At 71.1% G+C, this 101,451-nt stretch carries 97 protein-coding genes and 3 pseudogenes (1 of these 100 cut by a window edge); 36 read left to right on the forward strand and 64 right to left on the reverse strand.

Translation table 11 applies throughout. The features are described from left to right. Window positions 1-753 carry the 5' portion of a 4-hydroxybenzoate 3-monooxygenase gene (locus tag ACIQ7Q_RS25100; protein WP_403866237.1) on the reverse strand. It extends 483 nt beyond the left edge of the window, so 753 of the gene's 1,236 nt are visible here — the first part of the coding sequence; the start codon lies at window positions 751-753; the stop codon falls past the left edge of the window. A gap of 236 nt (window positions 754-989) precedes the next feature. Here ACIQ7Q_RS25100 and ACIQ7Q_RS25105 point away from each other — a divergent pair, with 236 nt between their 5' ends. Together ACIQ7Q_RS25105 and ACIQ7Q_RS25110 are read left to right on the forward strand one after the other, a co-directional pair. Then, window positions 990-1,202 (forward strand): DUF4287 domain-containing protein, encoded by a 213-nt coding sequence (locus ACIQ7Q_RS25105; RefSeq protein WP_403866240.1) that lies wholly within the window; start codon window positions 990-992, stop codon window positions 1,200-1,202. A 191-nt stretch (window positions 1,203-1,393) separates the two neighbouring features. Further along, window positions 1,394-1,879 (forward strand): hypothetical protein, encoded by a 486-nt coding sequence (locus ACIQ7Q_RS25110; protein WP_403866242.1) that lies wholly within the window; start codon window positions 1,394-1,396, stop codon window positions 1,877-1,879. A gap of 22 nt (window positions 1,880-1,901) precedes the next feature. Here ACIQ7Q_RS25110 and ACIQ7Q_RS25115 read toward each other — a convergent pair whose 3' ends face one another. Next, window positions 1,902-2,342: a nuclear transport factor 2 family protein gene (locus ACIQ7Q_RS25115; protein ID WP_403866245.1), complete on the reverse strand. Its 441-nt coding sequence runs from the start codon at window positions 2,340-2,342 to the stop codon at window positions 1,902-1,904. Window positions 2,343-2,492: 150 nt separating this feature from the next. Next, window positions 2,493-3,338, reverse strand: a complete 846-nt coding sequence (locus tag ACIQ7Q_RS25120) for an SDR family oxidoreductase (protein ID WP_403866248.1) — start codon at window positions 3,336-3,338, stop codon at window positions 2,493-2,495. An 89-nt stretch (window positions 3,339-3,427) separates the two neighbouring features. Here ACIQ7Q_RS25120 and ACIQ7Q_RS25125 point away from each other — a divergent pair, with 89 nt between their 5' ends. Both ACIQ7Q_RS25125 and ACIQ7Q_RS25130 read left to right on the forward strand, forming a co-directional pair. Beyond that, complete coding sequence (locus tag ACIQ7Q_RS25125) at window positions 3,428-3,916, forward strand: MarR family winged helix-turn-helix transcriptional regulator (RefSeq protein ID WP_403866251.1); 489 nt, start codon at window positions 3,428-3,430, stop codon at window positions 3,914-3,916. A 94-nt stretch (window positions 3,917-4,010) separates the two neighbouring features. Beyond that, window positions 4,011-4,214 carry a hypothetical protein gene (locus ACIQ7Q_RS25130; protein WP_403866254.1) on the forward strand — a complete coding sequence of 68 codons (204 nt, stop codon included), beginning with the start codon at window positions 4,011-4,013 and terminating at the stop codon, window positions 4,212-4,214. 75 nt (window positions 4,215-4,289) lie between these two features. Here ACIQ7Q_RS25130 and ACIQ7Q_RS25135 read toward each other — a convergent pair whose 3' ends face one another. The 9 genes from ACIQ7Q_RS25135 to ACIQ7Q_RS25175 all read right to left on the reverse strand — a co-directional run bounded on the left by ACIQ7Q_RS25135 (window position 4,290) and on the right by ACIQ7Q_RS25175 (window position 13,707). Beyond that, window positions 4,290-4,862, reverse strand: a complete 573-nt coding sequence (locus ACIQ7Q_RS25135; protein WP_403866257.1) for a GNAT family N-acetyltransferase — start codon at window positions 4,860-4,862, stop codon at window positions 4,290-4,292. 132 nt (window positions 4,863-4,994) lie between these two features. Then, a complete protein-coding gene (locus ACIQ7Q_RS25140) occupies window positions 4,995-5,786 on the reverse strand; it encodes an SDR family NAD(P)-dependent oxidoreductase (RefSeq protein WP_403866260.1) in 792 nt (263 codons plus the stop codon). Then, entirely contained in the window at window positions 5,783-6,790 is a 1,008-nt protein-coding gene (locus ACIQ7Q_RS25145; protein ID WP_403866263.1) for an NADP-dependent oxidoreductase, read from the reverse strand. The genes ACIQ7Q_RS25140 and ACIQ7Q_RS25145 overlap by 4 nt, the downstream gene beginning before the upstream one ends. A 214-nt stretch (window positions 6,791-7,004) precedes the next feature. Beyond that, on the reverse strand, window positions 7,005-8,153 hold the full coding sequence (locus tag ACIQ7Q_RS25150) for an RNA polymerase sigma factor (RefSeq protein WP_403866521.1): 1,149 nt from the start codon (window positions 8,151-8,153) through the stop codon (window positions 7,005-7,007). Between the two features lie 8 nt (window positions 8,154-8,161). Next, a complete protein-coding gene (locus tag ACIQ7Q_RS25155) occupies window positions 8,162-8,569 on the reverse strand; it encodes a YciI family protein (RefSeq protein ID WP_403866266.1) in 408 nt (135 codons plus the stop codon). A 99-nt stretch (window positions 8,570-8,668) separates the two neighbouring features. Next, the gene (grpE, locus tag ACIQ7Q_RS25160) at window positions 8,669-9,391 is read right to left on the reverse strand and encodes a nucleotide exchange factor GrpE (protein ID WP_403866269.1); all 723 of its coding nucleotides are present in this window, start codon (window positions 9,389-9,391) and stop codon (window positions 8,669-8,671) included. Next, on the reverse strand, window positions 9,388-11,247 hold the full coding sequence (gene dnaK, locus ACIQ7Q_RS25165; RefSeq protein ID WP_403866272.1) for a molecular chaperone DnaK: 1,860 nt from the start codon (window positions 11,245-11,247) through the stop codon (window positions 9,388-9,390). The genes grpE and dnaK overlap by 4 nt, the downstream gene beginning before the upstream one ends. 521 nt (window positions 11,248-11,768) lie before the next feature. Beyond that, window positions 11,769-12,260 (reverse strand): peptidylprolyl isomerase, encoded by a 492-nt coding sequence (locus ACIQ7Q_RS25170; protein ID WP_403866275.1) that lies wholly within the window; start codon window positions 12,258-12,260, stop codon window positions 11,769-11,771. A gap of 289 nt (window positions 12,261-12,549) precedes the next feature. Further along, complete coding sequence (locus ACIQ7Q_RS25175) at window positions 12,550-13,707, reverse strand: AI-2E family transporter (RefSeq protein WP_403866277.1); 1,158 nt, start codon at window positions 13,705-13,707, stop codon at window positions 12,550-12,552. Between the two features lie 222 nt (window positions 13,708-13,929). On the opposite strand from ACIQ7Q_RS25175, the gene ACIQ7Q_RS25180 reads away from it, so the two are divergent. Next, on the forward strand, window positions 13,930-14,496 hold the full coding sequence (locus ACIQ7Q_RS25180; protein WP_403866279.1) for a hypothetical protein: 567 nt from the start codon (window positions 13,930-13,932) through the stop codon (window positions 14,494-14,496). A 15-nt stretch (window positions 14,497-14,511) separates the two neighbouring features. Next, window positions 14,512-15,108, forward strand: coding sequence for a hypothetical protein (locus ACIQ7Q_RS25185; RefSeq protein ID WP_403866282.1), 597 nt, complete (start codon window positions 14,512-14,514; stop codon window positions 15,106-15,108). Between the two features lie 234 nt (window positions 15,109-15,342). Here ACIQ7Q_RS25185 and ACIQ7Q_RS25190 read toward each other — a convergent pair whose 3' ends face one another. Then, window positions 15,343-15,681 (reverse strand): MerR family transcriptional regulator, encoded by a 339-nt coding sequence (locus ACIQ7Q_RS25190; RefSeq protein ID WP_403866285.1) that lies wholly within the window; start codon window positions 15,679-15,681, stop codon window positions 15,343-15,345. Between the two features lie 704 nt (window positions 15,682-16,385). Here ACIQ7Q_RS25190 and ACIQ7Q_RS25195 point away from each other — a divergent pair. Together ACIQ7Q_RS25195 and ACIQ7Q_RS25200 are read left to right on the forward strand one after the other, a co-directional pair. After that, window positions 16,386-17,000 carry a DUF4230 domain-containing protein gene (locus tag ACIQ7Q_RS25195; protein ID WP_403866524.1) on the forward strand — a complete coding sequence of 205 codons (615 nt, stop codon included), beginning with the start codon at window positions 16,386-16,388 and terminating at the stop codon, window positions 16,998-17,000. A 76-nt stretch (window positions 17,001-17,076) separates the two neighbouring features. Further along, the gene (locus ACIQ7Q_RS25200) at window positions 17,077-18,105 is read left to right on the forward strand and encodes a S66 peptidase family protein (RefSeq protein WP_403866288.1); all 1,029 of its coding nucleotides are present in this window, start codon (window positions 17,077-17,079) and stop codon (window positions 18,103-18,105) included. Window positions 18,106-18,238: 133 nt separating this feature from the next. On the opposite strand, the gene lpdA is transcribed toward ACIQ7Q_RS25200, so the two are convergent. Continuing rightward, window positions 18,239-19,639 carry a dihydrolipoyl dehydrogenase gene (lpdA, locus tag ACIQ7Q_RS25205; protein WP_403866291.1) on the reverse strand — a complete coding sequence of 467 codons (1,401 nt, stop codon included), beginning with the start codon at window positions 19,637-19,639 and terminating at the stop codon, window positions 18,239-18,241. A gap of 82 nt (window positions 19,640-19,721) precedes the next feature. Then, window positions 19,722-21,428 (reverse strand): multicopper oxidase family protein, encoded by a 1,707-nt coding sequence (locus ACIQ7Q_RS25210; protein WP_403866294.1) that lies wholly within the window; start codon window positions 21,426-21,428, stop codon window positions 19,722-19,724. A gap of 558 nt (window positions 21,429-21,986) precedes the next feature. Between ACIQ7Q_RS25210 and ACIQ7Q_RS25215 the strand changes: the two genes are divergently transcribed. After that, a complete protein-coding gene (locus tag ACIQ7Q_RS25215; protein ID WP_403866527.1) occupies window positions 21,987-23,204 on the forward strand; it encodes a serine hydrolase domain-containing protein in 1,218 nt (405 codons plus the stop codon). A gap of 105 nt (window positions 23,205-23,309) precedes the next feature. Here ACIQ7Q_RS25215 and ACIQ7Q_RS25220 read toward each other — a convergent pair whose 3' ends face one another. From ACIQ7Q_RS25220 to ACIQ7Q_RS25235, 4 genes are read right to left on the reverse strand one after another with little or no spacing between them, the layout of a single operon-like run. After that, window positions 23,310-24,551, reverse strand: a complete 1,242-nt coding sequence (locus tag ACIQ7Q_RS25220) for a cytochrome P450 (protein WP_403866297.1) — start codon at window positions 24,549-24,551, stop codon at window positions 23,310-23,312. Further along, entirely contained in the window at window positions 24,548-25,555 is a 1,008-nt protein-coding gene (locus ACIQ7Q_RS25225) for an amidohydrolase family protein (RefSeq protein ID WP_403866300.1), read from the reverse strand. The genes ACIQ7Q_RS25220 and ACIQ7Q_RS25225 overlap by 4 nt, the downstream gene beginning before the upstream one ends. Then, window positions 25,552-26,445, reverse strand: coding sequence for an NAD(P)-dependent oxidoreductase (locus tag ACIQ7Q_RS25230; protein WP_403866303.1), 894 nt, complete (start codon window positions 26,443-26,445; stop codon window positions 25,552-25,554). Before ACIQ7Q_RS25230 ends, ACIQ7Q_RS25225 begins: the two co-directional genes overlap by 4 nt. Continuing rightward, entirely contained in the window at window positions 26,442-26,780 is a 339-nt protein-coding gene (locus ACIQ7Q_RS25235) for an antibiotic biosynthesis monooxygenase family protein (RefSeq protein WP_403866306.1), read from the reverse strand. The genes ACIQ7Q_RS25230 and ACIQ7Q_RS25235 overlap by 4 nt, the downstream gene beginning before the upstream one ends. 314 nt (window positions 26,781-27,094) lie before the next feature. Here ACIQ7Q_RS25235 and ACIQ7Q_RS25240 point away from each other — a divergent pair. Further along, window positions 27,095-28,272 (forward strand): annotated as a pseudogene (locus ACIQ7Q_RS25240) (serine hydrolase domain-containing protein). A gap of 29 nt (window positions 28,273-28,301) precedes the next feature. Further along, the gene (locus tag ACIQ7Q_RS25245) at window positions 28,302-28,835 is read left to right on the forward strand and encodes a GNAT family N-acetyltransferase (protein WP_403866309.1); all 534 of its coding nucleotides are present in this window, start codon (window positions 28,302-28,304) and stop codon (window positions 28,833-28,835) included. A 71-nt stretch (window positions 28,836-28,906) separates the two neighbouring features. Here the strand turns inward: ACIQ7Q_RS25245 and ACIQ7Q_RS25250 are convergent, their stop codons facing one another. Beyond that, the gene (locus ACIQ7Q_RS25250; protein WP_403866312.1) at window positions 28,907-29,674 is read right to left on the reverse strand and encodes an NPP1 family protein; all 768 of its coding nucleotides are present in this window, start codon (window positions 29,672-29,674) and stop codon (window positions 28,907-28,909) included. A gap of 294 nt (window positions 29,675-29,968) precedes the next feature. Here ACIQ7Q_RS25250 and ACIQ7Q_RS25255 point away from each other — a divergent pair, with 294 nt between their 5' ends. Then, entirely contained in the window at window positions 29,969-31,174 is a 1,206-nt protein-coding gene (locus tag ACIQ7Q_RS25255; protein WP_403866315.1) for a cytochrome P450, read from the forward strand. 65 nt (window positions 31,175-31,239) lie between these two features. On the opposite strand, the gene ACIQ7Q_RS25260 is transcribed toward ACIQ7Q_RS25255, so the two are convergent. Then, on the reverse strand, window positions 31,240-32,421 hold the full coding sequence (locus ACIQ7Q_RS25260) for a MalY/PatB family protein (protein ID WP_403866319.1): 1,182 nt from the start codon (window positions 32,419-32,421) through the stop codon (window positions 31,240-31,242). A 149-nt stretch (window positions 32,422-32,570) separates the two neighbouring features. After that, a pseudogene (locus ACIQ7Q_RS25265) lies at window positions 32,571-33,037 on the reverse strand (IS5 family transposase); the annotation flags it as partial. Window positions 33,038-33,274: 237 nt separating this feature from the next. Here ACIQ7Q_RS25265 and ACIQ7Q_RS25270 point away from each other — a divergent pair. Then, a complete protein-coding gene (locus ACIQ7Q_RS25270) occupies window positions 33,275-34,477 on the forward strand; it encodes an IS110 family transposase (RefSeq protein ID WP_403866322.1) in 1,203 nt (400 codons plus the stop codon). A gap of 114 nt (window positions 34,478-34,591) precedes the next feature. Here ACIQ7Q_RS25270 and ACIQ7Q_RS25275 read toward each other — a convergent pair. From ACIQ7Q_RS25275 to ACIQ7Q_RS25285, 3 genes and pseudogenes are all read right to left on the reverse strand, one after another. After that, window positions 34,592-34,840 (reverse strand): annotated as a pseudogene (locus ACIQ7Q_RS25275) (transposase); the annotation flags it as partial. Window positions 34,841-34,879: 39 nt separating this feature from the next. After that, a complete protein-coding gene (gene tpg / locus ACIQ7Q_RS25280; protein WP_403866325.1) occupies window positions 34,880-35,437 on the reverse strand; it encodes a telomere-protecting terminal protein Tpg in 558 nt (185 codons plus the stop codon). Between the two features lie 10 nt (window positions 35,438-35,447). Then, window positions 35,448-36,047 carry a CGNR zinc finger domain-containing protein gene (locus ACIQ7Q_RS25285; protein WP_403866328.1) on the reverse strand — a complete coding sequence of 200 codons (600 nt, stop codon included), beginning with the start codon at window positions 36,045-36,047 and terminating at the stop codon, window positions 35,448-35,450. Between the two features lie 103 nt (window positions 36,048-36,150). Between ACIQ7Q_RS25285 and ACIQ7Q_RS25290 the strand changes: the two genes are divergently transcribed. Further along, a complete protein-coding gene (locus tag ACIQ7Q_RS25290; protein WP_403866331.1) occupies window positions 36,151-37,323 on the forward strand; it encodes an epoxide hydrolase family protein in 1,173 nt (390 codons plus the stop codon). 96 nt (window positions 37,324-37,419) lie between these two features. On the opposite strand, the gene tap is transcribed toward ACIQ7Q_RS25290, so the two are convergent. Then, window positions 37,420-39,609: a telomere-associated protein Tap gene (tap, locus tag ACIQ7Q_RS25295; protein ID WP_403866334.1), complete on the reverse strand. Its 2,190-nt coding sequence runs from the start codon at window positions 39,607-39,609 to the stop codon at window positions 37,420-37,422. 152 nt (window positions 39,610-39,761) lie between these two features. On the opposite strand from tap, the gene ACIQ7Q_RS25300 reads away from it, so the two are divergent. Continuing rightward, window positions 39,762-40,619, forward strand: a complete 858-nt coding sequence (locus tag ACIQ7Q_RS25300; RefSeq protein ID WP_403866337.1) for a GNAT family N-acetyltransferase — start codon at window positions 39,762-39,764, stop codon at window positions 40,617-40,619. Between the two features lie 51 nt (window positions 40,620-40,670). Here the strand turns inward: ACIQ7Q_RS25300 and ACIQ7Q_RS25305 are convergent, their stop codons facing one another. The 8 genes from ACIQ7Q_RS25305 to ACIQ7Q_RS25340 form a co-directional block, all read right to left on the reverse strand. Next, window positions 40,671-40,976 carry a hypothetical protein gene (locus ACIQ7Q_RS25305; RefSeq protein ID WP_403866340.1) on the reverse strand — a complete coding sequence of 102 codons (306 nt, stop codon included), beginning with the start codon at window positions 40,974-40,976 and terminating at the stop codon, window positions 40,671-40,673. A 61-nt stretch (window positions 40,977-41,037) separates the two neighbouring features. Next, complete coding sequence (locus tag ACIQ7Q_RS25310; protein ID WP_403866343.1) at window positions 41,038-41,538, reverse strand: GNAT family N-acetyltransferase; 501 nt, start codon at window positions 41,536-41,538, stop codon at window positions 41,038-41,040. Window positions 41,539-41,624: 86 nt separating this feature from the next. Beyond that, entirely contained in the window at window positions 41,625-41,957 is a 333-nt protein-coding gene (locus tag ACIQ7Q_RS25315; protein WP_403866346.1) for a hypothetical protein, read from the reverse strand. A 210-nt stretch (window positions 41,958-42,167) separates the two neighbouring features. After that, window positions 42,168-42,998: an NmrA family NAD(P)-binding protein gene (locus tag ACIQ7Q_RS25320; RefSeq protein ID WP_403866350.1), complete on the reverse strand. Its 831-nt coding sequence runs from the start codon at window positions 42,996-42,998 to the stop codon at window positions 42,168-42,170. Between the two features lie 22 nt (window positions 42,999-43,020). Beyond that, window positions 43,021-44,349 carry a cytochrome P450 gene (locus ACIQ7Q_RS25325; RefSeq protein WP_403866353.1) on the reverse strand — a complete coding sequence of 443 codons (1,329 nt, stop codon included), beginning with the start codon at window positions 44,347-44,349 and terminating at the stop codon, window positions 43,021-43,023. A 35-nt stretch (window positions 44,350-44,384) separates the two neighbouring features. Continuing rightward, on the reverse strand, window positions 44,385-46,079 hold the full coding sequence (locus tag ACIQ7Q_RS25330; RefSeq protein WP_403866356.1) for a phytoene desaturase family protein: 1,695 nt from the start codon (window positions 46,077-46,079) through the stop codon (window positions 44,385-44,387). 114 nt (window positions 46,080-46,193) lie between these two features. Continuing rightward, entirely contained in the window at window positions 46,194-46,775 is a 582-nt protein-coding gene (locus ACIQ7Q_RS25335) for a TetR/AcrR family transcriptional regulator (protein WP_403866358.1), read from the reverse strand. 84 nt (window positions 46,776-46,859) lie between these two features. After that, entirely contained in the window at window positions 46,860-47,480 is a 621-nt protein-coding gene (locus tag ACIQ7Q_RS25340; protein ID WP_403866361.1) for a hypothetical protein, read from the reverse strand. A 232-nt stretch (window positions 47,481-47,712) separates the two neighbouring features. Here ACIQ7Q_RS25340 and ACIQ7Q_RS25345 point away from each other — a divergent pair, with 232 nt between their 5' ends. From ACIQ7Q_RS25345 to ACIQ7Q_RS25355, 3 genes are read left to right on the forward strand one after another with little or no spacing between them, the layout of a single operon-like run. Continuing rightward, entirely contained in the window at window positions 47,713-53,049 is a 5,337-nt protein-coding gene (locus tag ACIQ7Q_RS25345; protein WP_403866364.1) for a beta-ketoacyl synthase N-terminal-like domain-containing protein, read from the forward strand. A 60-nt stretch (window positions 53,050-53,109) separates the two neighbouring features. Then, complete coding sequence (locus ACIQ7Q_RS25350) at window positions 53,110-54,159, forward strand: ketoacyl-ACP synthase III family protein (RefSeq protein ID WP_403866367.1); 1,050 nt, start codon at window positions 53,110-53,112, stop codon at window positions 54,157-54,159. Next, the gene (locus tag ACIQ7Q_RS25355) at window positions 54,150-54,863 is read left to right on the forward strand and encodes a transglutaminase family protein (RefSeq protein WP_403866370.1); all 714 of its coding nucleotides are present in this window, start codon (window positions 54,150-54,152) and stop codon (window positions 54,861-54,863) included. Before ACIQ7Q_RS25350 ends, ACIQ7Q_RS25355 begins: the two co-directional genes overlap by 10 nt. Before the next feature lie 84 nt (window positions 54,864-54,947). Here the strand turns inward: ACIQ7Q_RS25355 and ACIQ7Q_RS25360 are convergent, their stop codons facing one another. Beyond that, window positions 54,948-55,583: a DUF1772 domain-containing protein gene (locus tag ACIQ7Q_RS25360; RefSeq protein WP_403866372.1), complete on the reverse strand. Its 636-nt coding sequence runs from the start codon at window positions 55,581-55,583 to the stop codon at window positions 54,948-54,950. 302 nt (window positions 55,584-55,885) lie between these two features. Between ACIQ7Q_RS25360 and ACIQ7Q_RS25365 the strand changes: the two genes are divergently transcribed. Next, a complete protein-coding gene (locus ACIQ7Q_RS25365; RefSeq protein ID WP_403866375.1) occupies window positions 55,886-57,292 on the forward strand; it encodes an MFS transporter in 1,407 nt (468 codons plus the stop codon). Here the strand turns inward: ACIQ7Q_RS25365 and ACIQ7Q_RS25370 are convergent. Further along, window positions 57,285-58,736: a multicopper oxidase family protein gene (locus tag ACIQ7Q_RS25370; protein ID WP_403866378.1), complete on the reverse strand. Its 1,452-nt coding sequence runs from the start codon at window positions 58,734-58,736 to the stop codon at window positions 57,285-57,287. The genes ACIQ7Q_RS25365 and ACIQ7Q_RS25370 overlap by 8 nt on opposite strands. Before the next feature lie 199 nt (window positions 58,737-58,935). Here ACIQ7Q_RS25370 and ACIQ7Q_RS25375 point away from each other — a divergent pair, with 199 nt between their 5' ends. The 3 genes from ACIQ7Q_RS25375 to ACIQ7Q_RS25385 are packed head-to-tail and all read left to right on the forward strand — an operon-like array spanning window position 58,936 to window position 61,628. Beyond that, window positions 58,936-60,315, forward strand: a complete 1,380-nt coding sequence (locus tag ACIQ7Q_RS25375; protein WP_403866381.1) for a pyridoxal phosphate-dependent decarboxylase family protein — start codon at window positions 58,936-58,938, stop codon at window positions 60,313-60,315. Window positions 60,316-60,360: 45 nt separating this feature from the next. Next, window positions 60,361-60,993: a hypothetical protein gene (locus ACIQ7Q_RS25380; protein WP_403866384.1), complete on the forward strand. Its 633-nt coding sequence runs from the start codon at window positions 60,361-60,363 to the stop codon at window positions 60,991-60,993. Then, window positions 60,990-61,628: a DUF6875 domain-containing protein gene (locus tag ACIQ7Q_RS25385; protein ID WP_403866387.1), complete on the forward strand. Its 639-nt coding sequence runs from the start codon at window positions 60,990-60,992 to the stop codon at window positions 61,626-61,628. The genes ACIQ7Q_RS25380 and ACIQ7Q_RS25385 overlap by 4 nt, the downstream gene beginning before the upstream one ends. A gap of 74 nt (window positions 61,629-61,702) precedes the next feature. Here the strand turns inward: ACIQ7Q_RS25385 and ACIQ7Q_RS25390 are convergent, their stop codons facing one another. The 10 genes from ACIQ7Q_RS25390 to ACIQ7Q_RS25435 all read right to left on the reverse strand — a co-directional run bounded on the left by ACIQ7Q_RS25390 (window position 61,703) and on the right by ACIQ7Q_RS25435 (window position 71,370). Beyond that, the gene (locus tag ACIQ7Q_RS25390; RefSeq protein ID WP_403866390.1) at window positions 61,703-62,551 is read right to left on the reverse strand and encodes an alpha/beta hydrolase; all 849 of its coding nucleotides are present in this window, start codon (window positions 62,549-62,551) and stop codon (window positions 61,703-61,705) included. 166 nt (window positions 62,552-62,717) lie between these two features. Beyond that, entirely contained in the window at window positions 62,718-63,419 is a 702-nt protein-coding gene (locus ACIQ7Q_RS25395; protein ID WP_403866393.1) for an indole-3-glycerol-phosphate synthase, read from the reverse strand. 234 nt (window positions 63,420-63,653) lie between these two features. Continuing rightward, window positions 63,654-64,799 (reverse strand): acyl-CoA dehydrogenase family protein, encoded by a 1,146-nt coding sequence (locus ACIQ7Q_RS25400; protein WP_403866396.1) that lies wholly within the window; start codon window positions 64,797-64,799, stop codon window positions 63,654-63,656. Between the two features lie 28 nt (window positions 64,800-64,827). Beyond that, the gene (locus ACIQ7Q_RS25405) at window positions 64,828-65,202 is read right to left on the reverse strand and encodes an ectoine synthase (RefSeq protein ID WP_403866399.1); all 375 of its coding nucleotides are present in this window, start codon (window positions 65,200-65,202) and stop codon (window positions 64,828-64,830) included. Window positions 65,203-65,363: 161 nt separating this feature from the next. After that, complete coding sequence (locus ACIQ7Q_RS25410) at window positions 65,364-66,407, reverse strand: hypothetical protein (RefSeq protein ID WP_403866402.1); 1,044 nt, start codon at window positions 66,405-66,407, stop codon at window positions 65,364-65,366. 2 nt (window positions 66,408-66,409) lie between these two features. After that, window positions 66,410-66,667: a phosphopantetheine-binding protein gene (locus ACIQ7Q_RS25415; RefSeq protein WP_356636428.1), complete on the reverse strand. Its 258-nt coding sequence runs from the start codon at window positions 66,665-66,667 to the stop codon at window positions 66,410-66,412. Then, window positions 66,664-68,001, reverse strand: a complete 1,338-nt coding sequence (locus tag ACIQ7Q_RS25420) for an AMP-binding protein (RefSeq protein ID WP_403866405.1) — start codon at window positions 67,999-68,001, stop codon at window positions 66,664-66,666. The genes ACIQ7Q_RS25415 and ACIQ7Q_RS25420 overlap by 4 nt, the downstream gene beginning before the upstream one ends. Then, window positions 67,998-68,813: a MaoC family dehydratase gene (locus ACIQ7Q_RS25425; RefSeq protein WP_403866408.1), complete on the reverse strand. Its 816-nt coding sequence runs from the start codon at window positions 68,811-68,813 to the stop codon at window positions 67,998-68,000. The genes ACIQ7Q_RS25420 and ACIQ7Q_RS25425 overlap by 4 nt, the downstream gene beginning before the upstream one ends. Further along, complete coding sequence (locus ACIQ7Q_RS25430) at window positions 68,810-70,045, reverse strand: beta-ketoacyl-[acyl-carrier-protein] synthase family protein (protein WP_403866411.1); 1,236 nt, start codon at window positions 70,043-70,045, stop codon at window positions 68,810-68,812. Before ACIQ7Q_RS25430 ends, ACIQ7Q_RS25425 begins: the two co-directional genes overlap by 4 nt. Window positions 70,046-70,152: 107 nt before the next feature. Beyond that, the gene (locus tag ACIQ7Q_RS25435) at window positions 70,153-71,370 is read right to left on the reverse strand and encodes an aminotransferase class I/II-fold pyridoxal phosphate-dependent enzyme (protein ID WP_403866414.1); all 1,218 of its coding nucleotides are present in this window, start codon (window positions 71,368-71,370) and stop codon (window positions 70,153-70,155) included. Window positions 71,371-71,736: 366 nt separating this feature from the next. Here ACIQ7Q_RS25435 and ACIQ7Q_RS25440 point away from each other — a divergent pair, with 366 nt between their 5' ends. The 6 genes from ACIQ7Q_RS25440 to ACIQ7Q_RS25465 all read left to right on the forward strand — a co-directional run bounded on the left by ACIQ7Q_RS25440 (window position 71,737) and on the right by ACIQ7Q_RS25465 (window position 75,312). Further along, a complete protein-coding gene (locus tag ACIQ7Q_RS25440; RefSeq protein ID WP_403866416.1) occupies window positions 71,737-72,615 on the forward strand; it encodes a BTAD domain-containing putative transcriptional regulator in 879 nt (292 codons plus the stop codon). 412 nt (window positions 72,616-73,027) lie between these two features. Further along, the gene (locus tag ACIQ7Q_RS25445; RefSeq protein WP_403866419.1) at window positions 73,028-73,528 is read left to right on the forward strand and encodes an SPASM domain-containing protein; all 501 of its coding nucleotides are present in this window, start codon (window positions 73,028-73,030) and stop codon (window positions 73,526-73,528) included. Further along, window positions 73,525-73,668: a dTMP kinase gene (locus ACIQ7Q_RS25450; RefSeq protein WP_403866421.1), complete on the forward strand. Its 144-nt coding sequence runs from the start codon at window positions 73,525-73,527 to the stop codon at window positions 73,666-73,668. The genes ACIQ7Q_RS25445 and ACIQ7Q_RS25450 overlap by 4 nt, the downstream gene beginning before the upstream one ends. 40 nt (window positions 73,669-73,708) lie before the next feature. Then, on the forward strand, window positions 73,709-74,272 hold the full coding sequence (locus ACIQ7Q_RS25455) for a dTMP kinase (RefSeq protein ID WP_403866424.1): 564 nt from the start codon (window positions 73,709-73,711) through the stop codon (window positions 74,270-74,272). Then, window positions 74,154-74,951 carry an endonuclease/exonuclease/phosphatase family protein gene (locus ACIQ7Q_RS25460; protein ID WP_403866530.1) on the forward strand — a complete coding sequence of 266 codons (798 nt, stop codon included), beginning with the start codon at window positions 74,154-74,156 and terminating at the stop codon, window positions 74,949-74,951. Before ACIQ7Q_RS25455 ends, ACIQ7Q_RS25460 begins: the two co-directional genes overlap by 119 nt. A 19-nt stretch (window positions 74,952-74,970) precedes the next feature. Next, entirely contained in the window at window positions 74,971-75,312 is a 342-nt protein-coding gene (locus ACIQ7Q_RS25465; RefSeq protein WP_403866427.1) for a MazG-like family protein, read from the forward strand. 363 nt (window positions 75,313-75,675) lie between these two features. On the opposite strand, the gene ACIQ7Q_RS25470 is transcribed toward ACIQ7Q_RS25465, so the two are convergent. Genes ACIQ7Q_RS25470 through ACIQ7Q_RS25480 form a run of 3 tightly spaced genes read right to left on the reverse strand, consistent with a single transcriptional unit; the run spans window position 75,676 to window position 77,685 of the window. After that, complete coding sequence (locus ACIQ7Q_RS25470; protein WP_403866430.1) at window positions 75,676-76,431, reverse strand: SDR family NAD(P)-dependent oxidoreductase; 756 nt, start codon at window positions 76,429-76,431, stop codon at window positions 75,676-75,678. Further along, the gene (locus tag ACIQ7Q_RS25475; RefSeq protein WP_403866433.1) at window positions 76,428-77,414 is read right to left on the reverse strand and encodes a 3-oxoacyl-ACP synthase III family protein; all 987 of its coding nucleotides are present in this window, start codon (window positions 77,412-77,414) and stop codon (window positions 76,428-76,430) included. Before ACIQ7Q_RS25475 ends, ACIQ7Q_RS25470 begins: the two co-directional genes overlap by 4 nt. A gap of 16 nt (window positions 77,415-77,430) precedes the next feature. Further along, window positions 77,431-77,685, reverse strand: coding sequence for a hypothetical protein (locus ACIQ7Q_RS25480; RefSeq protein ID WP_356639467.1), 255 nt, complete (start codon window positions 77,683-77,685; stop codon window positions 77,431-77,433). A 171-nt stretch (window positions 77,686-77,856) separates the two neighbouring features. On the opposite strand from ACIQ7Q_RS25480, the gene ACIQ7Q_RS25485 reads away from it, so the two are divergent. The 5 genes from ACIQ7Q_RS25485 (at window position 77,857) to ACIQ7Q_RS25505 (ending at window position 83,215) form a co-directional block, all read left to right on the forward strand. Next, complete coding sequence (locus ACIQ7Q_RS25485; protein WP_403866437.1) at window positions 77,857-78,735, forward strand: class I SAM-dependent methyltransferase; 879 nt, start codon at window positions 77,857-77,859, stop codon at window positions 78,733-78,735. A gap of 10 nt (window positions 78,736-78,745) precedes the next feature. Next, on the forward strand, window positions 78,746-80,311 hold the full coding sequence (locus ACIQ7Q_RS25490; protein ID WP_403866440.1) for a flavin-containing monooxygenase: 1,566 nt from the start codon (window positions 78,746-78,748) through the stop codon (window positions 80,309-80,311). A gap of 21 nt (window positions 80,312-80,332) precedes the next feature. After that, window positions 80,333-81,826 (forward strand): FAD-binding protein, encoded by a 1,494-nt coding sequence (locus ACIQ7Q_RS25495; protein ID WP_403866443.1) that lies wholly within the window; start codon window positions 80,333-80,335, stop codon window positions 81,824-81,826. Window positions 81,827-81,902: 76 nt separating this feature from the next. Beyond that, on the forward strand, window positions 81,903-82,382 hold the full coding sequence (locus tag ACIQ7Q_RS25500; RefSeq protein ID WP_403866446.1) for an SRPBCC family protein: 480 nt from the start codon (window positions 81,903-81,905) through the stop codon (window positions 82,380-82,382). Next, entirely contained in the window at window positions 82,379-83,215 is an 837-nt protein-coding gene (locus ACIQ7Q_RS25505) for an alpha/beta fold hydrolase (RefSeq protein WP_403866449.1), read from the forward strand. Before ACIQ7Q_RS25500 ends, ACIQ7Q_RS25505 begins: the two co-directional genes overlap by 4 nt. 116 nt (window positions 83,216-83,331) lie before the next feature. On the opposite strand, the gene ACIQ7Q_RS25510 is transcribed toward ACIQ7Q_RS25505, so the two are convergent. From ACIQ7Q_RS25510 to ACIQ7Q_RS25530, 5 genes are all read right to left on the reverse strand, one after another. After that, the gene (locus ACIQ7Q_RS25510; RefSeq protein WP_403866533.1) at window positions 83,332-83,808 is read right to left on the reverse strand and encodes a hypothetical protein; all 477 of its coding nucleotides are present in this window, start codon (window positions 83,806-83,808) and stop codon (window positions 83,332-83,334) included. Window positions 83,809-83,932: 124 nt separating this feature from the next. After that, a complete protein-coding gene (locus ACIQ7Q_RS25515; RefSeq protein WP_403866452.1) occupies window positions 83,933-84,931 on the reverse strand; it encodes an AraC family transcriptional regulator in 999 nt (332 codons plus the stop codon). A gap of 123 nt (window positions 84,932-85,054) precedes the next feature. After that, window positions 85,055-85,543, reverse strand: coding sequence for a DUF1772 domain-containing protein (locus ACIQ7Q_RS25520; RefSeq protein WP_403866455.1), 489 nt, complete (start codon window positions 85,541-85,543; stop codon window positions 85,055-85,057). 83 nt (window positions 85,544-85,626) lie between these two features. Then, window positions 85,627-86,277 carry a hemerythrin domain-containing protein gene (locus tag ACIQ7Q_RS25525; protein ID WP_403866458.1) on the reverse strand — a complete coding sequence of 217 codons (651 nt, stop codon included), beginning with the start codon at window positions 86,275-86,277 and terminating at the stop codon, window positions 85,627-85,629. A gap of 101 nt (window positions 86,278-86,378) precedes the next feature. Then, complete coding sequence (locus ACIQ7Q_RS25530; RefSeq protein ID WP_403866460.1) at window positions 86,379-87,218, reverse strand: NmrA family NAD(P)-binding protein; 840 nt, start codon at window positions 87,216-87,218, stop codon at window positions 86,379-86,381. Between the two features lie 290 nt (window positions 87,219-87,508). On the opposite strand from ACIQ7Q_RS25530, the gene ACIQ7Q_RS25535 reads away from it, so the two are divergent. From ACIQ7Q_RS25535 to griH, 3 genes are all read left to right on the forward strand, one after another. Further along, entirely contained in the window at window positions 87,509-88,804 is a 1,296-nt protein-coding gene (locus ACIQ7Q_RS25535) for an aspartate kinase (protein ID WP_403866462.1), read from the forward strand. Between the two features lie 18 nt (window positions 88,805-88,822). Further along, window positions 88,823-89,647, forward strand: a complete 825-nt coding sequence (locus ACIQ7Q_RS25540; protein WP_403866465.1) for a 2-amino-3,7-dideoxy-D-threo-hept-6-ulosonate synthase — start codon at window positions 88,823-88,825, stop codon at window positions 89,645-89,647. Between the two features lie 76 nt (window positions 89,648-89,723). Continuing rightward, window positions 89,724-90,830, forward strand: a complete 1,107-nt coding sequence (gene griH / locus ACIQ7Q_RS25545) for a 3-amino-4-hydroxybenzoic acid synthase (RefSeq protein WP_403866468.1) — start codon at window positions 89,724-89,726, stop codon at window positions 90,828-90,830. A gap of 358 nt (window positions 90,831-91,188) precedes the next feature. On the opposite strand, the gene griF is transcribed toward griH, so the two are convergent. The 10 genes from griF to ACIQ7Q_RS25595 form a co-directional block, all read right to left on the reverse strand. Beyond that, window positions 91,189-92,109, reverse strand: a complete 921-nt coding sequence (gene griF, locus ACIQ7Q_RS25550) for a grixazone synthase (protein WP_403866471.1) — start codon at window positions 92,107-92,109, stop codon at window positions 91,189-91,191. Between the two features lie 27 nt (window positions 92,110-92,136). Further along, window positions 92,137-92,523, reverse strand: a complete 387-nt coding sequence (locus ACIQ7Q_RS25555; RefSeq protein WP_403866474.1) for a tyrosinase family oxidase copper chaperone — start codon at window positions 92,521-92,523, stop codon at window positions 92,137-92,139. A 46-nt stretch (window positions 92,524-92,569) separates the two neighbouring features. Further along, window positions 92,570-93,940, reverse strand: coding sequence for an aldehyde dehydrogenase family protein (locus tag ACIQ7Q_RS25560; protein ID WP_403866477.1), 1,371 nt, complete (start codon window positions 93,938-93,940; stop codon window positions 92,570-92,572). Then, on the reverse strand, window positions 93,940-94,998 hold the full coding sequence (locus tag ACIQ7Q_RS25565) for a phenazine biosynthesis protein (RefSeq protein WP_403866480.1): 1,059 nt from the start codon (window positions 94,996-94,998) through the stop codon (window positions 93,940-93,942). The genes ACIQ7Q_RS25560 and ACIQ7Q_RS25565 overlap by 1 nt, the downstream gene beginning before the upstream one ends. Before the next feature lie 149 nt (window positions 94,999-95,147). Beyond that, window positions 95,148-96,506: an MFS transporter gene (locus ACIQ7Q_RS25570; RefSeq protein WP_403866483.1), complete on the reverse strand. Its 1,359-nt coding sequence runs from the start codon at window positions 96,504-96,506 to the stop codon at window positions 95,148-95,150. A 73-nt stretch (window positions 96,507-96,579) separates the two neighbouring features. Next, window positions 96,580-97,950, reverse strand: coding sequence for an FAD-binding oxidoreductase (locus ACIQ7Q_RS25575; RefSeq protein ID WP_403866485.1), 1,371 nt, complete (start codon window positions 97,948-97,950; stop codon window positions 96,580-96,582). Window positions 97,951-98,144: 194 nt separating this feature from the next. Further along, window positions 98,145-99,083 carry a BTAD domain-containing putative transcriptional regulator gene (locus ACIQ7Q_RS25580; RefSeq protein WP_403866488.1) on the reverse strand — a complete coding sequence of 313 codons (939 nt, stop codon included), beginning with the start codon at window positions 99,081-99,083 and terminating at the stop codon, window positions 98,145-98,147. Window positions 99,084-99,136: 53 nt separating this feature from the next. Then, window positions 99,137-99,757 (reverse strand): NADPH-dependent F420 reductase, encoded by a 621-nt coding sequence (locus ACIQ7Q_RS25585; protein WP_403866490.1) that lies wholly within the window; start codon window positions 99,755-99,757, stop codon window positions 99,137-99,139. A gap of 382 nt (window positions 99,758-100,139) precedes the next feature. Continuing rightward, complete coding sequence (locus tag ACIQ7Q_RS25590) at window positions 100,140-101,276, reverse strand: LuxR C-terminal-related transcriptional regulator (protein ID WP_403866493.1); 1,137 nt, start codon at window positions 101,274-101,276, stop codon at window positions 100,140-100,142. Between the two features lie 97 nt (window positions 101,277-101,373). After that, a partial coding sequence (locus tag ACIQ7Q_RS25595) for an adenosylhomocysteinase (protein WP_403866536.1) occupies window positions 101,374-101,451 on the reverse strand: 78 nt, incomplete at its 5' end.

Here is a 101,451-nt window from a genome sequence, read left to right on the forward strand (position 1 = left end):
CTCGGGGTCGTCGCCGGCCGGGCACTCGAGGTAGTAGCGGGTGACTTCGGGGCTGCGGGCCATGTGGGCGGCGAAGCCGCGCGGATGGACGCCGAAGACGACACAGTCGCAGGACGGCGGAGCTTCTGCCAGCAGGGCCAGCCAGCCGATGCCGTAGTCGTGCCGGGCCACGGTGGTGTGTTGCGGCGGCATGCAGGTGCGCGTCACACCGCGGGCGCCGTCGCATCCGGCGACCACCTCGCACTCGATGCGCAGACGTTCGCCCGTCGCCGGGTCGGTGTAGGACACGGAGGGCCGGTCCGTGTCGATGTCATGCAGCTCGACGTCGCGTACGCCGAAGCGGACGTCCCCGCCCGCGTCGCCTCCGTCCGTCCCGTCGTCCGCGTAGTGGCGCAGCAGATCGGTCACCAGCAGGGGCTGGGGATAGACGAAGTGGTGGCGGCCGGAGAGTTCGCCGTACTCGAACCTGTGGCGCTCGCCCTGAAAGCGGAACTCGAACTCCCTGTGCACTTGGGCGTGCTGCAGCAGCCGATCGGCGAACCCTCGCCGCTCGAGAGCGCGTACAGCCCACTCCTCGATGAACCCGGCGCGCGGGCGCTGCTCGATGAACTGTCTGCTCTCCGTTTCCAGCAGTACGCAGTCGACGGAAGCGGCGCGCAGGATGTTGGCGACGGTGAGACCGGCGGGTCCAGCGCCCACGACGACGACGCAGGTGCGCTGGGCGGTGGGCGAGGAGGAGGGAGCGTCAGCCATCCGGGCATTATCGCCAACTCGGGTTGTCGGAGCGTCTGTCGACGTGACCCGGGCGTGGAGGGCCGGGTTTGAAGGCAGGGACGAGTGGTCGCGGCGGTGGGCTCCTCCCCCGTCCCCGGGAACACGCCCCCACGGCCCTGTGACCTGAATCACCGCTGGGGCTCGCTCAGTTGGGCGCCGACGGCCGGTCAATCTTGCAGACCAGCGACCGAGCACCCCCGAAAGGACCGCAACACATGACCGCAAGCGTGAAGGGACCCGCCTCCTACTTCCCCTCGATCGAGAAGAAGTACGGCCGCCCGGTCGCGGAGTGGAAGGACCTCATCCGCTCTTCGCCGCTGACGAAGCACATGGAGCTGGTCGCCTGGTTGAAGGAGGAGCACGGGCTGGGTCACGGACACGCCAACGCGCTGGTCGCCCACACGCTTGCCGAAGCCGCGGCGACGTGACCCGCCCGGCCGGGTGCTGGTGAGGTGAAAGGCGTGAGGCCGTAGCTCCCGGGCTTGCCGTTCGCTCTGGTCGGGCCCGCGGGCCGTCGTAGGACGGGCAAGTGGGAGACTGGCCGGCCGGAACGAAACACAGGGAGGCGGGCGGGACCGTGGTGCTGCGACGGGGGCGCACAGGTTTGATGGGCCTGGTCATGGCGACTGTGCTGACGACGGCGACCGGCTGCGGTGCCCTGCTCCTGGAGGACAAGGGACCGCTCCCGCCGCGCTACTCGGGTCCTCCGCTGGCCGCGGACGACGTGGTCGCGGATCTGACGGCCGCGCTCGAGGCCGAGGGCATCGCGCTGGAGCGGATGCCTCAGGAACACATCCCGATCGAGTGTCACGAGTCCTTGTACGGCGAGCACAGGACGGCCACGGCAGGCACAGCCCTGGAAGCCGCTTTCGAGCGGGCGCGTGCGGACCACGGCTGGAAGGCCGAGACGGGCAACGGCCAGGACGGCCGGCTCCACATCCGCAAGGGCAACTGGACGGCCACGGCCCAGGTTCCCGAAGCGGGCGCGCCCGGGACGGCGGGTTCTGCCACGACACCGGTCGCGGTCGCGTTGGGGTGCGACGGCGGGCTTTCCAAGTCCCGGTCGCGCACGGGCTCCCCGGCGCCGTCGCCCACGCCTTCCTGAGAACCGGGCCGCCTGTACCCCCTCACGGGGTGCACGCCTCGGCGATCGACAGGCTGTTTTCGTAAAGGTGGTGCCGGGTGATCCGGCCGTCCTCGACGGTGAGGTGCAGCGCGAACGGGCCCTCGAAGTGCTTTCCCGTTGCGCGTACGGTCCCGGACACGTGGCCCATCAGGACGGCGTCGTTGCCGTCGACGAGGAAGGTGTCGACGCAGGCGCTCGCGTCCTCGGGGACCGTGTATTGCATCAACTCGGTGAACTGTGCGGCGCATTCGGCGGCGGTGGACCGCGGGCGGATCCACGGGACGGCGGGGTTCTCGGCGAGCAGCCAGTCGACCTCGTCGGCGAAGAGGGCGACGAGCCGCACGGTGTCGCCGGCCACCCGGGCGGCAAGGAAGTCCTGCACGACGGCCCGGGTGTCCTCGGCGACGGAACTCGTGGTGGTGGCAGGGGGCTTGACGGACATGATGCTCTCCTCGCGGCTGGCTACGGCCGGGCCCCGGCGTGGTTCCCGTCGATGTGTTTGATCCTGCCGGGGCAGAGGAGAGCGGTCGATTACCTCGAGGGTCATGACCGGCCCATGCCGGGCCATCCGGGTATGCGGCCGCGGGGCCGGTCAGGCGACCCAGGCGCCGGTGAGGTCCTGGACCGCGGAGCCGTCCACGTCGGCGAGCTTGGTGGCGACGAAGGTGCGGGCCCAGTCGGTCGTCTGGATCCGGAAGGCGGGTAGGTCGGTGGTGAGCGCTTCCATGACCGCTTCCGCAGCCCCGGCCGGGGTCTGTGCGCTGCCGTCGAGGAACTGCCCGACGGCGTGGTCGATGTAGCGGCGCAGTGTGCCGGTGTACGGGCCGGCGTCGATCTCGGCTTCGAGGTCGATGCCGACGTTGTTCACGAATTCGGTGGCCACGGCGCCGGGTTCCACGACGGTCACGCTCACGCCGAGGGTGCGTGCGACGGGAGCGAGGCTCTCCATGTAACCCTCGACGGCGAACTTGGCGGCGCAGTAGGCCTCGTTGAACGGCTGGCCGATGACGCCGCCGACGCTGGTGACGGTGATCAGGCGGCCGCCGGTGGCGCGCAGGTGCGGGAGTGCGGCCTTGGAGACGCTCAGCACGCCGAAGAAGTTGACCTCCATCACCTTGCGGATCTCGGCGACGGAGTCGTTCTCCAGGGTGCCCACGTGGCCGGCGCCCGCGTTGTTGACGACGGCGTCGAGGCGGCCGTAGTCCGCGATCACGCCGTCCACGGCGGCGGTGACGGACGCCTCGTCGGTCACGTCGAGCTGCCGGATGTCGAGCTCGACGTCCGCTTCCTCGGCGGCCTTGCGCAGGACGTCGGCGCGGGTGGTGTCGCGGAGGGTGGCGACCGTGCGCCAGCCGGCCCGGGCGGCGGCGATGGCGGCGGCGAGGCCGATGCCGGAGGAGGTTCCGGTGATGAGGACGGTGCGGGGGGCGGCGGACATGGTGGGGCCTTTCGGAGAAACCATTTAAGTGCGTGCACACACAACATAGCTTTATGTGTGTGCACACGCAACCCCTCTATACTCGGTCCATGCCGAAGAAACTGCCGCAGGCCGAGATGCCCGCCGCCGACTACGCCTTCTACGGGCTGGTCTGGGCCGGCACCGTGATGACCGAGCGTGTCGACCGGGCCCTCGTCAAGGCGCACGACCTCCCCGTGTCGTGGTTCGAGGTCATGCTGTGGCTGGCGTCCAGTCCCGAGCCGGTGCCCGCCTCCGTCCTCGGCCACAGCACCATGCTCAGCCGCAGCCAGGTCTCCCGGGTCGTGGACGCCCTCCAGGCCCGTGGGCTGGTGACCCGTACCCCCTCCGTGCGCGACGCGCGGTCGGTCGAGGTCCAGCTCACCGCCGAGGGCCGCCGGGTCTTCGCCGAGGCCGACGCCACCCGCCGTGAGGCCCTGGCGCCGGTCTTCACGGATCTCCTCGACGAGCAGGACCTCGAGGCCCTCGGCACGGTGTGGCGCAAGCTCAAGGCGGAGAAGGAGCGGCTCGCGGAGGAACCGGGGACCAGGTCCTCCTGACGAAGGCGGATCCGCCGCAGGAACCGGGAACCAGGCCCGCGTCAAGCTGCTGCACGACAAGGACGCCGACGGAGCGACGCGCTACCGCGTGTACGTGCGGTGCAAAATCGCCGGCGCACCCGCGCAGCAGGAGAGCGAGGTCCCGATCGAGGGGCTGATGACGGACACGCTCACCGGTGACACCGACGCCCGGGTGCATCTCACTCATCTGCTGCACTCCGCCAAGGTGGTGGCGGACGGTTTCGACTGCGAGAACAAGCCGGTGGTGCCTGGCCAGCCGCCCGCCTCGCCGGGGTAGCGGGGCGGGGACCGCATCACGAACGGGGGTCGGCAGAACGGGACTTGCTCGCGCTGCGCAGCCGGGGCTGCTCGGTCAGCGCAGGTCGAGGCGCATCAGGACCCGGGGGTGACCGGCCAGTACCGAGGTGGTGTCGGCGGCGTGGGTGAAACCGGCGCGTTCGAAGTTCTTCCTGAGGCCGGCGTAGGCCATCGTCAGGTCGACCTTGGCGTCGCCGTTGTCGAGCGGGTACGCCTCGATCGCGGGTGCGCCGTGGGCGCGGGCGAACTCGACCGCGCCGGCGATGAGGGCGTGCGAGATTCCCTGCTTGCGGTGGCCGGGGCGTACGCGGATGCACCACAGTGACCAGACCGGCAGGTCGTCGACGTGCGGGATTTTGCGGTTGCGTGCGAAGGCGGTGTCCGCGCGCGGCGCCACGGCTGCCCAGCCGACCGGCTCGCCGTTGTCGTAGGCGAGCACCCCGGGAGGGGGGTGCTCACGGCACAGTCCGGCGACGTACTCGCCGCGGGCCGGGCCGCGAAGCTCGTTGTTGAGCTTGGACGGGATCCGGTAGCTCAGGCACCAGCAGACGTTGGAGCCTGGCGACTTCGGGCCGAGCAGGGTGCGGACGTCCTCGAAGACCGAAGCCGGGCGAACTTCGATGGTCATGGCCCCACGATGCCACGGTGTGCTCGGCGAGTCCGTCGGGTGGGGTGACACCCGCCCGGGCTTCGAGGTCGAGGTGTGGTGCCTCGACCTCGAAGCCCGGTGAGGTCGCGAGGTTCGGTGGAGAGGTACGGCTCAGGAGTACACGGGCCGCGGGGCCGGGACGTTGCGGAAGCGGAACGGCTCCGGGGCGCGGCCGGGCTGGATGAACCAGCATTCGCCGGTGCCGTCGCCGGTGACGATGTTCAGCACCGTGTCGGCGACGACCTCCGCCGGGATGACCGGCAGACCCTGCTCGGCGAGCATGTCGCGCAGCGGGTCGATGATCCGGGACTCGGCGAAGCCCGGGCAGATTGCGTTGAACCGGATTCCGTCGGGCTCCAGCGCCGGTCCCAGTGAGCGTGCGAGACCGACCACGGCATGCTTGTTGGCCCCGTACAGGGGATCGAGCGGTACCGATGCCAGGCCGGCCAGGGACGAGGTGGCCACAATGGAGCCGCCGCCGCGGGCCCGCAGCGCCGGCAGGACCGCGTGGGTGCCGAAGACGACGCCGTCGAGGTTGGCGCCCATGGCGCGGCGGTAGCGCGCCAGGTCGAAGTCGTCGCCGAGGCCGCAGCCCGTGGCCACACCCGCGTTGAGGAAGGCGATGTCCACGCCGCCGCAGCGCTCGGTGGCGAAGTCGACCAGAGCGCGGTTCGCCTCGAGGTCGGAGACGTCGCAGGCCCGGAAGTGGCCGTCGACGAGGTCGGCCACCTCCCGGCCGCCCTCGGCGTCGAGGTCGGCGACGACCACTTCGGCGCCCGCGTCGGCGAGTGCCAGTGCCGTGGCCCGGCCCAGTCCGCCGGCGCCGCCGGTGACGATCGCGACCTTGCCGCGCAGCGGTGCCGGTCCTTGCGTGTTCGGGGCGGCGGGGGTCTCGGCGGTCACGCCAGCTCCAGGACGAGCTTGCCGACGTTCTCGCCGCGGAAGAGCATCTGCAGGGTGTCGGGGAAGTCGTCCACCGTCCCCTTCACCACATGTTCCTTGACTTTGAGCCGGCCGTCGCCGATCCAGCCGGCGATCTCCTGTGCGGCCTGCGTGTAGCGCTTGGCGTAGTCGAAGACCACGAAGCCTTCCATGCGGGCGCGGCGCACGAGCAGGGACAGGTAGTTCGACGGGCCCTTGACCGGGGTGGCGTTGTTGTACTGGCTGATCGCGCCGCAGATCACGACGCGGGCGTTCATGGCCAGCCGGGTGAGCGCGGCTTCGAGGATGTCTCCGCCGACGTTGTCGAAGTAGACGTCGATGCCGTCAGGAGTGTGCTCGCGCAGGGCGCGCTTGACGTCGCCGGCCCGGTAGTCGATCGCCGCGTCGAATCCCAGCTCGTCGGTGAGCAGGGCGCACTTCTCGGGCCCTCCGGCGATGCCGATGACGCGGCAGCCCTTCACCTTGGCTATCTGGCCGACCATGGTGCCGACCGCGCCGGCCGCGCCGGAGACGACGACGGTCTCGCCGTCCTTGAGAGCGCCGACGTCGAGCAGTCCGAAGTACGCGGTCATGCCGGGCATGCCGAGGGCGCCGAGGTAGGTCGAGGGCGGCGCGAGAGAGGTGTCGATCTTGAGGGCGCCCTTGCCGTCGGTCACGACCTGCTCCTGGACGCCGAAGGTGCCCACGACGTGGTCACCGGGCTGGAAGCCGGGGTGGTTGGAGGCGGTCACCTCGATGACCGATCCCGCGCGCATCACATCGCCGAGCCCGACGGGCGGGAGGTAGGAGGGGCGGTCGTCGAGCCAGCCGCGCATGGCGGGATCCAGCGATATGACGCGTGTCCTGCCCGCGAACTGGCCGGGGCCGGGTGCCTCGAGGGGTGCGGAGACGTGTTCCCAGTCCTCGGGTTTCACGTCACCCACGGGGCGGGCTGCCAAGCGGATCTGGCGGTTGGTCGCAGACATGAAGCCTCCTGTCGTCCGTGCGCCTGACCATACCGACCAGTAGGTACGTGGGGGAATGTGAGGTGCGCCACAGTCGCGAGGGTCGGTGTTCCGCGGTCGTCGTCCGCCGGTCGCCGACGGTGGGCGGCCGGGTGCGGCCGGGTGCGGCCGAGGTGTGCGGCCGAGGTGTGCGGCCGGGTGCCGCGACGGTGTCCCGCCGCGCGGGGCGCGACCCTCAAGGACGCCGCAGGCGGGTGTTGAGGCGGGCGGCCCGGCGGGTCAGGTGGTCCCGTTCGGCGAGGGTGGGCGCCTTGTGTGCCGCCTCGGCGTACAGCCGTGCCGCCGTCGCCAGGTCGCCGTCGCGCTCATGGAGGTACGCAGCCACCGCGGCGTGGCGGGGCAGTGCGTCGTTCAGCGCCGCGAGCGCCGCCAGCCCGGCACGCGGTCCGTCGGCCTCGCCGACGGCCACCGCGCGGTTGAGCCGGACGACCGGGCTGTCGGTCAAGCGCACCAGCTCGTCGTACCACTCGACGATCTGCACCCAGTCGGTCTCCTCGGCGGTGGGCGCGTCGGCGTGGAGTGCCGCGACGGCGGCCTGGGCCTGGAACTCGCCCAGCCGGTCGCGGGCGAGGGCCGCCTGCAGGATCTCGACACCCTCGGCGATCGCCTCGGTGTCCCAGCGGCCGCGGTCCTGCTCGGCGAGCGGCACCAGGCTGCCGTCGGGCGCGGTCCGGGTGGCGCGCCGGGCGTGGTGGAGCAGCATGAGGGCGAGCAGCCCCGCCACTTCGGGGTGGTCGACCTGGGCCGCGAGCTGCCGGGTGAGCCGGATGGCCTCGGCGGCGAGGTCGACGTCGCCGGAGTAGCCCTCATTGAAGACCAGGTAGAGGACGCGCAGCACGGTGGCGACGTCGCCGGGCCGGTCGAACCGCACGCCGGAGACGGTGCGCTTGGCACGGCTGATGCGCTGCGCCATGGTCGCCTCCGGCACCAGGTAGGCCTGGGCGATCTGGCGGGTGGTCAGCCCGCCGACGGCGCGCAGGGTGAGCGCGACCGCGGACGACGGCGTCAGCGACGGGTGGGCGCACAGGAAGTAGAGCTGGAGCGTGTCGTCCACCGCCGGCGCGGATCCGGGCGCCGGCTCCTCGTCGAGACGGTCCTCCCGCCGCCGGCGGGCGGTGTCCGCCCGGGTCGCGTCGAGGAACTTGCGCCAGGCCACGGTGACCAGCCAGCCCTTCGGGTCCCGCGGCGGGTCGGCCGGCCAGACCCGGACCGCCTCGACCAGCGCGTCCTGCACGGCGTCCTCGGCCGCCGCGAAATCGGCTCCGCGGCGGACGAGGATCCCGAGCACGCTCGGTGTGAGGCTCCTCAGCAGGACCTCGTTCACGGATGAGGTCACTCGGTGATGGTGCAGTGCGAGCCCAGGAACGGGCGCACCTCGAGCCACTCGTGAATCGGCTTCCCGCCCGCCCCGGGGGCGGCCGACAGCTCCCCGGCCAGCTCGACGGCGCGCTCGTGGCTGTCGACGTCGATCACCATCCAACCGGCGATGAGGTCCTTGGTCTCGGCGAACGGGCCGTCGGTGACCGGCGGCCGCCCCTCACCGTCGTAGCGGACCCACGTGCCCTCGGGGGCGAGCGCCTGGCCGTCGACGAACTCGCCGGTCTTCTCCAGCCGGGCCGCGAAGTCGTTCATGTACTGCACGTGGGCCGAGATCTCCTCCGGCGTCCACTGGTCCATGGGGACGTCGTTGACCGCGGCCGGAGCGCCGCGGTAGTGCTTGAGCAGCAGGTACTTGGCCATCGTGTTCTCCTCGGTGCGGTGCGACCCATTGTGGTCGCGTTCACCTCGGGGACGGAGCCGGGCGCGGGTTCTCGACATCGGCGTCCGAAGTTTTTTGGCTCACGTCGATGCGGGGCGTCCTTCATCGGCAGGCGGGACCGCTCCGGGGTCGGGGTGCGTGGCCGAGATGGTGTCCGAGGCGCTGTCCTGGCCATCGGCCGCGGGGCTGCCGGCGGGCGGGCCGGTCACGGACACCTGGGCGGGGCGCAGGAGATGCTCTCCGACGCGGTAGCCCTGCCGCAGTACCTCCGTGCAGACGGCTTGCGTCGCCCGGCGCGACGAGTGGTAGGTGAGTGCCTCGTGGACCGTGGGGTCGAAGGTCTCCCCCGGTGCGCCGACGGTTTGCAGGCCGAGCGCCGCCAGCCGTTCGTCGAGCACCTCGGCCACCGCGCCGGTTCCGGTGTCGGCCCCGTGCCTGCGTGCCCCCTCGAAGGCGTCGAGGACGGGCAGCAGGCCGGCCAGGACGTTGGCCACGGCGATCTCGCGGATCGCCAGTCGGTCCCGGCGTACGCGTTTGCGGTAGTTGTCGTACTCGGCCTTCAGGCGTTGGAGATCGGCCGTCAGTTCCGCGTTCCTGGCGCGCAGTTCGGCGGCCTCGGTTTGCGCACGCCGCGGTTCGGCGGTTTCCGGCTGCACGGCGGGGCCGTTCGACGTCGACGAGGCTTCGGCCGGCTTGGTGGGGCGGCGGGGCTGGAGGGTGACCGGGTCGATCCTGCGCCGGTCCCGGACGACGACGGGTGGCCGCCGGTCCGGGTCCTTCCTGATGGGGGGTTCCTGGCTCATCCGGCGCCCCCCTTCTGCTCGTCGTCGACGATCTCCGCGTCGACCACCTCGTCGCCGGCTGCCTGGTCGGAGCCGGCGCCGGCGGTTCCCGCACCGGTGTCGTCGCTCTGCGCCCGGGCGTAGAGCGCCGAGCCGATCCGTTGCGCGGCCGCCGTGAGCTTGTCCGCGGCCGACCGGATCGCGCCGGTGTCCTCGCCCTTGAGCTTCTCCTTCAGCTCGGTGAGGGCGGTCTCCGTCTCGGACCGTACGTCCTCGGGGATCTTGTCGCGGTTGTCCTGCAGCAGTTTCTCGGTCCGATAGACGCTGCTCTCCGCCTGGTTGCGGGTCTCCGCGGCCTCCTTGCGGCGGCGGTCCTCGTCCGCGTGCTGCTCGGCCTCACGGACCATGCGGTCGATGTCCTGCTTCGGCAGCGAGGAGCCGCCGGTGACGGTCATCTTCTGTTCCTTGCCCGTGCCCAGGTCCTTCGCGGTCACGTGCATGATGCCGTTGGCGTCGATGTCGAAGGACACCTCGATCTGCGGGACTCCGCGCGGGGCCGGCGGCAGACCGGTCAGCTCGAACATCCCGAGCTTCTTGTTGTACGCCGCGATCTCGCGCTCGCCCTGATAGACCTGGATCTGCACGGACGGCTGGTTGTCCTCGGCCGTGGTGAAGATCTCGGAGCGCTTGGTCGGGATCGTGGTGTTGCGCTCGATGAGCTTGGTCATGATGCCGCCCTTGGTCTCGATACCGAGGGACAGCGGGGTCACGTCGAGGAGCAGGACGTCCTTGACCTCACCCTTGAGGACACCGGCCTGGAGCGAGGCACCGATGGCGACGACCTCGTCCGGGTTCACACCCTTGTGCGGTTCCTTCCCTGTCAGCTCCTTGACCAGGCCGGACACCGCCGGCATCCGCGTCGAGCCGCCCACCAGGATCACGTGATCGATGTCCGACACCTTGATCCCGGCGTCCTTGATGGCGTTGTGGAACGGGCCCTTGCAGCGCTCGAGCAGGTCGGAGGTCAGCTGCTGGAACTGGGCGCGCGTGAGCTTCTCGTCCAGGTGCAGCGGGCCCTCGGCCGACGCCGTGATGTACGGGAGGTTGATCGTCGTCTCGGTCGCGGACGACAGCTCGATCTTCGCCTTCTCCGCGGCCTCGCGCAGACGCTGCAGAGCCATCTTGTCCTTGGCCAGGTCCACGCCGTAGTTGTTCTTGAACTGCTTCACCAGGTGATCGACGATCTGCTGGTCCCAGTCGTCCCCGCCGAGGTGCGTGTCGCCGTTGGTGGCCTTCACCTCGACCAGGCCCTCCCCGATCTCGAGCAGCGACACGTCGAAGGTGCCGCCACCGAGGTCGAAGACGAGGATCGTCTGTTCGCTCTCCTTGTCCAGGCCGTACGCCAGGGCCGCCGCGGTCGGCTCGTTGATGATCCGCAGCACCTTCAGGCCCGCGATCTCCCCCGCCTCCTTGGTGGCGGTGCGCTGGCTGTCGTTGAAGTACGCCGGGACGGTGATCACCGCGTCGGTGACGTCCTCGCCGAGATACGCCTCCGCGTCGCGCTTCAACTTCTGCAGCACCCGCGCCGAGATCTCCTGCGTGGTGTAGTGCTTGCCGTCGATGTCCCCGGAGTCCGGGAAGCGCCACTGCGCGTCGCCCATGTGCCGCTTGACCGACCGGGCGGTCCGGTCGACGTTCGTCACCGCCTGCCGCTTGGCGAGCTCGCCGACCAGTACCTCGCCGTTCTTCGCGAAGGCGACGACGGACGGCGTGGTCCGGGCCCCTTCGGTGTTCGCGATGACCGTCGGCTCACCGCCCTCGAGTACGGACACCACGGAGTTCGTCGTCCCCAGGTCGATTCCGACTGCCCTTGCCATCGCCGCCTCCTCATGTCGGCCGCCATCGCAATCCCCTGCACTCTCATGCATAAAACTTGAGTCGACCTAAGTCAAGGAATCGCCTGGGCGCTCCCGCCGGGTCGCGAGGGATCGCGCATCCCCGTGCGACGCCCGGTTGCCTGCGCCCCGGAAGGCGCGTCCCCTTCCGCAGGCAACGTGAGCGCCTCAGCGGTTTGAAGATCGCCGGAGCAACGCGTCCACGTCGGCATCTGACAAGAAAGTTGAGCCAAGGCTTGTCAAGCCGTCGTGCGAGAGCGGCAGCGCTCATCCGCGGCCGCCGTCTCGTCGGCGCAACGGCTCTCGGACCACAGCGGTCGCCAGTTCTCCCGCGCACGCGTCGGCGTCGGCGTCCTGGTGGCAAGTCGTCCAGCAGCTGCTCGAGGTCGGCCCTCAAAGGTTCGGGCATGACCGGCATGCACGCGGCGTCCGTCGGCGGACAGCGGGCTTGGGTCTCCCCCGGGCCGGCAGCCCGCTGTCCGCCTCGGCGGGGCAGGTCGGGCTCAGACCGTGCCGCAGTCCGAGATGACGATCTTCTTGGCGGTGGAGCCGGACCGGCTGCCGAGCGCCTCGATCGCCTTCACGACGTCCATGCCCTCGACGACCTCGCCGAAGACGACGTGCTTGCCGTCCAGCCAGTCGGTGACGATCGTGGTGACGAAGAACTGCGAGCCGTTGCTGTTCGGGCCCGCGTTGGCCATGGACAGCAGGCCCGGCTTGGTGTGCTTGAGCTGGAAGTTCTCGTCGGCGAACTTGTCGCCGTAAATGCTCCTGCCGCCCGTGCCGTTCTGGTTGGTGAAGTCGCCGCCCTGGAGCATGAAGTCGGGGATGACCCGGTGGAACGGCGAGCCCTTGTAGCCGAATCCGTTCTCGCCGGTGGCCAGCTCACGGAAGTTCCGTGCCGTCTTCGGGACGACGTCGTCGTACAGCTTGAACTCGATGCGTCCGAGCGGCTCGCCGTCGGCGGTCACCTCGAAGAAGACGTTCTGGCTCATTGCTCTGCTCCTCTGGAATGACGAAAGGTGGGTGGCACCCCGGCAATAGAAGACACCCCGGGCGTGCTCCGGACAAAGATGACACACCCAGGGGGTGCGTCCACCTGCGGGCCGGGCCCCGCAGGTACGGCCTCGACCAGCACTCGGGCCACCGTGCATCAGGGCCGGCGCCCCGGCATCGACGGCCCCTCGGGTCCGGTCTCGTGACGTGGCGTCATCCCGGGCGTGGCCCGCGACCCGCGACTGCGACGCCCGCCCCGGGCCCGAAATCCCCGGCAGCCAAAGGCGGTTACGCCGCTCCGCTCGGTTGCGTCGTGGTCGGGGCGAGGTGCTGTGACGGGACGTCGGGGCCGGTGGGCGGCTCGTCGCTCTCCGGCTCCTGCGGCGGATCGCCGAGCTGCTCGCGCAGATAGTTCCAGACCACCGCGATCAGCGCGGCGGCCGGTACGGCGAGCAGGCTGCCCACGATGCCGGCCAGGCTGGCGCCCAGTGTCACCGCCAGCAGGACCATCGCCGCATGGAGTCCGAGCCCGCGGCTCTGGATCATGGGCTGGAACACATTGCCCTCGAGCTGCTGCACCACGACGATGATCGCCAGCACGATCAGCGCGTCCGTCGGCCCGTTCGACACCAACGCGATGAGCACCGCGACCAGACCGGCGAACAGGGCGCCCACGATGGGCACGAACGCGGACACGAACGTCAGCACCGCCAGCGGGAGCACCAGGGGCACGCCCAGGATCCACAGGCCGAGGCCGATGAAGACGGCGTCGAGCAGGCCGACGAATGCCTGGGAGCGCACGAACGCGCTCAGGGCCTCCCAGCCGCGTGCCGCCACGGTCGGGACGTCGGTGGCGAGCCGGCCGGGGAGCTGGCGGGAGAGCCACGGCAGGAACCGCGGGCCGTCCTTGAGGAAGAAGAACATCAGGAAGAGGGCCAGGACGGCGGTGACCACACCGTCGACCACGGTGCTCACGCCCGTGAAGACAGCGGTGACCATGCTGCCGACGCTGTCCTGCATGCGGGCGACCGCGGCGTCGGAGGCGCTGGTGATCTGGTCGTTGCCGATGTTCAGCGGCGGGCCGGCGGCCCACTCGCGCAGCCGCTGGATGCCTTCGACCACGCCCTCGGTCAGCTCGCCGGACTGGGAGGCCACCGGCACCGCGATCAGCGCCACGATGCCTGCGGCGACCAGGAGGAACGTCACGGTCACCACCGACGCGGCCAGGGCGGGGGGCCAGCCGCAGCGGCGCAGGAAACGGGCCAGCGGCCAGGTCAGTGTGGTCAGGAGCAGGCCCACGATGAGCGGCCAGACGACCGACCACATCCGGCCAAGTAGCCACAGGGCGACGGCGGCTGCGACGAGGACCAGCAGCAACTCGACGGAGACGCGCGCCGTTGTCCGGAGCGCGGCGCGGGTTCTCGTGGAGCTCAACGTGGCAGGCATGAGGGTCACCCTATGGGCACTGTGGTCGCACTTCGGAATCGCCGCTCGTCAGGGGCGGCAGGGGCATCGGCCGCGGGCGGGGCGTGGCGGTGGGTCGGGACACATCGCCACACCCCCAGGAAGCCGATTCAAGGGATAATCACCCGAATTGCGCATGTTGTGCCCAGATCGTGGAACCTGCGTGGTGACGCGGCCTCCGGCTGCCCATGAGCGGAGAGTTCCATGGATACGACGTGGATGATCGTCATCATCGTGGTTGCTGTGATCGTCGTCGCGCTGCTGGCCCTGACCGTGCAGCGGACGGCACGCCGCCGGCGCCTGCAAGAGCGTTTCGGCCCGGAGTACGAGCGCACGGTCGAGCAGGGGGCGAGCCGCCGGCAGGCCGAGCGGGATCTCGCCGCACGGGAGGAACGCCATGAGGGCCTGCAGATCCGGGCGCTTCCGCCAACGGTCCGGGATCGGTACGCGCGGGACTGGAACGGGGTGCAGGAGCGCTTCGTCGACGATCCCGACCGGGCGCTGGACGAGGCGGACCGGCTGGTGACCGCGCTGATGAGCGAGCGCGGATACCCGACCGAGGGGTACGAGCAGCAGGCGCGCGATCTGTCGGTCGAACATTCCCGCACGCTGGAGCACTACCGCATCGCCCACGAGATCAACGGTCGTGCCGGCGGAAGGGGCACCTCCACGGAAGAGCTACGGAGCGCGATGGTCCACTACCGGGCGTTGTTCGAGGAGCTGTTGAAGGACGGTGCCACTCCGTCCGACGACGGCGGCCGACAGGCGTAGGTCAAGGAGAGCGACATGCAGCGAGAAGGCGGATTCGGGCGGGAAGAGACCGGGCGTTTCGCACCCGGTGAGGAAAAGCTGTCCACCGAGGACATAGCCCGGACGGACAAGGAGCCGACCCCGTCGGCAGGGCCCGCGGAGCCCATGGCCCCCTCGACGCCCTCGGCCCCGGCGGCGGACGAGGAGCCGATGCCGCCTCGGGACGAGGAGATGCCGGAAACGCCCATGGAGGAGCCGCCGGAGCGCGTCGGTGAGCCCCCCGGCCCGGTCGCCGCGCACGACCAGCCGCAGGCCCAGGAGCAGTCGCAGGCCCAGGAGGCGACCCCGGCCGGCGAGGAGGGGGCCGTTCCGCTTCTCGACTCCGGTGCGGCGGAGGATCTGCGGTCCCGCTGGACCGACATCCAGCAGGGCTTCGTCGACGACCCCCAGGCGGCCGTACGAGCGGCGGACGAACTGGTTGTAGAGGTCATGCAGTTGCTGGCCGCGACCTTCGCCGAGCACAAGGAAGGGCTGGAGAGTCAGTGGCATCGGGGCGACGAGGTCGCCACCGAGGACCTGCGGGTCGCGCTGCGGCAGTACCGGTCCTTCTTCGATCGGCTGCTGACGACCTGACCGGCTTCGACCGGCCGCTGACGTCCCGACCGGGTTACGCGCTCACGCCGCCCGGCGCACGGACCCGGCCAGGCCACCGGCCACAGTGGACGCGGGGACGCTGCTCAGCGTCCCCGCGTCCACTGCCGCCCGCCGGGTGGACACCAGGGCCGCCTGCGCAGGATCCGGTGCTCTGGCTCCCGGGGCGGGCGGCTGTCCGCCGGCTGCCGACCGCGGGAGCGGTGGGACCACACGTCAGGCGTCGTTCGCTTGGCGCGGTTCAGCGCCACGACCGCGCAGTTCTTCGTTGATGCGCTGGGCTTCAACGAGTTGGTCTTCGAGGATGACGATGCGGCAGGCGGCCTCGACCGGTGTGCCCTGGTCGACGAGTTCGCGTGCGCGAGCTGCGATGCGCAGCTGGTAGCGGGAGTAGCGACGGTGGCCGCCCTCGGAGCGCAGGGGGGTGATGAGGCGGGCTTCGCCGATGGCCCGCAGGAAGGCGGGCGTGGTGCCCAGCATTTCGGCAGCCCGTCCCATGGTGTAGGCGGGGTAGTCGTCGTCGTCGAGACGGCCGAGGGGGTTGTCTGCGGTCACTTTCACCTCTGTCGCGGGAACGCGTCGAGGGGCCCTGGTGCCGTGCGGCACCAGGGCCCCGAGGGGATTTGCAACACCATCTGCCGGCTTACTGCAGTGCCGGCCTTCTGTTTCCGCCACGTCGCCCGACAGAGGGCTCCGAGTGCGGGGATCGCGAATGCGTGACCGTGGGACCACCTTCCGTTCCGGGGCCTGCGGTACCCGGGCCGACTACCTCAGCGCCCGGGCGATCCTGATGGCGTCCGCCTCCTTCTCTTCCTTCTTCCACTTGCTTGACACTGCGATCCTGCGTACTGCTGGCGGCCCCGGTGGGCCGCCCGGCCCGGCAGTCAGCGAGGGGACCCCGAGACACTCCGGCCCCGCCACTCCACTGCCGTGCCACAACCTGTTCGTCCTGCACGGCAGTTCGTCTCTGCCGCCTTTTCCTGATTCTGGCTACGAGGAAGACACTAGCCCCAGTAGATCCGAATGTCTATCTCCGTCATGACAGATTTTCTGTCGGCAGGAGCATCAGGGTTCTGTCGCCCCCGCTACCGGAAGGGGTGGAGGACTGGTCAAGTGACGTGTGAGCGAGGCGACCTTGAGCCGGCCGCGCCCCTGCGGTGCGTGTCCCCTGCGGGGCGGGGCACACGGAAGTCGTGACGCCACCTGCCTCGGACACCGCTCACCCGCCCGCCGTCCGCCGCCTGCAGCTGCCGTGGTGGCTGTCGGTGCCGATCGCCCTGCTGGTGGTCCTCGTTCTGGTCGTCCTCGCGGGACGGTTCAGTCTGCTGCCCGGATTCGACGACGTCTTCGGCGAGGAGACGAAGGACCGGTCGGGGCCCGCTCTGCTCAAGTCCATCAAGGACATGAACCGTTACGAGGGAGCGGCGGGCAACTTCCAGATCGTCGTGGACCTGGAGAAGGACGCCACGTTCCTCCCGGACGCGATCCGGGGCACCCGCACCTTGTACGTGGGGGCCGGCAGCGTCAGCGCGTACGTGGATCTCGGGGCCATCGGCCAGGACAGCGTCACCGTCGACAAGGACCGTACAAAGGCAACGCTCCGCCTTCCGCACGCCCGCCTCGGTGAGCCTGCGCTCGACCCGCAGCGGTCGTACGCGGTGTCCAAGCAGCGCGGGCTCCTCGACCGCCTCGGTGATCTGTTCTCCGACAACCCCGCCGATGAACGCGCGGTGAACCAGCTCGCGGCACGGCGCATCGGGGAGGCGGCGAAGGACAGCGGGCTCACCGACCGGGCGGAGAGGAACACCACCGCCATGCTGGAGGGCCTGCTGCGCTCCCTCGGATTCCGGCAGGTGACCGTCATGTACGGATGAGGGCGTGCGGCGGGTCGTTCGACGTGTGCCACAACTCGTTGTCGCCCTGACGTGGCGTTGTGTCAGAATCCGGCGCATGTCAGTTCGATACCCGCGTCCCCTGCGTCCTGGTGACCGCGTCGGCGTCACCTCTCCTTCGAGCGGGGTTCCCGAAGAACTGCGTGCGCGCCTCGATGTGGCGATTCGTGAGGTGGAGGCCCGGGGATACGAGGTGGTCGTCGGCCGCTGCATGGACGGTGCCGGGCATGTCAGTGCCCCCGCGGCCGACCGTGCGAGCGAGCTGATGTCGATGCTGACGGATCCCGGTATCAGGGCCGTGGTGCCGCCGTGGGGCGGGGAGACGGCGATCGACCTGCTGCCGCTGCTCGACTGGGACAGGCTGCGTGGCTCCGAGCCGACCTGGCTTGTCGGCTACTCCGACATGTCGACTCTCATGACGCCGCTGACGCTCCTCACCAACACGGCGACTCTTCACGGCAACAACCTGATGGACACCCCCTACCGGGTGCCCAAGGGGCTGTTGTCGTGGCTCGACATCGCCGCTGCCCCGCAGGGGCACCCGTTCACGCAGAGCCCGCCGAACCACCACCGGGCCACGGGCTGGGACGACTGGAGCGCCCACCCGGAGGTGCGGGAGCAGACACTGAGCACGCCCGGCAGGTGGACCAGGCTGGACGGCGAGGGGGACGTGGAGGTCGAGGGGCGTCTGGTCGGGGGCTGTATCGAGACACTGTGCAACCTGACGGGGAGCCCCTACCTCGACGTCTCCGCCTTCGCGCGGGCCGCGTGCCCGGAAGGGCTTCTGGTGTACGTCGAAGCGTGCGGCGACGACGCCTTCAGCATCTGCAGAAACCTGCACGGGATGCGGTTGGCCGGTTTCTTCGACGAGGCGAACGCGGTCCTCGTCGGCCGCACCCCGGCGCCCGACGCCGATTCGCTCACCCAGCACGAGGCCGTCCTCGACGCGCTCGGGCCGCTGAACGTGCCGATCATCGCCGATGTCGAGTGCGGGCATGTCGCGCCCTACCTGCCTCTGGTCAACGGAGCGCGCGGCCGGGTCGTGCTCACCTCGTCCCGTAACGAACTGACCCAGACACTGGACTGACGCGCCGGGTCGGATCCGCGAGGAGCCCCGCAGGGCCGGAGCAGGCCGGGCTGCGCCGGCCCTCCGGTCAGGGCCCGGCATGCGCTCGGCTCTTCCGGCGGGCGGGGCGGCGAGGGGCAGCCCGCCCGGCCCGCTACATGTTGATCATGTGACCGGCCAGTCCATGGACGGCTTCCTTCACTGCCTCGCCGAGGGTGGGATGCGCGTGCACATTGCGGGCCACCTCATGGACCGTCAGGTCCCACTGCTGGGCCAGCGTCAGTTCCGGCAGCAGCTCGGTGGCTTCGGGGCCGATGATGTGGGCGCCGAGGATCTCGCCGTGCCGGCTGTCGCAGAGGATCTTGACGAAGCCCGCGGCGTCGCCCAGGCCGTGGGCCTTTCCGTTGGCGGTGAAGGGGAACTTCTGCACCTGGACGTCGAAGCCCTGTTCTCGCGCTTGCGTCTCGGTGAAGCCGAAACTCGCGATCTGCGGCTGGCAGTACGTCGCCCGCGGAATCATGGTGTAGTCCAGCTCCATCGTTTCCGCGTTCGCGATGGTCTCGGCGGCGACGATCCCCATGGCTTCGGCGGCGTGCGCGAGCATCAGCTTGGCCGTGACGTCGCCGATGGCGAAGATGTGCGGAACGCTGGTGCGGCACCGGCCGTCGACGTCGACGGCACCGCGGTCGGTCAACTGCACGCCGATGTCTTCGAGGCCGTAGCCGGTGACCCGCGGCTGGAAGCCGATGGCTTGGAGCACCTTCTCGGTGTCCAGGACCTGGCGCTGGCCGCCGGTCGTGACGAAGACCCGCAGCCCTTCGTCGGACTCCGTGATCGTCTCGACGCGGGTCGAGGTCAGGACGTTGATGCCCAGCCTGCGGTAGCGGCGGGCGAGTTCCGCGGAGACCTCCTCGTCCTCGAGCGGCACCAGCCGGTCCAGGAACTCGACCAGCGTCACCTGCACACCGTAGTTGTGCAGGACGTAGGCGAACTCGACGCCGATCGCGCCTGCCCCCGCGATGACGATGCTGCGCGGGAGCTGCGAGCTGAGGATCTGCTCTTCGTAGGTGACCACTCGCTCGCTCAGGCCGGTGCCCGGCAGGAGCCGGGTGGTGGCTCCGGTGGCGAGGATGCAGTGGTCGAACGTGATGCTCTGCTCGCTGCCGTCAGCGGCACGTACCCGCAAGGTGTGCGCGTCGGTGAACGAACCGGTCCCGTCGTACTCCGTGATGTTGTTCTTCTTCATCAGGTAGTGCACGCCTTTGACGCGTCCGTCGGCCACCTTGCGGCTGCGCGCGAACGCCTCTCCGTAATCGAAGCTGACGTTTCCCTGCACCCGGATCCCGAAGGTCTTGGCCTCCTGGGTGAACAGGTGGGCCAGTTCGGCGTTGCGCAGGAGCGCTTTGGAGGGAATGCAGCCCACGTTCAGGCACACCCCGCCCCAGTACCGTTCCTCCACCACGGCCACGGACATCCCCAGCTGGGCGCACCGCACCGCGGCGGTGTACCCGCCGGGGCCGGCACCGAGAACGACAGCATCGAAGTGCGCGCACATACTCGGCACCGTAGAGCCCCGGCCGCGACCCTGCAGCTTCGCGGGCCTCTGTCGCACGCCGCGGCGGGCGCACGGCCGGGTGTCATGCGTCGTAGGTGACGGTGGTCATCATGCCGGATTCCGAGTGGTAGATGTTGTGGCAGTGGAGCATCCAGTCGCCGGGGTTGTCGGCGTCGAAGTCGAGGACGAGTTTGTTGTGGGGCAGGACGGTGGCGGTGTCCTTGCGGGCGCCGTGGGAGTCGATGCCGGCGAGGGCGTAGGTGTGGCCGTGCAGGTGGACGGGGTGCCACATGTCGGTGGCGTTGACGACGACCAGCCGTACGCGTTCGTCGCGTTCGATGCGGTGGACGCGGTCGGGTGAGTAGGGGCGGTGGTCGATGCCCCAGTCGTATTTCTCCATACCGCCGGTGAAGGTGATTCTGACGATCCGGTCGGGTCGGCGCCGGTCGAGTTCGACGGATTCGTGGGGCCTGAGCCGGCGCGCCGAGGGCAGGACGGCGCGCCGTAGTTCGGCGGGGCGGGTGGTGGGGGCGGGGAGTGCGCCGCTCGCTGTGCGCAGGACGGCCATGGCGGCGCCGTTCTTGCCTTCGGCGAGTGCGGTGAGCGGGAAGACGCCGTCCTTCGCGGTGATCAGTGCGTCGTAGCGTTCGCCCATGCCGAGGAGCAGGGAGTCGGTCCGGTGGTGGCGTACGGGGAAGCCGTCGCTGTGGGTGATTGTCATCCGGTGTCCGCCGAGGGCCACGCGGAACGGGGTCTCGGCGCCCGCGTTGATGATGCGCAGCCGGATCCGGTCGCCGGGTTTGGCCCGGAACTGGGTCGGGTCGTCGGGTGTGCGTCCGTTGATCAGGTAGTGCGGGTAGGCGACGTCGCCGGCGTGGCCGCCGAGCAGCGGGCTACTGGCGCCGGTCATCAGCCGGCCGGGGCCTCTCCCCTGCTTCGGTGAGGGCGACGCGTCGTCGCGTGCCGGTGCCTCGCGGGGCTGTGGCGCGTGGGCGCCCGGCGGGCCGTATCCGGCGGCGATTCCTCCGGAGGGTTTGGAGGGCCGGGTGCCGCGGTCGTGTCCGCGCCGGTGCGTGGAGCCGCCGTGGCCCATGGCGGGCTTGCCCTTGCGGAGCTGGTCGAAGACGTCCTCGGGGCTGGAGCCGCCGACCCCGTCGATCCAGTCGTCGAGCAGGACGATCCATTCCGCGTCGTAGGAGAGGGGCTCGTTGGGATCGTCGACGATCAGCGGCGCGTACATTCCGCGGTCGATCTGCAGGCCCAGGTGGGGGTGGAACCAGTAGGTGCCGGGGTGCGGCGCCCGGAAGCGGTAGGTGAACGTTTTGCCCGGCTTGATGGGCGGCTGTGTCACGTCGGGCACGCCGTCCATCTCGTTGCGCAGGGCGATGCCGTGCCAGTGGACCGTGGTGGGTTCGGGCAGGTGGTTGGCGAGCGTCAACTCGAGGGTGTCGCCGGCGGTGATCCGTACCTCTTTGCCGGGCAGTTCGCCGTTGTAGGTCGAGGTCCTGACAGTGCGTCCGCCGCCGATCTCGACCGTGGCCGGTGTGGCGGTGAAGGTGAGGCCGCGGAGCTTGCCTTCGGGGCTGGGTGTCCATGTGGGCCGGACCTTCTTGCCGTCCGCGGAGACGGAGCCCTGGGGACCGGCGGCCCCCTTTCCGGCGCCGGCTGTGGAGTCCGCGCCGCTGCCCGAACAGGCGGTGAGCAGCGCGGATCCCGCTGCGGCGATCCCGGCGCCGAGTACGGCACGCCGGGTGGCAGAGGTCGGACGGGGGTGATCCTGCCTGTACATGGTCCTCCGGTCGTCGCACATGCGCGCATCCCGCCCCGGGCACGGGGCGGTGCCCCGGGTGGGGCCTGACACGGCAGGACCAGCATGGAGCACGATGCCGGAAACATACGGTAAGTACCTATCTGCCTGTCCTGTCTGTCGTGCCGGTGGGCATCCCGGCCGGTGGCGGCGGGGCGCCGGCGGCGTGGTGCGACATGCCCTGCGGGCGGTGGTGTGCGAGGGGCCGGCGGACAGAGGGCGCCGGTCGCGGCCACGGTCAACTTGCCGGGACGCGCCCCCGGTTCCCGGCTCCGCGCGGGTCGGGCGCGAGGTCCGTTCCGAGAGCTGCGGAGGGGTGGGCATCTGTGCCCGGACGGGTTCGGCCGGACCGGCCGGCGTTGGCGGTGGCATGCAGGCCAGGGGCGGGCCGCCGCCCGGAACTGCCGGACGGGGCCTGGCCAGGGCCGGTTCGCGCCGCCATGCGGGGGTTCCCGGGCGGGCCTAGCGTGGTGGGAGAGGAGTGATGTCCTGGTCCGGATGCACTCGGCTGGCAGGAGGTCTGCCGTGAGGTACTCGCAGATGCGTGGGCGCAGGGCGTGCGTGGGACTGGCCGTGGCCACGATGCTGGCAGTGCCGGCGTCGACAGGGACCGCGTACGGCGTCGCACCGGCCCTGGGGCCGCCTGTCTCCGCCTCGTCCTTCAGCGAAACCGACTTCCCCGACCTGGGCCCGGCCGTCGCCAAGCGTCTGGACACCGCCATCCAGCAGGTCATGCGCGAGACGAAGGTGCCCGGTGTGATCGTCTCCTTGTCGGCCCCCGGCAAGGGCAGCTACGTGCGGACGTTCGGCGTCGCCGACAAGGCCACCGGCGCCCCCATGACGAGGGATCTCTTCGTACGGATCGGCAGCGAGACCAAGACCTTCACGGTGACCGCCCTGCTCGAACTGGTCGACCAGGGCAAGGTGGCTCTGGACGATCCGATCGCGAAGTACATCGACAACGTCCCCAACGGAGACCGGATCACCCTGCGCAACCTGGCGGGCATGCGCAGCGGGCTGTTCAACTACTCGATGGACGAGGGCTTCGTGAAGGCGCTGCTCGCCGACCCCCAACGGCGCTACACCCCGCAGCAGTTGCTGGACTACTCCTTCAAGCACCCGGTGCAGTTCCAGCCCAACGAGGAGTTCGAGTACAGCAACACCAACCTGATCCTGCTGGGTCTGGTGGTGGAGAAGGCCGGCGGTTTGCCGCTGAACGAGTTCATCGAGCAAAACGTCCTGAAGCCGGCCGGGCTGCGCAACACCCTGTTCCCGACCGGCGGCGAGTTCCCCAGCCCGCACGCCCAGGGCTACACCAACCAGACCCCGTCGGGAAAAGTCGAGAACACCACGGACTGGGACCCGTCCTGGGCCTGGGCGGCAGGGGCGATGATCTCCGACAGGCGAGACCTGCGCAGTTGGGCCCGTACGGTCGCCACCGGCACCCTGCTGTCCCCCGAGACGCAGGCGCAGCGCCTCAAGACCGAGCCGACGCCGATTCCGGGGGCGGCCTACGGGCTGGGCATCTTCAACGTCCAGGGCTGGATCGGCCACAACGGCTCGCTGCCCGGTTACGAGACCCTTACCATCTATCTCCCCGAACCGCAGGCGACGTTGGTGGTGCTCCTCAATACCGACATCCTGCACGAGCAGACGGAGCCCAGCACTCTCTTCGGTCAGGCGATCACCCGCGTCGTGACCCCCGAGCATGTGTTCAACCTGCCGGTCATCGCGGCCCGGCCGACGCCCAAGGGATGACCCGCAAAGCAACGGCCCGGTCCCGTCTCCCCGCTGAGTGGGGAGACGGGCCCGGGCGCGTGCCGACCGCAACGCCGGCCGGGCTTGCCGGTTCGGGGCCGGCGGTCACTTCTCCGGGTCGAGCACCACCGGCAGTTCCACGAGGCCGCGGAAGGCGGGGAAGGGGACTTCCATCCACGTCGGACCGGCCTCGGGAGCGGCCAGAGCGATCCCGGGGAACCGGCTGAACAGGCCGGTGAGGGCCAGCTGCATCTCCAGCCGCGCCAGCGGTGCGCCCAGGCAGTAGTGGCTGCCGTTGCCGAAGCCCAGATGGGCGCTCTGCGCGTTTCCCGGCCGCCGCACGTCGAACTCGTCCGGGGAGTCGAACTTCAGCGGGTCGCGGTTCGCCGAAAGCAGCGCGATCTGCACCAGGGCGCCCTTGGGGATCCGGGTGCCGCCGATCTCCACGTCCTCGGTCGCGTACCGGAACGTCGCGCTCTCCACCGAGCCGTCGTAGCGCACCAGCTCCTCCACCGCGGGGCCGACCAGCTCCGGATCCTCCTGCACGGCGCGCAGCTGTGCGGGATTGGCCAGGAAGTGGTACACGGCGTTGCCGATGAGGTAGGCGGTCGTCTTGTGGCCGGCGAACATCAGCAGGAACGCCGTCGAGACCAGCTCGTTCTCCGTGAGGCCGCCGTCCTTGTCCTGGGCCGCGGCGAGCGCGCTGAGCAGGTCCTCGCCGGGGTGCTCGCGTTTGCGCGCGATGAGCTCGGTGAAGTAGGCGTGCAGGTCCTCCTCCGCCTTCTGCTGCGCCTGCTTGGACTCCTTGCTGAAGCCCGTCTGCGCCACCGTGGTGGACAGGCGCTGCATGTGGGCCCGCTCCTCGGGCGGCACGCCGAGCAGTTCGCAGATCACGGTGATCGGCAGCGGGAACGCGAACGCCGGCAGCAGGTCCAGTGGTTCGCCGGTGGGGCAGGCGTCGAGCAGCCGGTCGACGATGTCCTGGATCTTCGGCCTCAGCGCCTCGACGCGGCGCGGGGTGAACTCGGAGTTGACGAGTTTGCGCAGCCGGGTGTGTTTGGGCGCGTCGGCGTTGAGCATGTTGTCGTCCAGCGAGACCGACGAGTCGCCGAAGATTCTCCGATAGGCGTCCATGGCGCCGTACATGTCCTTGCTCAGCCGGGGGTCGGACAGTGCGGCCCGGGCGTCCTCGTACCGTGTGATCAGGTACGTTTCGACGCCGTGCGGCGGCTTCATCGGGCAGACGGGCGCCGTGTCCCGGAGGGCGGCGTAGACCGGGTGCGGGTTGCGCCGGAAGTCGGCGGTGCACTGCTCGGCTGCGGTGACGGGGTCCTGCGTGGTGGTCACGGACGGCTCCTGAGGTCGAAGAGGGCCTCGGCGTTGCCACCGAGGATGAGCTGCTGGGACGCCTTGTCCACGGGCAGCTTCTCGATCATGCGGATGAGGTCCTCCAGCGGCGCGGACAACGGCGGCGAGTCGCTGCCGAACAGCATCCGCTCGGGTCCGAGAACCTCCGCGTTCAGGCTCAGGTGCGCCGGGCTGAACGGGCTGGTGTCGACGTACATGCGCTGCAGGGCCGCAGCGGGGTCGGCCGACGGCCGGAGGGAGGGCGGCGCGGCGGGGGCCGGCCGGCCGGGTGCGGCCCCCGGCGCGGCGGAGGCGGCGGCGGGCGGCGCGCCGCCGCCCCAGTGCCGGGGGGTCGCCGCCGTCTGCAGGCGCTCCGGCAGCAGCGCCATCGCGCCGCCGCCGGTCGCGCCGATCAGCCGCAGATCCGGGTACTTGTCCAGCCATCCCGCGAACGCGATCATGGCCATGCCCAGGGTGACGTCGCCGAACCGGCCGATCTGCTCGACGAAGCCGATGGTGTCCACCTTCTCCGTGCCGGCCGGTTCGGCCGGTGCGTGCACCAGGACCGGGACTCCCGCCTCCGCGGCCAGCGCGAAGAAGGAGTCCGCCCGCGGCGAGCCGAGCAGCTCGCCGTGGACGCTGGACGTGGTGATCAGGCCGACGAACGCGGGATCCGCCAGGGTCTCCCGCACCCCTTCCAGGTGATCGTCGTCGCCGAACGGGTTGGCGTAGACGTACCCGCGCAACTGGTCCGGGAACTGGGAGATCAGACCCGACATCCAGGCGTGGAAACCACGCAGCCGGTCGCGCGGCTGCTTGTAGTTGTCCACGCCCGGGACCCGCGCCATCGCGCCGGCGCCCACCGGGCTGCCGATGATGGTGAGGTCGATCCCGGCCTCGGCGCGGGCCGCGAGCATGCCGTCGACGTCGGTCAGGCTCGGGGGCATGGGGAAGCGTCTGGCCGCCTCCGGCGGGGACAGATGTCCGTGGATGTCGATGATCATGTGTGGGTTCCCGGTTCCGGTGTGACTGCGCGGGTCACCGCGGCGCAGTCCTCGTCGCCGAGCCCCTGCTCGGTGGCACGGGCGTGGGTCTGTGCGGCTGCGGCGGTGAGCGGAAGGTGCAGGCCTGCCGCGGCCGCCTGCTCCGTAGCGAGCATGAGGTCCTTCGCCATCAGGCGCAGCCGGAAGTCCGGCTCGTCGAACCGTCCGGTGGCCAGGCGCCGCGACTTGAACGACATGACCGGCGAGGCGAAGCCGCTGCCCGCGATCGTCCTGAGGACCAGCCGCTTGTCGAGGCCGCAGGCGGCCGCCAGTTCCGCGGCCTCGGCCATGGCCTGCACCTCTATCCCCATGAGGAGATTGAGGAGCAGCTTCATCCGCATGCCGGAACCGAGTGCGCCCAGATGGACGACCTCCTTGCCCAGCATCTCGAGCAGCGGCCGGCCGGCGGTGAAGACCCGCTCCTCGCCGCCGACGAACAGCCGCAGTTCGCCGTCGCGGGCGTGGTCGCGGTTGCCGAGCATGCCGACGTCCATGACGGAGGGCACGTCCCCGGCGAGCCGGACGACCTCCTCGGGAGCGACGGTGCTGGCGCAGATCAGCGCGCCGGGGTAGGTGCCCCGGGCCAGGACGCCGTCCGGGCCGCGCAGCACGGTTTTGAGGGCGTCGCCGTCGGCGACCGTGCAGATGACGGCGCTCGTGCCCTCGGCGGCTTCGCTGGGGCGGCCGGCGGCGACGGCACCGGCCCGGGCGAGCGGCTCGGCCCGCTCCGGGGTGCGGTTCCAGACCCGCACTTGTACACCTTGTGCGAGCAGACGTGAGGCCAGGCCGGAGCCCATGGTGCCGAGGCCGAGGACGGCGACGGGGCCGGAGGCGTTGATGGTGGGCGTCATGACTTCTCCTCCACGGTCTCCTTGACGACCCGGAACCGCAGCGACTGCGTCGAGTCGACCCAGTTGCGGAGCGGAGCCACCAGTGCCTGGTGGTCCTCGCTCTGCTGCCAGGCGAAGAATTGTTCGGGGGTCTCCCACTCGCTGGTGATCACCCACTGTCGGGAGCCGTCGACCGGCTCTCCCAGTCGTTCGACGATGTGCCCGGGGGTACGAGCGACGGATTTCCGCATCTGCTCGTACATCTCCAGGAATCCTTGCTCGCCGCCCTCGATCACACGGACCGCGAAAACCACGGACAGCCTTTCGGCCGTCTGGCCGTTCTGAACAGTGCCCATGTCTCCTCCTGATGGTGAGATCCGGTAGGACACGCTTTCCAAGGACTCATGGGCTCAGTGACGACGCAACTCCAATGGGTGCACGGCCCAGTCGCGAGAAGGGCCGTGCCCTGCGGCCTAGCCCGTCCGGGTGACTTCCCAAGAGGCCCTCGGCGAGGCGGATTCGAGCGAATGAACGAAGACGTGAAGCCGCGAAGGCGCGGACCGGTCGGCAGTGCGCCGGCGTCCGGTCCGGGGGGCTGCGGGTCGGTTCCGGGGAGATCTGCGGGACATCCCCCATGAACGGCGTGTGCGCCGTCGGCAGCATGCGGGGCATGACCTCTCTCCCCCGACGTTCCCTGGTGGTTTCCGTCGCCGCGGCTGCCGCGGGACGTGCCGCCGCCCAGGGTCCGGCCGGTCACGGCCGGCCGGGCCGAACGGCTCTCCCGCCCCTCGACACCCGTGCGCTGCGCGCCGCGATCTCCGATCTGTCGCACCCACCGGCCACTTCCGCGCAACGTCGGGTCGCGCGCGCGGACGACCGCTGGTACGGCAGTTCCGGGGTGGCGGAAATCGGCAGTGGGCGCCGTGCCCGCCCGCACGACGCCTTCCGTGCGGGCAGCGTCACCAAGGCGTTCGTGGCGACCGTCGCGCTGCAACTGTGGGCGCGTGGCCGCGTCCGGCTCTCCTCGCCGATCGGGCGGTACCTGCCGGGTCTTCTCCCGCCGGCCTTCGCCCGCCGCATCACCGTGACACAACTCCTCAACCACACCAGCGGGTTGCCCGACCACCGCGGCGTGCCCGGCCTCGGCACACCCGAGGCGGTCCTGCGGCACCGCTTCGACCGGTGGACACCGAAGGAGTGGGTCGAGACGGTGACACACGCGCCGCTCAAGTTCCGCCCGGCACCAGGCAGGAATACCGCGGCATCAACTACGTGCTGCTCGCCCTGCTCGTCGAGGAGCTGACCGGACAGTCCTACGCGCAGGCGATCGCGTCCCACGTCCTGCGCCCGCTCGGCCTGGAGGCGACCCGGGTCCCCGGGGACGACCCGTACCTCCGCGGTCCGCAGGTGCACGGCTATCTGCGGATGTCCGACGGATCGCTGGAGGACATCACCGTCCACCACCAGTCCGCCGCCTGGGGCGAGGGCGATCTGGTCTCGAGCGTCGACGACCTCTTCCGCTTCCAGCAGGCGCTGTTCTCCGGCGCGCTGCTGCCGCCGCGCGCGATGGAGTGGCTGTTCACCCTGCCTCCGAGGAACGTGCGCATGCTCGACGGCAGCGCCGCGCGGTACAGCCTGGGCCTGCAGAAGGCGACCGTGAACGGCGTGACGTTCTGGGAGAAGACGGGTGAGACGTACGGCTACCGCACCCGGATGTTCGCCACGCGTGACCGCGGGACCGGCTTCGTGCTCGTCTACACGCCCACTCCCCTGCGCGCGAGCGACGACATGACTCAGCGGGTCGTGCCCCTGCTGGCCACGGGGCCGGGCAGCGCCGATTACCGGTAGTGCCCGTGCCTCCGGCAGGATGAGTGCCCATGACCGAGATCCGCACTCCCCGCCTCCTCCTGCGTCGCTGGCACGACGACGACCTCGCCCCGATGGCGGACATCAACGCCGACCCGCAGGTCATGCGGTGGGTCGACGACGGCTCGGTGCTCGGGCTGGAGCGCACGGCCGACGACATCGAGCAATGGGAGGAGGAGTGGGACGAGGAGGGCTTCGGTCTCTTCGCCGTCGAACTGCTGGCCTCCGGCGAACTCGCCGGTTTCACGGGGCTGTCGGTGCCCGCGTTCCTGCCCGAGGTGCTGCCCGCCGTGGCGATCAGCTGGCGGTTCGGCTCACAGTTCTGGGGGCAGGGCTACGCGTCCGAAGCCGCCCACGCCACCCTGGAGTTCGCGCTCCAGGACCGCGGCCTCGACCGTGTCGTCGGCATCAGCCGGGTCGGCGACGAGGCCTCCGAGAACGTCATCCGCAAGCTGGGCATGGCGCTCGAGCGCGAGACGGCGCACCCGGAGTACGGCTTTCCGCTCAACGTCCACAGCATCGATCTCACCGAGTTCCAGGCTTGAAGCGGCCGGGCCGCCGGTTGTTGTCCGGGCGGTAGCCGGCCGCTGGGGCGTCGGCTGTCGGGCGCCGCGTGTCAGGCGTTGGGGTCGAAGGGGATGCCGGCCGGCATGGCCTCTTGGAGGTGGTGGGCGAAGCTGCCGTCCTTGAGACCGAAGTGGGCGCTGCCGAAGTCGGCCTGGCTCAGCTTGTCGCGCAGGCCCGCGGGGTAGCCGTTCCAGCCGACGAGGTCGGGAAACTGCCATCCGTGGTAATGGTTCTCCGGCGGCTCGTCATTCGAGTTCGCGGGGCGGAAGCAGTGCGTGCCCAGACCGTCCTTGTGATAGACGACCTTGGGGTGGGTCCCGTCCCAGCGGATCTGGTCGCGGTTGTAGACGTTGAAGTCGCCGTGCGCGGAAGTGGCCACGTACCGGGCCTCGTTGTTCTGCACCCACACCACGACATGCTCCCAGTCGTGGCGGTGTCCGCCGAGGCCGCTGCCCCACACGGCCTGGTCCTTCTCGAAGTAGAGCCCGTACATGATCGCGCACCAGCCGTTGTTGCACTTGGACCGCGCGTAACCGTTGGTGTTGCCGAGGTCCCATGCGTCGTGGCAACTGCCGTTGACCGCACCGGAGGTCTTCAGGCCGGGGGCTACGGTTCCGTCGGCGCCGATGGCGGGGGTCGGATAGCAGCCGTCCGTGTCGTAGTCGTAGGCCGGCTGGAACGTCTGCTCCAGTCCGTCCGCGTTGGCGGGCAGGGCTGAGGGCGGGGCGGCGAGAGCGATGCCGGGAGTGGCGACCACCAGCGCGACGGCGCTGACGAGGACGAGCGAGGCCTTGCGGATCCGGGCTCCGGTTTTCACTGCTTCCTCCAGGTCGCGCCAGACGGCACCGTTGTGTGGGGGCACACGGGTGTGGGGGTACACGATTCGATTGACATGCCCAAATCAGCTTCATCGAATCGCGTGGACGCGTGGAGGGTCGCCGGTGTCACCGCGATGACGGGTCGGCCAACACAGGCGGGGCGGCGATCAGGAGCGCATACGAGGAGCGCTGCCCGGGGCCGGGTGTGGCGTGCAACTGTCCGAAATCCGATGTTCGTTGCGGCGCCGACCGGGTTAGCGTGCGATTTCAGCTCGTGAACTGGGGGGAACAGCATGGCGGCTCGGCCTGTCGTTGATCTGCAGCAGCTCGGTGCGGATTTCGTTCGTGATCCCTATCCCGTCTATGCCGGGCTCCGTGCCGAGGGACCGGTGCACCGCGTGCGTGACGCCGACGGCGAGGAGTTGTGGCTCGTCGTCGGCCACGAGGCGTGCCGCGCCGCCTTCACCGACCCGCGGCTGAGCCGGGACTGGATCAGGTCCGGGGACATCAGCCAGATCGTGAACACCGAACAGGACCAGCCCGCTCTCGCGCACATGCTGATGTCGGACCCGCCGGACCACACCCGGCTGCGGCGGCTGGTGGCGAAGGAGTTCACACCGCGTCGCATAGAGGCCCTGGCACCCCGGATCCAGCAGATCGCGGACGGGTTGCTGGAGGAGATGGTGGCGTCAGGGAAGCGACAGGCCGATCTGATCGCGTCGTTCGCGTTCCCGCTGCCCATGACGGTCATCTGCGAGCTGCTCGGTGTACCGGAGCTGGACAGGGACGCCTTTCGCAGCTGGTCCAACGAGATGGTCGCGCGCACCAGCCCCGAGGCGGAGGCGCTGGCCTACCAGGAGATGCCGGCGTATCTCGCCGAACTGATCGCCGCGAAGCGGGCGGACCCGGGTGAGGATCTGCTCAGCGCGATGATCCACACCGTCGACGCGGGCGGTGACCGGCTCTCGCCGGACGAGCTGATCGGCATGTCCGTCCTGCTGCTCATCGCCGGACACGAGACCACCGTCAACCTGATCGGCAACGGTATGCGGGCGCTGTTCGCGCACCCGGACCAACTGGCCGATCTGCGGGCCGACTTCGGTCTGCTCGACGGGGCGATCGAGGAGATGCTCCGCTACGACGGGCCGGTGGAGACCTGCACGGAACGTCTGGCGCTGGAGGATGTGGAGATGGGCGGGGTGACCGTCCCCGCGGGCTCCACGGTGCTGATCGCCATGGCGGACGCCGACCGTGACCCGGAGCGCTTTAAGGAGCCGGACCGTTTCGACATCCGCCGCGATGCCCGCGGGCACATCGCCTTCGGTCATGGTCTGCACTACTGCCTGGGCGCCCCGTTGGCGCGGCTGGAGGGTCGGATCGCGCTGCGGTCACTGCTGGAACGCTGTCCGGACCTGGCGTTGGACGCGGACCCGGCGACGCTGCGGTGGATGCCGGGGCTGCTGATCAGGGGTGTGCGGGAGCTGCCTGTTCGGTGGTGACCCGGCGGCCGGGCCGGCGGGTGCCGGCCCGGCGTCGGTGGTCCTGGGGGCGTGGCCGTGGGGGCTCACGCGACGGCGGCGGCCATCCGCCGGACCGCGTCCGTGATCAGGCGCGACGACGTCGCCAGATTGAGCCGGACGTGTCCGGCGCCGCCGGTGCCGAAAGGGACGCCGGAGGTGAGGGCCACTTTGCCACGTTCGAGGAAGACGGCGGCGGGGTCGTCGCCGAGCCCCAGGCGCCGGCAGTCGAGCCACGCCAGGTAGGTGGCCTCGGCAGGCCGGTAGGAGATGTCGGGCAGGTGCTCCGCCAGGAGCCCGGCGAGCAGCCGGCGGTTGGCGTCGAGTCCGGTAAGGACGGCGTCGAGCCAGCCGGTCGCCTCGCGCAGCGCGGCGGTGTGGGCGATGACGCCGAGGTGGCTGGGACCGTGGCTGACCTCTTCCGGCATCCGGGCGAGATCCTGGGCCGCGGCGGGGCCGGCGACGGCGAGGGCGGCCTTGAGGCCGGCGAGGTTCCATGCCTTCGAGGCCGACACGAGCGAGAAGGCGCTGTCGGCGCCGGGCACGCTCAGATACGGCACGTACGTGGTGGCCGGGGCGACGACCGGGGCGTGGATCTCGTCCGCCACGACGCGTACGCCGTACTGTTCGGCGAGCGCGGCGACGGCCGACAGTTCGGCGGCGGTGTGGACGGTGCCGGTCGGGTTGTGCGGGCTGCACAGCAGATAGGCGGCGCGCCGTCCGCCGGTGGTGACCTGCCGGAAGGTGTCCTCGAGAACGGTGAGGTCGATGCGCAGGTCCGCTCCGAGCGGCGCCTGCACGACACGCCGGTCCATGTGGCCGACGAACGCGTAGAACGGCGGATAGACGGGGCTGTTGACGACAACGGCGTCGCCCGGGCCGCTGAGCAGTTTCAGGACCTCGACGATGCCGAGCATCACGTCGGGGACGATCGCCGTGCGCTCCACGGCGAGCCCGTGCCAGTTCCATCTCTTGGCCGCGAACGCGGCGAGCGCTTCGGCGTATGCGGTCCCGGCCGGGTATCCGGTGTCGCCGAGCGCGACCGCGTCGGTGATCGCCGCGGCGATCGGCCCGGCCAGCGGTACGTCCATCTCGGCCACCCACAGCGGCAGGACGTCCGGCGCGTAGGTGCGCCATTTCATACTGGTGCGCCTGCGGAGCTGGTCCAGACAGAGGCGTTCCAGGGGGTTGGCCGTGGTGGCGTCCGTGTCCTGCTCGTCGGTGTTCACAGTGCGAAAGATAGGGGCACCGGCCGGGTGCGTCAGCCGGTGCGCCGCGTGGTGGACGGTGAGCTGGAGGTCTGGGGGGTGTTGCGGAAGCAGCGCCGCCCGCCCGGAGGGCGGGGCGGGACTCTCGCACCACGCCCTAAGACCGTGTCCTACATGGTCAGTTTGAGGAACCGCTTGTAGCAGCAGAGGGCGGATGCCAGTCCGAGAAAGGCCAGGTAGTTGCCTGGTTTCCGCTCGTAGCGGTGGTTGAGACGGCGGTATCCGGTCAGCCAGGACATGGTGCGTTCGATGACCCACCTGCGTCGGCCGAGTCGCTCGCTGGAGTCGATGCCCTTGCGGGCGATGCGGACGCCGATGTGTTTGCCCCATAGCCATCGCCGCAGGTGAGGGATGTCGTACGCCTTGTCTGCATGGAGGCGCACGGGTTTGGAGTCGGCCGCGTGGGATTCGTGTCCCATGTGGAAATGGGACAGCATCGGCTTCAGGGCGAGCTGTCGTGAGTGTTGGCCGCGGAGAGCCCGACCCGTAGGGGCAGTCCATTCACGTCGGACAGGACATGCATCTTGGAACCGGGCTTACCTCGGTCCACGGGGCTCGGACCTGCAAGTTCGCCCCCGTTACCGTTTTCCTGGCCCCGCAATGGGGTTCCCGGTCTCCGGGTCCGGCATGACTTGCGCCCCTTGTCGATCGTGATCGAAAAAGTGGTGTCACCGGGCCTGGAGGCATTGGCAGACCGCTGATCAGGGGCATGTCCGCTCGCGTTGCTCGTCGGGGTGAAGCAGGCCTTCGTAACGTGGATGCCGGCACGCTGATGCCGCAGAAGGGGCCGGGAGGAGTCTGCTGGGGAGGGGTAATGAGCGAAGCAGGTGAGATCGATGTCTACCTCGGTCTGGACGTCGGCAAGGGCGAGCATCACGGCACCGCACTGACTCCGGCGGGCAAGAAAGTGTTCGACAAGCCGCTGCCCAACAGTGAACCGCGGTTGCGTGAGCTGTTCGAGAAACTGCAGAGCAGACACGGATCGGTGCTGGTCGTGGTGGACCAGCCGGCCTCGATCGGCGCTTTGCCGCTGGCCGTGGCTCGCGACGCCGGCTGTCGTGTCGCCTATCTGCCAGGGCTGACAATGCGGCGGATCGCCGACCTCTACCCGGGCGAGTCGAAGACCGACGCCCGTGACGCCGCGATCATCGCTGATGCCGCCCGCACCATGCCGCACACCCTCCGGGACCTGGCACCGGACGACGAAACCGTTGCCGAGCTGACCATGCTCGTGGGCTTCGACGACGACCTGGCCGGCGAAATTACCCGCACCAAGAACCGGTTGCGCGGGCTGCTGACCCAGATCCACCCCTCACTCGAGCGGGTCCTGGGTCCTCGCCTCGATCACCCGGCGGTCCTGTTCCTGCTCGAACGCTATTGCTCACCAGCACAGTTACGGAAAGCCGGCAGGCGACGACTGGCATCCATGCTGCGGCCCAAGGCGCCTCGCATGACCGAGCGTCTCGTCGAGGACATCTTCGACGCGCTCGACGAACAGACCGTCATCGTGCCCGGCACAGACGCTGCGGCGCTGATCCTCCCCAGTCTCGCCTCTTCGCTGACCGCCGTGCTCAACCAACGCCAACTCCTGGCCGGCAGGATCGAAGAACTGCTGGATGCGCACCCTCTTTCGCAGGTCCTGACCTCCATGCCCGGCATCGGGGTCAGGACCGCAGCCCGCATCCTCATCGACGTCGGTGACGGCAGCAGTTTCGCCACCGCAGGCCACCTGGCCGCCTACGCCGGACTCGCACCCGCCACCCGCAGATCCGGCTCGTCCATCCGCGGCGAGCACCCCTCCAGGCGAGGCAACAAACAGCTCAAGCGAGCCTTCTACCTCGCCGCCTTCGCCTCGCTGTCCCAGCCCGACTCCCGCGCCTACTACGACCGCAAGCGACGAGAGGGAAAGCACCACGTCGCCGCGATCGTCTGCCTTGCCCGGCGTCGGATCGACGTCCTCTTCGCCATGCTCCGGGACGGCACCTTCTACGAACCGCCCAAGATCGCTACCGCTTGACGAAACCATAGGGCACTTTTTAGCCCTCACGTGGGCTGAATCGAGGACCGCACGAGACAGGTCGACCAGGTCCTGCTCGTCCAGGAGCCGGAGAACCTTCTGATGCAGTCGGCCCCAGACTCCGGCACGAGACCAGATGGCGAAGCGACGGTGCACGGTCGACTTCGACGCTCCGAAGCACGGCGGCAACGCCCGCCAGGCGCAGCCGCTGACCAGAACGTAGATGATCGCGGCAAATACCGCCTCATCATCGATGTTCGCGACCCCACCGCCCTGCGGACGCACCCGCGCCGGCGGCAGCAACGGCCTTGCCGACTCCCACAAGCCGTCCCGAACGATCCATCCCCACCGTCCACTCCCCATGACCAACACAACCGCCAACTGACCATGTAGGACACGGTCTTAGTAGTCGATGGTGACGTAGTCGATGTCGGTGAACTCGACCTGGAGGCCCTCGGCGCGGCGGCCGTGGTCCTTGAAGTAGATGTCCTGGAGGCCTTCCGCCGCGATCTCGCGCAGTTGTTGTTCTTCGGCGCCGGCGGCCTGGGCGGTGAACAGGCGGGCCGCGTACTGGGGGGGCAGGTGCTGGGTGATGCGGCGGACGCGGCTGTCGTCGGTGGTTCCGGGGGCGGCGGTGAAGCCGAAGCGGGCGCGGGTCTCGATGACGAGGCCGCCGGTTGTCGCGGCCTGTTGCCTCGCGCGTTCGCGGACCCTGGGCTGCCAGCGTCTGCGGACCTCGTCGGTGAGGCGGGCGGCGAGGTCGGGGCGGGGGCGTTTGAACTGGCCTGTGAGGTAGCGCTCGACGGTGCGCTGGGAGATGCCGAGGAGACCGGCCACCGCGCGGGTGCTGCCTTTGGCCTGGTGGACGAGGAAGCGCATCTGGGCGCGGGCGGTCTTGGGGACCGGCCGGGTGAAGGTGGCTGCCGCCGCCTCCTCGAGGCTGCCCTGGACGGTGTCCATCGCGGTCGGCCTACTCTCCCTCGTCGGCGGCATCGTGTAGGGTCTCGCCGCTCGTGACACGCCGGCTGGCATTGAAGCGCGCCTTCTTCTGACGATTCCCGCATGTGTTCATGTCGCACCATCTGCGGGTGCGACTTCGACTGGTGTCGAAGAAGGCGGCTTGACAGGTTGGCGATGCGCACAAGGCCAACCTTCCGTCTCGTTCGCCTGCGATGACGCTGATCGCGTCGGCGGCGATCACGCTGAGGGCATCTTCCACGCAGGAAGCCGAGCTGAGCCGCCATCGCCGCTTGCCCTCGGGCGTCAGGATCGCCGCTGCCCGACCCTGAGCGCTGCAGTCATTGATGACCTGGACAGCGGACGCAGGGAGAGCGCCCTGGGTCGCGGCCGCTGTTGCGGCGGCGTGAATCGACTCCCGCAGTTCTCGGGCAAGTTCGAGCTGGGCGGTCGTGCAGGAGTCCACGGCGAGGCCGTACACCGCCAGCCAGTCGACGAGTCGGTGCGGCGTGGGGATGCGCTCCACAGCGTCGCCATGACGCTCCGACAGAGTCCCCGTGAAGCTGGTCGCCAGCACGGTACCGAGGCGAAAGTCAGGGAAGCCACCACTCATGGAACCACCTTAGCTGGTTGCACTCAGACATGAAGGCATAGTAGAACCGCCATAGCCGGTTCACGGTAGGTCGTAGCCGGTTCCGCGATGGCCAGGAGGTCTCATGCCCCGTCCAACCAGCGACGTGCAAGCATTTGAAGCCCGCGCAACTGACACTGACCTCGACGATCTGCGCGTGCGACTGGCCGCAGCGCGGCTGCCGGAGGCCGAGACGGTCCATCGCGCCGCGCCCGGCCCTCGCCGATGGGGGCAGGGCGTTCCTCTCACCGACCTCGTTGATGCCGTGAACTACTGGCGCACCGAGTACAACTGGCGGTCTTTCGAGGAGCGCATCAACCGAATCGGCCAGTTCCGCACGACCATTGACGATCTGGGAATCCACTTCCTGCACCGCCGATCCGCGCGTGCAGACGCCACTCCTCTGATCATGACTCACGGCTGGCCAGGCAGCATCGCCGAGTTCATCGATGTAGTGGACGAGCTGGCGGATCCGAAGGGTGCGGACGCGCCGGCGTTCCACGTCGTAGCCCCGTCGCTGCCAGGCTTTGGTTACAGCGACAAGCCGGCCACCACCGGGTGGGGAACCGAAAAGATCGCGGCCGCATGGGTGGATCTGATGGGAAGGCTCGGCTACAGCAAGTTCGTAGCCCACGGCGGCGACTGGGGAGGGAATATCACCACGGTTCTCGGCGGCAGGTTCCCCACGCACGTTCTCGGCATCCACACATTGTTCGCGGAGGCGCCGCCCGGGTTGACAACGGACGGGCTGACGGCGGTCGAGCGCAAATGGACCGAGGAAACCCGAGATTTCTGGCGCCACCGCGCGGCGTACGCGAAGCAGCAGGCGACCCGACCGCAGACCATCGGCTACTCGCTCGTCGACTCACCGGTCGGGCTTCTTGCCTGGATCCTCGACAAGTTCGCCGAGTGGTCAGACACCGAAGACAGCCCGTTCGAGACGATTTCCCGAGACCGCATTCTCGACGACGTCACCCTGTACTGGCTAACGCGGACCGGTGCATCAGCGGCCCGTATTTACTACGAAAGCCACAATTCGCTGGACCCCGAACTACGGGTCGACGTCCCGTCAGCAATCACCATGTATCCCCGCGACATCGAGAAGTGTCCGCGCGCCTGGGCGCAGGAGCGGTACCGACAGATCGTCCGATGGAGGTCGCCCGAAAACGGGGGGCACTTCCCGTCGCTGGAGGTCCCTGAGTTTTTCGTCAAGGACCTGCAAGAAGGCCTCGCGGCAGTGCTGGCCGCCAATCGGTGAACGCGATTGGATTCCGGCACTCGATCACCGCCTGATCCGGCTCAAGGCGTTGCCCAACGACTTCCAGACCGACCTCGTCGAGACGGCGGAACGTGGTTAGACGTCATCGGGGCCCTTGATGTGGCGTGCGGGGTTGTGACCGTCGTCGAGCATCTTCACGACGGTCAGCATCGGCTGGGTGCCCTCGTGTTTGACCATGCCGGGCGACACGCCGAGGCGGAACGAGCCGGGCGCGGGCCTGCCGTCGGGGGTGCGCGGGAGGAAGTCCAGCGGGGAGGGGCCGTCGGCGAGGTAGACCGCGCAGTCGGACAGGACCGCCACGGGCAGCAGCGCCTCGTCGTCGAGGTTCAGATGCCCGGTCGGGGCGGGGGTGCGCAGGCCGGCGAGGGCGGTCTTGAGGACCTTCCGGTGCATGTTGACGCGGGCGGTGGCGATGACGGCGGCCCGGATGTCGGGGCGCCAGGTCGGGCGTTCGAGGGCGGGCCACCGCTCGCCGTGGATGTGGGACGCGCCCTGGGGCCGTTCGCGGAGTTTCCCGATGCCGCCCTTGACGGTCGCCTTGATCGCCGACAGTACGGCGGCCAGGGCGGGGTCGGCCTGCTGGTGGCGGTCCATGGCGGCGAGGAAGTCGGTGTCGCTCATCCCCGTCACGACGCCGAGGTCGGCCATCGTGGCTTTGTACGCCTCGGACAGACGCTTGTACCAGGGGTCGAGGTAGGGGCCGGATTCGGGGCGGAGCCAGGCTTCGACGGGGGCGATGGTGGCGGGGAGCCGGTAGGTGTCGACGAGTTCGCGGGCGTAGGCGACGGTCGGTGTCGCGTACCAGGCGGGGCCGGTGGGGCGGGTGCCGTCGGGGGTGAACGGGCTGGGCAGGCGCGGGTCCAGTTCGATGCCGGACAGGTCGACCAGCCACGAGCCGGGGACGGCCGGGTCGAAGGCGGGCGCGACGGCGTGGACGGGGGCGCCGAGGCCGACGACCAGGCGGTTGGCGGCGGCGAGGAAGGCCGTGTTGATGTCGATGCCGACGCCGTGGCTGCGGGCGCATTCGGCGTCGGTGAGCAGTTGGGGGTCGCGGATCCAGTCGCAGGCCTCCTCGTCGAGGGCCTCGGCGGGGGTGCGCCGGTGGCCGCGCGGGAACAGGGCGGCGGCGACGGGGTGTTCGTCGGGGGCTTCCGGCGGGGCCGGGTCGACGGGCTCGGTCAGGGAGCCGCGCATCGGGGCGGAGACCCAGGCGCCGCTCTCGTCGTCCTTGACGGCGCGGGTCGGCGGCCGCAGGGCGGACATGGTCTCCAGGCCGGACACGGCGGTCGAGCCGCGCGGGGTGATGACCCGCCGGGCGTAGAGGGCGAGCGTGGCGGCGAGGTCGGCGGGCGGCAGCCCGTCGGCGCCCTGCCAGGAACGGGGGTCCAGGGCGCCCCAGGGCAGGACGGCGAGCTGCACGCACTGGCGCCGACCGCCGTGTGCCGGGCGGTAGATGCGGGCCCAGGGGCCGAAGCCGCGGCGCGTCAGTTTCCATTTCGCGCGGGTGATCGTGCGGACGACCGGGTGGTCGTCGGGCAGGCGCAGACCCCGCCGGTCCGCCAGGGCGGCGGGCAGGCCGAGGAGTTCGACGGCCTCGGCGGTGAGGACGATCAGCGGGTCGGAGTCCTTGCCGAACGGGTGGAGCCGAGGCGCGCCCAGTTTCGCCTCGCGCAAGGTCCAGTCGACGAGTTGGGGGACGTCGGTGGCGGGGCAGTCCAGTACGAGGCCGTCGGCGCAGTACAGCTGTCCGTCGCCGTCCAGTACGCCGAGAGGGCCGTTCGCGAACCGGGGGTCGGCGGCGGAGGGCAGGGCGGAGGGCGGCTTCCTGGTGGAGCCGTGCGTCTTGGGTGCGGGGGCAGGCGTCTTGGGTGCGGGGGCAGGCGTTTCGGGCGCGGCTGGCTGCTGTCGGGGGCTGCGGGGCGGAGGTGCTGCCGGGGCGGGGGTGGCGGGCGGTGCCGATGCCGGTGCGGGATGGCGGGCGGCGAGGCCCTCCAGGAGGCGTACGTAGGCTGCGCGCTTGGGCGGGCGGGGCTCGGTGCGGCCGGCTTCCCAGCTGGTGACGGTCTCACGCCGTACCGACAGGGCGCGGGCGATCTGGTCCTGGCTGAGGCCGCCCGCTTCCCGCAGCCGTTTGCGTTCGGCGGGGTCCGGCAGATCCTCCTGCGCGGCGGCCTGCTCCAGCAGTGCGTCGACCGACGCGAACAGCTTGCCCTGCTCCTGGGACACCGGGACCACCTCCGCGGCCACCCTATCCCGAACGCACATTCCGTAGCGGTCGAACACACAGCGGGCGGACGTGGGCGAGTTGGCCGGTGTTGATCTCCCGGACGGGGCCCGCGTGCTGAGACGGTCTTTCCGACCGCCGGACCACGAGGTGCCGGGTGGTGGAACAGGCCGGATCTGCGGGAAGGACAAACATGGCGGAATTCGAGATCCGGAGCGCGAGCGCCCGGGAGATCGGGCTCATGCGGGACTGGGCCGACGAGGAGGGGTGGAACCCGGGCGACTCCGACCGCTGGGCCTTCGCCGTCGCCGATCCGGAGGGCTTTTTGATCGGCCGTCTGGACGGCGAGCCGGTCGGCTGCATCTCGGCCGTGCGCTACGGGGCCGGCTTCGGGTTCATCGGCTTCTACATCACCCGCCCCGACGTGCGCGGCCAGGGTTACGGGATGCGGCTGTGGCGGGCGGGCATGGACCGTCTGCAGGGCCGCACCGTCGGGCTCGACGGCGTGGTGGACCAGCAGGAGAACTACGGCGGATCGGGGTTCGTCCGTGCGTGGAACAACGTCCGGTTCGAGGGGGTGCCGGCAACGGGCGGCACGGCAGGGGCGCTGCCGGAGGGGGTCTCGCTCGTCGACGGCCGTTCCCTGTCGTTCGGGCGGCTGGCGGCCTACGACCGGAGGTTTTTCCCCCAGGCCCGTGACGCCTTCCTCGCGGCCTGGGTCGGCCTGCCCGGCCGCAGGGCGGTGGCCGCTGTGCGGGACGGCGAAATGCGCGGGTTCGGTGTCGTGCGCCCGTGCAGCGGCGCCTCACGCATCGGGCCTCTGTACGCCGCGGACAAGCAGGTCGCGGCGGCGCTGGTGCACGCCCTCGCGGCGGACGGGGAGGGGGCGGCCGTGGCGGTCGACGTCCCCGACTGCAACAGACCGGCCATGGAGCTGGTGGCCGAGCTCGGCCTCTCCCCCACGTTCGAGGCGGCCAGGATGTACAGCGGGCCGGTGCCCGAGGTCGACCGGGCGGGTCTGTTCGGGGTCACCAGCCTGGAACTCGGCTGAACCTCCGGGCCCCGCACGGCGGGTGAGAGGCGGTCCTCAGGGACGGGGGCCTCAGGGACGGCGGGGGCCCGGGCCCTCGTACTCGCGGTCGTCGACGGGCGCGTCGGGCAGTTCGCGCTCCAGCGCTTCGCGGTAGCGCACGCAGCCGCGCAGGAAGCGCGGCCAGGGCGGCACCGCGACGTCGGGTTCCAGAGGTTCGGGCAGCAGGGACCACAGCTGGGGGTGGTGCCAGCACAGGTCGTGTCCGGAGCTGTCCCGGTGTGCGCGGATGGCGGTGCGCAGCCTGCGTACTTCGGCAACAAGTTCGTCGCGGCCCAGGCCGTCCAGGTCGTCGTCGAGAGGGTCGTGCGGGACCATGGGCGCACCTTAGGGGCGCTCGGGCGCCGGGCGGGGGACGGGCCGCGGCGGGTCGGGGCTCTCACCCGGTCGACGCGGGCGGGGCCAGGCGGCGGGTGTAGGTGAGGCCGGGGAGGCCGCCGAGGAGGGTGGTGCCGGTCTCGGTGAACCCGGTGCGGGCCAGGACTGCTCGGGAGGCGGCGTTGTCGAGGGTGGTGGCTGCGCGCAGGGTGGTCAGGTGGTACTGGGCGGCGGCGACGGTGCACACCTGACGGACGGCGCTGGTGGCCAGACCCTGGCATGCCGCCTTTTCGGCTATGCGGTAGCCGAGTTCGGCGCTGTGGTCGGCTGCGTCGACGAGGTTGACGCGGCCCAGTATCGCGCCGGTGTCGTCGGCGATGACGTGGAAGTGGCAGGTTCCGGCGGCCTGTTCGGCGAGCAGGTCGTGGAGGCGTGCGTCGAAGTGGGTGAAGTAGTCGTCGCCGCGATCGGGGACATGTGTAGCGAAGTAGGCCCGGTTGTCCCGCTCGAAGGCCAGGAGTGCGGGGGCGTGGTGGGGGCGCAGGCGCTGCAGCTGGGACATGGGTGAACGTTACGCCCAACCGGGGTGGTGCGGCGGCCGGGTGCGGGCCCGGCCGCCCGGGTCGGTGCGCGGTGGCCGGCGGCCGGTCACGGGGTTCGGGTGGTGATCCATCGCTGGAGCGCGGCGTGGGTGGTGTCGTCGAGGGCGCACAGGGCGTCGATGGCGGCGAGATCGCCGGGCAGGGGTGCGATGCCCGCGGTGGTCAGGGCGGCGTGCAGGTCCAGGCGGCGCCGGTCGCAGGGTTCCAGCGGCAGGGGCACGCGCTGCTCGGGGTGGGGTGCGGCCAAGAGGTAGTCGCCGGGTTCGAAGGCGCCGTGGTCGCAGGGCGCCGGGTCGTCGAGGGTGCCGGGGAAGCGGTAGGGGTCGGCGGTGGACGGCGTGCCGGGTGCGGTCATGGTGGAAACGGGCCAACCGGTCATGGGTTCCTCCTGAGTTGTCGGGCAACTGGCTAGGAGGACTGCGGCCGGGCCCGGGGCAGTTGCAGTACGGGGGGTTTGCCACCCGAATGCCCTCTATGGCATCTCTTCACTCTTCACATGTGGGATGAACGGGCGCGGGGGCGGAAGCCCGGGGGTGCTGTCCGCGGCCGGGACGGGCCGGGCCGCGGACAGCGGCGCAGGCGCTACCGGTCAGGGCGTCCAGACACCGGTGGCGGCGGTTTCGCGGGCGAAGTCGGTGAAGTCGCGCGGGGCGCGGCCGAGGACCTCGCGGACGCCGTCGACGAGGTGGGCGTTGCGGCCGTCGAGGAAGACGGCGAAGACGTCGGCGTAGGTCTGGTCCTGGCCGGCGTCTCTGAGGACGGTGCGGTACTCGTCGACGGTGACGGGGCGGTAGGTGATGGTGCGGCCCGTGGCCTTGGAGAGTTCGTCGGCGACGTCGGCGAAGCTGAGCAGGCGGGGGCCGGACAGTTCGTAGGTGCGGCCGGTGTGGGCGGGGTCGGTCAGGGCGGTGACGGCGACGTCGGCCACGTCGTCGGCGTCGACGAAGGGGGCGAGTGTGTCGGCGGCGGGGACGGCGAGGCAGCCGGCGAGGACCGGCGGGAGGAAGAAGCACTCGGAGAAGTTCTGGTTGAACCAGTTCGAGCGCACCACGGTCCAGTCGGCGCCGGATGCCTTGAGCTGGTCCTCCGCGGCGCGGGCGCCTTCCTCGCCGATGCCGGACAGCAGCACGATGCGGCGGGCGCCGGCGGCGACGGCGGTGCGGCAGAAGGCGCCGACGGTGTCGGCGGCGCCGGGGAAGGCGAGGTCGGGGTAGTAGCTGAGGTAGACGGAGCCGGTGCCTTCGAGGGCGGCGTCCCAGGTGGCGGAGTCGTTCCAGTCGAAAGGCGGTGTGCCGGAGCGGGATCCGGTGCGGGCGGCCCGGCCGCGTAAGCGGAGCCGTTCGGCGACGCGGCGTCCTGTCTTGCCGGTGCCGCCGGTGACGAGCGTCGGGCGGGGGTCGGTGTGCTGTGTGGGTGTCATGCCGTCAGTCAAACCGAGCGGTTCAACTGGGCGCCAGAGCCCTTGAGTTGGAGTCGAGGATTCCTGCCGGGACCGGTGGCGGGCCGGTCAGGTGGACGGGCAGGGCGTGGTAGCCGAAGGCGATGAACCCCTCGGTGGGGGTGAGCCGGTCGGCGGGGACGGCGAGGCACAGCGCCGGGAATCTCTCGAAGAGGGCGGGCAGGGCGACGGCGGCTTCCATGCGGGCGAGCGGCGCGCCGGGGCAGAAGTGGACACCGTGTCCGAAAGCGAGGTGTTCGGCCTCTCCCCTGCCGGGGCGGCGGATGTCGAACCGGTCGGCGGTGGGGCCGTGTTTGCCGGGGTCGCGGCCGGCTGCGGCGTAGGCGGTGAGGATGGCTTCGCCGCGGCGGATGGTGGGGCCGCCGGGCAGCGGGATGTCGTCGACGGCGTAGCGCAGGGGGACGTTGGCGACGCTGGGGGCCCAGCGCAGGGTTTCCTCGATGGCGTCGTGCCAGGGCACGGCGTTGTCGAGGAGGAGCCGGAGCTGGTCGGGGTGGGTGAGCAGGGCGTGGACGGCGTTGCCGATGAGGTTGACGGTGGTCTCGTTGCCGGCGCCGATGACGAGGAGGAGGGTGTCGAGGAGTTCCTGTTCGCTCAGAGTCGATCCGTCGTCGTCGCGGGCGGCGACGAGGGCGCTGGTGAGGTCGTCGCCGGGGTGTTCGCGTTTGTCGGCGACGAGGGCGGCGAGGGCCGACTGGACGTCGTGGACGGTGCGTTCGGCCTCCTGGGGGGTGAGGGTGGTGTCCATGGCGCGGGCCATGAGGTGGGCGAGGTGGGGGCGGGAGTTTTCCGGGACGCCGAACAGGTCGCAGATGACCTGCATGGGCAGCGGGTGGGCGTAGGCGGCGCGCAGGTCGACGCTTTCGCCGGGTGTGGTGTTCTCGAGGGTGTCGAGGAGCCGGGCGGTGGCGTTGCGGATGCGGGGCAGCATGGCCTGAGTGCGGCGGCCGGTGAAGGCGGGGGCGACGAGTTTGCGCAGCCGCCGGTGTTCGGGGCCGTAGGCGGTGTCCATGTTGTGGACGCCGACCCAGGTGCGGATCCAGGTGTCGTGGTGTTCGCCGCGCTGCCAGGCGGGCCAGTGGCGGCGGGGGTCCTTGGAGACGCGGGGGTCGGTGAGCAGGGTCTTGAGGAGCGCGTGGGTGTTGATGGACCAGGCCTGGATGCCGGCGGGGAGTTCGACGAGGACGGCGGGGCCGAGGGCGCGCAGGCGGGCTGCTTCGCCGTGCAGGTCGCGGCCGGCCGGGTCGAGGGCGAAGGTTCCCCGGGGGCAGGCCGGGGGCGGCTGGTGGGCAGGAGTGGGCTGGTGGCCCATGGGGTGCTCCTCGGGGCTCGGGCTCGGGCTTCGGTTCATGCCGGACCGGTTGCGGTGTCGATGCGGGCGAGGCCGCGGGCGTGGCGGCGGGCGGCGCCGCGGGAGACGGCGAGCGGGTCGAAGTCGTCGCCACGGTGCGGGAGGAGGGACGGGTCGGCCAGGACCGCGCCGCGGGTGACCTCGGGGATGAGGCGGCGGCCGAGGATCTGCGAGGCGCACATCATGGCGCCGGTGGCGACGCCTTCGATGCCGGAGCCGTAGCAGGTGCTGGTGCCGACCACGTGGAGGCCCTCGACGGCGGTGGCGGTGTCGGGGCGCTCGCCGGTCGCTCCCCAGCGGGCCAGGCCGTAGGGGGTGCCGGCGCGGGAGTGGATGTAGCGCTCGTGGGTGAGGGGGGTGGCCGCCTCGAGGTGGGTGATGTGGCCGCGGAAGGGGCCGAGTGCTTCCTCCGCGGCGTTCAGCATCGCCTCGGTGAGCTCCTGTTTGCGCTGCCGGTACAGGGGGCTGCGGCGGTAGCGGCCGCCGTCGGCGGGGCTCGCTTCGGCTCCCCAGTAGGCGTGGTCGGGTGGTACGAGGGTCATCACCTGGAAGTTGCTGTGGCCTTCGGGGGCGATGTTGCGGGCGCCGGGGTCCTTGAGGGAGGAGAAGGACACGAACAGGAACGGCACCGGGTCGATGCGGTGTTCGGCCAGTTGCTGGAACCCGTCGTCGATGTCGGTGTGCCGGTACCACCAGAGGTTGGCGTTGGGGCGCTGCGCCAGGGTGGTGTCGAGGGCGACGTACAGCACGGCGAAGGGCAGCGACATGGTGGAGGTGCGGGTGCGTTCCGCGGTGTCGGCGTCGAAGTGCTCCTCGCCGACGAGGCCCTGGACGGTGCGGGTGTAGTCGGCGTTGGAGACGACGAGGGGCGCGGTGAGGACCTGGCCGTCGGAGAGGGCGACGCCGGTGGCGCGGCCGGAGGTGACGAGGATGCGTTCCACCCGGGTGCGGGTACGGACCTGGCCGCCGTGCGACTCGATGACCTCGACGAGGCCGGCGGGCAGCATCTGGCCGCCGCCCTTGGGGTAGTAGGCGCCGTGCAGGTAGTGGTCGACGATCGCCGCGTGGGTGGGCAGCGGGCACTGGTGGGGCGGCAGGCCGTAGGTGGGGGCGTGGGCGGCGAGGACGGTGCGGGCCCGCCGGGAGAGCCCGCAGTGGTCGAACAGGTCGGCCAGGGTGCGGTGTTCCCAGGCGGTGAAGGCGGGGCTGCGGGCGGCGAGCTGTTCGCCGGTGAGGTTCTCGTCGCTGAGCAGCGCGGCGCGGCCCTCCGAGCCGACGGCCGAGCAGATCGCGGTGAAGGTGTCGATGCCGGCGGCATCGCCGGGTAACGCCTCGCACAGGCATTTGCGGTAGCCGTCCCAGCCCGCGGGCACGTCGAGGGTGAGGCCGGGGACGACGATGCGGTCGAATCCGTCCTGGTCCATGGGCAGGTAGGAGATACGGTCCGCGAGGCCCAGGCCGCCGAAGACGGAGGGCAGCAGGCCGCCGGGGCCGCAGTCGCCGAGGTAGTGGATGCCCACGTCGAACTCGTAGCGGCGGCGGCGCCGGAAGACGTGGCTGTTGCCGCCGGCGACGTCGTGCTGCTCCAGCACGAGGACGCGCAGGCCGCTCACCGCGAGGTAGGCGGCGCAGACGAGGCCGCCGATGCCGGAGCCGACGACGACGGCATCCCATTCTTTGCGATTCGCCATGCTGCGAGGAAACCGGGCGGCTCGCAACAGGCGTGCAAGGCGCACCCGGAGGGGCCCGCTCCGCGGTGGCGGGAAACGGGGCGTGCCGCTCTGGGGGCGGGGGCGGGGCGCGGGTCAGGGGGCCAAGGGGCGGCCGAGGAGGCGGGCGGTGAGGGCGTCGATGAGGTCGGGGGCCTTCCCGTCCAGGACGGCGGGAACGGTGAGGTCGTCGACGATCATGCCGTGCACGGCGAGGTAGAGCAGGACGACGTCGGTGCGGTCGCCGGGCAGGCCCGCCTGCAGGTGGAAGCGGATGTTGCTCTCGAGCTCCGTGGCCAGGATCTCGTTGAGTTCGGCGCCCAGTTCGGGGCGGCGGGCCCCCTCCAGGCGCAGTTCGAGCATGGCGAGGTAGCTGCTGCGGTCGCCTTCCATGCGCTCGTGGACCTGGCGCAGCAGCCGGGCGACGAGGTGGTGGGTGGGCGGGGCGGTGAGGGTGTCGGCGAGCTCGACGGGGTCGGGGGTGAGGCGTTCGCGGGTGCGCTGCATGATCTGGCGCAGCAGTTGGGCGCGGTTGGTGAAGTAGTTGGAGCAGGTGCCGACGGGGACGCCTGCTTCGGCGTCGACGGCGCGCAGGGTCAGTCCGCGGGACCCTTCGCGGGCGAGGACTTCGATGGCTGCGTCGAGCAGGGCGGTGCGGCGCCGGGGGTTGTGTCGCATGGTCTTTCTCCGGTGTTCTTCTCCGGACGGCGTTTCTCCGGACACACCGAACCCACGTCAGGCGAAGTACTGCGTCCGGAGCGTTCAGGAGACTACCGGCTGGCGGGCCGCGAGGTGGGCTGGGCCCGCGGGGGCGGCGCTCTCGGCGTCCACCAGTGCGAGGAACTCGTCCCAGTCGAAGACCCGTTCCGCCCGGTGGGCGGTGACGGGCCCGTGGCACCACAGCACGGGACGCGGGTGGCCGGCGTCCATGAGCGCGTCGCAGTTGCCGGGCGAGTCGTCGAGGAAGACGTCGGTGAACCGGCACGCCTTGTCGGCGGCGATCGTCAGCGAGTCGACGGGGAAGTCCCAGGCGGCCAGCCAGGCCGCCGTACGGCGCCAGGCCAGCGGCGCGGACACCCCGGTGATGGCGCGCGCGGTGATGTAGTGCAGGCGGTGGCCCGCGCGGGCCAGTTCGCGGGCGGCCTCGAGCGCGCCGGGCAGCGGGGCACCCTCGGTGAACACCACGTTCTCGTGCACACCGCGCCCGCACAGGGCGAAGAACTCCTGCTCGCTCAGGCCCCACTGGTGGACGTACCAGTCCCACGACTCGGCCTCTGCCGAGCACGGGCGGCCCAGGGCGCCCTCGGCGTAGCGGGCGACGACGTCCACGAACGGGTAGAGCACCCCGTCGATGTCGAGACCGATGTCCAGTGTGCGGGCCACGGTGCCCTCCTGACCTTGAACCGGCGTGGGGCGGCGGCCTGGGGGCGGCGGCGCCCGGTGCTCATCATGGGCCGGTGCCCGCAACGCCCGCGCAACGCTCGGCGGTGCGCGGGCGGGGCGGCGCGGTGTGACGACGGGCCCCGGGGGCCGGGCTTGCACCTGGCTTGCTCCAGGCGCGCTTTGCTGGCCCGTGGACGCCGGGACCGTTCCCCCACGCCGAAAGGGCCGCCCTGTGACGCAGTACGAGCACGCCGAAGCCGCCGGAGCCGCGCAAGCCGCCGATGTCGTCGCCGAAAGCTCCGGAACTGCCAAAGCCGCCGGAGTCGCGGAAGCCATCGCCGTCGTCGGGATCGGCTGCCGGCTGCCGGGCGGGATCGACACCCCGGACGCGTACTGGACGTTCCTGTTGGAGGGCCGGGAGGCGGTCGGCGATCTGCCCGAGGGGCGCTGGGACGGTTACGCCGGCCGGCCCGGCGCCGCCCGCGCGCTGCGTTCGGCGCCGCGGCGCGGCGCGTTCCTCGCCGACGCGGCCGGTTTCGACGCCGCGTTCTTCGGCATCACGCCCCGCGAGGCCGAGCTGATGGACCCCCAGCAGCGGCTGGCGCTGGAGGTGGGCTGGGAGGCGCTGGAGGACGCGGGCATCGCCCCGCACACGCTGGCAGGCTCGGACGCGGGTGTGTTCATGGGCGCCGGCAGCGACGACTACGGGCGTCAGATGCTCGAGGACCTGCCGGCGATCGAGGCCTGGTCGGGGATCGGCGCGTCGCTGTGCGCGATCGCCAACCGCCTCTCGTACGCGCTGGATCTGCGCGGCCCCAGTCTCGTCGTCGACACCGCCTGTTCGTCCTCCCTCGCCGCCCTGCACCTGGCCTGTCAGAGTCTGCGCAACCGCGAGTGCACGTACGCGCTGGCCGGCGGTGTGCACCTGGTGGCGGCCCCGGGCCTGTCCCTGGTCCTCGACGCGGCGGGCGCCACCTCCCGCGACGGGCGTTCCAAGTCCTTCGACGCCGCGGCCGACGGCTACGGCCGCGGCGAGGGCGTCGGTGTCCTCGTTCTCAAGCGGCTCGAGGACGCCCTCGCGGACGGCGATCCGGTCCGGGCCGTCATCCGCGGCAGCGCGCTGGCCCAGGACGGCCGCACGAACGGGATCATGGCGCCCAGCGGCGCGGCGCAGGAGCAGGTGGTGCGTGCCGCGCTGCGCCAGGGCGGCGTCGCGGCGCGGTCGGTGTCGTTCGTGGAGGCGCACGGCACCGGCACACGGGTGGGCGACCCGGTGGAGGTGAACGCGCTGGCGCGGGTGTTCGGCGCCGGCCGGCCCGAGGACCGGCCGTGCATGATCGGGTCGGCGAAGGCCAACATCGGGCACCTGGAAGCCGGCGCCGGGGTCGCCGGGGTCATCAAGGCCGTCCTTGCCCTGCAGCACGGGATCGTGCCGCCGACCGCGAACATCCAGGAGCTCAACCCCGACATCGACTGGGCCGCCTCGGGGCTGTCCGTGCCCACGCTGCCGGTGCCCTGGCCGAAGGAGGACGCGGTGCGGCGGGCGGGGGTGTCCGGCTTCGGCTACGGCGGCACCGTCGGCCACGTCGTACTCGAACAGGCCCCCCGACCGGCCGCCGGACAGGGCCCCGTGCGGGACGGGCGGCAGGCGGCGGACGGAGACGAACCGGGCGGCGTACCGCGGCTGTTCGCGTTGTCCGGCGCGTCCGGCGACGACGTGCGCGCGCAGGCCGACTCGCTCGCCGGCTGGCTGCGCGGCCCCGGCGCGCACGCGCCCCTGGACGGCGTCGCCCGTACCCTGCTGGCCCGCCGCAGCCACGCCGCCCACCGGGCCACCGCCGTCGCCGAGGACCACGGCGGTCTCGCCGCGGCCCTGGAGCTGATCGCCGAGGGCGGCGCCGCGCCCGCCGTCTCGACGGGGCGGGTGCTTCCCGGCAGCGGGGGCGGCGCCGTGTGGGTGTTCTCCGGGCACGGCTCGCAGTGGGAGGGCATGGGACGCGAACTGCTGCTCACCGAGCCCGCGTTCGCGTCCGCCGTCGACCTGGTCGAGCCCGTATTCGCCGAGGAGCTCGGCGTCTCACCGCGCCGGGTGCTGCTCGAGGGGCCGCTCGGCGGCACCGACCTCGTCCAACCGATGATCTTCTTGGTGCAGGTCGGCCTCGACGCCGTGCTGCGGGCCAGGGGCCTTGCCCCGGCGGCGGTCGTGGGCCACTCGGTCGGCGAGATCGCCGCCGCCGTCAGCGCCGGTGTGCTCGGCGTGGCGGACGCCGCCCGGCTGATCTGCCGCCGCTCGGTCCTGCTGCGGCGCGCGATGGGCCGCGGTGCGATGGCCATGGTGGGCGCCGGCTTCGCCGAGGTTCAGGAGCGCGTCGCAGGCCGCCCCGATGTCGTCGCCGCGATCGCCGCCTCCCCCGCCTCCACCGTCGTCTCCGGCACACCCGAGGCCGTGGAGGCGCTGTGCGCCGTGTACGAGGCCGAGGAGGTGATGGTGCGGCGGGTCGCCTCCGACGTCGCCTTCCACAGTCCGCAGATGGATCCGCTGCTCGGCGAACTGGCCGCCGCGGCCCGTTCGTTGCGGGTCCGTACGCCCCGGGTGCCGCTGTACTCGACCGCCTTGGACGACCCGCGCTCCACCGCCCTGCGCGACGGCGCCTACTGGGCGGCCAACCTGCGCAACCCCGTCCGGCTGGAGGCGGCGGTCCGGGCGGCGGCCGACGACGGCCACCGGGTCTTCGTCGAACTGTCCGGCCACCCCGTCGTCACCCACTCGATCGGCGAGACGCTGGAGGCGGCCGGCCACGACGACGTGCTCGTCACCGCCTCCCTGCGCCGCGAGCGGCCGGAGCGCGCCACTCTCCTCGCCCATCTCGGCGCGCTGCACTGCCACGGCGCCGCCGAAGGCCTCGAGGCACCGGACGGGCCGCTGACCGCGCTTCCCCGCCGCGCCTGGCAGCACGTCCCGTACTGGCGCAGCCCCTCCCCCCAGGGGCGGGTGGAGGAGGAGCACGACACCGGCTCCGGCACCCTGCTGGGCGCGGAGGTGAGCCTGGCGGGCGCCGCCTCGCCGCGGCTGTGGCGCACCCGTCTCGACGCGGACTGCCGGCCCTATCCCGGTGCGCACCCCATCCACGGCGTCGAGGTGGTGCCCGCCGCCGTGCTGCTCAACACCTTCCTCGCCGCCGGGCGCACCGACGGTCTCGAGGACGTGGCGCTCAAGGTGCCCGTCACGGTCACCGGCGAGCTGGAGGTGCAGGTGGTGGAGCAGGCGGGCGGGATCAGTCTCGCCTCGCGCCGCGCCCCCGGCACCGGCGACGAGGCGCAGGCGTGGAGCACGCACACCACGGCCCGGCTCCCCCTCGGCGGCACACGGGCCGAGGAGCAGGAGCAGGAGGAGGCCGTGGGGGTGCGGGAGATCCTGAGCCCCGGCGCGGTCGTCGAGCGGCTGCACAAGGTCGGCGTCGGCGATGTCGGCTTCCCCTGGCAGATCACCGAACTGAGCGCGGCGGAAGGCAGGTTGACCTCTCGGTTGCGGCCCGTGTCCGGCGGCACGCACTCCCCCGAGATGGCCCGCGCCTCGCTGCTGGACGCCGTGTTCTCCATTGCCCCGCTCGCCTTCGACGACGACGGCCAATTGCGGATGCCGTCCGCCGTGCGCCGGGTCCGGCTGCCGCTGGAGCTGCCCGACGCCGTCACCGTGCACATACGCCCCGCGCCCGCGCCCGGCAGCCCGGACACCACCGACGCGGTGGTCCGCGGCGAGGACGGCCGGCTCCTGGGTGTCCTGGAAGGCCTCACGTTCGCCACCCTCGACGGCCCAAGCGGCACCGCCGGCCTGCCTCCGCAGCGCCTGACGCACACCATGACCTGGCCCGCGGCCCGACTGGCCGCCGAGGGCCGGGCGCGGCTGCGGACCGTCGCCCTGGTCGGCGACAACGCGCCCGGCACCCTCGCCGACGAGGTGGCCCGCGCGCTCGGCGCTGCCGGTCTGCGCTGCCTGCGCGCGAAGGACACCGACACGCTCGGCGCTCTGGTCGACGACCTCGGCCAGGGGGACGCGGTCCTGGTCCTGCCCGATGTGAGCGGCGCCGCGGCCGGGGCGGCCCGCCGCTCCGCCTGGCGGCTCGCCGCCACCGCCCAGCTGCTGCTGGCCCGCTGCGGATCCCTTCCGCCCCGGCTGTGGGCGCTGACCGAAGGCGCCTGGCAGGCAGACGGCGCCAACGCCGTCGCGCAGAGCGCGGTGCTCGGTCTGGTCCGCATCATCGCGGGCGAGCACCCCGAACTGCACGCCCGCGCCGTCGACCTCGATGCCGGCACCCCGTCCGATGTGCTGTCCGGTCCGCTGGCCGAACTGCTGCGCGCCGCACCGGAGGCGGACGTCTACCGGGTGGGTGCGGGCGGAGTACGCGCCGCCCGTCTCACCCCGCTCGTGCCCGCACCCGCGGCCACCGCCGGCGACGGCGACGCGGGCGGGCCGGTCTGCCGGGCGGACGGCACCTATCTGATCACCGGCGGGCTCGGCGCGCTCGGTCTCGAGGTCGCCACCTGGCTGGCCGGGCGGGGAGCGCGGCGGATCGTGCTCGCCGGCCGTACCGCCCTGCCGCCGCGCCGTACATGGTCCGCGCAGAGCGAGCCGGGCACCGTGCGGCGTATCGAGGCGGTGCGGCAGCTGGAGGCGCTCGGCGTGAGCGTGACGAGCGTGGCCGTCGACATCGCCGACCCGGCCGCCGCCCGGGCGGCGCTGGACACCGACGCGCTCGGTCTGCCGCCCGTCCGCGGGGTCGTGCACGCCGCCGGTGTGCTGGACGACCGGATGCTCGGCGACCTCGACGAGGCGTCGCTGGAGCGGGTGCTCGCGCCCAAGGCGGGCGGGGCGCTCGTGCTGGACGAGCTGTTCCCGCCCGGCAGCACCGACTTCTTCGTGCTGTTCTCCTCCATCGGCTACCAGCTGGGGCTGACCGGGCAGTCGAGCTACGCGGCCGCCAACGCCTGCCTCGACGCCCTCGCTCGCCGCCGGCAGGCCGCCGGCGACACGGGCACGACCAGCTTCGCGTGGACGTCGTGGCGCGGTGCGGGCATGGCGGTCAGCGACTTCGTCGACGCCGAACTCGCCGACCGCGGCTGCGGCAGCGTCGATCCTGCCGATGCCCTGCGCGCCTGGGAGTACGCCGCCGGCTGCGGCGCCCAGCCCTATGTGGCCGTCCTGCCGGTCACCGGCGCCGCGTCCCTGCCCGTCCTCGGCGAGCTCGCCGCACCCCAGGCCGACCCCGACGACGGGGCGGGCGAGGCGCCCGCGCTGCCCGAGGGGCTCGCTCCGGAGGAGCTCGGGCCGCTGCTGCTGGCCGAGGTCGCCCGGCAGATCGAGTCCGAACTCGGCCTGAGCGCCGAGCGGCTGGACGTGCACCGGCCGCTGACCGAGCTGGGGCTGGACTCGGTGATGACGCAGGTCCTGCGGCGCGGCCTGGAGCGGCGGCTGGGGCTCAAGCTGCCCGCCACGCTGGTGTGGAAGCACCCCACCGCCGCCGCCGTCGCCGCGTTCCTGGTCACGCAGCTGGCCCCCTCCCCCGTGTGACACCGCCCGCCCCCGTGTCTTGAGTCCTTGTTTCCGTGCCGTCCCGAAAGGACCGCTTCCATGCGCCACGACGACATCCATCTCGCCGCGACCGGTGCCTGGCACCCCAAGACGGTGCCGGTCGACGAGGCGATCGCCGACGGCCGCTACAGCCGCGAGTTCCAGCGCGCCACCGGACAGCAGCGGGTCGCCGTCGCCGACGACGACACCGACTCGCAGCCCGCCATGGCGATACGCGCCGCCCGCACCGCGCTCGGGCGCTCGGGCTTCGGCGCGGACCGGTTCGGTCTGCTGCTGCACGGTGTGGCCACGCACAACGGGCTGCCCGGCTGGAACGCCGCCTCCTACCTTCAGCACCATGTCCTCGACGGGCACGGCGTGTCCTTCGAGATCCACCAGCTGTCCAACTCGGCCGTGGGTGCGCTGGAGTTGGCGTGCACGCATCTGGCAGCGGGTCCGGCCGGCCGGGCCGCGATGATCACCGCGGCGGACCGGTTCGGCGACCGGGCCTGGGACCGGTGGCGTTCCGCGCCGCCCGTCTTCGTCTTCGGCGACGGCGCGAGCGCCGCCGTGGTGGCGCGCGGGAGCGGCTTCGCCCGCGTCCTTGCGACCGTGTCCGTGGCCGACACCGGCCTGGAGGGCATGCAGCGCGGCGCGATGCCGTTCTCGGCCGACCCGGCGGAGGGCTACCCGATCGGCTTCTTCGACCGGGTGATGGAGTTCTCCGACACCCTCGCCGGCGGGCTGGACGAGGCCAAGCGGCGCATGGCGGATCTGATGCACCGCGCCGGTGCCGCCGCCCTGGCCGAAGCCGGCATCACCGCCGCCGATGTGCGCTGGGTCGCCGGTCCGGCGCTCGGCCGCGAGGCCCTGTACGAGCAGTGCCTGGACCCGCTGGGCATCGACATCGACCGCTCGACGTGGACCTTCGCCCGCCGGGTCGGGCATGTCGGCTGCACGGACCAGTTCGCCGCCCTCGACGACCTGATCACCTCCGGTGCTGTCGAGGCGGGCGACAGGGTCCTGATCGCCGGTCTCGGCGGCGGCTACAACTGCACCGTCGCCGTACTGGAATTCACCGAGACGCCCGGGGCGGACCGATGTCGCTGACACCAGCCGCGGTGTGCGTGCCCGACCATGTACGCCGCTATCTGGAGCCGGGCCGCTACGTGGACAGCGCCCACCCGGCCGTGCGGGAGGCGGCGGCCCGTATCGCGCCCGGCGCGCACGGCGTCGACAAGGCCCGCGCCCTGTACGAGCAGGTACGCGACACGGTCGGCTACTGCAGCATCCCGCCGGGCCGGGCGATCTCCATGGGCGCCTATCTGCGCGATGTGGAGACCTACCGTGCCAGCAGTGTGCTGGCGGAGGGGCACGGCTTCTGTGTGAGCAAGGCGTCGCTGCTCACCGCGCTCGCGCGCGCGTCGCACATCCCGGCCCGGGTGGCGTTCGCCGACGTCGTCAACCACCACCACACCGGGCGGCGGCTGCGCGCGGCCACCGGCACCGACGTGTTCGCCTGGCACGGCTACAGCGAACTGTGGCTGGACGGCCGCTGGGTGAAGGCGACGCCGATGTTCCACCGTGAGCTGTGCGACCGGCTGGGGGTGGCGCCCACCGTCTTCGACGGCAGGACGGACGCGCTGCTGCCGTCCACGGACCGGCGGGGGGCGGCGTTCTTCTCCTACGCCGCCCGGCACGGCAGCTTCCACGACGTCCCCGTCCGTTTCCTGGCCACCCGGATACCGCAGCGCTATCCGGGGCTCGACGACTACCGGCAGGTGTCGGATCCGGGTACGGGCCGGGCCGAGTGACGCTGCGTCATGTCCCGCACAGCAGGGGCGGGCTCCGGCGGGATCCCCCCGCCGGGGCCGCCGCGTGGTGCGGGCACGGCGCCGTCAGAAGGTGCGCGGAGCGTGGGGCGGCATGGCGGGCGGGCCTGCGGCCGGACGGGTCGGTGTGGCGCGGCCGTGGAGCTTCAGGCAGTGCGCCAGGCAGCCCAGGGCCGCCGTGCACAGCAGGGTGCGCATGATGTTGGTGGTCGCCCAGGTGCCCTTGAACTTGTCGACGAGGGCGAAGTCGCTCACCTTGGCCGGGTCGCCCAGCTGGGCGAGCTCGTTGTTCAGGGGGATGTTGACGGAGAACGTGATGAGCAGCGCCACCAGGTAGAAGGACGCGGCGATCGCGGCCCACAGGGCCGGTGAGCGGCGGCCGCGGCGGTATTCGATGACGGCGGCGGTGGTGGTGGCGATGAACGCGGCGATGAAGACGAGGGCGAACAGGCCGCTGTTGTCGATGAGCTGGTTGAAGTTCTGCATCGCCTCGACGTAGACCCGGTCGTGGGTGCGGGCCAGGCCCGGCATGATCGACACGTCGAAGGTGAAGAACAGCCCGGACATCAGCCCCATGGTGATGGTCGAGAGCACGAGCAGGATGCCGGTCGACCTGCTCGGCGCGGGGGCGGGCGCCGGCGGGGGCGGCACGGGCGCGTACGGATTCACGGGGCCGTACTGGTGGTACGGATTGGCAGTCATCGGGGTCGTCCTCACTGTGGTCGTGACTGTGGTCGTGTCCGACGCTCACGAAGCTCGCGAACGGTGCCGGGCCGATACGCGCAAGCGTCGGGAGCCTAGGGCGGGGCCGAGCGTGCGGGCGGGTTTCGCGAGCGGGGCTGGACGCGGTCTCGAGGCGGCCGGGGCCGGTGGACCGCGTCACAGGGCTGTGCGCCGCAGGTCGGGGGCGAGCGGCGGGCGAGGAGGTGTCGACGGTTTCTCGAGCGGCTGCTGAGAGCGTGCGCGGGGCGCTGTCCGCGCCGCCACGCTTTGGAGGAGGCCTCATGACCGCGCAGCTCTTCGACAAGCCGGCCCTGCCGGCGGCCGCTGCGGCCGGAGGGGCGCCGCGGGTGCGGCGGCCCGCCGCCGCGCTCGCGGTGATCGCCGGATGCAACGCGATGATCCAGCTCGACGACCCGATCGTGAACATCGCGCTGCCGGGTATGCGTGCGGAGCTCGGCCTGACGGCCGTGGGCGCCTCGTGGGTGGTCACCGCCTATCTGCTGGTGTTCGGCGGGCTGCTGCTGCTCGGCGGCCGGGCCGGTGACATCCTGGGCCGCCGCCGGGTGTTTATGGCCGGGGTGTCGCTGTTCACGGCGGCCGCGGCGCTGCGCGGGGCGGCCTCGTCGGGCGAGATGCTGATCGCGGTGCGGGCGGTGCAGGGCGCCGGCGCCGCGCTGGCCGCCCCCAGCGGGCTGGCGCTGCTGCTGAGCATGTTCCCGCAGGGCCCGTCCCGGACCCGGGCGATCGCGGTGTGCACGGCGGTCGGGGCGCTCAGCACGGCGGGCGGGCTGTTGCTGGCGGGGGCGCTGACCTCGCTCAGCTCGTGGCGGTGGGTGGTGTATCTGGACGTGCCCCTGGGGGTGGCGATCGTGGCGGCCGCGCCGTTCGTGCTCGCCGAGACGCCGCGGGCCCGGGGCCGTTTCGACGCGGCCGGGGCGCTGGTGTCGGCTTTGGGGGCGGCGGCGCTGGTGTTCGGGCTGGCGCGGGCCGCGGAACGGCCCCTGTCGGATGTGACGGTGGTCGGCAGTGTGCTGGCGGGGCTGGTGCTGCTGGCGGTGTTCGCGAAGATCGAGCGCCGTGCCCGGCAGCCGATCGTGGCACCCGCGCTGTTCGCCGACCGGGACCGGCTGCTGGCCTACGCGGCGACGCTGGCGATTCCGGGCGCTTTGATCGGCACGTACTTCTTCCTCAACCAGTTCTTCCAGGCGGAGCGCGGCTGGCCGGCGCTGGCGGCGGCGTTCGCGCTGCTGCCGCTGCCGGTGACGATGGCGCTGACGGCGGGCGTCTGCCCGCGCCTGCTGCGGCGCTTGGGTGCGCGGCGGATGCTGGCCGTGGGGGCGGGTCTGCTGGGGTCGGCCAATGTGTGGCTGGCTCTGGGCGCGCAGGGCCGGTACGCGGTGGCGGTGTTCCCGGCGCTGGTGCTGCTGGGGGCGGGGATGGCGTGCAGTGTGCTGCCGCCGACGGTGCTGGCGACCTCGTCGCTGCGGCCCGGTGAGGCGGGGGCCGCGGCGGGTGTGCTGAACGCGGTGCAGAGCGTGGGTGGTTCGGTCGGTCTGGTGACACTGGTGACGGTGGCCGCGCACGGCGCGGGCATGGCGGGCGGGTTCGCCACGGGCGCGGTGTTCGCGGTGCTGGCCCTGGGGGCCGCCGCCGGACTGCGGAGGCGGCCGCCGGGCACCGTCAGCTGATGCGCATCTGGGCCATCATGCCCATCGCGGAGTGGTCGAGCAGGTGGCAGTGGTAGACGTAGGTGCCGCGGTAGGTGTCGAACGTGGCGTGCAGCCGTACGGTCTCGCCGGGCAGCAGCCGCACCGTGTCCTTGAGGCCCGACTCGGAGGTGTCCGGGGCCTGCCCGTTGCGCTCCAGGACCCTGAACTGCACCAGGTGCAGGTGGAAGTTGTGCGGGACGAGGGTGCCCGGGTTGGTGACGGTCCAGATCTCGCCGGCCCCGTGGCGGATGTGGGTGTCGATGCGGTCGTGGTCGAACACCTTGCCGTTGATCAGGCCCTGGGCGCCCGGAGCGCCGCTCTCGTCGCTCATGCGCATCTCGAAGGACCGCTCGACGCTCGCGGCGGGCAGCGGCGGCAGGGTGCGCAGCACGGACGGGACACGGCTGGGGTCTGCCGCGGTGCGCACCACGTCGAAGCGCAGGACCTGGCCGACCTGGTCGGGGCTGCCGGGTCCCAGGGTGTTCTCCAGCACCAGCCGGGTGCCCACCGGGTAGCGGGAGAAGTCGACGACGATGTCGGCCCGTTCGGCGGGTGAGAGCCACAGTTCGTCGGTGGTCGCCGGGGCGGGCAGCAGGCCGCCGTCGGAGCCGATCTGGGTGAAGGTGCTGCCGTCGGCGAGCCGCAGGCGGAAGAAGCGCAGGTTGGAGGAGTTCAGCAGCCGGAAGCGGTATTTGCGGGCGGCGACCTCGAGGTAGGGGTAGGGCCTGCCGTTGGCGAGGAGGGTGGTGCGGCCCAGAGCGTCGTCCATCTCGTAGACGAGCCGGCCCGCCTCGTCGAAGCGGGCGTCGCGCAGGGCGATGGGGATGTCGTAGGCGCCGGCGGGCAGCGGCAGGGCGCGTTCGGTGTCGTCGGTGAGCAGGTAGGAGCCGGACAGGCCGCGGTAGACGTGTTCGGACTCGTGGTGGTGGGCGTGGTCGTGGTACCAGAGCGGGGCGTGCGGCTGCCGGTTGGGATAGGTGTAGGTGCGGGTGGCGCCGGGGGCGAAGGTGTCCATGGGGGCGCCGTCGTCTCCGGGCGGCACCGAGGCGCCGTGCAGGTGGACGGAGGCCGGGGTGTCGAGGGCGTTGCGGTGGCGGACGACGACCGACCGGCCGGATCTGGCTCTGATGGTGGGTCCCGGGAAGTGGCCGTTGTAGGTGAGGACCTCGGTGCTGACGCCGGGGAGTATCTCCTTGCGGACACGGCGCAGGGTCAGGGCGTAGGTGTCCTTGCCGCCGCTGGTGGAGACGGGGGCGAGGACGGGCGGCTGGGGCAGCGGGACGGCGAAGTGAGGTGCGTTCGCGGCGCGGGTGCCGGCCTGGGCGTTGCGCGCCTGGAGCAGCGGCGTGAGGGCGGCTGCGGTGAACAGCGAGGCTCCGGTGGTGGCGAGGGCTGCGCCGAGCACGCGACGGCGGGTGACCATGGTGTTCTCCCTTGAGGGCAGGGTGCGGGCCCGGTGAGTGCAGCACGGCCGGCTCGCACGGCGCTGGGGCCCGACGGGCCCCGGCGGGTGTTGCTTGCGGGGCGGGCGGCGTTGCCCGGCGGGTGCGGCGTTGCGGGGGTGTTGCGCCGCTGTCCGTATACCTGGTGCGTCGGTTGTGCCGCCTGGGAGGACAGTTGTCGTGGATCTTCGTTACTGGCTTCCGCGCGCAGTGGATGTCGTCGAGCGGTTCGGTGAGCGGTTCGGTCCGTTCACGACCCATCCCAGCCACCACGTCGACGACGCGGTGTTCGCACCGGTCTTCGAACGGTTCGCCAAGCGCCTGGACGACAACTATCCGTTCTTCCATCCCGTCTACGCGGGCCAGATGGTCAAGCCGCCGCATCCGGCGGCCGTGGTCGGCTATGCGACGGCGATGCTGTTCAACCCCAACAACCATGCCGCCGAGGGCGGTCCGGCGACCACCGAGATGGAACGGGAGTGCGTCGCCGCTCTCGGGGACATGTTCGGTCTGGTGCGGCCGCTGGGCCATCTGACGACCAGCGGCACGATGGCGAACCTGGAGGCCCTGTACGTGGCGCGCCAGTCCCATCCGGGACGGGGTGTGGCCTACAGCGCCGAGAGCCACTACACGCACGAGCGGATGTGCCATGTGCTGGGCATGGAGAGCCACCGGGTGCCGGCCGACGCACAGGGCCGGATCGAACTCGAGGCGCTGGAGCGGCTGCTGGCGACGGGCCGCGTCGGCACGGTGGTGGTGACGCTGGGAACGACGGGCCTGGGCGCGGTCGACGCGGTGCACGAGGTGCTGCCGATGGCGCGCCGCCACGGGGCCCGGGTCCATGTGGACGCGGCCTACGGCGGCTTCTACGCGCTGCTGGGCCGCTCGGAGCAGCCCGAGGGCCTGGACGTGCGGCCGTGGCGGGCGGTGGCCGAGTGCGACTCGGTGGTGGTCGACCCGCACAAGCACGGGCTGCAGCCGTACGGCTGCGGGGCGGTGCTGTTCAACGATCCGGGCGCCGGGCGGCATTTCGCGCACGACTCCCCCTACACCTACTTCACGCAGGCCGAGCTGCACCTGGGCGAGATCAGCCTGGAGTGTTCGCGGGCCGGAGCTGCGGCGGCGGGTCTGTGGCTGACGCTGCAGCTGCTGCCGCTGAACCGGGACGGTTTCGGCGAGATGCTCGCCGCGAGCCGCCGCGCCGCGCTCGGCTGGGCCGATCTGCTGGACGCCTCCGAGGTGCTGGAGCTGTACCAGCGGCCGGACCTCGACATCGTCACGTATGTGCCCGCGGTGCGGCCCATGTCGCTCACGGCCGTCGACGCGGCCTGCGAGCGGCTGCTGCACGAGGGCATGTACGCGGCCGAGGATCCGGTGTTCCTGAGCGTGCTGCGCGCGGACGCCGACGCGTTCGCCCGGCGTCTGCCCCACGTGGTGCGGGACGCCGGTGCGGCACGGGTGATGCGCAGTGTTCTGATCAAGCCGGAGGCCGAGCTCCATCTCGACCGGCTCCACGCCAGGGTGGAGCAGTTGGCCACCCTGGCCGCCGGGGGGCAGTAGTCGGGCCCCGGGGCGCGGACGGCCGGCGCCGTTCTTTTTGGAGGGATGGGTCCCTTGTCCTCGTTCACAGTCCCGGCGGCGCCCGGCATCGGCAGGTCCGCGTCGCGGGCCGAGACCGATGTGCTGGCCGCTTTGCTGGCCGATGCCTTCTTCGACGATCCGCTGACCCGCTGGATCACTCCCGACGACACGCGGCGGGCGCGGCTGCTGCCCGGCTTCTTCACGGTGGTGCTGTCCATGTCGTTCGCGTTCGACGCGGTGCGCACCACGGCCGCCACGGACGCGGTGCTGACCTTCCTGCCGCCCGGCGGCTGGGAGGAGGCCGAGCGGCAGGGCGAGAGTTACGCAGAGCAGTTCGAGCAGGTGCTGGGCGAGGACGCGGCCCGGCTGGCGGCGATCGGCGCCGCGCAGGCCGAGCGCCATCCGGTGGACCGGCCGCACTACTACCTGTCGTTCGGCGCGGTGCGCGGCCCGGCCCGCGGCGCGGGTGTGATGGCGGCCATGGTGGGCGAGATGACCGCGCTCGCGGACGAGCAGGGCGTGGGCACATATGCGGAGGCGAGCTCCCCCGGTGGTGCGAAGTCGTGCCTGCGGCACGGCTTCACGCCCTGGGGGGATCCGATCGCCTTACCGGACAAGGGGCCGTCGCTGCGCCCGCTGTGGAGGGATCCGCGGTGAGGGGCGACGAGACGCTGCGGATCTTCTCGGCCGACGAGGTGGAGCGCGGACAGGTGCCCGACGGGCAGGCGGAACCGCTGCGGCAGGTGCTGGAGTGGAGCCGTGATTTCCTGGTGAGCGGCCATCCGCTGCTGGGCCGCAGCGGGCCGGTGTGCCCGTACACGCAGCCGTCGCTGCGCCGCGAGTTGTTCCTGCTGGCGGTACCGGCGGCGGACGGCGAGGCGGATCTGGCGGACGCGGTGGCGCATCTGCGGGTCTGGTACGAGAAGCTGTCGGTGGACTTGGAGGCGGAGGACCGGGAGCTGCTGACGCTGCTGATGGTCCTGCCGCACCTGGACGCACGCGACTCGGCGCCGCTGGATGCTCTGCAGCGGGCGGCGAAGGACGAGTTCGTCGCCGAGGGGCTGATGATCGGCCAGTTCCATCCGGTGTGTGCGGAACCGGGCCTGTGGAACGAGGAGTTCCGGCCGTTGCGTTCGCCGGTTCCGCTGCTGGCGGTGCGCCGGCTGCTGGTGTTCGATCTGCCGTTCCTGGTGAACACCGACCGTCATCTGGCGCATTATCTGCGGCAGTTCGCGCCGGGGATCCCGGCGCGGATGCGGGATCAGCTGGTGAGCCGGGTCGTATCGTCCTGACCGGCCCGCACGGCAGTGGCCCCGGCCCCCTTATCGCGGGGGGCCGGGGCCACTGTTGTGTGCGACGGGCAGATTCACCGGTGCAGGCATTCCTCGAGGAAGGCGAGGGCGCGCAGGTGGTAGGGGCGGGCGGCCCAGCCGAGGCTGATGTTGTGGCCGGCCGCGTCCTGGCGGTCGACGCGTACGCGGGGCGAGGCGGTGAGGCGGGCGGCCATGGCCGTGAGGGAGGCGTCGTCGGTGTGCCACCACTGCTCGTGTTCGGCGAAGGTGAGGCGCACGGGCACCCGCACGCGAGGGGCAAGCTGCCGGTAGCGCAGCGGCCAGGGCGGGCCGGGGTCGTGTTCCTCGCGGTGGGGGGTGGCGGCCATCAGGTCGCGGGCGGCACGGAAGGTGCCGGGCGGATAGAGGCCCAGCGGTCCCCAGTTGAGGCCCGCGGCGCCGCCGCCGAGGGTGGCGGGGAAGTGGCGGGCGGCGGGGGCGTACTGCTCGCCGAGGCCGTTGATGTCCAGGCCGATCAGGGTGTGGTCGGTGTCGTCGGCCGCGGCGTGCAGGGCGAGTTTGCCGCCGTAGGAGTGGGCGACGAGGAAGAACCCGGCGCCGGTGGGGTGTTCGCGGGCGAACGCGGCCAGGGCCAGGTGGAGGGTCTGGGACTGTGCGGCGAGCGGCTGGCCGTCGGGCAGGTGGGCGGCCAGGCGGCCGTAGCCGGGGCGGTCGAGGGCGAGGACGGGGTGGCCGAGGCGGGCGGCGAGGGTGAGCAGGGACAGGTCGCGGTGGGCGGGGGCGTGGAAGTAGCGGGCCTGCATGCCGAGTCCGTGGACGGCGACGACGACGGCGCGCGGGGCGCCGGCGGGGTGGGCGGGGCGCGCGTAGAGGCCGGAGACGGGCAGGGCACCGGCCCGCAGGGTGATCTCCTCGATCCGCACCCCGTCCGCCCCTCCCCCGGCATCGGCTCCGGCTCCGGGGCCGGGGCCGGGGCCGGGGCCGGGGCCGTGTGCCGCCTCCGGGCGTGCAGCCGCGTCCGGGCCCGTGTGTGCCCGGGAGGGCAGGACGGGCGCGGACGCGGCGGGTGCGCGGGCGGCGGGCGGTGGTTCAGGCGGCCGGAGCATGGCGGGCGGCGCTGCTGGTGGTGGGCCAGTCGTGCAGGTCGGCGGCGCGCAGCAGGGCGGTGGCGATCAGCAGCCCCTTGTAGCCGGCGGACAGCAGCCGGGCGGCGGTCTGCGGGGTGTCGATGGCGCTGGCGCTGACCGGGCAGGGGGTGCCGGCGGCCGTCACGGCGGGCAGCAGGGTGAGGCTGCGGTTGATGTCGCCGGCGTCTCGTTCGCGGGCCTTGATGTCCTTGTTGTTGACGGCGATCACGCATTCGTCGGCGTGCGGAACGTTCTCGAGTTCGGCCTCGCCGGTGATCTCGACGAACGGGGTCAGGCCGGTGCGCAGGGCGGCGGTGACCAGGGTGCGCATGCTGGTGGCGGGCAGCAGGGCCGCGGTGAGCAGCACGGCGGAGGCGCCGAGTGTTTTCGCGGTCTCGATCTGGTCGCGGCGGGTGATGAAGTCTTTTTGCAGCAGCGGGAGTTCGGTGAGCCGGGCGACATCCCGCAGCAGGTCGGGGGTGCCGCCGAACCAGCGTCCGGTGACCACCGAGATGCAGGGAGCGCCGGCGGCCTCGTAGCCGGCGACGATGTCGGCTGGGGTGCGGCCGGACATGAGATCGATGCCGTGTGCGTCACGCCGCTTGACCTCCATGACCAGGGGGCGTTCGGCGCTCAGCAGGGCTGCGATGAAGCGGGACGTCATGGGTCTCCTTCGCGTGCGGATGGTGCTGTGCGGTGGCCCGCCGGGACGGCAGGGTGGCCCGGCCTGCCGGAGCGGGGGCGCAGCGCCGGTGGAGCGGGCCGCCGCCGTGGCGGCGGCCGGCTCGTGCGGTGGCGGTCCGGCCGGGCCGCCGGGTGCGGCGCACCCGGCGGCGGCTTCGGGTGGCGTGCGGGGCCGTGGCCCCGCACGTCGTGTGCACCGGTGCGGGTGCCGTGTTCACGTGCCGAGGCCCAGCATCGAGGCGATGCGGTTGTACTGGATCTCGTTGGTGCCCGAGTAGATCGTGCCGCCGACCGCGTTGCGGACGTCCTGCTCGAGGCCGTACTCGGACATGTAGCCGTGGCCGCCGAAGATCTGTACGGCGGTCAGGGAACTGGCCACGTTGGCCTGGCTGGTGAGGAGTTTGGCGATGGCCAGGTCCGTGGTGACGTTCTCGCCGTCGGCGAGGCGTTCCGCGGTGTCGTACAGCCATTTGCGTGCTGTTTCCAGCCCGATCTTGGCGTCGACGATCTTGTTGGCGACGGACTGGTGGGAGCCGATGGGTTTGCCGAAGGAACGGCGGGTCTTCGCGTAGGCGAGGCAGCGGTCCAGCCGGTGCTGCATCTCGCCGGCGTTGACGACGAAGGAGAGGAGGATCTCCCGTTTCATGACGTGGTCGAGGACGATGAAGCCGCCGCCGACCCGGCCCAGGACCCGCTCCTTGGGGATGCGGCAGCCGTCGAAGTACAGCTCGCTGAGCGGCGAGGTCCGCAGGCCCATTTTCTTGATGGGTTTGCCGACGGTCAGGCCGGGGGTGTCGCGGTCCACGAGGAACGCGGTGACCCCGAGCGGTCCGCCGTCGGGACGGGTGCGCGCGTAGACGACGATCACGTCGGCGACGGGTCCGTTGCTGACGAACGTCTTGCTGCCGGTGAGGACGAAGTGGTCGCCGTCGCGTTCGGCGCGTGTGGTCATCGCCATGGCGTCGGAGCCGCCTTCGGACTCGGTGATGGCGTGCGCGCCGATCGCTTCGCCGGAGCAGATCTGCGGCAGGTACCTCTCTTTCTGTTCGGGGGTTCCGAACCGGGTGAGGGGGATGCCGGTGCTGGCCAGGGTGGTGGTGACGGAGAAGTTCAGGCCGGCGTCGCGGCAGTGCTCCCCGAGGCCTTCCAGGACGTACATGGTGGTGAGGAGGGACTGGCCGAGGCCGCCGTGGTCCTCCTCGAAGGGCAGGGCGAGGATGCCGGTCTTCTGGATCAGCTTCCATTTGTCCCAGGAGAACGTGGCCTGCTCGTCCCGTTCTATGTGGTCGGCGCTGAGCGCCTCACCCCACCGTGCCAGGCCTTCGCGGAGCTCGGCCTGTTCGGTGTTCCATCGGATCACTGCGGACCGCCTTCACGGTGTGCGCGTGTCAGTACGCGGAGGAGACGTGCTCGTCGAGACTGTGGGTCTCGTCGCCATGCAGGGCCGGGCTGAAGACGCACACGAGTCGCAGGTCCTCGTGGGGGCTGGCCACCAGGTAGTGGGCGTCGTGCTGGTCGAGTGCGTACATGCGGCCCGGGGTGATGGGGTGGGAGGTGCCGTCGAGTTCGATGACTTCTCCGGAGCCGGCGATGCAGTAGCAGGCCTCGAGGTGGTTGCGGTACTCGAGGCGGGACTTGGTGCCGGCAAGGACGACCGTGTCGGTGAGCGTGTAGCCGACGCCGTCAGAGGCGAGGAGGAAACGGCGGCTGATTCCGTTGCCCCAGTCGACGGTCTTCACGTCCTGGATGTCGCGGATGATCATGGTCAACTCCGATCTGGTCGTGTGCGGCGCGGTGCCGCACGGACTGGGCGGACAGCGGGCGTGGCCGGCTGCCATGCCGTGCGTGTCCTGGCCCCGCAGCCGGCGGCTGTCGGGGACGGAAGTGGGTGCCGCAACGGATGCGGCGGGCCGGTGCGGCCGGGTCAGCCAGGGGCGGCCGCCGCCTTGGCGATGGTGCGCGGCGCGGTGCGCAGCCGGTCTGCCAGGGCCCGGGCGGCGCCGGAGGCGACGGCGTCGCGGGCGGCGGCGAGTGCGCTCGGCCAGGTGTCGCGGTGGCCGCAGGCGAGGGCCAGGGCGGCGGCGTTGAGGCACACGGTGGCGGTGGCGGCCGGGTGGGCGGTGCCGTCGAGGACGGCGAGGAAGTGGCCGGTGGCCTGCTCGGGGGCGACGGGGCGCAGGGCGTCGAATCCGCCGTCGGCGTCGATGAGTTCGCCGGGCCGCAGGGTGAGGCGGGTGCCGTCGTTCACGTCGACGGTGTTGTCGGCGAAGCCGAGGAGTTCGTCGGCGCCGGCGTCGTTGGAGGTCAGCCAGATCCGCCGGCCGCTGGTGTCGGCGCGGGCCAGCTCGCGCAGGTCGGGCAGCGGCATGGCGGCGCTGACGCCGGTGACCTGGGCGGTGACGGGCAGGTCGGCGAGGAAGGGGCCCAGGGCGTTGAGGAAGCGGCCGAAGGGTTTCATGCCGAGGGGGGCCACCGTGCGGGCCAGCCGGGTCAGTTCGGCCGGGTAGACGAACGGGCCGGCGAACGCGATGCCGTGGCGTTCGAGCATCTCCTCGGTGTGGCTGTAGGAGGTGGTGAGGCGGATGCCGAGGCGCTGGAGCAGGTCGATCGAGCCGAGGCTGGAGGTGTAGGCGCGGGAGCCGGTCTTGACGACCCGTACGCCACTGGCGGCGGCGACGAGGGCGGCGGCGGTGGAGATGTTGAAGGTGGCGGGTCCTCCGCCGGTGCCGACGATGTTGACGGTGCCGGGCCAGGCGGTGGGCGGGGCGGTGGTTCTTCGCTCCCGCAGGGATTCGAGCAGGGCGTGCAGGGTCGAGTGGCCGGGGAGGCTGGTGGTCAGGGAGGCCAGCAGGGCGACGGCCTGCTCCTTTGCGAGCGTGCCGTCGCCGAGCCGGTCCCACAGTGATCGCCAGGTCTCGCGCTCGGTCACCGGGGCGCTTGCGAGCAGGCCGGTGAGCGCGGAGTGCATGGCTAGCTCGTCACCCCCTGGCGGGCTTCGGCGATGAAGGCGTCGATGGCGTTGACGCTGCGGAAGTTGTCGGGGTCCAGGTCGGCGTCGCCGACGGCGAGCTGGAAGTGGTCCTCGACCCAGGCGATGAGCTTGAGCACGCCGAGGGAGTCGATGACGCCGTCGGAGAGCAGGTCGTGGTCGTCGGCAAGCTCGTGGACACCAAGGTCGGGCAGGAACTCCTCGATGACGAACTTCTTGATGGTGTCGTTGTGGCTCATGACGTCCTTCCTTGGGCTGGGATCAGTTCGTTGCGTCGGTCGAGCGCGGCGCGTTCGACGTGTCGGTTGGCGCGGGCGGGCAGGGGTGCGCGGGTGATCCGCCGCGTGCCGCGGGCCCTGGCCGGGCGCTCGGCGCGGCCGGTCAGGTGGAACAGGCCGTCGGCGTCGCGGCGTACCAGGTCACCGGTGCGGAACCAGGTGCGGCCGTCGTCGGGGTGCAGGGGGTGGGGGGTGAACGTGCCCTGGTGGCGGCTGCGGTCGAGGTAGCCGGGCGACTGGAAAGGGGTGCAGACGTACAGTTCGCCGCGGCCGGGACCGTCGACGGGGGTGCCGTTCGCGCCGACGACGAGGGCCGCGACGCCGGGCAGCGGCCGGCCGATGGGGACGGGCGGGAAGGCGGTGGTACGGGTGTCGACCTCGTGGACGAAGCTGTCGCCTGTCTCGGTGCAGCCGTAGATGTTGTGCAGGCGTGCGTTCGGGAACAGGTGCGGCAGCTCGGCGAAGGTGCGGTCGGGCAGGGTGGCGCCGGTGAACATCGCGTGGCGGACGGTGGGCAGGGTGGTGCCGGTGCGGCGGGCGGTGTCGGCGAGCAGCCCGTGGAGCGTCGGCAGGCCGTGGACGACGTGGACGCCGTGGCGGGTGACCAGGTCGAGCAGGTGCTGTCCGTCCGTGGCCCGGTCGGGGTCGGCGAGGACGGCGCAGCCGCCGGCGGCGAGGGTGGTCCAGATGTCGAGGAGGCACAGGCCGGTGTCGAGCGGCGCGTGGCTCAGGACGGTGGTGCCGGGGCCGATGCCGAAGGCGCCTGTGGCCCAGGCGGTGAAGCGGTCGACGGCCGTGTGCCGCAGCGGCACGATCGTGGGCGCGAGGGTGGTGCCGGAGGTGGTGAGCATGAACGCGGCCGGTTCGCCGTCCGGGCGGGGCAGGGCGGTGGCCGTGGCCGGCGGCAGGATGCGCCGGGGCCGCTGCCCGGGTGCCCGGGCCGCTCGTGCGGAGCCTGCCGGGCTCGCGGGCGTCAGCGCCCGGGTGCAGCCTGCCTGGGCGAACAGGTCGGCGAGCCGGGTGCCGGCGAGCGCCGGGGACGGCAGCAGGAACGGCCGCTTGGACAGCAGGCAGGCCAGCACGAGGGCGATGGCGGCGGGCGAGGTGCGGGCGAGGATGCCGACCGGGTCGCCGGGGGCGATGCCGAGGATCGCGAGTCGTTCGCGTTCACGGCCGGCTGCCTCGTACAGGGCGCGGTAGCTGGTGGGCTCGCCGTGCCGGATCAGGGCCGGGGCGTCGGGGTGGCGGCGCACCTGGGTGAGGAAGCCTGCGACGAGGCCGGTGGGGCCGCTCATCGCAGCTGCGCCCATCCGCTCTTGACGGCGGGCCCGTTGGCCGTGCGGCAGGCGAAGCGCACGGTGTGGCGGGCGGCGTCGGGCTGGAGGGTGATGTCGAGCGGCTCGCCCGGCGGTACGGGGGCGGAGAAGCGGCCGCCGACGGCGCGGATGCGGGTGATGTCGCCGTCGGCGTACCGGTCGGCGATCTCCTCGCAGGCCAGGGCGATGACGCTCATGCCGTGGGCGATGACGGTGTCGAATCCGGCGGCGCGGGCGGCTTCCGGGTCGAGGTGGATGGGGTTGAGGTCGCCGGAGGCGTGGGCGTAGGCGCGGATCGTTGTCGGGGTGAGGGTGTGGCAGGCGGTGGCCGGCTCGCCGACGGGTCCGGTGGGGGCGGGGGCGCTCGCGGCGGGTATGTCGCCGAACGGCTCGATGTTCTTGGCGCCGACGAGCAGGGCGTGGGTGACGAGTTCGGCGAAGTCGACGCCGTCGTCGCCGGTGAGGCGGGTGCGCACGGCGATGCGGGTGCCGCGCGATTCGCGGCGGGCGCCGAGGACGTCGAGGGCGGCGGTGACCTGTTCGCGGGCGCGGACGGGCCGCTCGAGGCGGATGTCCTGGCCGAGGTGGACGACGGACGTCTCCTCGGGAGTGGTGAGGGCGCGCACCGTCTTGTCGGCCAGGTGGTGGGCGAGGACGAAGGTGTGCACGGGTGAGGCGTGGGGGGTGGGCGCGGCGGGCAGGCCCAGACGCACGGCGGCGCGGTAGGCGTCGATCTCCTGGGCCGAGGCGGTGCGCTGGGCGGTGCGCGCGGGGGCGGGGGTGGTCGTCATACCGGCACCACGACCAGGGAGGCGTTGTGTCCGCCGAAGCCGAAGGAGTTCGACAGGGCGGGCCCGGAGGCGATGGTGCGGGGGCTGCTGTGGACCACGTCGATGTCCAATCCTGGCTCCAGGCGCTGGTGGTTGGCGGTGGGCGGTACTTCGCGTGCGCGCATCGCGAGGGTGGCGGCGATGAGTTCGACGGCGCCGGCGGCGCCGATGAGATGGCCGATGACGCCCTTGGGTGCGGTGACCGGGGGGCCGTCGGCGCCGAACACCTTGTTCAGGGCGGTGGCTTCGGCCCGGTCGTTGTGGGGGGTGGAGGTGCCGTGGGCGTTGATGTGGGCGATGTCGTGGGGGGTGAGGCCCGCGTCGGCGAGGGCGGTTGTCATGGCGCGGGCGGCGCCCGAGCCGTCGGGCAGCGGCATCGACAGGTGGTGGGCGTCGGCGGTGGCGCCGTAGCCGGCGACCTCGGCGTAGGGGCGGGCGCCGCGGGCGCGGGCGTCGTCGGCGCGCTCCAGGACGACGAATCCGGCCCCCTCCCCCATCACGAACCCGTCGCGGTCGGCGTCGAAGGGCCGTGAGGCGCGCTCCGGTTCGTCGTTGCGCAGGGACACGGCGTTGAGGTTGCCGAATCCGGCGAGGGTGACGGGGGTGAGGGTGGACTCGCAGCCGCCGGCGATGACGACGTCGGCGCGGTGGGTTTTCAGCAGCAGCATCGCCTGGCCGATGGCGTCGGCGCCGCTGGCGCAGGTGGTGGCGATGGTGGTGGCGGGGCCGGTCCAGGAAAGGCGCATGGCGATCTGGGCGGCGGCCGCGTTGGGCATCGTCATCAGCGGCATCAGCGGGTTGACGCGATGGGGGCCGTGCTCGGTGAAGTGCGCGGACTCCAGGTCGCTGGTGGCGCGTCCGCCGACCGCGTTGCCGACCACGATCGCGGTGCGGTCCGGGTCGGGTGCGGGGGCGCCCGCGTCGCGGTGTGCGGCGAGGGCGGCGGTGGTTCCGTACAGGGCGAACGGGTCCATCCGGCGGGCGTCCTTGGCGCCGACGAGGCCGACGTCGTCGAGGCCGGTGACGCGGCAGCCGATCCTCACGCGGTGGCGGGCGAGGTCGAGGTGGGTGAGCTCGGCGGCGGTGGAGCGGCCGGCGCGCAGTGCCGCCCACAGCGCGTCGGGGGTGCAGCCCGCCGGTGTGACCACGCCGATGCCGGTGATCACGACCGGGGGCGGGGTGGAGGTTGCCATCGTTGGGTCCCCGTTCCGTTTCCCTGGGTCTTGTCGTGTTGCTGGGTTGCGTTCGCCCGGGGGCGTTGCGCCGGGTTGGTTCGCGCGCGTTGCGTTTCGCCGGCGTCTCAGGCCGGGATGATGCGGCACTCGCGGGCGGAGGCGAGGAACGCCTGGGCCGCGAAGTCGATGTCGGCCTCGGTGTGGCGGGCGGTGACCGCGATCCGCAGCCGTGCCAGGTCGTTGGGGACGGCGGGGGTGACCACGGGCAGGCCGATGACGCCGTTCCTGCGGCAGGCGGTGGCCAGGTCGTAGGCCGCGTCGTCGGAGCCGGCGATGAGCGGCAGGACCGCGGTCTCGCTGTCCTGGGTGCGCAGGCCCTCCGCGTTGATGATGTTCCGCAGGCGGGTGGACTGGTGCTGGATGTGGGCGACGCGTTCGGGTTCGCGCTGCAGGATGCGCAGCGACTCGAGGGCGGCGGCGGCCTGGGCGGGCCCGAGGGCGGCGGAGAACAGGAACGGCCGTGCGGCGTAGCGCAGATGGCCGATGAGCTCGGCGGGGCCCGCGATCCAGCCGCCCATGGAGGGGATCGCCTTGGAGAGGGTGCCGAGTTTGACGTCGACACGGGCCTTGTGGTCGAAGTGCTCCTCGATGCCGCGGCCGGTCTTGCCGATGACGCCGAGCGCGTGGGCCTCGTCGACCATGAGGAGGGCGTTGTGCTCGTCGCAGACCTTGCGCAGCTCGGGCAGCGGGGCGATGTCGCCGTCCATGGAGTAGACGCTGTCGACGATGACGAGCCGCACACCGTCGGGGCTCGCGGCCCGCAGCCGGCGGTCGAGGTGGTCGACGTCGTTGTGGCGGAAACGGGTGACGGTGGCCCCCGACAGGCGGCAGCCGTCGACGATGGAGGCGTGGTCGTACTTGTCGATGAACACCGTGTCGCCGGGGCCGACGAGGCCGCCGACGGTGCCGGTGTTGGCGGCGTAGCCGGAGCCGAAGACCATGGAGGCCTCGCGGTCGGCGAACCGGGCGACCTCCGCCTCCAGTTCCTCGTGCAACGGGATGGATCCGGCCAGGGCCCGCACGCCGTGGTTGCCGGTGCCGTAGAGGTCGACGGCGGCCTTCGCTGCGGCGACGACACGCTCGTCGCCGGCCAGGCCCAGGTAGCTGTAGCCGGACATCATCAGCAGGCGGCGCCCGTCGAGGTCGGCGTAGGCGCTGTCGCGTTCGACGGTGTAGGCGACGAAGCTGTTGCGGCGGTCGGGTTCCCATTCGAGGGCCTGGACGCGGCGTCGTGTAGCCGCCAGTTTCGGCTCGAGGCGTTCCCATCCTCCGGATGCGTTCACGTGCGTCTCCTCATCCACTTCTCGGGTCTGTCCAGGCGCGCCGTCCTTTCTATGCGCCGGCCCGCAAGGCGGGCGCAACAACACCACTGACGTGCGTGAACTGCCGTTGCGCAGGCGGGATTGGATCGAGATTCGATCAAAGCGCAAATACCGGAGCCGCTGGTTCCCACTTATTCCCGCGGGTATGTTTTTTGGCCAGTGTTGAATGTGGCGACAATTGGCCGGTACGGTCGAATCCTTGGAAAGGGAGTACGAAGCAGAGATCTGGTTGCGAAGCCGGGGCGCGTATTCGCGACCTCCCTTTCCTTATTCGCGCCCCCGCGCGTGTGTGTGCCGCGTGCAGCCGAAGTCTTGGGGGACTCAGCGTTGCTGATCAGACTCGTAGGTCTTGTCACGATCGAACACGACGGGACGGCGCCCCAGCATCTGTCGAGCGCTCAGGCCCAAGTGGCCTTCGCCCGGCTGATTCTGGAGCGTACGTCGGGAACCAGCCGCGACCAGCTCGCGGACACCGTGTGGCCGGAAGGACTGCCCGACACCTGGGCCTCCGCGCTGCGCAGTGTGGTGAGCCGGGTCCGTGCCTATGTCACCGGCCCGCTGCAGAAACCGGGCGGGACACCCTTGATCGCACAGAGCGGACGGTACGTACTGCGACTGCCGGACGACGCGGCTGTCGACCTGGAGGCCGCGGAGGCGGCGTTGGCGGAGGCCAGGACGGCGTTCGAGGACGGTGCGCACGCGGTGGCGCACCAGCTCGCCTCGGGCGCCGTGTCCAATCTCCGCGGCTCGTTCCTGCCGGCGCACGAGGGCGAGTGGGTCAACTCCGTGCGCGAACGGGTCGACGAACTGCGCCTGATGTCGCTGGAGCTGGCAAGCCTGTCGGCCTCCGCGCTCGGCACCGAACACCATGCGGTGCGCTACGCCGACGAGGCGGTGCGCCGCGCGCCGTTCCGGGAGAGCGCCCACCGGTGCCGCATGACGGCGCTCGCCGCGGCAGGCAACCGGGCGGACGCGCTGCGCGCCTACCAGCAGCTGCGGGAGGTCCTCGCGGACGAGCTGGGCATCGACCCGTCGGCCGAGACGCAGGCCGCGTATCTGGAGCTGCTGCGGGCCGGGGAGCCGGGCCGGCCGCGGCGGCCGGCGCCGGCGGGGCGGATGGCTGCCGATGCGCTGGATCCGCTGCTGATGGGGGCGTTCGAGGCGCTGAGTCCGCCGGGGGCGGCGGCACCGATGCCGGCGCGGTAGCGCCGGGCGCAAGCGTCTGCGGGGCGGGCTCGGCACCTGCGGGTGCCGGGGGCCGCCCCGCAGATGTGCGCGCGCCGGGCTCGGACTTCCGCGCGGCCGGCATGGGCGTGGGACTGTGCACCAACGCCACCATGGTCACCGACGAGCAGATCCACGCCTTGGCTGACCTGAACGCCCACATGAACGTGTCGCTCGACGGCTTTCTCCGCCGACTCGCACGGCACGTTCCGCGGCCGGCCCGAAGGGTTCCAGGAGACGGTGGACACCGTGCGCCGGTTCGCGAAGGCGGGCATCCTGCAGGGCTCTGCTCTGCACGCCGAACAACCTCGCCGAGGACGATGAGTACCGCCAGCTCTGCGAGTTCGCACGCGACCAGGGCGCCACATACGTGCTGATGAACCCCCTCGGACCCATGGGGCGTGGCGCAAACTCGCAGAAGAAGCTGCGCCGCCCTGACGAGCACATGCGAGAAATCCACGCAATGACGCTGCCGTTCGCCGACGAGGGCCTGGACATGGTGCACATCCGGTTCCCGAACGACGAGAAGCCACTGGCCGGCTGCGAGGCCGGGACCATCATCTACGTGTTCACCAAGGGCGAGGTCACCATCTGCCCGTACCTCGTGTTCGCAGCACGCACGAAGGTCTCCCAGCACTCGGACACGGACTTCATCGTCGGCAACGTATGGCAGCACGACGACATTGCGGCCCGGCTGGACGCGTACCGGTTCCACGACCGGTGGAAGGTGGGTGACAACCCGACGTGCGGTAGCTGCTCGATGTCCGACGGCTGCGGCAAGGGCTGCCCGGCCGCGGTGGTGGCGGCCGGGCAGCGGATCGGGGCCGTGGACACCGAGCAGTGCCCCGTGGCGCCTCGGCAGTCCCGCGTGCTGCCCGTGGTGGGTGTCTCATGACGCGCGGACTGCTGATTGCCGTCGAAGGGCCGGGAGGGGTCGGGAAGTCCACGGTGACGGCCGCCGTCGTCCGCCTGCTGCGCGCTGACGGCATCCCGGTTCTGGCCACGAAGGAGCCGACAGACACCCCCCCTGGGTGATCTTGCACGGCATGGCACGGACGAGTACCAGGGAGAGGCGATGGCCTGCCTCATCGCCGCGGACCGTTACACGCACAGTGAGGAGATCCGTCCTGCCCTGGAGCGCGGGGAAGTCGTCGTCTGTGACCGGTACATCGCCAGCAGCCTTGCGCTCCAGTGCATGGACGGCGTCGACCAAGAGTTCGCGTGGCTGCTCAACGAAGGCGTCATCCAGCCAGATCTGACCGTTCTGGTGGGCGGCCGGCCCGACGTGATCGAGGAGCGGCTCGCCGCCCGAGGCGCGCACTCACGGTACGAACGCATGGACGGCTCCAGTCTCATCGAATGTGCCTACTTCGCGGAGGCCGGTAGGTTCCTGCGGAACAAGGGACACCGCGTCCTCAACGTGGACGCCTCACACGTACCGGCGGAAGAGGTCGCCCGTACGGTCGTGGCTGCTGTCACCCGACTGATGAAGGACCAGGAAGACGATGACGCTGGACGTCCTGACGTTCAACCTCAACAACCCGTCCCGCCAGCGCGCGGAGAGACAGCTCCGGTACCTGGTGGAGCGGTCGGAGTCGGTGCTGGTGTTGACGGAGACGGCGCGCAGCGCGGGGTGTGAGTTCCTGGCCGGGGAGTTCCAGGCCGCCGGCTACGACGTGACCTACCCCCGCACCGCGTTCAAAAGCAGAGAGCGCGGCGTGATGATCGTGTCCCGCCTGGCCACCAAGCCCTTGGAGCTGCCGGTGGACTACCTGCCGCACCGGGTGGCGGCGGTGACCCTCCAGTGCGACAGCGGACCGCTGGACATCGTGGGCGTGTACGTGCCCTCATGGGACGCCACTGAGGCGAGGGTCACCCGTAAGCGCACGTTCCTCGAGGGCCTGGCCGCTGCCCTGCCCACCGGAGAAGCGGGGCAACGCCTGGTGATCGGAGACTTCAACATCCTGGAGCCCAACCATGTGCCGCGATACCGCACGTTTCAGACCTGGGAGTACGAGTTCTACAACGGACTCGGCGCGGCCGGGTACGCGGACGCCTTCCGCACCGTCGCCCCCGACGCTCTGGAGTATTCCTGGGTAGGGCGCACCGGAGATGGCTACCGCTACGACCACGCGCACGTTTCCAGGCCCCTCGCGGACCGGGTGGATGCCTGCCGGTACATGCACGGACCACGTACCAGCGATGACCGACTCACGGACCACTCCGCACTGATGGTGTCCCTCGCGCTCTCCGCGACGGAGCCACTGGACGTTGCCGACCCGACGCTCGCCGGCGGCCTGGCGCTTGCGCTGTTCTGACAAGACCAAGGAGTACGGCATGGACGAGACATGGAGCCGCGTGGGACGGCTGCGGGAGTGGCTGGACGAGGAGGCTGCACCCGCTGCGGCCGGTGACGTCCGGCTGCTACGGGTGCTCAAGATCAGTGAAGAGGTCGGCGAAGTGGCGGAAGCCCTGCACGGGGCGCTCGGCGCCAACCCGCGTAAGGGTGCATCCCACACCTGGCAGGACGTCGAGAAGGAGCTGTGCGATGTCATCGTGACCGCGATGGTGGCCCTGTCCACCATCAACCCGGACGCGGAGATGATCCTCGACAGCCGCCTTGAATACCTTGTGAACCGGGTGTGCCCGGACCCGGTGCCGACCGCCGGGCAGCCCTAAGGACGCGTATTGAGTCGTGATCAATGAGTGGTCCGGGTGAGGTCTTTGATCCAGATCATCGAAGCGCGCAGGTGTCAGGTGTCTTGTCGTATCGGGTCGCCGTGCCTCGCCGGGTTTTGAGCTTGTTGATCAGCGCTCGACGGTGTTCCTCTCCTTGTAGAGGTCGGTGTCGTGGCTGACGGGGACCGGTGTAAAGATGCTGCCGGTCTGGGGCCGTCAGCAGTTCCCACCGCGCTCACTACGCATCGGTCAACGGCGCACCGGGACCATGGATCCGGTGATCGGAACGAAACGACCCCACCAGGGCATGGGCGAGCGGCCCGCCGCCCCTTGTGAGGGTGGCGGGCCGCTGGTGGGGCGGGGTCAGGTGATGGAGACGCCGCTGTCGATGCTGATCACCTGGCCCGTCATGCAGTCCTGGTCGAGGAACAGGGACGCGCTGCGGGCCACCTCCTCCACCGTCACGAAGCGCGGGATGGGGGCCTTGTCCTCCATGCCCTCGATCACGCGGTCGGGGAGGTCCTTCGTCATGCCGGTGATCATGAAGCCCGGGGAGAGGGCGTTGACGGTCACCCCGCGCCGGCCGCATTCGGCGGCCAGCGTGCGGGTGAGGCCGATCAGGCCCGCCTTGGAGGCGGAGTACGCCGTCTGTCCGGCCGTTGCGATCAGGCCCGACGGCGAGACCACGTTGATCACGCGGCCCCACCTCTGGCGCAGCATGTGCGGGACGGTGACGCGCGCGGTGTGGAACGAGCCGATCAGGTTGGTCTGGATCACCTGGGCCCAGTCCGCCGGGTTCTGCATCGCCATCAGCGCGTCCTTGCGGATCGCGCCGTTGTTGACGAGGACGTCGACGGGGCCGAGGTGCTCCTTGATCTCCTCGTAGAGGGCGGTGACGGCTTCGTAGGAGCCGACGTCGCCGCTCACCACGATCGAGTCGTGGGTGAGTTTGTCCTGGACGGCCCGGGCCGCGTCCTTCGAGCTGTTGTAGTGGACGGCCACCTTGCAGCCCAGCGCGTCCAGTTCGAGGGCCAGGGCCTGGCCGAGGCCTCCCGAGGCGCCGGTGACCAGGGCCACGGGGTGTTCGGGGCGGCTGCCCGTCTGCTTGCCGGTGCTCATGTGGTTCCTCCGCCCCATCGCAGCAGGATCGATCCCCAGGTCATGCCCGCGCCGAAGCCGGCCAGCAGGACCAGGTCGCCGTCGTCGATACGGCCTTCCTCGAGTGCCTCGGTCAGCGCGATGGGGATCGACGCGGACGCCGTGTTCCCGTACTTGTGCAGGTTGGCGACCAGGGCCTCGGGCCTCAGGCCGGTGTGGCTGAGGATCGAGTTGATGATCCGGATGTTCGCCTGGTGCGGGATGACGTGGCTGACGTCGGCCGCGTCGACCTTGGCGTTCGTCAGCGTCTCCCGCACCGTGCGTACGGTGTATCGCACGGCGTTGAGGTAGATCTCGTTGCCGTTGATCTGTGCGTAGTGCAGGCCCTCGCGGACGGTGTCCTCGGTGGTCGGCATCCGGCTGCCGCCGGCCAGGACCTTGAGACTGCCGGTGCAGGAGCCGTCGGCGCCCAGGTTCCAGGCCAGTACCCGGTCCTCGGCCGCGGGGGCCAGGACGACCGCGCCCGCGCCGTCGCCGACGAGGATCGACAGGTCCCGGTCGGCGGGGTTGGCGGTGAGGGTGTGGGTGTCGGAGCCGATCAGCAGGATCGGCCGCGGGTCGATCTTGATGAGGGCCATGGCCTGGACGAGGCCGTAGACGAAGCCGGCGCACTCGGAGTTGACGTCGTGCGCGCTGCCGGCGATGCCCAGTTCGTGGTGGACGAACGCGGACGTCGCCGGCGACGGCTGTTCGGGGGTGGCGGTGGCGACGATCAGATGGGCGATGTCGCCGCCGGTCAACCCTGCTTTGTCCAGTGCGCGCCGGCCGGCCTCGACAGCCAGGGAGGCAGTTGTCTGGCCGGGCCCGACGGCCCGCCGTTCGTGGATCCCGCACCGGCTGACGATCCAGTTCTCGTCGACGCCGAAGCGCTGCGCGAGCTCCATGCTGGAGACCACGCGCTCGGGTACGGCCATGCCCCACCCGGTGATGTCGAAGCCGTTCACAAGGCGTCTCCCCTGATCAGGCCTGGGCCGGTACGAGCTGGACGATCCGGTCGTAGACGACGCGCAGGGTGGTCGTGTCGTCGATGTCGGCGAACAGCGACTCGTCGGCCGGGATGTGCGGGTACTGGTTCTGGAACCCGTACAGCCACTCCATCAGGTCCAGCGAGTCGACGTCCGCGATGTGCTGGAGCGGCTGGTCCGGGTCGACCTTCTGGGCGCCCGAAACGGCCTCGAGCTGGCCGGCCAGTTCTTCGATGGTGGGCAGCGACATGGAGTTGGGTCCTCTCTCGCAGGGCTTGGCTTGTTCTGGGGGGAATCGAAGCGGCAGCCGCGCAAGGTGGGCGCAACAGCTCTGGTCGCGCCGCGTCTTGCACATCTGTTGCGAGCACTTCGCTTTCCTCGTCTCCGACAGCCGCACCCCGGAGTAGGAGTTGAGGAAGAAATGACGACGGTCGCTGACAAGTCGGTCCCCGAGGTCGACGCGATCAGGCACCACTACGAGGTGAGCAACGACTTCTACCGCCTCCTGCTGGGCCCGACGATGATGTACTCGGGCGGCTACTGGGAGGAGGGCGAGGGCCTCACGGAGGCGCTCGACGAGGCCCAGGAGCGCAAGCTCGACCGGTTCGTCGAGCTCGCGGGCGCCGCCGGCAGCCGGCGGGTGCTGGACGTGGGGTGCGGGTGGGGCACGATGCTCAACCGGCTCACCACCGTCCACGGCGTCGAGCAGGCCGTCGGCCTGACGCTCAGCCGCACCCAGGAGGCGTTCATCGCCGGCCTGGACAACCCGCGGATCACCACCCGGGTCGAGTCGTGGGAGGACCACACGACCGACGACCCGTACGACGCGGCGTTCTGCATCAACGCGCTGGAGCACTTCGTGTCCTCCACGCTGCCGCCGCGGGAGCGGACCAAGAAGTACCGGGTGTTCTTCAACAAGGTGGGCGCGGCCCTCAAGCCGGGCGGCCGGTTCGTGCTGCACACCATGACGGCGGAGGCGCTGCCGATGAACCGGCAGCTGCTGGACGACCTGAAGTTCCTGCAGCGCTCGGAGTTCGAGAACTGCCACATCCCGCACCTGCACGAGCTCACGCAGGCCGCGGAGGGGCTGTTCGACGTCGTCGAGATCGTCAACGAGCGCGAGTCGTTCGCCGTCGCCTGCCGTGCCTGGCTGGAGCTGCTCGCCGCGCGCCGTGACGAGGCCGTCGCCCTGGAGGGCGAGGAGGTCGTGGCCCGCTTCGAGCGCTACCTCGACATCTTCGCGTACACGCTCGAGGACAAGTTCTTCAACAACTTCCGCGTCACCATCGCGCGCCGCTGAGGAGGCCCACGTGACGAGCATTCTGGAACCCGCCCGCAGCGACGGGAGCCCTGCGTCCGGCGGGCAGGCGACGGGCGGCGGCCCCACCCGGCATCTGCGCGTCGCGGTCATCGGCAGCGGTTTCTCCGGCCTGGGCATGGCGGTGCGTCTGCTGCAGAAGGGCATCGACGACTTCCTGGTCTTCGAGCGGGCCCACGAGGTCGGCGGCACCTGGCGCGACAACTCCTATCCGGGGGCGGCGTGCGATGTGATGTCGCACCTGTACTCGTTCTCGTTCGCGCAGAACCCGGGCTGGAAGTCCACGTTCGGCAAGCAGGCCGAGCTGTACGAGTACCTGCGGGACGTCGCCGACCGGTTCGGTGTCCGCCCCTACATCCGGTTCGGTCACGAGATGCTCGCGGCCCGCTGGGACGAGACGGCCCGGCGCTGGCATGTGACCACCTCGCAGGGCGACTACACCGCCCAGGTGCTGGTGTCCGGCACCGGCTATCTGTCGGAGCCGGCCGTCCCCGACATCGCGGGCCTGGCCGACTTCGAGGGCACGGTGTTCCACTCCTCGCGCTGGGACCACGGGCACGACCTGGCCGGCCGCAACGTCGCCGTCATCGGCACGGGCGCCTCCGCGATCCAGTTCGTTCCCAAGATCCAGCCCGAGGTGGGACGTCTGGACCTGTACCAGCGCACGCCGGCGTGGATCGGTCCGAAGAACGACAAGCCGACCAGTGCGCTGCAGTCGAAACTGCTGCACAACGTGCCCGGCTACCAGAGGTTCCGCCGCAACTTCAACATGTGGGGCCGTGAGGTCCTGGCGTTCGTGATGAAGCGGCCGAAGGTCGCCGGGAAGATGCAGAAGATGGCCAGCGACCATCTGGCCAAGTCCGTCGCCGACGAGCAGCTGCGGGCGAAGCTGACGCCCGACTATGTGATGGCGTGCAAGCGGCTGCTGTTCTCCAACACCTGGTACCCGGCCATCCAGCAGCCCAATGTCGACCTGGTCACCGACGGCATCGACCATGTGCGGGCCAAGTCGATCGTGTCGGCGGACGGCACCGAGCGCGAGGTCGACACGATCATCCTCGGCACCGGCTTCAAGGCCACCGACCGGCCGGTCGCCGGCCGTATCGCCGGCCGCGGCGGCAGGCTGCTGCGTGACGTGTGGCGCGAGGGCGGCATGGCCGCGCACCGCGGCACCACCGTCGCCGGTTTCCCCAACCTGTTCCTGCTGCTGGGCCCCAACACCACGCTGGGGCACTCCTCGCAGGTGGTGATGATCGAGGCGCAGATCGGCTACGTCCTGGAGGCCCTGGGGCAGATGGACAAGCGTGGCCTGGCCAGCGTCGAGGTCCGCGCCGAGGCGCAGCAGGCGTACAACGAGCGTCTGCAGGGCCGGCTCGAGGGCACCGTGTGGAACGCGGGCAACTGCAAGAGCTGGTATCTGGACGAGCACGGCCGCAACCCGTCGATCTGGCCCACCTACACGTGGCGGTTCCGCCGCACGACGCGCCGTTTCGACCTGGGCGAGTACCAGCTCGCCACCACAGTCAATGCCGGCAGACCGGCACTGGACCACGCATAACCCAACGGGAGGCAGACGCCGATGCACAGCAACACGCTCTCGCGGCGCAAGGTACTGGGCGGCATCGCGGCAACGGTCGCGGGATGGAGTGTCGCCAACCAGTCGTGGGCGACGGCCGCGGAGGTCGCCGCAGGCTCGGTCACGGTGAAGCAGGTCCCCGCCCTGGACGGCACGCTGACGACGTCGGCGACCGACCTGGAGGCCTTCCGCCAGGACTTCGGGCGGCTCAAGCCGTCGGCTCCGTGGGCGGTGCTGCGTCCCGGTTCCGACCAGGACATCGTCAAGATGGTCAACTACGCCCGGGCGAACAAGCTGAAGATCGCCGTCAACGGGCAGGGCGGCACCGGCAACGACATGGAGTCCCACTCCGTCTACGGCCAGGCGGCCGTGCCGCGCGGCGGCATCTCCATCGACGCCCGCGCCATGTCGAAGATCATCAGCATCAACGCGACCAACGCGGTGGTCCAGGCAGGTGTCACCTGGGGGCAGCTGACGGACGCCGCGCTGAAGGTGGGCAAGACCCCGCCGGCGCTGCCCGACTACCTGCACCTGTCGATCGGCGGCACCGTCTCCATCGGCGGCATCGGCGGCACGGTGCAGAAGTTCGGTCTGCTGGCGGACACCGTCCACTCGCTGGACGTCGTCACCGGCACCGGTGAGATCGTCACCGTCTCGGCCTCCTCCCGCCCCGAGCTGTTCAACTCGGTGCTCTCCGGGGGCGGTCAGACCGCGATCATCCTGCGCGCCAAGGTGAAGCTGACGGCCGCGCCCCAGCGGTCGGTGGTCTTCAGTCTCTTCTACAACGACCTGGCCACCTATCTCGCCGACGGTGAGAAGGTCATGGCGGAGAACCGCTTCCACGTCCAGGCCGGCGAGATGCTGCGCAAGAGCGACGACTCGGGCTGGCGCTACAAGATGGAGGTCGCGGCCAACTACTCGGGCACGGCCGTCCCCGACCGGGCGAAGCTGCTGGCCGGGCTGCGCGACGTCCGGGCCGAGGCCGTCATCGAGGACGTCGCCTACCGGGACTACATGTTCCGGCTCGACGGCTACGAGGTCTACCTCAAGGAGACCGGCCACTGGTATCAGCCCAAGCCGTGGCTGAGCCTGTTCCTGCCGGCGTCGAAGACCAAGGCGTTCATGGAGATGGTGGAGAAGGAGCTGACCGCGAACGACCTCGGCGGCGGGTTCCTGCTGTTCTACCCGTACTACACCCGCAAGGTCACCCGGCCGCTGGCCGTGCAGCCGAACGAGTCCGTCGGCTACCTCTTCGACCTGCTGCGGTTCCCCAACCCGGGCGACCCGAACATCCAGAACATGCTCGAGCAGAACCGGCGCCTGTACGACAAGGCCGTGGCGCTGGGCGCCAAGCGGTACCTGGTCGGGGCGATCCCCGGAATGACCCCGGCCGAGTGGAAGACCCACTTCGGCTCCCGCTGGGACGCGTTCTACAACGCCAAGCGGCGCTACGACCCGGCGAACGTCCTCACACCCGGTCAGGGCTTCTTCGCCTGACACCGGCCGGCCCGGGGCGGCATCGGTGACACGAGCCGGCCGCGGCCCTGACCCGCACACCGACAGGAGAGGTGGCATGACAGGTTACGACCTGATCGACGAGGCGGTCCTCGACGCTCCGCCGGACGTCGTCTGGGACGCGCTGCTCGCCGAGTTCCGCGGCGGCGCCCGCTGGTGGGTGCCGGCCAACACCTTCGTCGCCGCGTCCGGTTCGCCGGACGAGGTGGGCGGCGAGGTGCGGGTGACGGTCCACACCAAGGGCGTCGACAAGGGCGGTCCGAAGCTGCGGTTCACCTCCCGGACCACGGCCGTCGAGGTGGGCCGGCGGCTGTCGGTCGAGTACGTCGACGGTGTCTTCCGCGGCCCGAGCGACTTTCTGCTCGAGCCGCTGGACGGCGGCCGGCGCACCAAGATCGGCATGCACTTCCGCGGCCGCCCGCACGGCTGGCTGAAGGTGCTCGCGAAGGTCGCCGACATCGGCGCCGAGCACTCCAAGGCCACCAGCGCCGCGTTCGTGGCCCTGGGCGACGTGCTGGCGAAGGAGCGGGTGCGATGACGACGGTGGCGCCGGCCGCCACGGAGAGCACGCTGGTCACGGACGACGGCGCGCGGCTGGCCGTGACCGTCCTCGCTCCGCTCGGCACGCCCTCGGGCCGCACGGTGGTCCTCGTGCACGGCTGGGCCGCGGCCCGCCGGGTGTGGGGCACGGTCGCGGACCGGCTGATCCGCCAGGGGCACCGGGTCATGCTGTACGACCTGCGCGGCCACGGCGCCTCCACGCTCGGCCGGGAGCCGTTCTCGGTCCCCCGGCTGGGCGCGGACCTCGGCGCGGTCGTCGAGCATGTGGAAGCGTCCGGCGCGATCGTGGTCGGGCATTCGGGCGGCGGGTTCGCGGCGATGGCGTACGCGGCGTCGCCCGGGGCGCGGGTGGGCGGCCTGGTGCTGCTGGCCACCGCCGCGCACGACCAGGACACGCCCGACAGCGAGGTGCGGATGATGGGCAGCCCCGTCTTCTCGTGGGCGGTGGGCCGACCGGCGCTGGGCCGCCTGCTGCTGGGGCAGAACATGCTCGGCAAGCGGGCCGACACCCGCACCGGCGAGGTCAACCGGCAAATGTTCGCCGCCACTTCGCCGCAGATGCGCTCCGACGCGTTCGCCTCCACACGCGGCATGGACCTGCGCGCGGACCTGGCCCGGGTCTCCGTCCCGGCGGTGGTCCTGGCCGGCGGCGGCGACAAGGTCATCGCCCCGGCGCTGGGCCGGACGGTGGCCGAGGCACTGCCGGACGCCCGGTTCGAGGAACTCGAGGGCGCCGGTCACATGCTGCCGCTGGAGACACCCGACGCGGTCGTGCGCGCGGTCGAGGAGGTGGCGGGCCGGGTGGGGTGACGGGTCGCTTCCGCCCGCGTGCGGGCGCCGGGCCGCCGGAACTTCCGGCGTGCGGGCGCCCGCGTTTCGCGTTTCGCGCTTGGGGGGCGGGGCGATCTGCCTCCAAAGACTTGTATCTATGCACGTTGCATAGACGCAAGTCCTTCGGCTCCGGTGCCGGTCTCCCGCACCAGTCGACCGAGATTGTCGTAGGTGCGGTCTCTTCGGACTCCGCCCGGCAGATGGTCGGTGACAGCCTGGCCGGCTTGGTCGTAGACGGTGCTCCAGGTGCGGTCGCTTTCCGCCGGGTGGGCGGCAGTGGCAGGTTCGACGGTGGATTCGGGCAGGCCCCACGGGGTGAAGGCGTAGAGGGTGATGTTGCCCTTGCCATCGGTGAGGCGGGTGCGGTTGCCGGTCGCGTCGTAGCCGAAGGACAGGACGGTCGACGTGGTGTCGGTAATCTTCTCGGACTGCTTGGTGATCCCGCCGAGCGCGTCGTAGGTGCGCTCGATGTACGCGTCCTGGGGAGAGGTCGTCGCGGTGGCGTTGCCATCGGCGTCGAAGGTGGCCTTCGACGTGCGCAGGACGGTGGTGCCCTTGCCGTAGTCGGTCAGGGCAGTGGCGTTGCCTCACGACCGCCCGCCGGAACCCGTCGTGCCGTCGTGGGGAGAGGAGGTGCGGGTGGCCCGCTTCGAGTGACTGGCCGGAGCGGCGTGCCGTCCTCGGCAGCGTGCGGGGTCAGGTGGTTGTGGTCAGGACGATCGTCTGGGCCGGGGTGCCCGCCGGGAGTTCCTGTTCGGTGGCGCGGGTGGTGCGGTATTCCTGGGGGCTCATGCCGCGGACGCGTTTGAACGCGGCGCTCAGGGCGAACGCGCTGCTGTAGCCGACGCGGCGGGCGACGGTGGCGACCGTGGCGTCCGGTTCGCGCAGCAGGTCGGCGGCGAGAGTGAGCCGCCAGGTCGCCAGGTAGGCCATGGGCGGCTCCCCCACCACGGCGGTGAAGCGGCGGGCCAGGCCCGCGCGGGAGACGCCGACCTTGCGGGCGAGGGACTCCACCGTCCAGGCCTGGCCCGGGTTGTCGTGGAGCAGGCGCAGGGCGGGGCCGACGGTGGCGTCGGACTGGGCCCGGTACCAGGCGGGGGCGCCGGCTCCCGGTTCGGCGAGCCAGGTGCGCAGCACGCTGACGAACAGCAGGTCCAGCAGGCGGTCCAGGACGAGTTCCTGGCCGGGTTCGTCGCGGCCTATCTCTTCGGCGAGCAGGGCGACGAGTGCGTTGTCCTCGGCGCCGGCGGGGCGTACCAGGAGGGTGGGCAGGGCGTTGAGCAGGCGGCGGCCGATTTCGCTGGGGGCCTGGTAGGTGCCGCTGAGCATCACGGAGGAGCCCTGGCCCAGTTCGTCGCCCCAGGTGCGCACGCCGAGCGCCATGGTGTCGGTGACGTCCTCGCCTTCGGTGGTGTTGCAGCGCTGTTCGGGGCCGACGACGATCTGCACGCCGGTGTCCTGCGCGTCGGCGATGGTGTACGGGTCGGGGCCGCGCAGTACGGCGACGTCGCCGGGCCGCAGCAGTGCGGGGGTGGATCGGTCGGGCAGGACCCAGGCGTCGCCGCGGACCATGGTGACCAGGGAGATGGGGGCGCGGTCCTCGACGCGCAGTGCCCACGGCGGGCTGAAGACCGACTTGATCAGGAACGCGCCGCGGGCCTTGGGGCCTTCGAGCAGGCCGGTGAGAGCATCCATGTCGTACGACCCATCGCTCGGGGAGAGGGCCGTCGGGCCTCGAGGAGTGGGAAAGAGTTGCGCCCGCCCTGCCGTGCGGGGGACGTCCGGCAGGACGGGCGCAGTTTCGGGGACGCGGCGCCTTCAGTGGCGCAGCGTCGACAGTGCCCGGCCGAGGCAGAGCAGGGCGGCGGTGCAGGCCAGGGTGCGGGCCGCGTTGGAGGGCACCCAGGTTTCCTTGAACGTCCGGCGCAGGTCGGCGAGTTCGCCGACGGCCTGGGGCAGGCCGGCTGCGGCGAGGCGCTTGTTGAGGGGGACGTTGACCCGCAGGGTGAGGATCACGGCGGTGGTGTAGAGGGCGAGCGCGGCCCAGGTCCAGCGGGCGGCGGTGCGCTGCCCGATGCGGGTCAGGCGGCTGCCGGCGACGCCGGTGGCGAGGAAGGCGCCGAAGAAGACGAGTCCGAACAGGCCGTTCTCGATGGCCTCGTTGATGTTCTGCATGGCGGCCACATAGGTGTGGTCGTCGCCGCGGTCGAGTCCGGGCATGACGGAGACGTCGAAGGAGAAGTAGAGGCCGGCGCTCAGGCCCATGGCGATGGTGGCGGCGTAGAGCGCGGGCTGGGCCGTGGACATCGGTCTTCCTTCCGGCGGGCGTGCGTGGGTCGTGCGTGGGCGCGGGGGCGTGAGCGGTCGTCAGCGCGGGGCGTGAGCGGTCGTCAGCGGGGGGCGAGGACGGCGCCGAGTCCGCGTTCGTAGCGGCGGCGCAGGACGGTGCGGCCGAGCAGCCGTACGGGCGGCGGCATGGTGGCGGCGACGAGCTGCACGGAGTGCCGGTCGGCGCCGTCGAACATCCAGGGCGGCAGGTAGGTCAGGACGCCGGGGGGTGCGGTGCGCACCAGGCGCTGTTCCAGGGCGAGGTAGTCGCGGGAGGTCAGCTGCGCGAAGACGGGGAAGACGATCTTCTCCTCCTCGGCGAGGTGGTCGCCGAGGACCTGGCGGAAGTGTTCGGCGGCGGCGGGCAGTGCGGTCAGGCCGGCCGGGGTGGACAGTGCGGTGGTGACCTGGTCCATTGCCCGGTCCAGTTCGGTGTGGTCGCCGGCGATCTCGTCGGCCTGCGGTTTGAACTGCGGGTGTCGGCGCAGCAGTTCTGGCCACAGGAAGTCGTCCTCGCTGCGGTGGTGCCAGTCGATGACGTCGCGCAGGTGGCGCCACCACTGGGCGGCGGGGTCGAGGCCGCGGGCGGTGAGGCGGGGGGCCGCGGCGGTCAGCCTGTGGGCGTCGCGGCGCATGGCGATGTGCATCAGGGCGAAGCCGTGGAAGTGGCCGGGCAGGGTGTCGAGCCGTTCGCTCGACATGGGGATGCTCATGGCCGCCTCCTGGTCGGTGGGTGGTGCGGGCTGGTCCGGTGCCGCGGACGCGGGTGCGTCCGTTGGGTCCGCGTCCGCGGCACCGGCGCTCAGGGGTGGGTTCAGACGTTCCAGACGCCGCGGGCGGCGGCTTCCCGGGCGTAGTCGGCGAAGTCCTTCGGCTTGCGGCCGAGGGCTTCTTCGACGCCGTGGACCAGGTGGGCGTTGCGCCCGTCGAGGACGTTCTCGAACAGCTCGGCGAAGTCGGCCGGCAGGCCGTGCTCGACCAGGGCGGCCCGGTATTCGTCCTTGGTGATCGGGATGTACTGGATCTGGCGGCCGGTGGCCTTGGTCAGCTCTTCGGCGACGTCACGGAAGCTCAGCAGGCGCGGGCCGGAGAGCTCGTAGGTCTTGCCGATGTGCTTGGGGTCGGTGAGGGCGGCGACGACGACGTCGGCGATGTCGTCGGCGTCGACGAACGCCTCCACGGCGTCGCCGGTCGGCAGGGCGATCTCGCCGGCCAGGACGGGCTCGAGGAAGAAGCTCTCGTCGAAGTTCTGGTTGAAGAAGCTGGAGCGCACGACGGTCCAGTCGGCGCCGGACTCCTTGAGCTTGTTCTCGCCGATCACGGCGCCTTCCTCGCCGCGGCCGGAGAGCAGCACGAGGCGGGTGGCGCCCTTGGAGACGGCGAGCTTGGAGAAGGCGGCGACGTGCTCGTCGGCGCCGGGGAAGGCGAGGTCGGGGTAGTAGGTGACGTAGACGGCGCCGACGCCCTCGAGCGCGGCGTCCCATGTGGAGGAGTCCTCCCACACGAACCGCGGCTCGGCGGAGCGTGATCCGATGCGCACCGGAAGGCCTTGTGCGGTGAGCCGCTCGGCGACCCTGCGGCCGGTCTTGCCGGTGCCGCCGATCACCAGCGTCGTCTTCGTCTCGGTCGTCTGCGTGTTCTGTGTGTTCGTCATGTGATGAGTCAACTCCAGTGCGGTGAGACGAGCCATAGTCGAAGCGCTCAACTCCATAAGCGTGCGTCTCAGGAGGAGCGGGGTGCGGTGCGACCCCCGGTCAGGGTAGGCAGCACCGTGCCGGGCGGCCATGGCGTGGGGCGGTTTCTCGAGCGGGCCGCGAGCCGGTCTCCAGACCGGTGGCCGGTTCGACCGCGATGCACGGCCGATACCGCCGCGGTGCACGGAGATAACGGCGTCAATATCCCCCTCGCGCAAGCTGATCCCAGGAGCGGTCAGACACCGGTTTGATGAGCGGAGGCGATATGACGGCGCCCGCCGGCGAAGTCCCGAGCGAAGTGGTGGTGCAGAAGTACGGTGGCAGTTCGCTGGCCACCACCGAGCAGGTCCACGCCGTGGCCCGGCGCATCGCTTCGGTGGCGCGATCCGGCCGGCGTGTGGTCGCGGTGGTGTCGGCCCAGGGCAGGACCACCGACCATCTGATCCGTCAGGCCGAGGCCCTCACCCCGGCGGCGGCCGGCCGCGAACTCGACCAGCTCCTCGCCACGGGGGAGACCGCGTCCGCCGCGCTGATGGCCATGGCCGTTCATCGCACGGGCGTCTGCGCCACGGCCTTGTCGGGAGCACAGAGCGGCATCCTGGCCACCGGGCCGCACGGTTCGGGAATCATCGTCGCCATCGACACCGAACGCATGTGGCGGCTTCTGGAGTCCGGCCGGGTCGTGGTGGTCGCGGGGTTCCAGGGAGTCACCGCCGACGGGGACGCCATCACCCTCGGCCGCGGTGGATCGGACACCACTGCGGTCGCCGTGGCCGCCGAACTGCGCGCCCGTCACTGCGAGATCTACAGCGATGTCGCCGGCGTGCTCACCGCCGACCCCAGGATCGTTCCCCACGCCCGGCTCATGCCCGACATCGGCATCGACGTCATGGCCGAGATGGCCTTCGCCGGCGCGAAGGTCGTGCATTCCCGCGCGGTGGAGCTCGCGGACCTCTACGGAGTCGACATCCATGTGGGTCACTCCGCCGCGGCGCAGGCCGGCACCCGGATCCACAAGAGAGACGGAGAGGACATGCTCGAGGCCAAGGCTGCCGTCATGGCGGTCGTGGACGACCAGGACATCGTCCGGGTCACCCTGCACACCACACAAACCCGTGAGGACCCCGCCCTGGCGGTCTTCCGGATCCTCGCCCAGCAGACCGTGCCTGCCGACATGACCACGGTGGTGGAGCGGCCGGGCGGCGGCCGGACCATCGGGCTCACCGTCAGCCCTTCCCATGTCCCTTTGGTCCGCGAGGCACTGACCGGCAGTGAGGTGCCCCTGCGGATGGAGGTGGACGACGAGATTGCCAAGGTGTCGATCGTCGGCAAGGGCCTGCTCAGTCGCCCCGAGTACGCGGCCAGGCTGCTCGCTTCGCTCACGGCGTCCGGCATCACCGCACGCTGCCTGTCCGCCTCGCAGCTCCGTGTGTCGGTCACCGTGCCCAGCGGCGAGACGCGGCGCGCGGTGGGCGTGCTGCACAGCGAGTTCGGGCTGGACGCCGTCACCGATTCCGCCTCACTCCGGCTCGCCCGCAGAACCTGACATCGATCGGAAGCGCTCATGCCCGTCAACACTTCGGTGATCAATCACTCGTTCGCCCGGAAGCTCCGTCTCCAGCGGCTGTACCGTCACGATCCTGACCGGCTGCTCATCGTCCCTCTCGACCATTCCGTCACCGACGGGCCGCTGACCGGCGGGAACCGTCTCGACACACTCGTGGGCCAGCTCGCGTCGCACCATGTCGACGGCGTGGTCCTGCACAAGGGCGCGTTGCGTTACGTCGATCCGGAATGGTTCACCCGGACCTCCCTGATCGTGCATCTCAGTGCCAGCACGGTCCACGCGCCCGACCCCGACGCCAAGTACCTGGTGGCGAGTGTCGAGGAGAGTCTGCGGCTGGGAGCCGACGCGGTCAGCGTCCACGTCAACCTCGGCTCCGACGAGGAGCGGAACCAGATAGCCGACATGGCCACGGTGGCGGAAGCCTGCGACCGCTGGAACGTGCCACTGATGGCCATGATGTACCCCCGCGGCCCGAAGATCGAGAATCCGCGCGATCCGGCGCTCGTCGCGCACGCGGTGCAGCTGGCGACCGACCTGGGCGCCGATCTCGTCAAGACCCTTTACGTCGGCTCCGTTCCCGAGATGTACGAGATCACGAGCACGTCGTCGCTGCCGGTGGTGGTGGTCGGCGGGCCGCGCAACCGTGACACGGCCGCCACCCTCGCCTATGTCGAGGAAGCCCTGGACGGCGGTGCTGCGGGAGTCGCCATGGGGCGCAACGTCTTCCAGGCGCCGGATCCCGGCGCGATGGCGGACCGGCTGTCCGGCCTCATCCACGGCAGGAAGCCGGCCCGGCCGGCCAAAGGAGCCGCGGCGGCCTGAGCCGGTCGCCGCAGGCCGCACCGCACTTTCCCTTTCCGACCTTTTCACGACCCGACGCGAACCAAGGAGTCCTTCGGTGAAGATCAGTTGGCTCGACATCCGTTCCCTGGGCGAAGCCCGTGGCGCCATCGTCCAGGAGGCCCTGCACCACCGGGTCGAGGCGATCGTCGCGGACGACCCCGCGGACCTGCGGGACCTGCCCCCCACGGTGGCCAAGGTGCTGATGCCGGTGGGCAAGCCCCTGCCGGAGGACTTCGGTGACGCCTCCGTCGTCATCGTCGACCCGGCGAGGCACCAGGTCACCCCCGCCGAACTCGCCCTGATACACCCCGATCTGGAGTTCGGCCGCTTCGTCGAGATCGTGGACGCGCCCACGCTCGAGGACGCGTGCGAGTCGGCGCGTACGGAGAAGTGGAGCGTGCTGCTGTTCCGCGACCCGACGAAGATCCCGCTGGAGATCGTGATTGCCGCCGCGGCCCGGGCCACCGGTTCCCTGATCACGGTCGCCCAGGACGTCGAGGAGGCGGAGATCATCTTCGGTGTGCTGGAGCACGGCTCCGACGGTGTGATGATGGCGCCGAAGGCGGTCGGTGACACCGCTGCTCTCAAGCGGGCGGCCGAGGCCGAGGTGCCCAATGTCAACCTCACCGAACTGCGCGTCGTCGAGACCAGTCACATCGGTATGGGTGAGCGCGCGTGCGTCGACACCTGCACCCACTTCCGTGAGGACGAGGGCATCCTGGTCGGTTCGCACTCCAAGGGCATGATCCTTTGCGTCAGCGAGACCCACCCGCTGCCGTACATGCCCACCCGGCCCTTCCGGGTCAACGCTGGTGCCATCCACTCCTACACGCTGGGCAAGGACGAGCGCACCAACTACCTGAGCGAACTGAAGGCCGGCAGCAAGGTCACCGCCGTGGACATCAAGGGCAACACCCGGCTGGTGACGGTCGGCCGGGTGAAGATCGAGTCCCGGCCGCTCATCTCGATCGACGCCGAGTCACCCGACGGACGGCGGGTCAACCTGATCCTCCAGGACGACTGGCATGTGCGGGTTCTGGGTCCGGGCGGCACCGTCCTGAACAGCACCGAGCTGAAGCCGGGCGACACCGTGCTCGGGTACCTGCCGAGCGAGGACCGTCATGTCGGTTACCCGATCAATGAGTTCTGCCTCGAGAAGTAGCTCCGGCCGGCGGTGCACCTCCCGCCCGACGCCGCAGGCCGTGCCCCCTCCGTTCCAGGGGGCACGGCCTGCGGCGTTTCAGGGCATGGGAGAGGAACACGGGGAAGGAGGGCGACGGCACACAGCACCGCCACGGCTCCGGCGAACGCGAAGACGGCGCAGTTCCCCCCGGCTCCTCGGCTCACCAGCGCCCCGCCCGCCCAGGGGAGGCCACCGCCGCCCCGGCCGGGCCGATGCCCGGCGACCCGGCCGAGGCCCCGGGGACTCGCAGCGGCCGGGGCGCGCGTCGGGGGTGTGCGCGCGCACGACAGAGCCGGACAGCGGGAGGGGGAATCGCTGTCCGGCGCTGCCAGGGGCCCTACTTGTCGTAGCGATACCACTTCGTGTGGTCGATGAGGTCCTTGGGGGTCATCGTGTGCCAGGGACCGAGGGGGGTGTTCAGGTCGGGAACGTCCCTCGTGTCGGTCTGCGGCAGGTAGTGCGGCACGTCGGGGTGCCGCTGCTGCCACAGCGCCCAACACCGGTCGATCATGCAGTGGTTGAGGAAGAACACCGGATCGTTCGGGGAGCCGATGTACATCATGTGCCCGCCGACCCAGACGTGGCCGGCCGCGTGCAGCTTGCCGACCGTCTTCTCCCAGGGGAACTTGGTGTAGCCCTCCAGGTGGTTGCGGAAACTGTTGAACGGCTCCTGCCCGCCCGAGGTGTGGTTCCACGGTGGGCAGTCGTAGACCGGGAGGGCGAGGGTGTCGTCGAGTTCCTCGGGGGTCGGCAGCCTGTCGGTGAGGGTGGCCATGTCCCGTACGAGGTAGTCGCGGTCGTCATGGGTGTAGTGGCCGTTGAGGGCCGGGTTCTCGTCGCCGACCGGCACGACGCTCACATTCAGTACCCAGCCGTTGTCCCTGGCGAAGGGACCGGTCATCACGCGCCGGTCGCCGGGGCGCCCGTTGCCGCCCATGAACGTCTCGTCCCACAGGGGCGAGTCCTCACCGTGGTCGATGGACCAGTCCCAGTACGGAAGGGTGACGCGCGGGTCGACCTTCTGCAGTTCCCGCTCGAACCTCAGCAGGTATTGGCGGTGCCAGGGCAGGAATCCGGGGTTGATGTGACCGAGCCGCTTGCCGGTCTCCTTGTCGAGGTAGTCCGTCGAGTTGATTTTTATGTGCAGGGCGACGAACTGGTCGTATATCCCTCGTCTCTTGATCTCGCGGACAGCGTGGACGAAGCGGCGCTTCTCCTCGTCGCTCATGTCCAGGTGGTTCTTGCGGACGTGCACCATGTCGGGTCGTTCCCTTCGCTGCAGCGCTCAGACGTGGGTGATGTGGGAGCCGTGGCCCGAAGGCAGCAGGGCGGCGCCGCGCAGTTCCTCGACGGCGCGGCGGGCGGCGTGCAGCGGAGTGGGGGCCATCTCGTAGTGGCACATGGAGCTGAGGTAGGCGTCGTCGGCGAACTTCATCAGGTGCAGGGGGCGGCCGTCGATGAACACACCGCCGCCGGCCGATGCGGCGGCGACGCGTATGGTGCGGCCCTGATAGGTCTCGGTGTGGTCGCCGGCTCCGGAGCCGGCCGCGGCCTCCCGCGCAGCGGGCGCCCCGGGCGGGAGTGCTCGGGTCGCGAAGGGGACGGCGGCCGCTGCTGCGACCAGCGCCGCCGCGGACGTGGCGGTGATCGCCTCTCGCCTGGTCAAGGACATGCTTCGGTGCCTTTCTGACTGAGGGGCAGGAACGGCGGCCGCTTCTTCACTGCTGGGCGGCCACGACACCCTTCGGCTCCAGGAGGAACTGGGTGTAGTTGTCGTCGTGCGGAATACCTGGGACGGCGGTCCACGGCAGGACGTGTCCGCGGGTCACCTTGCGTACGCTCGGTTCGCGTACGGCGGCCTCCGCCAGCTCGGTCCGATTGGTCAACAGGTTCAGGACCAGGGAGTCGCGCAGCGGCCGCAGTCCGTCGGATGCCGTCCAGGGCGCGACCACCACGAAGGGGAAGGGCAGTTCCGTACCGACGGCCGGGTGGTCGGCCCGGTCGGCGGAGAGCACCAAGGGGCGCAGCAGGAACGATCCGTCTTTCAACGGGACGACTGTCTCGCCGGTGTCGAAGCGGGCACTGTGGTCGGTGAGTTCGAAGCGCAGGGCGGCGACCTGTTCGCGTATCCTCTGCGCCCGGCTCCGGTCGGCGACGAGCAGCGTGGCCTTCTCCTCCGTGGCGGTCAGTGACGGCAGGAGACTCAGGTGCTCGGCGAGCCGGTCGGCCACCTGTTCCACCGGGCGGGTGGTGAGGACGGCGGAGAGGTTGGTGCATCGTGTGCCGCCGTCGAAGGAGGCCGACAGCGCCAGGTGTCGCACCGTCGAGTCGTCGAGGTCCTGGTCGAGCAGGGCCTTGGTGCGGCCGGGTCCGCGCACCGCGACCGAGTCACGGTGCTGCCACTTGGCCACGGCACGGTCACCGCCGTAGATGATGCTGCGGTCGGCCTCCTGCAGCAGGAAGTCGCCGGTGCGGTGGGAGCAGGGCAGGAACGCCGCCTTCGTGGGGGGCAGTCCCGCGGCCAGCAGCGCCGACAGGAGCCGGCGGGGTGTGAACGGGTCTCGGCTGCCCGGTTTGACCAGCACGCTGTAGCCGTGGAACAGGGCCTGGACCCAGGAGACGTTGGGCACGGGGTGGTTGCTGGCCATCACCGCGGCAAACACCCTTCCCCGGGGGACCCAGTGCGTCTCGAAGCCCTGGCCGAAACCGGTCGGGGGCAGTTCGGCGGCCGTGGTCCGGGGCAGTTCCTCGATCTCGGTCACCAGGTCCTTGACCGACAGCCGTACCGCTGCCGCCGTCAGTCCGGTGGCACTCGAGACCCTGGCGGCGTAGTCCTGCGGGCTCTCGCCCTCCAGCGTCCCGGACGCGAACAGGCGGGCCGCGGCGGGGAAGAGTCCGGCGTCCGGCGCCCTGCCGTCCGCATGCTCGCGGATGTCGTTGAGCGCCGCGAGCGCCAGCAGCCGGGGCGCGTTGCCGATGTCGGCGAGATCGCCGCCCGTGACGCCCGGCAGCCGGGTGCGGTCGGAGCTGGTCACCGTCCGTCCGCAGATGTGCGGGTCGATCGGGATCAGAGCTGTCGCGGTGGCCATCAGTACACCCCCTCGATGATGGGTACGTCATCGAGTGCGCGGTATGTCTGGACGTCGGCGAGACCGTCCACGCTCGAGCCGGGGCGCGGCCTGATCCGTACCGCGGTGTCCCGCTCCGCGATGTTGGGCAGGAACATCTCCTCGGTGACCGCATGGAGCCGGACCCTGCCGCGCTCTCCGTACGCCACGGGCCGGCCCTTTTCGTCGACGAGCTCGAGCCTGGTCGTGTCGGGGAAGGGTTCGAAGACGCAGGGATGGCCGTCGCCCTGGGCGGGGACGCGCTGGGGCGCCACGCCCATCAAGCTGTTGCCGTAGATCCCGACGACCGCGGTGTCGGGGAAGAAGGTCTCGTCCAGCTGGCGCAGGCTCTCGGCGCTGATGGACGTGCCCGCCCAGATGATCGCTTCGGCCTTGTCCCTCACCAGCCGGTGCAGCCGGGGCCGGGCGCAGATGGCCTCGAGAAGCGGCGGGGTGGTGTTGAGGACGGCGACGTCCTGGGTTTCGAGGATCGTCTGCGCCTGGTCGAGCAGGTGCTGGACGTATTCGTCCGCGTCGTCGGCGCGGCCGGCGGCGAGCAGCCGTTTGACCCAGCGCGGGTCCAGGTCGACCGTGTAGAGGACACCTCCGCCGAGTGCGGCGTAGCGCGACACGTCGTAACCGATGACATGCGGGCCGCCGGGGCCGAGGTGCAGCCAGTTCCCGGTCGCCGGGACGCCGGTTTCGATGAGCCGGTCCCTGGCCCACTCCAGCATCCGCGCCCGGTATCCGCTGTCCACGATGCGCTTGGGGTCGCCGGTTGTGCCGCCGGAGTCGTAGACGCGGAACGGCCGGTCCTGCAGTCCTCGCGGTATCAGTTGCCGAGCGGGGACGGTGCGCAGTTCGGTGCTGATGTCGGGGAAGCGGGTGAGGTCGGTCATGGTGTGGACCTCGGTGACGGGGTCGAAGCCGAGTGAGTCCCGCTTGCCGAGCCAGAAGGGGGAACCCGTGTCGTCGCCGAAGTGCCAGGCCATCGACTTGCGTAGGTGGCTGTCGAATGCTGAATCGGTGGTTGGTGTCATGCCTCTCGTGCTCTCCTCGTCACGTACGACCGGCTCACGTCATCGTGGGGCAGCTGTCTATCGCCGCTGTATCGGCCGGGTTCTGTCCCCTCCTGCCGGCATCGTCCGAGGTCTGTCCGGCGGATCGGGGCCGGACAGACCCGGAGCGCTCAGGCCGGTCGCCTGGCCAGGGTGAGGGCGACCAGACCGGCGACGAGCGGGAAGGCGGCGATGACGCCGAGCGAGGTGGACAGCGACATCGACTTGGCGAGTGCTCCCACGGTCGCGCTGCCGACTCCGCCGCCGACGAAGAACGACAGGTTGAGCAGGCCCATGGCCCCACCGCGCAGGGCGGGTTCGACGCGCTGGGACATCAGCGCCGTGGTGACGACCTGGGTGACGGCGAACGCGGCGAATCCCAGGGAGGCGCCGATGATCAGCTGGGCGGGGCCGCCGGACGTCAGGGTGCCGGCAAGCACCCCGGCGGTCGCGCCGGCGATGGCCGCGAGGAGCCGGCTGCCGCCGTCGTTGCCGGAGGTCAGTCCGCCGGCGGCACGGGACAGGAGCGCACCCAGTGCCGCGCCCGGCAGAAGCCAGACGCCGACGGCGAGGACGCTCCAGCCGTGCTCGCGGACCAGCAGTTGCGGTACGGCGTACATGGCGGCGAACAGCCCGCCGTAGACGCCGATGCCGACGACGGCGGCCCGCAGGAAGACGCTGTCGGTCACCAGCCGGCGGGGGACGAAGGACACCGGCGACGTGCGGGTGCGCCACACGAGGCCGGCGGCGCCGAGTACCAGAGCGGCTGTGATGCCGACGACCAGCGGGGCCGGCAGACCGAGCGCGGATGCCTGGATCAGCAGCAGGAACGAGGTCGCTGCCACGGTGAGCAGGGACGCACCCAGCAGGTCCATGGGGCGGCCGGAGCCGCGCCGGGCGGCGTGGCGCAGGCACAGGGGGACGGCGAGCAGGGAGAACACCGGCAGGACGAGGGTGAGCCGCCATGTCAGCCACTCGGTGAAGACCCCTCCGACGAGGGTGGCGCCGGCGGAGAAGAAGGCCATGGTCGCTCCGAAGCCGGCGAGGACCTTGGGTCGGTCGGCGGGCGCCGAGGCGGCGGACAGGGCCAAAGCGCCGGACGCCATGGCGCCGGAGCCGGCGGCGAGGACGAAGCGGCCTGCCACCAGGGTGCCCAGGTCGGGTGCGACGAGGCAGATGAGGGCGCCGACGGCGAGGACGAGCGAGCCGAGGAGCAGGGAGGCGCGCACGCCCTTGGTGTCGGCCAACCGCCCGAACAGCGCTGTCCCGACGCCGAGGGCGAGGGCGTGGGCGGTCAGGACCCAGCCGGTGGCCGAGCCGGTGGTGCCCAGGGCTTCCGCCACGTCGGGCAGGGCGACGCCTGCGGCGGTGACGCCGAAGACGACAGGGCCGAAGAGAGCACCGTAACGCAGGCCTGCGGAGCGGGCGCTGACGGTGGTTCCCTGGGGAGCGGAGGCCGCGGTCGTGGGCGCGGCCGGCTTGGCGTTCATGGATAGTCCTTGTCTGGTCGGTCGGTGGGCGGTGTCCGGCCGGCAGCAGGGGCGCGCCGGCGGGCCGGGCTGCCTAGGAGCGGGGTGCGATGGTGTGGCCGATCCGGAAGAGGTTCTGCGGGTCGTAGGCCGCCTTGACGCGCGCCAGCCGTTCCAGCGTGGGCCGGTCGAAACTTTCGGCGGCCGCTTCGGCGGTGTCGGGGCCCGCGAGGAAGTTCAGGTACCTGCGGCCGGTGCCCCACGGGCTCATCGCGGTCAGTACCTGGTCGGGCGAGGAGGGGCGGGAGAGGGTGGACAGGACGAACGCACCATCGCGGCCCACGGCGTTCGGGATCTCGGCGGGGCGGGAGAGCGCGCCCCCGAGCTGGCGCACCTCGACCATGGGATCGGTGCACGACGACTCGGCGCCCACCAGGGCCAGCAGGTTCTCCACCGCGTCGTGGTCCAGCCGGTCCAGGACGATGTTGCGCTCGTGGTAGGGCATCGGTTCGGTCGGGTCGTGGTGGATGTCGGCGACCGCTGAGTAGGGCATCTCCCCCACCGTGTCGATGAGGGCCGGGCCGACGGCGCGCAGTGGCCGCACCAGCCGTTCGCCCTCCTCCTCGGAGCCGGTGAAGGCGATGCGCAGATGCGCGGCGAGCCGTCCTCGGGGGTAGCCCGGTGCGACCGGTTCGGGCAGCCGCAGCAGCGCCACGGACGAGGTCATCTCCTCGGGAACGTGCTGCGTCCAGCGCTGCCAGGTCCGCAGGAGCCGGCCCGCCAGCTCGCCGGCGAAGTAGATGCCGCCGCCGTACAGTCGCTGCACCGGCATCAGGCGGAACTCGAGGGCGAGGACGATGCCGAAGCTGCCCTTGCCGCCCCGCAACGCCCAGAAGAGGTCGCTGTGCTGATGGGGTGTGACCCACCGGATCCGGCCGTCGGCGGTGACGATCCGGATGCGGGTGACGTGGTCGGCGGCGTAGCCGTAGCGGCGTCCCAGCGGTCCGAGGCCGCCGCCGAGCGTGTATCCGACGACGCCTACGAGAGGGGACGAGCCGTTGAGCGGGGCCAGGTCGTGGTACGCGGCGGTGGTGATGACCTGATGCCACTGGGCGCCGGCCTCGACGTGCGCGATGCGGGCGAGGGGGTCGACCGTGACCGTGTTCATCCTGCGGGTGGTGACCAGCACGCCGTCCTCGGCGGGCGCCGCGATGCCGTGGCCGGTGGCCTGGACTCCGACGGGAAGGCCCAGTTCGGCGCCGAAGGAGACCGCAGCGGCGATGTCGTCGCCGGTGACAGCCGCCACGACGATCGCGGGCCGGTGCTGCGCGATCAGGTTGAAACCGGAGAGTTCGGCGTCGTAACCCGCGTCACCCGGTAGGAAGATCTCACCTTTGAGACGGCCGATGAGACGGCCGACCTGCTCTTCGGAGATGACGCGGCCTGCTGCGTTCTGTGCCACCACGTTGCTGTCCCTCCCTGCTGTGCGTTCCGCGCCCGTACTCGACTCGCTGTGCGGGCGCCCGACCAGCAGTCTTGTCCCGGCGGGAAGGACCTCCCATCCCCCTTCACCCAGGGCAACGGCCTTGTGTCACCCCCTCAGCTGAGGGGGTGACACAAGGCCGTTTCGATCGCTCCCGCCCCGTGCGGGGCGGCCGTTCAGCGGCGCTGCCGCGACACCCGGCTCTGTTCCTCGCGCAGCACGGCGATCTCCTGCTCCAGCAAGGTGATCCGGTCCTCCATGCTCAGCGGGCCCAGGCCCGGCGCGCACTCCTCGGGGCCGGCCGGGCGCTCGGGCATGCTTCCCACGATCGGCTCGGCCGGCCACGGGCCTGAGGGGCCGTCGTCCAGATCCCCTACGAGAATGCTGTGTTCGACGCTGCGCAACCGCTCGCCCGGCTCGATGCCGAGGTCTTCGACCAGGCGCCGGCGGGTCTCGCGGAACAGGGACAGCGCTTCTGCCGTGCGGCCGCAGCGATGCAGCGTGATCATCAGCTGGGCGCACAGCGTCTCACGGAACGGGTGCTCGGCCACATGCTGGGTCAGCTCACCCACGATCCGCCGGTACTGGCCCAGTTGGAGTTCGAGTTCGAACCGGCACTCGAGTGCGGCGGACCGGTCCTCGTGGAATTTGAGGGCACTTGATTCCAGCAGTGCGCTGTCCAGGCCCGCGCCGATCTGTCCCCGCCACATCTGCAGGGCGTACCGCAGTCTCTCCACCAGGCGTTCGCGGCACGCCGTCTTGCTCTCCGAGCGGGTCTGCGCCAGCAGGTTCTCGAAGCAGTACAGATCGATCTCGTGTTCCGGAAGCCGGAGCAGGTAGCCCGACTTGTGCGTCTCGATGGCCGCCCCGACCCGGGCCGCGGAGAACTGCCGGCGCAGCCCCGATACACAGATGCGTACCTGACTGCGGGCCGAGACGGGTGGTGTGTCGCTCCAGATCGCGGCGATCAGCCGTTCAACACCGACCACGCGATTGGCCTCGAGCAGCAGCATGGTCAACAGGATCCGCTGTCTGTTCCCTCCCAGCGGCACCTCCCCTTGCGCCCCCTGGACAACCAGCGGGCCGAGTAACAGAAACGAAGGATGCGCAGACAAAGTTCCCCCTCAACTGGATTCACGCATTCCCTTCGGCGACGCCCTTTCTCGCATCACCAACCGGGCAAGAGCTTGTAGCTCCAGCTTCTGGCAAGCATCAGGCGCTCGCTGATCTCCCGTCCGAGCCGTGCCATTTCCTCGAGAGCGCGAGCGCTGTCCGTCCCTCCGGCATCGAAGGCTCTGAGACCGGATCGGTCCACGAACTCAACGACGTCCACCTTCGCATGGTCATCGTCGGAAGCTACGAATACGTCCACCACCTGTCCGTCGACTTCTCCCATGAAGACGGCTTCGGCGTCCGCCGTCGCGAATGCCTTCACCCACCGTGCTTCGGGAACGGCGTGCGAGAGTTTCTCGAGCGCGCTGACGGCGGGGTCCGGCCGGGTGGGGACGCTCATGTCCACGAGCACTTTTCCCGTCAGTGTGGCGGCGTGGGCGGTGGCCAGTTCCAGGGCCTCGTCATGATCGAGAGCGAGCATCACCAGGCCGGGCCGTAGTGCCGCGGCCACCGTGGTGGGCGTGACCCTCCCCGACGTGCCCGCCATGGCCTCGGCGGCCGCCCTTCTGGCCTTGCCGGAACTACGGTCGGCCAGTAGCACCGCAGCCCCCGACAGGGCGGCCCGGTGGGCGATCGCCCGTCCCATGCAGCCCGCCCCGATGATCCCGATCCGCATAATTCGGCTGCCCCTCCGCTGCCGTCCGACCAGTGACGCCGACGCGTGGAACTTCTTCTCGATTCTGCCCGGAATCGGGACCCGCGCGGCGTCGCCAATCTTTCGTTTCGGTGGACAGTTTCCCATCCCGCATTCAAGGGGTCCTAAGGGATTCCCTGACCCAAAACAGCCGCCACACCCGGCGCGCCGGGCCGGATGTGGCGGCGAAGTGGGGAAACAACAGCAGGACACCTACGGGAGCGGTTCCAGCCATTTCCCGGGCAGGAATACCGAAAATCGCGCGTGCGCTCATATTCGGCCCCGCTGTGACGCGTTTTCGGCTGCGGGCGCGGCCGTTCTTCGGTTCCGGTCGCTGCGAAGACGCCGAAGGGGAAGGGGTGGGTCAGACGTTGTGGACGCGGACCATGCCGTCCTCGGCCAGCGGGGCGTAGTACTCGGTGAACAGCTTGCCCACCAGTTCGCCGCGGGTGGAGACGCCGACCTTCTCGAAGATCGCCTTGATGTGGTCGCGGACGGTGTGCGGTGACAGGTGGAGGTGCTTGGCGATCTCTCCCGTGGGCAGGCCGCGGGCGATGCACTGCGTCACTTCCGTTTCCCGGCCGGTCAGTTCGTAGGCGTCGACGATGAGGGGAACGATCTCGGACGTCTTCGCCGGCTCGATCACCACGGCGGACGGTCCCAGTGTGCCGTCGGCGTCACGGAGGCACGAGGCGTGACACACCAGCCAGCGTCCCGACCGGGTGCGCACCCGGACCCGGGCCTGGCCGCGGTCGCGTTCCTGGGCGATGGCGCGGGCCTTCATCGCCGTCGACTGCACCCACGCCGGGACGCGGAGGTCCATGTGCGAGGGTGTCGAGGGTCCTTCGGGCAGGTCCCGCAGGTGTGTACGGGCATCGTCGTTGGCCGACAGCAGCAGGCCCGACGGGGCGAACAGCAGCAGGCCCGGTCCGTAGGGGGCGTCCGGGAGCGGCTGCGGGGACGGTGAGGGTTCGGCGAACGAACGCAGCTTGCGGGCCAGGGGCGTGATGAGCGACGCGACGAGCTTGGTGTCGGTGGCCTGGAACGCTTCGCGGCCCTTGGCGCGGAAGAGACTGATGTGCCCCTGGGGCTGCCCGCCGATGCGCAGTACGGCGCGCAGTTCGTCCTGGAGTCCGCGTGGGCGCATGAAGTCCTGGTAGAGGGTGCTGCGGGCCGGCAGGTCGCCGGTCGCCTGGCGCAGCCCCGCGACGGGGACGGCCGCGCGGGTCAGATCGCGGAAGAGGTTCACGTTCTCGGTGAACAGTTCGCTTTCCCAGTAGACGGCGCAGCCCCCCTCGTCGAGATTCTCGGCGCGGATGGGGGCGGTCATCATGCCGGTCACCGGGTCGGTGACCCGCCAGACGGCGGCGTCGTACGGCAGGAGCTTGCGCAGCATGTCCGACGCCTCTTCGAACATGCCGAGGGCGTCGGTCGCCTTCGAGGTCCGGGAGAGCAGCTCGGTGCGGCCGATCTCGGTACGCGAGGAACTGGGCCTGGTCACCGCTCGATCCTCGCAGCCGCCGCAGGCCGGGCCAACCCCTCAAGTGAGGGGGTGGCCGGGCTCGAGCGGGCCTGCAGTGGTGTGCTGCGCGGCGTGGTCAGTAGCGGTAGTGGTCCGGCTTGTACGGGCCGTCGACCTCGACGCCGATGTAGGAGGCCTGCTCCGGGCGCAGGGT

This window comes from Streptomyces sp. NPDC096176 (assembly GCF_044763255.1).
Lineage (GTDB): Bacteria > Actinomycetota > Actinomycetes > Streptomycetales > Streptomycetaceae > Streptomyces.

What these genes read in the sequence shown, in the direction of transcription:
- ACIQ7Q_RS25105 (WP_403866240.1), top strand. Translation starts at nt 990, where the DNA reads ATGACCGCAAGCGTGAAGGGACCCGCCTCCTACTTCCCCTCGATCGAG.
- ACIQ7Q_RS25110 (WP_403866242.1), top strand. Translation starts at nt 1,394, where the DNA reads ATGGCGACTGTGCTGACGACGGCGACCGGCTGCGGTGCCCTGCTCCTG.
- ACIQ7Q_RS25115 (WP_403866245.1), bottom strand. Translation starts at nt 2,342, where the DNA reads ATGTCCGTCAAGCCCCCTGCCACCACCACGAGTTCCGTCGCCGAGGAC.
- ACIQ7Q_RS25120 (WP_403866248.1), bottom strand. Translation starts at nt 3,338, where the DNA reads ATGTCCGCCGCCCCCCGCACCGTCCTCATCACCGGAACCTCCTCCGGC.
- ACIQ7Q_RS25125 (WP_403866251.1), top strand. Translation starts at nt 3,428, where the DNA reads ATGCCGAAGAAACTGCCGCAGGCCGAGATGCCCGCCGCCGACTACGCC.
- ACIQ7Q_RS25135 (WP_403866257.1), bottom strand. Translation starts at nt 4,862, where the DNA reads ATGACCATCGAAGTTCGCCCGGCTTCGGTCTTCGAGGACGTCCGCACC.
- ACIQ7Q_RS25145 (WP_403866263.1), bottom strand. Translation starts at nt 6,790, where the DNA reads ATGTCTGCGACCAACCGCCAGATCCGCTTGGCAGCCCGCCCCGTGGGT.
- ACIQ7Q_RS25155 (WP_403866266.1), bottom strand. Translation starts at nt 8,569, where the DNA reads ATGGCCAAGTACCTGCTGCTCAAGCACTACCGCGGCGCTCCGGCCGCG.
- grpE (WP_403866269.1), bottom strand. Translation starts at nt 9,391, where the DNA reads ATGAGCCAGGAACCCCCCATCAGGAAGGACCCGGACCGGCGGCCACCC.
- dnaK (WP_403866272.1), bottom strand. Translation starts at nt 11,247, where the DNA reads ATGGCAAGGGCAGTCGGAATCGACCTGGGGACGACGAACTCCGTGGTG.
- ACIQ7Q_RS25170 (WP_403866275.1), bottom strand. Translation starts at nt 12,260, where the DNA reads ATGAGCCAGAACGTCTTCTTCGAGGTGACCGCCGACGGCGAGCCGCTC.
- ACIQ7Q_RS25175 (WP_403866277.1), bottom strand. Translation starts at nt 13,707, where the DNA reads ATGCCTGCCACGTTGAGCTCCACGAGAACCCGCGCCGCGCTCCGGACA.
- ACIQ7Q_RS25180 (WP_403866279.1), top strand. Translation starts at nt 13,930, where the DNA reads ATGGATACGACGTGGATGATCGTCATCATCGTGGTTGCTGTGATCGTC.
- ACIQ7Q_RS25185 (WP_403866282.1), top strand. Translation starts at nt 14,512, where the DNA reads ATGCAGCGAGAAGGCGGATTCGGGCGGGAAGAGACCGGGCGTTTCGCA.
- ACIQ7Q_RS25200 (WP_403866288.1), top strand. Translation starts at nt 17,077, where the DNA reads ATGTCAGTTCGATACCCGCGTCCCCTGCGTCCTGGTGACCGCGTCGGC.
- lpdA (WP_403866291.1), bottom strand. Translation starts at nt 19,639, where the DNA reads ATGTGCGCGCACTTCGATGCTGTCGTTCTCGGTGCCGGCCCCGGCGGG.
- ACIQ7Q_RS25210 (WP_403866294.1), bottom strand. Translation starts at nt 21,428, where the DNA reads ATGTACAGGCAGGATCACCCCCGTCCGACCTCTGCCACCCGGCGTGCC.
- ACIQ7Q_RS25215 (WP_403866527.1), top strand. Translation starts at nt 21,987, where the DNA reads ATGCGTGGGCGCAGGGCGTGCGTGGGACTGGCCGTGGCCACGATGCTG.
- ACIQ7Q_RS25225 (WP_403866300.1), bottom strand. Translation starts at nt 25,555, where the DNA reads ATGATCATCGACATCCACGGACATCTGTCCCCGCCGGAGGCGGCCAGA.
- ACIQ7Q_RS25230 (WP_403866303.1), bottom strand. Translation starts at nt 26,445, where the DNA reads ATGACGCCCACCATCAACGCCTCCGGCCCCGTCGCCGTCCTCGGCCTC.
- ACIQ7Q_RS25235 (WP_403866306.1), bottom strand. Translation starts at nt 26,780, where the DNA reads ATGGGCACTGTTCAGAACGGCCAGACGGCCGAAAGGCTGTCCGTGGTT.
- ACIQ7Q_RS25245 (WP_403866309.1), top strand. Translation starts at nt 28,302, where the DNA reads ATGACCGAGATCCGCACTCCCCGCCTCCTCCTGCGTCGCTGGCACGAC.
- ACIQ7Q_RS25255 (WP_403866315.1), top strand. Translation starts at nt 29,969, where the DNA reads ATGGCGGCTCGGCCTGTCGTTGATCTGCAGCAGCTCGGTGCGGATTTC.
- ACIQ7Q_RS25270 (WP_403866322.1), top strand. Translation starts at nt 33,275, where the DNA reads ATGAGCGAAGCAGGTGAGATCGATGTCTACCTCGGTCTGGACGTCGGC.
- tpg (WP_403866325.1), bottom strand. Translation starts at nt 35,437, where the DNA reads ATGGACACCGTCCAGGGCAGCCTCGAGGAGGCGGCGGCAGCCACCTTC.
- ACIQ7Q_RS25285 (WP_403866328.1), bottom strand. Translation starts at nt 36,047, where the DNA reads ATGAGTGGTGGCTTCCCTGACTTTCGCCTCGGTACCGTGCTGGCGACC.
- ACIQ7Q_RS25290 (WP_403866331.1), top strand. Translation starts at nt 36,151, where the DNA reads ATGCCCCGTCCAACCAGCGACGTGCAAGCATTTGAAGCCCGCGCAACT.
- tap (WP_403866334.1), bottom strand. Translation starts at nt 39,609, where the DNA reads ATGTGCGTTCGGGATAGGGTGGCCGCGGAGGTGGTCCCGGTGTCCCAG.
- ACIQ7Q_RS25300 (WP_403866337.1), top strand. Translation starts at nt 39,762, where the DNA reads ATGGCGGAATTCGAGATCCGGAGCGCGAGCGCCCGGGAGATCGGGCTC.
- ACIQ7Q_RS25305 (WP_403866340.1), bottom strand. Translation starts at nt 40,976, where the DNA reads ATGGTCCCGCACGACCCTCTCGACGACGACCTGGACGGCCTGGGCCGC.
- ACIQ7Q_RS25310 (WP_403866343.1), bottom strand. Translation starts at nt 41,538, where the DNA reads ATGTCCCAGCTGCAGCGCCTGCGCCCCCACCACGCCCCCGCACTCCTG.
- ACIQ7Q_RS25315 (WP_403866346.1), bottom strand. Translation starts at nt 41,957, where the DNA reads ATGACCGGTTGGCCCGTTTCCACCATGACCGCACCCGGCACGCCGTCC.
- ACIQ7Q_RS25320 (WP_403866350.1), bottom strand. Translation starts at nt 42,998, where the DNA reads ATGACACCCACACAGCACACCGACCCCCGCCCGACGCTCGTCACCGGC.
- ACIQ7Q_RS25325 (WP_403866353.1), bottom strand. Translation starts at nt 44,349, where the DNA reads ATGGGCCACCAGCCCACTCCTGCCCACCAGCCGCCCCCGGCCTGCCCC.
- ACIQ7Q_RS25330 (WP_403866356.1), bottom strand. Translation starts at nt 46,079, where the DNA reads ATGGCGAATCGCAAAGAATGGGATGCCGTCGTCGTCGGCTCCGGCATC.
- ACIQ7Q_RS25335 (WP_403866358.1), bottom strand. Translation starts at nt 46,775, where the DNA reads ATGCGACACAACCCCCGGCGCCGCACCGCCCTGCTCGACGCAGCCATC.
- ACIQ7Q_RS25350 (WP_403866367.1), top strand. Translation starts at nt 53,110, where the DNA reads ATGCGCCACGACGACATCCATCTCGCCGCGACCGGTGCCTGGCACCCC.
- ACIQ7Q_RS25355 (WP_403866370.1), top strand. Translation starts at nt 54,150, where the DNA reads ATGTCGCTGACACCAGCCGCGGTGTGCGTGCCCGACCATGTACGCCGC.
- ACIQ7Q_RS25360 (WP_403866372.1), bottom strand. Translation starts at nt 55,583, where the DNA reads ATGACTGCCAATCCGTACCACCAGTACGGCCCCGTGAATCCGTACGCG.
- ACIQ7Q_RS25365 (WP_403866375.1), top strand. Translation starts at nt 55,886, where the DNA reads ATGACCGCGCAGCTCTTCGACAAGCCGGCCCTGCCGGCGGCCGCTGCG.
- ACIQ7Q_RS25370 (WP_403866378.1), bottom strand. Translation starts at nt 58,736, where the DNA reads ATGGTCACCCGCCGTCGCGTGCTCGGCGCAGCCCTCGCCACCACCGGA.
- ACIQ7Q_RS25380 (WP_403866384.1), top strand. Translation starts at nt 60,361, where the DNA reads ATGGGTCCCTTGTCCTCGTTCACAGTCCCGGCGGCGCCCGGCATCGGC.
- ACIQ7Q_RS25395 (WP_403866393.1), bottom strand. Translation starts at nt 63,419, where the DNA reads ATGACGTCCCGCTTCATCGCAGCCCTGCTGAGCGCCGAACGCCCCCTG.
- ACIQ7Q_RS25405 (WP_403866399.1), bottom strand. Translation starts at nt 65,202, where the DNA reads ATGATCATCCGCGACATCCAGGACGTGAAGACCGTCGACTGGGGCAAC.
- ACIQ7Q_RS25410 (WP_403866402.1), bottom strand. Translation starts at nt 66,407, where the DNA reads ATGCACTCCGCGCTCACCGGCCTGCTCGCAAGCGCCCCGGTGACCGAG.
- ACIQ7Q_RS25415 (WP_356636428.1), bottom strand. Translation starts at nt 66,667, where the DNA reads ATGAGCCACAACGACACCATCAAGAAGTTCGTCATCGAGGAGTTCCTG.
- ACIQ7Q_RS25420 (WP_403866405.1), bottom strand. Translation starts at nt 68,001, where the DNA reads ATGAGCGGCCCCACCGGCCTCGTCGCAGGCTTCCTCACCCAGGTGCGC.
- ACIQ7Q_RS25425 (WP_403866408.1), bottom strand. Translation starts at nt 68,813, where the DNA reads ATGACGACCACCCCCGCCCCCGCGCGCACCGCCCAGCGCACCGCCTCG.
- ACIQ7Q_RS25430 (WP_403866411.1), bottom strand. Translation starts at nt 70,045, where the DNA reads ATGGCAACCTCCACCCCGCCCCCGGTCGTGATCACCGGCATCGGCGTG.
- ACIQ7Q_RS25445 (WP_403866419.1), top strand. Translation starts at nt 73,028, where the DNA reads ATGGGGCGTGGCGCAAACTCGCAGAAGAAGCTGCGCCGCCCTGACGAG.
- ACIQ7Q_RS25450 (WP_403866421.1), top strand. Translation starts at nt 73,525, where the DNA reads ATGACGCGCGGACTGCTGATTGCCGTCGAAGGGCCGGGAGGGGTCGGG.
- ACIQ7Q_RS25455 (WP_403866424.1), top strand. Translation starts at nt 73,709, where the DNA reads ATGGCCTGCCTCATCGCCGCGGACCGTTACACGCACAGTGAGGAGATC.
- ACIQ7Q_RS25465 (WP_403866427.1), top strand. Translation starts at nt 74,971, where the DNA reads ATGGACGAGACATGGAGCCGCGTGGGACGGCTGCGGGAGTGGCTGGAC.
- ACIQ7Q_RS25470 (WP_403866430.1), bottom strand. Translation starts at nt 76,431, where the DNA reads ATGAGCACCGGCAAGCAGACGGGCAGCCGCCCCGAACACCCCGTGGCC.
- ACIQ7Q_RS25480 (WP_356639467.1), bottom strand. Translation starts at nt 77,685, where the DNA reads ATGTCGCTGCCCACCATCGAAGAACTGGCCGGCCAGCTCGAGGCCGTT.
- ACIQ7Q_RS25485 (WP_403866437.1), top strand. Translation starts at nt 77,857, where the DNA reads ATGACGACGGTCGCTGACAAGTCGGTCCCCGAGGTCGACGCGATCAGG.
- ACIQ7Q_RS25495 (WP_403866443.1), top strand. Translation starts at nt 80,333, where the DNA reads ATGCACAGCAACACGCTCTCGCGGCGCAAGGTACTGGGCGGCATCGCG.
- ACIQ7Q_RS25500 (WP_403866446.1), top strand. Translation starts at nt 81,903, where the DNA reads ATGACAGGTTACGACCTGATCGACGAGGCGGTCCTCGACGCTCCGCCG.
- ACIQ7Q_RS25505 (WP_403866449.1), top strand. Translation starts at nt 82,379, where the DNA reads ATGACGACGGTGGCGCCGGCCGCCACGGAGAGCACGCTGGTCACGGAC.
- ACIQ7Q_RS25515 (WP_403866452.1), bottom strand. Translation starts at nt 84,931, where the DNA reads ATGGATGCTCTCACCGGCCTGCTCGAAGGCCCCAAGGCCCGCGGCGCG.
- ACIQ7Q_RS25520 (WP_403866455.1), bottom strand. Translation starts at nt 85,543, where the DNA reads ATGTCCACGGCCCAGCCCGCGCTCTACGCCGCCACCATCGCCATGGGC.
- ACIQ7Q_RS25525 (WP_403866458.1), bottom strand. Translation starts at nt 86,277, where the DNA reads ATGAGCATCCCCATGTCGAGCGAACGGCTCGACACCCTGCCCGGCCAC.
- ACIQ7Q_RS25530 (WP_403866460.1), bottom strand. Translation starts at nt 87,218, where the DNA reads ATGACGAACACACAGAACACGCAGACGACCGAGACGAAGACGACGCTG.
- ACIQ7Q_RS25535 (WP_403866462.1), top strand. Translation starts at nt 87,509, where the DNA reads ATGAGCGGAGGCGATATGACGGCGCCCGCCGGCGAAGTCCCGAGCGAA.
- ACIQ7Q_RS25540 (WP_403866465.1), top strand. Translation starts at nt 88,823, where the DNA reads ATGCCCGTCAACACTTCGGTGATCAATCACTCGTTCGCCCGGAAGCTC.
- griF (WP_403866471.1), bottom strand. Translation starts at nt 92,109, where the DNA reads ATGGTGCACGTCCGCAAGAACCACCTGGACATGAGCGACGAGGAGAAG.
- ACIQ7Q_RS25555 (WP_403866474.1), bottom strand. Translation starts at nt 92,523, where the DNA reads ATGTCCTTGACCAGGCGAGAGGCGATCACCGCCACGTCCGCGGCGGCG.
- ACIQ7Q_RS25560 (WP_403866477.1), bottom strand. Translation starts at nt 93,940, where the DNA reads ATGGCCACCGCGACAGCTCTGATCCCGATCGACCCGCACATCTGCGGA.
- ACIQ7Q_RS25565 (WP_403866480.1), bottom strand. Translation starts at nt 94,998, where the DNA reads ATGACACCAACCACCGATTCAGCATTCGACAGCCACCTACGCAAGTCG.
- ACIQ7Q_RS25570 (WP_403866483.1), bottom strand. Translation starts at nt 96,506, where the DNA reads ATGAACGCCAAGCCGGCCGCGCCCACGACCGCGGCCTCCGCTCCCCAG.
- ACIQ7Q_RS25585 (WP_403866490.1), bottom strand. Translation starts at nt 99,757, where the DNA reads ATGCGGATCGGGATCATCGGGGCGGGCTGCATGGGACGGGCGATCGCC.